The 115,343-nt window shown below is 41.1% G+C and carries 104 protein-coding genes, 1 tRNA gene, 1 other RNA gene, 9 pseudogenes and 1 riboswitch; of the genes and pseudogenes, 75 read left to right on the top strand and 40 right to left on the bottom strand.

Features of this window, described 5'->3' with window-relative positions; translation table 11 throughout:
- The first annotated feature begins 315 nt into the window (after positions 1-315).
- Both LWH95_RS09290 and LWH95_RS09285 read left to right on the top strand, forming a co-directional pair.
- Complete coding sequence (locus tag LWH95_RS09290; protein WP_133487226.1) at positions 316-1,650, top strand: gluconate:H+ symporter; 1,335 nt, start codon at positions 316-318, stop codon at positions 1,648-1,650.
- Between the two features lie 86 nt (positions 1,651-1,736).
- A complete protein-coding gene (locus LWH95_RS09285) occupies positions 1,737-1,973 on the top strand; it encodes a hypothetical protein (RefSeq protein ID WP_232919401.1) in 237 nt (78 codons plus the stop codon).
- 32 nt (positions 1,974-2,005) lie between these two features.
- On the opposite strand, the gene LWH95_RS09280 is transcribed toward LWH95_RS09285, so the two are convergent.
- Positions 2,006-2,464, bottom strand: coding sequence for an Hsp20/alpha crystallin family protein (locus tag LWH95_RS09280; RefSeq protein WP_003241616.1), 459 nt, complete (start codon positions 2,462-2,464; stop codon positions 2,006-2,008).
- A gap of 98 nt (positions 2,465-2,562) precedes the next feature.
- Between LWH95_RS09280 and rarD the strand changes: the two genes are divergently transcribed.
- The 4 genes from rarD (at position 2,563) to bshB2 (ending at position 4,844) form a co-directional block, all read left to right on the top strand.
- Positions 2,563-3,459 carry an EamA family transporter RarD gene (rarD, locus tag LWH95_RS09275; RefSeq protein WP_232919400.1) on the top strand — a complete coding sequence of 299 codons (897 nt, stop codon included), beginning with the start codon at positions 2,563-2,565 and terminating at the stop codon, positions 3,457-3,459.
- A 75-nt stretch (positions 3,460-3,534) separates the two neighbouring features.
- Positions 3,535-3,813 carry a hypothetical protein gene (locus tag LWH95_RS09270; RefSeq protein ID WP_060398833.1) on the top strand — a complete coding sequence of 93 codons (279 nt, stop codon included), beginning with the start codon at positions 3,535-3,537 and terminating at the stop codon, positions 3,811-3,813.
- Positions 3,810-4,160 carry a YojF family protein gene (locus LWH95_RS09265; protein ID WP_019258663.1) on the top strand — a complete coding sequence of 117 codons (351 nt, stop codon included), beginning with the start codon at positions 3,810-3,812 and terminating at the stop codon, positions 4,158-4,160. The genes LWH95_RS09270 and LWH95_RS09265 overlap by 4 nt, the downstream gene beginning before the upstream one ends.
- An 18-nt stretch (positions 4,161-4,178) precedes the next feature.
- Positions 4,179-4,844 (top strand): bacillithiol biosynthesis deacetylase BshB2, encoded by a 666-nt coding sequence (bshB2, locus tag LWH95_RS09260; protein WP_003220099.1) that lies wholly within the window; start codon positions 4,179-4,181, stop codon positions 4,842-4,844.
- Positions 4,845-4,869: 25 nt separating this feature from the next.
- On the opposite strand, the gene rsbRC is transcribed toward bshB2, so the two are convergent.
- Together rsbRC and LWH95_RS09250 are read right to left on the bottom strand one after the other, a co-directional pair.
- Entirely contained in the window at positions 4,870-5,718 is an 849-nt protein-coding gene (gene rsbRC / locus LWH95_RS09255; protein ID WP_003241625.1) for an RsbT co-antagonist RsbRC, read from the bottom strand.
- Between the two features lie 15 nt (positions 5,719-5,733).
- Positions 5,734-7,092, bottom strand: a complete 1,359-nt coding sequence (locus LWH95_RS09250; protein WP_003241628.1) for an MATE family efflux transporter — start codon at positions 7,090-7,092, stop codon at positions 5,734-5,736.
- A 275-nt stretch (positions 7,093-7,367) separates the two neighbouring features.
- On the opposite strand from LWH95_RS09250, the gene cdaS reads away from it, so the two are divergent.
- The 8 genes from cdaS to odhB all read left to right on the top strand — a co-directional run bounded on the left by cdaS (position 7,368) and on the right by odhB (position 18,974).
- On the top strand, positions 7,368-7,982 hold the full coding sequence (gene cdaS, locus LWH95_RS09245) for a cyclic di-AMP synthase CdaS (protein WP_133487234.1): 615 nt from the start codon (positions 7,368-7,370) through the stop codon (positions 7,980-7,982).
- Between the two features lie 235 nt (positions 7,983-8,217).
- On the top strand, positions 8,218-9,435 hold the full coding sequence (locus tag LWH95_RS09240) for a macrolide family glycosyltransferase (RefSeq protein WP_232919399.1): 1,218 nt from the start codon (positions 8,218-8,220) through the stop codon (positions 9,433-9,435).
- Positions 9,436-9,817: 382 nt separating this feature from the next.
- The gene (cwlS, locus tag LWH95_RS09235) at positions 9,818-11,053 is read left to right on the top strand and encodes a D-gamma-glutamyl-meso-diaminopimelic acid endopeptidase CwlS (protein ID WP_133487236.1); all 1,236 of its coding nucleotides are present in this window, start codon (positions 9,818-9,820) and stop codon (positions 11,051-11,053) included.
- A 93-nt stretch (positions 11,054-11,146) separates the two neighbouring features.
- Positions 11,147-11,734: a superoxide dismutase family protein gene (locus LWH95_RS09230; RefSeq protein WP_019258658.1), complete on the top strand. Its 588-nt coding sequence runs from the start codon at positions 11,147-11,149 to the stop codon at positions 11,732-11,734.
- An 87-nt stretch (positions 11,735-11,821) separates the two neighbouring features.
- Positions 11,822-12,712, top strand: a complete 891-nt coding sequence (locus tag LWH95_RS09225) for an AAA family ATPase (protein WP_003241639.1) — start codon at positions 11,822-11,824, stop codon at positions 12,710-12,712.
- Between the two features lie 10 nt (positions 12,713-12,722).
- On the top strand, positions 12,723-14,639 hold the full coding sequence (locus tag LWH95_RS09220) for a vWA domain-containing protein (RefSeq protein ID WP_148983124.1): 1,917 nt from the start codon (positions 12,723-12,725) through the stop codon (positions 14,637-14,639).
- 228 nt (positions 14,640-14,867) lie between these two features.
- Complete coding sequence (sucA, locus tag LWH95_RS09215) at positions 14,868-17,702, top strand: 2-oxoglutarate dehydrogenase E1 component (protein WP_225516869.1); 2,835 nt, start codon at positions 14,868-14,870, stop codon at positions 17,700-17,702.
- A 15-nt stretch (positions 17,703-17,717) separates the two neighbouring features.
- A complete protein-coding gene (gene odhB, locus LWH95_RS09210) occupies positions 17,718-18,974 on the top strand; it encodes a 2-oxoglutarate dehydrogenase complex dihydrolipoyllysine-residue succinyltransferase (RefSeq protein WP_019258654.1) in 1,257 nt (418 codons plus the stop codon).
- Between the two features lie 50 nt (positions 18,975-19,024).
- On the opposite strand, the gene LWH95_RS09205 is transcribed toward odhB, so the two are convergent.
- On the bottom strand, positions 19,025-19,990 hold the full coding sequence (locus LWH95_RS09205; RefSeq protein ID WP_232919398.1) for a bile acid:sodium symporter family transporter: 966 nt from the start codon (positions 19,988-19,990) through the stop codon (positions 19,025-19,027).
- Positions 19,991-20,220: 230 nt separating this feature from the next.
- Here LWH95_RS09205 and LWH95_RS09200 point away from each other — a divergent pair, with 230 nt between their 5' ends.
- Positions 20,221-21,558: a sodium-dependent transporter gene (locus LWH95_RS09200; protein WP_088110760.1), complete on the top strand. Its 1,338-nt coding sequence runs from the start codon at positions 20,221-20,223 to the stop codon at positions 21,556-21,558.
- 32 nt (positions 21,559-21,590) lie between these two features.
- Here the strand turns inward: LWH95_RS09200 and LWH95_RS09195 are convergent, their stop codons facing one another.
- The 3 genes from LWH95_RS09195 to dhaS all read right to left on the bottom strand — a co-directional run bounded on the left by LWH95_RS09195 (position 21,591) and on the right by dhaS (position 25,912).
- Positions 21,591-22,436, bottom strand: coding sequence for a superoxide dismutase (locus tag LWH95_RS09195; RefSeq protein WP_232919397.1), 846 nt, complete (start codon positions 22,434-22,436; stop codon positions 21,591-21,593).
- On the bottom strand, positions 22,426-24,324 hold the full coding sequence (locus LWH95_RS09190; RefSeq protein ID WP_232919396.1) for a terpene cyclase/mutase family protein: 1,899 nt from the start codon (positions 24,322-24,324) through the stop codon (positions 22,426-22,428). The genes LWH95_RS09195 and LWH95_RS09190 overlap by 11 nt, the downstream gene beginning before the upstream one ends.
- 100 nt (positions 24,325-24,424) lie before the next feature.
- Positions 24,425-25,912 (bottom strand): aldehyde dehydrogenase DhaS, encoded by a 1,488-nt coding sequence (gene dhaS / locus LWH95_RS09185; RefSeq protein ID WP_003241654.1) that lies wholly within the window; start codon positions 25,910-25,912, stop codon positions 24,425-24,427.
- Between the two features lie 229 nt (positions 25,913-26,141).
- On the opposite strand from dhaS, the gene LWH95_RS09180 reads away from it, so the two are divergent.
- From LWH95_RS09180 to LWH95_RS09150, 8 genes and pseudogenes are all read left to right on the top strand, one after another.
- On the top strand, positions 26,142-26,345 hold the full coding sequence (locus LWH95_RS09180; RefSeq protein WP_003241656.1) for a DUF6501 family protein: 204 nt from the start codon (positions 26,142-26,144) through the stop codon (positions 26,343-26,345).
- A 327-nt stretch (positions 26,346-26,672) separates the two neighbouring features.
- Positions 26,673-27,017: a PH domain-containing protein gene (locus LWH95_RS09175; protein ID WP_003220141.1), complete on the top strand. Its 345-nt coding sequence runs from the start codon at positions 26,673-26,675 to the stop codon at positions 27,015-27,017.
- Positions 27,018-27,110: 93 nt separating this feature from the next.
- A pseudogene (locus tag LWH95_RS21800) lies at positions 27,111-27,182 on the top strand (hypothetical protein); the annotation flags it as partial.
- Positions 27,183-27,259: 77 nt separating this feature from the next.
- Positions 27,260-27,751, top strand: coding sequence for a TraR/DksA family transcriptional regulator (locus LWH95_RS09170; protein WP_232919395.1), 492 nt, complete (start codon positions 27,260-27,262; stop codon positions 27,749-27,751).
- A gap of 150 nt (positions 27,752-27,901) precedes the next feature.
- A complete protein-coding gene (gene azoJ, locus LWH95_RS09165) occupies positions 27,902-28,528 on the top strand; it encodes an FMN-dependent NADH-azoreductase AzoJ (protein WP_060398821.1) in 627 nt (208 codons plus the stop codon).
- 231 nt (positions 28,529-28,759) lie between these two features.
- Positions 28,760-28,946: non-coding RNA, 6S RNA (gene ssrS, locus LWH95_RS09160), on the top strand.
- Between the two features lie 141 nt (positions 28,947-29,087).
- A complete protein-coding gene (gene recQ / locus LWH95_RS09155) occupies positions 29,088-30,863 on the top strand; it encodes a DNA helicase RecQ (RefSeq protein WP_133487252.1) in 1,776 nt (591 codons plus the stop codon).
- A 247-nt stretch (positions 30,864-31,110) separates the two neighbouring features.
- On the top strand, positions 31,111-31,974 hold the full coding sequence (locus tag LWH95_RS09150) for a LysM peptidoglycan-binding and 3D domain-containing protein (protein WP_003241667.1): 864 nt from the start codon (positions 31,111-31,113) through the stop codon (positions 31,972-31,974).
- 972 nt (positions 31,975-32,946) lie between these two features.
- Here LWH95_RS09150 and desR read toward each other — a convergent pair.
- From desR to LWH95_RS09125, 5 genes are all read right to left on the bottom strand, one after another.
- On the bottom strand, positions 32,947-33,546 hold the full coding sequence (gene desR, locus LWH95_RS09145; protein WP_232919394.1) for a two-component system response regulator DesR: 600 nt from the start codon (positions 33,544-33,546) through the stop codon (positions 32,947-32,949).
- Between the two features lie 18 nt (positions 33,547-33,564).
- Complete coding sequence (desK, locus tag LWH95_RS09140) at positions 33,565-34,677, bottom strand: two-component sensor histidine kinase DesK (RefSeq protein ID WP_119913921.1); 1,113 nt, start codon at positions 34,675-34,677, stop codon at positions 33,565-33,567.
- Between the two features lie 119 nt (positions 34,678-34,796).
- A complete protein-coding gene (gene desE, locus LWH95_RS09135; protein WP_232919393.1) occupies positions 34,797-35,855 on the bottom strand; it encodes a fatty acid desaturase DesE in 1,059 nt (352 codons plus the stop codon).
- Positions 35,856-36,019: 164 nt separating this feature from the next.
- Positions 36,020-36,997: a S66 family peptidase gene (locus LWH95_RS09130; protein ID WP_225516875.1), complete on the bottom strand. Its 978-nt coding sequence runs from the start codon at positions 36,995-36,997 to the stop codon at positions 36,020-36,022.
- Positions 36,998-37,061: 64 nt separating this feature from the next.
- On the bottom strand, positions 37,062-37,559 hold the full coding sequence (locus tag LWH95_RS09125; protein ID WP_232919392.1) for a hypothetical protein: 498 nt from the start codon (positions 37,557-37,559) through the stop codon (positions 37,062-37,064).
- Between the two features lie 169 nt (positions 37,560-37,728).
- Between LWH95_RS09125 and LWH95_RS09120 the strand changes: the two genes are divergently transcribed.
- The gene (locus LWH95_RS09120) at positions 37,729-38,511 is read left to right on the top strand and encodes a VLRF1 family aeRF1-type release factor (protein WP_232919391.1); all 783 of its coding nucleotides are present in this window, start codon (positions 37,729-37,731) and stop codon (positions 38,509-38,511) included.
- Between the two features lie 137 nt (positions 38,512-38,648).
- Positions 38,649-39,185: a DUF420 domain-containing protein gene (locus LWH95_RS09115; RefSeq protein WP_003231280.1), complete on the top strand. Its 537-nt coding sequence runs from the start codon at positions 38,649-38,651 to the stop codon at positions 39,183-39,185.
- A 91-nt stretch (positions 39,186-39,276) separates the two neighbouring features.
- On the opposite strand, the gene LWH95_RS09110 is transcribed toward LWH95_RS09115, so the two are convergent.
- Positions 39,277-39,954: a lysozyme family protein gene (locus LWH95_RS09110; RefSeq protein WP_060398814.1), complete on the bottom strand. Its 678-nt coding sequence runs from the start codon at positions 39,952-39,954 to the stop codon at positions 39,277-39,279.
- Between the two features lie 192 nt (positions 39,955-40,146).
- Here LWH95_RS09110 and czrA point away from each other — a divergent pair, with 192 nt between their 5' ends.
- On the top strand, positions 40,147-40,470 hold the full coding sequence (czrA, locus tag LWH95_RS09105; RefSeq protein ID WP_019258638.1) for a Zn(II)-responsive metalloregulatory transcriptional repressor CzrA: 324 nt from the start codon (positions 40,147-40,149) through the stop codon (positions 40,468-40,470).
- A gap of 25 nt (positions 40,471-40,495) precedes the next feature.
- On the opposite strand, the gene csk22 is transcribed toward czrA, so the two are convergent.
- Entirely contained in the window at positions 40,496-41,041 is a 546-nt protein-coding gene (csk22, locus tag LWH95_RS09100; RefSeq protein WP_133487262.1) for a mother cell-specific sporulation protein Csk22, read from the bottom strand.
- A gap of 208 nt (positions 41,042-41,249) precedes the next feature.
- Between csk22 and LWH95_RS09095 the strand changes: the two genes are divergently transcribed.
- The 8 genes and pseudogenes from LWH95_RS09095 to LWH95_RS09060 all read left to right on the top strand — a co-directional run bounded on the left by LWH95_RS09095 (position 41,250) and on the right by LWH95_RS09060 (position 46,660).
- Positions 41,250-42,188 carry a helix-turn-helix transcriptional regulator gene (locus LWH95_RS09095; protein WP_232919390.1) on the top strand — a complete coding sequence of 313 codons (939 nt, stop codon included), beginning with the start codon at positions 41,250-41,252 and terminating at the stop codon, positions 42,186-42,188.
- A 53-nt stretch (positions 42,189-42,241) separates the two neighbouring features.
- On the top strand, positions 42,242-42,724 hold the full coding sequence (locus LWH95_RS09090) for a GyrI-like domain-containing protein (RefSeq protein ID WP_060398811.1): 483 nt from the start codon (positions 42,242-42,244) through the stop codon (positions 42,722-42,724).
- 76 nt (positions 42,725-42,800) lie between these two features.
- A complete protein-coding gene (locus tag LWH95_RS09085; RefSeq protein ID WP_232919389.1) occupies positions 42,801-43,502 on the top strand; it encodes an MBL fold metallo-hydrolase in 702 nt (233 codons plus the stop codon).
- A gap of 4 nt (positions 43,503-43,506) precedes the next feature.
- On the top strand, positions 43,507-44,082 hold the full coding sequence (locus tag LWH95_RS09080) for a TetR/AcrR family transcriptional regulator (RefSeq protein WP_232919388.1): 576 nt from the start codon (positions 43,507-43,509) through the stop codon (positions 44,080-44,082).
- Between the two features lie 77 nt (positions 44,083-44,159).
- On the top strand, positions 44,160-44,903 hold the full coding sequence (locus LWH95_RS09075) for a GNAT family N-acetyltransferase (protein WP_232919387.1): 744 nt from the start codon (positions 44,160-44,162) through the stop codon (positions 44,901-44,903).
- Between the two features lie 14 nt (positions 44,904-44,917).
- Positions 44,918-45,643: an AraC family transcriptional regulator gene (locus LWH95_RS09070; protein WP_232919477.1), complete on the top strand. Its 726-nt coding sequence runs from the start codon at positions 44,918-44,920 to the stop codon at positions 45,641-45,643.
- A gap of 64 nt (positions 45,644-45,707) precedes the next feature.
- Entirely contained in the window at positions 45,708-46,040 is a 333-nt protein-coding gene (csaA, locus tag LWH95_RS09065) for a chaperone CsaA (RefSeq protein WP_232919386.1), read from the top strand.
- A 224-nt stretch (positions 46,041-46,264) separates the two neighbouring features.
- Positions 46,265-46,660: pseudogene (locus LWH95_RS09060) on the top strand (hypothetical protein).
- A gap of 53 nt (positions 46,661-46,713) precedes the next feature.
- Here the strand turns inward: LWH95_RS09060 and LWH95_RS09055 are convergent.
- Positions 46,714-47,303, bottom strand: a pseudogene (locus LWH95_RS09055) (ATP-dependent DNA ligase); the annotation flags it as partial.
- A 330-nt stretch (positions 47,304-47,633) separates the two neighbouring features.
- Between LWH95_RS09055 and xynA the strand changes: the two are divergent.
- Positions 47,634-48,275: an endo-1,4-beta-xylanase XynA gene (gene xynA, locus LWH95_RS09050; RefSeq protein WP_003241809.1), complete on the top strand. Its 642-nt coding sequence runs from the start codon at positions 47,634-47,636 to the stop codon at positions 48,273-48,275.
- 360 nt (positions 48,276-48,635) lie between these two features.
- A pseudogene (gene adhP, locus LWH95_RS09045) lies at positions 48,636-48,809 on the top strand (alcohol dehydrogenase AdhP); the annotation flags it as partial.
- Between the two features lie 173 nt (positions 48,810-48,982).
- Here the strand turns inward: adhP and LWH95_RS09040 are convergent.
- Complete coding sequence (locus tag LWH95_RS09040) at positions 48,983-50,419, bottom strand: flavin monoamine oxidase family protein (protein ID WP_232919385.1); 1,437 nt, start codon at positions 50,417-50,419, stop codon at positions 48,983-48,985.
- A 140-nt stretch (positions 50,420-50,559) separates the two neighbouring features.
- On the opposite strand from LWH95_RS09040, the gene LWH95_RS09035 reads away from it, so the two are divergent.
- Positions 50,560-51,114 (top strand): SMI1/KNR4 family protein, encoded by a 555-nt coding sequence (locus LWH95_RS09035; RefSeq protein ID WP_232919475.1) that lies wholly within the window; start codon positions 50,560-50,562, stop codon positions 51,112-51,114.
- 97 nt (positions 51,115-51,211) lie between these two features.
- Positions 51,212-51,494 (top strand): annotated as a pseudogene (locus LWH95_RS09030) (T7SS effector LXG polymorphic toxin); the annotation flags it as partial.
- Between the two features lie 279 nt (positions 51,495-51,773).
- Here LWH95_RS09030 and LWH95_RS09025 read toward each other — a convergent pair.
- Positions 51,774-52,124, bottom strand: coding sequence for a DUF2200 domain-containing protein (locus LWH95_RS09025; protein ID WP_084995836.1), 351 nt, complete (start codon positions 52,122-52,124; stop codon positions 51,774-51,776).
- 814 nt (positions 52,125-52,938) lie between these two features.
- Here LWH95_RS09025 and ppsA point away from each other — a divergent pair.
- The 5 genes and pseudogenes from ppsA (at position 52,939) to LWH95_RS08995 (ending at position 59,727) form a co-directional block, all read left to right on the top strand.
- Positions 52,939-55,551: a phosphoenolpyruvate synthase gene (gene ppsA / locus LWH95_RS09015; RefSeq protein WP_232919384.1), complete on the top strand. Its 2,613-nt coding sequence runs from the start codon at positions 52,939-52,941 to the stop codon at positions 55,549-55,551.
- A gap of 307 nt (positions 55,552-55,858) precedes the next feature.
- On the top strand, positions 55,859-56,371 hold the full coding sequence (locus LWH95_RS09010) for a GNAT family N-acetyltransferase (RefSeq protein WP_003241824.1): 513 nt from the start codon (positions 55,859-55,861) through the stop codon (positions 56,369-56,371).
- Between the two features lie 524 nt (positions 56,372-56,895).
- A pseudogene (locus LWH95_RS21795) lies at positions 56,896-56,980 on the top strand (PEP-utilizing enzyme); the annotation flags it as partial.
- A 1,244-nt stretch (positions 56,981-58,224) separates the two neighbouring features.
- Positions 58,225-58,845 carry a lytic polysaccharide monooxygenase auxiliary activity family 9 protein gene (locus tag LWH95_RS09000; RefSeq protein WP_232919382.1) on the top strand — a complete coding sequence of 207 codons (621 nt, stop codon included), beginning with the start codon at positions 58,225-58,227 and terminating at the stop codon, positions 58,843-58,845.
- A gap of 474 nt (positions 58,846-59,319) precedes the next feature.
- Positions 59,320-59,727, top strand: a complete 408-nt coding sequence (locus LWH95_RS08995) for an SMI1/KNR4 family protein (RefSeq protein ID WP_232919473.1) — start codon at positions 59,320-59,322, stop codon at positions 59,725-59,727.
- A gap of 52 nt (positions 59,728-59,779) precedes the next feature.
- Here LWH95_RS08995 and bla read toward each other — a convergent pair whose 3' ends face one another.
- Positions 59,780-60,703, bottom strand: coding sequence for a class A beta-lactamase (gene bla, locus LWH95_RS08990; RefSeq protein ID WP_232919472.1), 924 nt, complete (start codon positions 60,701-60,703; stop codon positions 59,780-59,782).
- A 372-nt stretch (positions 60,704-61,075) separates the two neighbouring features.
- Between bla and LWH95_RS08985 the strand changes: the two genes are divergently transcribed.
- From LWH95_RS08985 to LWH95_RS08975, 3 genes are all read left to right on the top strand, one after another.
- Complete coding sequence (locus tag LWH95_RS08985; protein ID WP_232919381.1) at positions 61,076-61,708, top strand: type 1 glutamine amidotransferase family protein; 633 nt, start codon at positions 61,076-61,078, stop codon at positions 61,706-61,708.
- A 271-nt stretch (positions 61,709-61,979) separates the two neighbouring features.
- Complete coding sequence (locus tag LWH95_RS08980; protein ID WP_232919380.1) at positions 61,980-62,882, top strand: CPBP family intramembrane glutamic endopeptidase; 903 nt, start codon at positions 61,980-61,982, stop codon at positions 62,880-62,882.
- A gap of 330 nt (positions 62,883-63,212) precedes the next feature.
- Positions 63,213-63,665 (top strand): hypothetical protein, encoded by a 453-nt coding sequence (locus tag LWH95_RS08975; protein WP_019258613.1) that lies wholly within the window; start codon positions 63,213-63,215, stop codon positions 63,663-63,665.
- Positions 63,666-63,847: 182 nt separating this feature from the next.
- On the opposite strand, the gene LWH95_RS08970 is transcribed toward LWH95_RS08975, so the two are convergent.
- Complete coding sequence (locus LWH95_RS08970) at positions 63,848-64,078, bottom strand: hypothetical protein (protein WP_148981872.1); 231 nt, start codon at positions 64,076-64,078, stop codon at positions 63,848-63,850.
- 344 nt (positions 64,079-64,422) lie between these two features.
- Positions 64,423-65,301 carry a DMT family transporter gene (locus tag LWH95_RS08965; RefSeq protein WP_003241842.1) on the bottom strand — a complete coding sequence of 293 codons (879 nt, stop codon included), beginning with the start codon at positions 65,299-65,301 and terminating at the stop codon, positions 64,423-64,425.
- A 101-nt stretch (positions 65,302-65,402) separates the two neighbouring features.
- Between LWH95_RS08965 and LWH95_RS08960 the strand changes: the two genes are divergently transcribed.
- Positions 65,403-66,275 (top strand): LysR family transcriptional regulator, encoded by an 873-nt coding sequence (locus LWH95_RS08960; protein ID WP_003241844.1) that lies wholly within the window; start codon positions 65,403-65,405, stop codon positions 66,273-66,275.
- Positions 66,276-66,441: 166 nt separating this feature from the next.
- Here LWH95_RS08960 and LWH95_RS08955 read toward each other — a convergent pair whose 3' ends face one another.
- From LWH95_RS08955 to LWH95_RS08945, 3 genes and pseudogenes are all read right to left on the bottom strand, one after another.
- Positions 66,442-67,239: a DUF817 domain-containing protein gene (locus LWH95_RS08955; protein ID WP_232919379.1), complete on the bottom strand. Its 798-nt coding sequence runs from the start codon at positions 67,237-67,239 to the stop codon at positions 66,442-66,444.
- Positions 67,240-67,330: 91 nt separating this feature from the next.
- Positions 67,331-67,587 (bottom strand): annotated as a pseudogene (locus LWH95_RS08950) (helix-turn-helix domain-containing protein).
- Positions 67,588-67,597: 10 nt separating this feature from the next.
- Entirely contained in the window at positions 67,598-68,080 is a 483-nt protein-coding gene (locus LWH95_RS08945; protein WP_225516891.1) for a DUF2975 domain-containing protein, read from the bottom strand.
- 357 nt (positions 68,081-68,437) lie between these two features.
- Between LWH95_RS08945 and LWH95_RS08940 the strand changes: the two genes are divergently transcribed.
- The 3 genes from LWH95_RS08940 to LWH95_RS08930 all read left to right on the top strand — a co-directional run bounded on the left by LWH95_RS08940 (position 68,438) and on the right by LWH95_RS08930 (position 70,209).
- The gene (locus tag LWH95_RS08940) at positions 68,438-69,349 is read left to right on the top strand and encodes a VanW family protein (RefSeq protein WP_232919378.1); all 912 of its coding nucleotides are present in this window, start codon (positions 68,438-68,440) and stop codon (positions 69,347-69,349) included.
- Positions 69,350-69,453: 104 nt separating this feature from the next.
- Entirely contained in the window at positions 69,454-69,948 is a 495-nt protein-coding gene (locus LWH95_RS08935) for a hypothetical protein (protein WP_232919470.1), read from the top strand.
- Positions 69,949-70,014: 66 nt separating this feature from the next.
- Complete coding sequence (locus LWH95_RS08930; protein ID WP_003241855.1) at positions 70,015-70,209, top strand: hypothetical protein; 195 nt, start codon at positions 70,015-70,017, stop codon at positions 70,207-70,209.
- A gap of 97 nt (positions 70,210-70,306) precedes the next feature.
- On the opposite strand, the pseudogene LWH95_RS08925 reads toward LWH95_RS08930, so the two are convergent.
- The 3 genes and pseudogenes from LWH95_RS08925 to LWH95_RS08915 all read right to left on the bottom strand — a co-directional run.
- A pseudogene (locus LWH95_RS08925) lies at positions 70,307-70,522 on the bottom strand (hypothetical protein); the annotation flags it as partial.
- Between the two features lie 216 nt (positions 70,523-70,738).
- On the bottom strand, positions 70,739-70,861 hold the full coding sequence (locus tag LWH95_RS08920; protein ID WP_232919376.1) for a PhrK family phosphatase-inhibitory pheromone: 123 nt from the start codon (positions 70,859-70,861) through the stop codon (positions 70,739-70,741).
- Positions 70,858-71,973, bottom strand: a complete 1,116-nt coding sequence (locus LWH95_RS08915; protein WP_232919375.1) for a Rap family tetratricopeptide repeat protein — start codon at positions 71,971-71,973, stop codon at positions 70,858-70,860. The genes LWH95_RS08920 and LWH95_RS08915 overlap by 4 nt, the downstream gene beginning before the upstream one ends.
- A gap of 235 nt (positions 71,974-72,208) precedes the next feature.
- Here LWH95_RS08915 and LWH95_RS08910 point away from each other — a divergent pair, with 235 nt between their 5' ends.
- Positions 72,209-72,691, top strand: a complete 483-nt coding sequence (locus tag LWH95_RS08910; protein WP_232919374.1) for a DUF4944 domain-containing protein — start codon at positions 72,209-72,211, stop codon at positions 72,689-72,691.
- Positions 72,692-73,112: 421 nt separating this feature from the next.
- Here LWH95_RS08910 and LWH95_RS08905 read toward each other — a convergent pair whose 3' ends face one another.
- A complete protein-coding gene (locus LWH95_RS08905) occupies positions 73,113-73,796 on the bottom strand; it encodes an SOS response-associated peptidase (RefSeq protein ID WP_232919373.1) in 684 nt (227 codons plus the stop codon).
- 264 nt (positions 73,797-74,060) lie between these two features.
- On the opposite strand from LWH95_RS08905, the gene LWH95_RS08900 reads away from it, so the two are divergent.
- From LWH95_RS08900 to LWH95_RS08890, 3 genes are all read left to right on the top strand, one after another.
- Entirely contained in the window at positions 74,061-74,780 is a 720-nt protein-coding gene (locus LWH95_RS08900; protein WP_232919372.1) for an NPP1 family protein, read from the top strand.
- Between the two features lie 194 nt (positions 74,781-74,974).
- Positions 74,975-75,367 carry a hypothetical protein gene (locus LWH95_RS08895; RefSeq protein ID WP_232919469.1) on the top strand — a complete coding sequence of 131 codons (393 nt, stop codon included), beginning with the start codon at positions 74,975-74,977 and terminating at the stop codon, positions 75,365-75,367.
- A 258-nt stretch (positions 75,368-75,625) separates the two neighbouring features.
- The gene (locus LWH95_RS08890) at positions 75,626-76,399 is read left to right on the top strand and encodes an acetoin reductase (RefSeq protein ID WP_232919371.1); all 774 of its coding nucleotides are present in this window, start codon (positions 75,626-75,628) and stop codon (positions 76,397-76,399) included.
- Positions 76,400-76,636: 237 nt separating this feature from the next.
- Here the strand turns inward: LWH95_RS08890 and LWH95_RS08885 are convergent, their stop codons facing one another.
- Complete coding sequence (locus LWH95_RS08885) at positions 76,637-77,674, bottom strand: polysaccharide lyase family 1 protein (protein WP_088112476.1); 1,038 nt, start codon at positions 77,672-77,674, stop codon at positions 76,637-76,639.
- Positions 77,675-77,845: 171 nt separating this feature from the next.
- On the opposite strand from LWH95_RS08885, the gene LWH95_RS08880 reads away from it, so the two are divergent.
- Together LWH95_RS08880 and LWH95_RS08875 are read left to right on the top strand one after the other, a co-directional pair.
- Positions 77,846-78,523, top strand: coding sequence for a YoaK family protein (locus LWH95_RS08880; protein WP_232919370.1), 678 nt, complete (start codon positions 77,846-77,848; stop codon positions 78,521-78,523).
- A gap of 268 nt (positions 78,524-78,791) precedes the next feature.
- Entirely contained in the window at positions 78,792-79,490 is a 699-nt protein-coding gene (locus LWH95_RS08875) for an expansin EXLX1 family cellulose-binding protein (protein WP_232919369.1), read from the top strand.
- Positions 79,491-79,542: 52 nt separating this feature from the next.
- Here LWH95_RS08875 and hpaB read toward each other — a convergent pair whose 3' ends face one another.
- On the bottom strand, positions 79,543-80,994 hold the full coding sequence (gene hpaB / locus LWH95_RS08870) for a 4-hydroxyphenylacetate 3-monooxygenase, oxygenase component (protein ID WP_232919368.1): 1,452 nt from the start codon (positions 80,992-80,994) through the stop codon (positions 79,543-79,545).
- 310 nt (positions 80,995-81,304) lie between these two features.
- On the opposite strand from hpaB, the gene LWH95_RS08865 reads away from it, so the two are divergent.
- On the top strand, positions 81,305-82,990 hold the full coding sequence (locus tag LWH95_RS08865) for a methyl-accepting chemotaxis protein (protein WP_232919367.1): 1,686 nt from the start codon (positions 81,305-81,307) through the stop codon (positions 82,988-82,990).
- Between the two features lie 110 nt (positions 82,991-83,100).
- Here LWH95_RS08865 and LWH95_RS08860 read toward each other — a convergent pair whose 3' ends face one another.
- Together LWH95_RS08860 and LWH95_RS08855 are read right to left on the bottom strand one after the other, a co-directional pair.
- Complete coding sequence (locus LWH95_RS08860) at positions 83,101-83,394, bottom strand: YozQ family protein (protein ID WP_232919366.1); 294 nt, start codon at positions 83,392-83,394, stop codon at positions 83,101-83,103.
- 55 nt (positions 83,395-83,449) lie between these two features.
- Positions 83,450-83,572, bottom strand: a complete 123-nt coding sequence (locus tag LWH95_RS08855) for a hypothetical protein (RefSeq protein WP_003241887.1) — start codon at positions 83,570-83,572, stop codon at positions 83,450-83,452.
- A gap of 327 nt (positions 83,573-83,899) precedes the next feature.
- On the opposite strand from LWH95_RS08855, the gene LWH95_RS08850 reads away from it, so the two are divergent.
- Together LWH95_RS08850 and LWH95_RS08845 are read left to right on the top strand one after the other, a co-directional pair.
- Positions 83,900-84,826 carry a sugar phosphate isomerase/epimerase family protein gene (locus LWH95_RS08850; RefSeq protein WP_060398754.1) on the top strand — a complete coding sequence of 309 codons (927 nt, stop codon included), beginning with the start codon at positions 83,900-83,902 and terminating at the stop codon, positions 84,824-84,826.
- Between the two features lie 20 nt (positions 84,827-84,846).
- Complete coding sequence (locus LWH95_RS08845; protein ID WP_232919365.1) at positions 84,847-85,086, top strand: hypothetical protein; 240 nt, start codon at positions 84,847-84,849, stop codon at positions 85,084-85,086.
- Positions 85,087-85,289: 203 nt separating this feature from the next.
- Here the strand turns inward: LWH95_RS08845 and LWH95_RS08840 are convergent, their stop codons facing one another.
- On the bottom strand, positions 85,290-85,583 hold the full coding sequence (locus LWH95_RS08840) for a hypothetical protein (protein ID WP_019258587.1): 294 nt from the start codon (positions 85,581-85,583) through the stop codon (positions 85,290-85,292).
- 108 nt (positions 85,584-85,691) lie between these two features.
- Positions 85,692-87,734: a molybdopterin oxidoreductase family protein gene (locus LWH95_RS08835; RefSeq protein ID WP_232919364.1), complete on the bottom strand. Its 2,043-nt coding sequence runs from the start codon at positions 87,732-87,734 to the stop codon at positions 85,692-85,694.
- Positions 87,735-87,882: 148 nt separating this feature from the next.
- Positions 87,883-87,974, top strand: a riboswitch (SAM riboswitch).
- 93 nt (positions 87,975-88,067) lie between these two features.
- On the opposite strand from LWH95_RS08835, the gene LWH95_RS08830 reads away from it, so the two are divergent.
- The 3 genes from LWH95_RS08830 to LWH95_RS08820 all read left to right on the top strand — a co-directional run bounded on the left by LWH95_RS08830 (position 88,068) and on the right by LWH95_RS08820 (position 91,913).
- Positions 88,068-89,093, top strand: coding sequence for a 2-hydroxyacid dehydrogenase (locus LWH95_RS08830; protein WP_232919363.1), 1,026 nt, complete (start codon positions 88,068-88,070; stop codon positions 89,091-89,093).
- 17 nt (positions 89,094-89,110) lie between these two features.
- A complete protein-coding gene (locus LWH95_RS08825) occupies positions 89,111-90,574 on the top strand; it encodes an FGGY-family carbohydrate kinase (protein ID WP_232919362.1) in 1,464 nt (487 codons plus the stop codon).
- A 94-nt stretch (positions 90,575-90,668) separates the two neighbouring features.
- Positions 90,669-91,913 carry an MFS transporter gene (locus LWH95_RS08820; RefSeq protein ID WP_029316838.1) on the top strand — a complete coding sequence of 415 codons (1,245 nt, stop codon included), beginning with the start codon at positions 90,669-90,671 and terminating at the stop codon, positions 91,911-91,913.
- Between the two features lie 259 nt (positions 91,914-92,172).
- Here the strand turns inward: LWH95_RS08820 and LWH95_RS08815 are convergent, their stop codons facing one another.
- From LWH95_RS08815 to LWH95_RS08805, 3 genes and pseudogenes are all read right to left on the bottom strand, one after another.
- On the bottom strand, positions 92,173-92,706 hold the full coding sequence (locus LWH95_RS08815) for a GNAT family N-acetyltransferase (RefSeq protein WP_232919361.1): 534 nt from the start codon (positions 92,704-92,706) through the stop codon (positions 92,173-92,175).
- A 43-nt stretch (positions 92,707-92,749) separates the two neighbouring features.
- Positions 92,750-93,520, bottom strand: a pseudogene (locus LWH95_RS08810) (hypothetical protein).
- Positions 93,521-93,588: 68 nt separating this feature from the next.
- Positions 93,589-93,894, bottom strand: coding sequence for a DUF948 domain-containing protein (locus tag LWH95_RS08805; RefSeq protein WP_060398746.1), 306 nt, complete (start codon positions 93,892-93,894; stop codon positions 93,589-93,591).
- A gap of 150 nt (positions 93,895-94,044) precedes the next feature.
- Between LWH95_RS08805 and LWH95_RS08800 the strand changes: the two genes are divergently transcribed.
- The 4 genes from LWH95_RS08800 to proB all read left to right on the top strand — a co-directional run bounded on the left by LWH95_RS08800 (position 94,045) and on the right by proB (position 97,581).
- Positions 94,045-94,761: a 3-ketoacyl-ACP reductase gene (locus LWH95_RS08800; protein WP_232919360.1), complete on the top strand. Its 717-nt coding sequence runs from the start codon at positions 94,045-94,047 to the stop codon at positions 94,759-94,761.
- A 297-nt stretch (positions 94,762-95,058) separates the two neighbouring features.
- Positions 95,059-95,427, top strand: a complete 369-nt coding sequence (gene rtp / locus LWH95_RS08795; RefSeq protein WP_003220337.1) for a replication termination protein — start codon at positions 95,059-95,061, stop codon at positions 95,425-95,427.
- A gap of 148 nt (positions 95,428-95,575) precedes the next feature.
- Positions 95,576-96,469, top strand: a complete 894-nt coding sequence (proC, locus tag LWH95_RS08790) for a pyrroline-5-carboxylate reductase (RefSeq protein WP_148981850.1) — start codon at positions 95,576-95,578, stop codon at positions 96,467-96,469.
- A complete protein-coding gene (gene proB / locus LWH95_RS08785) occupies positions 96,466-97,581 on the top strand; it encodes a glutamate 5-kinase (RefSeq protein ID WP_084994465.1) in 1,116 nt (371 codons plus the stop codon). Before proC ends, proB begins: the two co-directional genes overlap by 4 nt.
- 53 nt (positions 97,582-97,634) lie before the next feature.
- On the opposite strand, the gene gltC is transcribed toward proB, so the two are convergent.
- On the bottom strand, positions 97,635-98,537 hold the full coding sequence (gene gltC, locus LWH95_RS08780; protein ID WP_019258572.1) for a glutamate biosynthesis transcriptional regulator GltC: 903 nt from the start codon (positions 98,535-98,537) through the stop codon (positions 97,635-97,637).
- Positions 98,538-98,683: 146 nt separating this feature from the next.
- Here gltC and gltB point away from each other — a divergent pair, with 146 nt between their 5' ends.
- Positions 98,684-103,246, top strand: coding sequence for a glutamate synthase large subunit (gene gltB, locus LWH95_RS08775; protein ID WP_232919359.1), 4,563 nt, complete (start codon positions 98,684-98,686; stop codon positions 103,244-103,246).
- A 16-nt stretch (positions 103,247-103,262) separates the two neighbouring features.
- Positions 103,263-104,744, top strand: coding sequence for a glutamate synthase small subunit (gltD, locus tag LWH95_RS08770; protein ID WP_133489195.1), 1,482 nt, complete (start codon positions 103,263-103,265; stop codon positions 104,742-104,744).
- 57 nt (positions 104,745-104,801) lie between these two features.
- On the opposite strand, the gene LWH95_RS08765 is transcribed toward gltD, so the two are convergent.
- Complete coding sequence (locus LWH95_RS08765; protein ID WP_133489197.1) at positions 104,802-105,791, bottom strand: zinc-binding dehydrogenase; 990 nt, start codon at positions 105,789-105,791, stop codon at positions 104,802-104,804.
- A 128-nt stretch (positions 105,792-105,919) separates the two neighbouring features.
- On the opposite strand from LWH95_RS08765, the gene LWH95_RS08760 reads away from it, so the two are divergent.
- Positions 105,920-106,777, top strand: coding sequence for a LysR family transcriptional regulator (locus LWH95_RS08760; protein WP_232919358.1), 858 nt, complete (start codon positions 105,920-105,922; stop codon positions 106,775-106,777).
- 190 nt (positions 106,778-106,967) lie between these two features.
- On the opposite strand, the gene ggt is transcribed toward LWH95_RS08760, so the two are convergent.
- A complete protein-coding gene (ggt, locus tag LWH95_RS08755) occupies positions 106,968-108,731 on the bottom strand; it encodes a gamma-glutamyltransferase (RefSeq protein ID WP_100274597.1) in 1,764 nt (587 codons plus the stop codon).
- A 184-nt stretch (positions 108,732-108,915) separates the two neighbouring features.
- Between ggt and LWH95_RS08750 the strand changes: the two genes are divergently transcribed.
- From LWH95_RS08750 to LWH95_RS08740, 3 genes are all read left to right on the top strand, one after another.
- Positions 108,916-109,146: an excisionase family DNA-binding protein gene (locus LWH95_RS08750; protein ID WP_232919357.1), complete on the top strand. Its 231-nt coding sequence runs from the start codon at positions 108,916-108,918 to the stop codon at positions 109,144-109,146.
- A 315-nt stretch (positions 109,147-109,461) separates the two neighbouring features.
- Entirely contained in the window at positions 109,462-110,007 is a 546-nt protein-coding gene (locus LWH95_RS08745; RefSeq protein WP_060398741.1) for a site-specific integrase, read from the top strand.
- A gap of 52 nt (positions 110,008-110,059) precedes the next feature.
- Positions 110,060-110,132 (top strand) — tRNA-Arg (locus tag LWH95_RS08740).
- Between the two features lie 89 nt (positions 110,133-110,221).
- Here the strand turns inward: LWH95_RS08740 and iseA are convergent.
- A complete protein-coding gene (iseA, locus tag LWH95_RS08735; RefSeq protein ID WP_003241937.1) occupies positions 110,222-110,767 on the bottom strand; it encodes a DL-endopeptidase inhibitor IseA in 546 nt (181 codons plus the stop codon).
- 286 nt (positions 110,768-111,053) lie between these two features.
- Here iseA and LWH95_RS08730 point away from each other — a divergent pair, with 286 nt between their 5' ends.
- The 3 genes from LWH95_RS08730 to dacB all read left to right on the top strand — a co-directional run bounded on the left by LWH95_RS08730 (position 111,054) and on the right by dacB (position 115,068).
- Entirely contained in the window at positions 111,054-112,445 is a 1,392-nt protein-coding gene (locus LWH95_RS08730) for an MATE family efflux transporter (protein WP_003241939.1), read from the top strand.
- Between the two features lie 132 nt (positions 112,446-112,577).
- Complete coding sequence (galM, locus tag LWH95_RS08725; RefSeq protein ID WP_100274599.1) at positions 112,578-113,555, top strand: aldose 1-epimerase; 978 nt, start codon at positions 112,578-112,580, stop codon at positions 113,553-113,555.
- Positions 113,556-113,589: 34 nt separating this feature from the next.
- On the top strand, positions 113,590-115,068 hold the full coding sequence (gene dacB / locus LWH95_RS08720) for a D-alanyl-D-alanine carboxypeptidase/D-alanyl-D-alanine endopeptidase (protein WP_232919356.1): 1,479 nt from the start codon (positions 113,590-113,592) through the stop codon (positions 115,066-115,068).
- Positions 115,069-115,343 lie beyond the last annotated feature (275 nt).

Here is a 115,343-nt window from a genome sequence, read left to right as displayed (position 1 = left end):
TTTCATATTGTTCGATTTGCTTCCAGACAATGGATAGATATGAAAACTGGCTGCTAGCTTGATAAAAAACATAACATACAACCAAAAGTTAATCAACATGTAACTAACAAATCGATAGGATAGGCGTTAGATAATTGAGAAAAACTCATAAAAACAATTGACAGTCATTGATTAGGAGATTAGTATGAATACACTAGTTGATCAAAAGATAACAATCATATAACCAAAATTTTTTGGTTATTAGTGAAAGCGTTTTCTGTTTGCTGGGCTTAAATAGTGCCGAATTCATTTTTAAAACACATTTGGAGGGGTACCATGCCGATTTTAATCGTTGCTGTCGGAGTGCTGATTCTGTTATTTCTCATTATTAAAGTAAAATTAAATACCTTTGTCTCACTTATTGTCGTTTCATTTTTAGTAGCCATCGGACTTGGGATGGATATCAATAAAATCGTTCTTTCAATTGAAGCGGGTATAGGCGGGCAGCTCGGGCATTTAGCTTTAGTGTTTGGGCTTGGTGCGATGCTCGGAAGGCTCGTCTCAGATGCTGGGGGCGGCTATCGCATTGCCATTACGCTGATTGACAAATTTGGGAGGAAACGAATACAGGCGGCGGTGGTCATTGCCTCGTTTATCATCGGCATAGCCCTGTTTTTTGAAGTGGGTCTTGTTCTGTTGATTCCGATTGTTTATGCGATTGCCAAAGAATTAAAAATGCCTTTTCTCTATCTGGGAATCCCGATGGCAGCCGCCTTAAATGTCACTCACGGATTTTTGCCCCCGCATCCTGCGCCAACTGCCATCTCAGTTGCATACGGCGCCCATATTGGTCAGGTGCTGCTTTTTGGAATCATCATCGCTGTTCCGACGACTGTGATTGCCGGGCCCTTATTTAATAAATTTGCGATGAAGCGGTTTCCCGGTGCGTATCAAAAGCGCGGAAATTTATCGGCGTTAGGGCCGCGGAAAGAATTTCATCTGGATGAAACACCAGGCTTTGGGATCAGTGTTGTCACATCTTTATTTCCAGTTATCTTTATGGCCATTGCGACTGTTTTTTCTTTATTACTCAAAGAACATTCAAGAGGAAAAGACATCATAGAATTTATCGGCACTCCGGGGACGGCAATGCTCATTTCACTTTTGCTTGCGCTCTATACGATGGGATATGCGCGTAAAATACCTATGAAGGAGATTAGCAAATCGTTATCCGAATCGATTTCACAAATCGCGATGATGCTGCTTATCATAGGAGGGGGAGGGGCGCTTAAACAGGTTCTGATTGACGGCGGGGTCGGTGATTATGTTGCTGATCTTTTCAGTCAAACAAACATGTCGCCGCTGCTCGTTGCATGGATTATCGCTGCGGTTCTGCGCCTGTGTTTGGGCTCTGCTACTGTGGCTGCGCTTACCACTGCGGGAATGGCAGCTCCGCTTATGGAGGCAGGCAGTGTAAACCCGGCATTGATGGTACTGGCAACCGGAGCGGGAAGTGTCATCGCATGTCATGTAAATGATGCAGGATTTTGGATGGTAAAGGAATTTTTCGGTTTGAGCATGAAAGAAACCTTTCAAACCTGGACGCTGCTTACAACAGTTCTCTCAGTAACAGGGCTCGGTTGTGTGTTATTGGCAGGGCTTGTGATGTAACAATACCCAGATTCAGTCCATAGCCCAATCGTTTTTCTTCCTTGTTGAATACTTTACGTATAGGCAGATATAAAGGAGGAAAAATCATGTACCCTCATCATTCATATTATCGCGGGAACCCAGATCCAGCCGGATATCCGGCGCGCAATCCTTTCTTGTTTGGCGCTCCTTTAGTCGGTGGTTTATTAGGCGGTTTTCTCGGGAGTGCTCTGTTTAACGCACCTCGTCCCTATGCTTATCCGCCTGTCCCGTATGGTTACGGAGGCGTACCGTACGGTTTTGGTGCCGGCGTGCCATACGGCGGATATCCCGGTTTCTATTAACAAAAACGGCCTGCATCGGTGCAGGCCGTTTTTTATCGGATGATTTCTACCTCGGACATATTGTAGTCTTGCTGCTTTTGAAACATGACTTCCAGAAGGCCATCCTTATAGACGGCTTTTGTTCCTTTGCGTTTGACTAAACAAGGCAGGCTTATTTTTTTCGGATGATCCAAATTCGGAAAATTTTCTATCATTAATGCGTGAGAAGTGTGTTTGATTTTCAACTGTTCCAGCTGGCTTTCGCTGATTGGCACCTTTACAAACACATGGTCTGTTGTTTCAAATATATCTATATCAGGTTTAGCAGATTTGGCGGGCTGTTCTTTTTGGGGGAGAGGATCGCGGAAAGGAAATTGAGCCGCATAATCACTGCCAAACACACTTTCCATTACGCGATTTACATACGTTTCAACTTCTTTTGGATCTGCTTTTTTTAATGCTTCCTTGGAAAATTGATTGTGGAAAGGAAAGTACTTGTTCCACTCAAACATCGTCGTCACACCCTTTCTTCACGGACAAAATAGTATATGCCCGCCCGATCTTTCACGTGATATAATATAAGATGCTCTAAAGAAAGGCGGGGATATAAATGCAATACTCAGAAACAAAAAAAGGCGTTCTTTACACAGCCGTTTCCTTTCTCATGTGGGGGCTGTTTCCGCTCTATTGGAAGCTTCTCGAACAGCTGCCGGCCCTTGATATTTTGGCTCACCGTATTATATGGTCTTTTGTTTTTATGTGTATCGTGCTTTTTTTCTTGCGGCAATGGAAAACAGGGTGGCAGGAGCTGCGCTCTTTGAAAAAGAAAGGCGGCAACCTTTCTTTATTTCTCGCTTCTATCCTGATTTCGATTAACTGGTTTGTATACATATGGGCTGTCAACCATGGCTTTTTGCTTGAGGCTAGTCTTGGCTATTACATTAATCCGCTTGTATCAGTGCTCCTTGGAATTTTATTTTTAAAGGAAAAACTGAATCGCCTGCAATTGGTGGCAGTTTCGATTGCGGCGGCCGGTGTCATTATCTCGGCGTTCCAATACGGCTCCATTCCTTATGTAGCGCTTCTGCTTGCATTCAGCTTCGGGCTGTACGGGTTAAGCAAAAAAAGAACAAGCCTGTCAAGCGCCATTGGTTTAACGCTGGAAACATTTATGATTATGCCGATTGCTTTGGGATATTTGCTGCTGAGCGGCCATATCCAGCCCGCGGGTGCAGAAAGCGGGGGGACGTGGATGCTTCTCTTTTTTGCCGGTGTATTTACGGCGCTGCCGCTATTATTGTTTGCGGAAGGAGCGAAACGGCTGCCGCTGTACCAAGTCGGTATCTTACAATATATTGCACCGACCATTACTTTGCTGATCGGGCTGTTTGTTTATCATGAGCCATTTTCAAGCTCGAAGGCTTTTACATTCAGCTGTATATGGGCTGCGCTGCTCTTGTTTACGTTTTCACAAATAAAGTGGAAACGGGCGTCAAAAAGCCACTGAGGCCTTTGGCTTTTCAGCTGAACCATATATTATGTATAATCATTTCATGTATGTAAGACATAAAGGAGCAAGACGATGGACAATGATAAAGAGATAGTGAAAGCCTACGCTTCACTTTGGAACAACCGATCTTTCGCTAGTGATGACGCAGAAGCGGTAGCAGAGGCGATTGATCTAGAGCTCTTGGATAAACGTACACATCCGAGACTCCGGAAACCGATGCTGGAAAAATATTTTGCTGCGATCCAGCGCATTGTGAATTCACAGCTCGAACCGGCTGTGAAATATCAGCTGGTCAAATTACATACAGAACGCGCAGAGCATTTAAAAGAAGAAAGAGGGGAGCAATCATGAAAGCAATCATAAAAGAAGATGTGCAAGCATCTTTAGAACGATATGCGGACCGCCCTGTATATATTCATTTAGAAACCACAACCGGTTCTTATTCAGCGCACTTAAATGAAAAAAACATGACGGTTGTTGCATACATCCGCAATGCAAAAGTTACCTATCATCAGGCGAAAATTAAAGGCAACGGCCCTTTTCGGGTTGGTTTAAAAACAGAAGACGGCTGGATTTATGCTGAAGGCTTGACTGAATACACGGTAGATGAAGACAACCGTTTATTAATGGCAGGACACCTGCCGGGCGGTAAACTGGCTATTTCTCTGCAAATCAGTGAAAAACCGTTCACAGTTTAAAGAAAAGGGTGAAAAATAATGAAAGAACATGTACTTGTAATCCTGCCTCACCCTGATGACGAATCATACGGAGTGGCAGGCCTGATTGCCTTAAACAGAAAGAAAGACATTCCGGTTACGTACGCCTGCGCCACTTTAGGTGAAATGGGCAGAAATATGGGCGATCCATTTTTTGCGAATCGGGAAACGTTGCCGCTATTAAGAAAACAAGAGCTTATTAACGCATGCAAAGAAATGGATATCAATGACCTTCGGATGCTTGGGCTCCGTGACAAAACGCTCGAATTTGAAGACGATGAGTATTTAGCTGATATCATGGAAGAGATCATAGATGATGTAAAACCAAGTTTAATTGTCACATTTTATCCTGGACACGGCGTGCACCCTGACCATGATGCATGCGGGGAAGCGGTTATCCGTGCATTGTACCGTAAAAAGAAAGAAGACCGTCCGCGTACGCTCTGCATGGCCATTACACGCAACAGGGAAGAAGTTCTCGGCGAAGCAGATGTCGTACTTGATATCAAAGAAGTAGCTGATATTAAAATGAATGCGTTAAGAGCTCACCGCACTCAAACAGAAGGCATGCTCAGAGAGCTTGAAGAAAAATTGAAAAACAATGAACCTGTTATGGCAACATGGTTTGAAGAAGAAGTATATTGGACGTATCAATGGAATGATTAATCAAAAAGGTATAAGGCCTTTAGCCTTATACCTTTTTTAATTTCAAGTCAGATGCAATCGCTGAAGCGAGGGTGGATCTCAGGGAAATATCTTCGAAAGACAAACCAAGCTGAACCGCTGTTTGTGCTATTTCAGGGCGGATTCCCGACAAAGTTGATGAAACGCCGATTAAACGAAGCGCCTCAATCAGACTGAACAGCTGGTGGGCAACCATCGTATCAATAACAGCTACTCCTGACAAATCAATATACAGCTGTGTCACCTTTTTCTCCGCACATTGATGCAGTGTGTTTTCCATAATCAGTTTGGCGCGAACTGTATCAATATCTCCGATTAAAGGCAGCAGCCCGACGCTGTGAAACAGCACGATGACCGGCGCGCTTAATTCAGTAATCATATCTTTTTGGGCTTGAAGCTGAAGACTTGTGTTTTTGTACATTTCTTCTATAAAAATATGAATCACAAGATCAAACGCTTTTATAAGGGCGTGATAAAGGTCTTCGGCTTCTTCGCCTTTCACAGTGTCCTGATTGATATGGACAAATTCTTTCACATAGGAAACATATAAATCTCTCACTCTGACAAACTCCCGGATAATATAGTGGATGGGAGTCTTTAAATGCTCTTGATCCTGTGTGACTTCAAAGGCCCATTCTTTCAGTATAGGCAGGTACACATCTTCATCATCTATAAAAATACGGTTTATTTTATAGTTGAAGGCAAGATTCTGGCTCTTTAAATTGTGAATGACAGCAGGGTCTGTTGATGCATATATGGAATTCGGATCAGTCTCCTCAATTGTTTCATACCATGTTGAACTGATGGTCTCCGCATGCTGAGAAAGATATTCGTATAATTTTTTATTTTTTGCCATGTATGATCACCTCTTTTAACTGTATTGTTTTTGCGAATAACGTTTTTGCAGTTTAGCCAGCCTGAAAAACAGCCCAACTGCCCCGGCGGCGAGTCCTGCAATTAACCCGATCCAATAACCGAACGCGCCGAGGCTTGTAAACGTACCGACCGCATAACCGACAGGAAGGCCAATGACCCAGTAAGAGACAAATGCGGCCGCAAGCGTATAGTTTACATCTTTGTATCCTCTGAGCGCTCCCTGGATAGGTGCAGCCACAGCATCGGAAAGCTGAAAAAACAGCGCATAAATTAAAAAGTGCTGTGTCAGCAGGAGCACATCGGGGTCAGAAGTGTACATGCCGGCAATTTGCGCTCTAAATGACAGGATACAGGCTGCAGTTAACAAAGAAAAGCCAATCGCCATCATGATGCCGATCAAGCTATATGAGCGTGCATCTTTAAATCGGGCTGCACCGGCTTCAAAACCGACAACAATTGTTAAAGCCATGGACACACTAAGCGGCAGCATATATAAAAGCGAAGCAAAGTTCATGGCCGCCTGGTGGGACGCGATGGTCACTGTATCAAAATGGCTCATCAGAAGCGTGACAGCTGCGAAAATGCTCGTTTCAAAAAACACGGCGAACCCAATAGGCAGCCCGATTTTGAGCATATTTTTACACGCTTTCCAAGAGAACTTATACATTGTAAGGAAAATCCCGTATTCGGAAAATGGCGCGGCTTTATGAATAATGAAAAAACTGATGATGCAGATACACCAATATGTAAGCGCGGACGCTAGCCCGGCACCGACGCCGCCAAGGGCAGGCATTCCGAATTTTCCAAAGATGAATACGTAATTCAATACAAAATTGATCGGAAGAGAACTGAGTGTAATCATCATTGTGACTCTCGTTTTCCCTAATGAGTCAATGAATGATCTCAAAACAGTGTAAACAAATAAAGGGAAAATTCCCAGCGATAAAAACCCTAAAAAGTGTTTGGCAATCTGATGCACGTGAGCCTCAAGGTCTAATCGGCCAAGAATAAGGTCAACTGCAGCATATCCAATCGCTAAAACGGCGATGCTAAGAAGCGCGGCCACGTATACAGCCTGTAAAACAGTAAAGGGAATCTTCTGTTTTTTTTCAGCGCCTAAAAGCTGAGCGACAATCGGGGTGACCGCCATTAATATGCCTGCAAGTCCTGTATAAACAGGGGTCCAAAGACTTGAGCCAATGGCGACACCGGCTAAATCAGCGGGGCTGACTTTCCCTGACATTACAGTATCTAAAAAAGTCATAAGAGATAGCCCCGCCTGGGTAATTAATATCGGAATTAAAATGTGCAAAAGCTGTTTGATCTTCTGCCGGGCGTTTCGAGTTTCTTTCATACATTGATCTCCGTTTCTTTTTCATAACGAGAGAAATTATAACATTTTATGTATAAAAAGCAATGAACGCCAGGCCTATTCTTTTTTTGTCGGTTTCGTTTTTCTAAACATTTGGGCATAAATAAAAGAAAGCGAAATCACGCCTAAAAAGGTGCAAATATACTGAATGATTCTTTCGATTTCCATTCTTTACATCCCTCCTTTACCAATAGAATGTGCATCAATAAGATAAGCATGCGTGAAAGGTTGGAAATTTGAAAAGGAGATGAAGGTCTATGCGTTATGAGCAGATGTCAGAAAATGCATTCAAGGGGAAAATACAAGTGTACTTAGAGCAAATATTAGGTGATGCATCGCTAATTTTGAAGGCGATTCACGAAAAAGACCAGTGCCTCCTTTGTGAATTAGATGAATTGGGGCATATTTTTCAGGACATGCAGGGGATCGCATCATCCTTTTATTTGCAATCATACATTGAGGAATTTACGCCGGCATTTATTGAGCTGGCCAAGGCGATTAAAGCCTTATCGGAACATAAGCATGGTGCTTTAATTGTGATTGAAAGAGCGGACCCTGTTGAACATTTTATTCAAAAAGGAACATCCCTTCATGCGGAGATCAGCGCTTCATTAATTGAGAGCATCTTTTTCCCCGGAAATCCTCTTCATGACGGCGCTTTATTAGTAAGGGAAAATAAACTCGTATCAGCAGCTAATGTACTCCCGCTGACAACAAAGGATGTGGATATCCATCTGGGAACCCGGCACCGCGCGGCTCTTGGAATGTCGGGGTATACGGACGCGCTTGTGCTCGTTGTTTCAGAGGAGACAGGGAAGATGTCGTTTGCAAAAGACGGTGTATTATATCCGTTAATTTCGCCAAGAACGTAAAAATAAATATAAGGGCCTGATAATGAATCCTATCATGAGACAAAATGACTGAATTCGGATCTTTTTTAAAGCATTCACTTCAAGCTGAATGCTTTTTGTCTTGAAGGCAGGAAATATAAACTGGTAGAAAAGTTATATCTAATGAATATTAATTAAGTTAAACACTTTACCTAATTATGTATTTATAGTACCGTATAAAATATTATATAAATTTTTAAAGGAAGGATGCTGCCGCATGGCTAATGTATTAATGATCGGTTTTCCCGGTGAAGGGCATATTAATCCGTCTATCGGTGTAATGAAGGAGTTGAAATCACGGGGAGAACATATTACCTACTACGCAGTGAAGGAATACAAAGAAAAAATTGCAGCTCTTGATATTGAGTTTCGTGAGTATCATGATTTCCGGGAAGATTACTTCGGAAAGAATGCAACCGGAGATGAAGAAAGAGATTTCACAGAAATGATCTGCGCTTTTTTGAAAGGCTGTAAGGATATCGCGACTCATATTTATGATGAAGTCAAACATGAGTCGTATGATTATGTCATATATGATCACCACCTACTGGCCGGTAAAATCATTGCCAACCTATTGAAGCTGCCGAGATTTTCACTGTGTACAACCTTTGCGATGAATGAGGAATTTCTAAAGGAAATGATGGGTGGATACATGAGAGGATCATTTGAAGATTCGCCTCATTATGAATCTTACAAGCAGCTTGCAGAAACATTAAATACTGATTTTCAGGCAGGGATCAAGAAGCCATTTGACGTTTTTTCTTCAGAGGGGGACTTGACGATTGTCTTTACATCAAGGGAATTTCAGCCAATGGCTGAGCAATTCGGCGATCAGTATGTATTTGTTGGTCCTTCAATTACGGAAAGAGCCGGAAACAATGATTTCCCATTTGAGCAGATTGACAATGAAAACGTGCTGTTTATTTCGATGGGAACCATTTTTAACAATCAAAAGCAGTTTTTTAATCAATGTCTTGAGGTTTGTAAAGACTTTGACGGTAAGGTTGTGCTTTCCATCGGCAAGCATATCAAAGCAAATGAGTTAAACGACATTCCGGAGAATTTCATTGTACGCCCGTATGTCCCTCAGCTTGAGATCCTGAAAAGGGCCAGTTTATTTGTGACCCACGGCGGAATGAACAGCACAAGTGAAGGTTTGTATTTTGAAACTCCGCTTGTTGTTATTCCCATGGGAGCTGACCAATTTGCCGTCGGAAATCAAGTAGAAAAAATCGGCGCAGGGAAAGTTCTGAAAAAAGAACAACTATCTGAAAGCCTTCTGAAAGAAACGATTCAAGAAGTGATGAACAATCCTGTGTATGCTGAAAAGGCGAAAGAAATTGGACAATCACTGAAAGCGGCAGGCGGTTCTAAAAAAGCGGCCGACAGCATTCTTGAAGTTGTGAAACACAAAACTCAATCAGCCAACGCATAATATAAATGCCTGTTCTTATCAAAAGAACAGGCAATTTGGAATTTTCGTAAGAAAGCAGAGGAAGGGATTTGACACGCCAATAGAGAATTGATAAGAAAAACAGACAAGAAAGGAGGAAAATCTGCTTCGTTCATCAATAGAAAACCATCATTTTTGCCCCCGCTTAAATAGTTCTTTAGACTTTCGAAAAATAGATGCAGGTTATGTAAAATGTTAGGTGTTTATTTGAAGATTTAAAGGTCGAACGATGCTGAAATTGATGCCGAATGTTTGAAAAGGATTTAACTTTTTGAAGAAGTGACGATAAAACTGATGTGCGCCATTTTTGGAAATAAAATACTAGCTGTTTTTTGAGCAATAAACAGTTTAGGAGGTTGAACGAATGAAAAAGAAGTTTGTAGCCGGCTTGGCTGTTTCCGCAGTTGTTGGGTCATCGATGGCAGCAGCGCCCGCGGAAGCAAAAACGATAAAAGTAAAAAGCGGTGATTCTCTTTGGAAACTTTCCCGCCAATATGATACGACAATATCCAAACTGAAATCCGAAAACAAATTGAAATCGTCGGTGCTTTATGTCGGACAAAGTCTTAAGATTCCTGAAAACAGCAAAAAAAGCACGACATCTTCATCAAACTCAAGCAAAACGTCAACGTACACTGTTGCATATGGTGATTCGCTATGGATGATTGCTAAAAATCATAAAATGAGTGTTTCTGAGCTTAAAAACTTAAACAGCCTGAGCAGTGACCTGATTCGTCCAGGGCAAAAGCTTAAGATCAAAGGGACAAGCAGTTCAAGCGGCTCAAATGGATCAAAGAAAAACAGCGGTTCCAATTCTTCAGGCTCTTCAAAAAGTACATATACAGTTAAGCTTGGTGACTCACTGTGGAAAATCGCAAACAGCTTAAATATGACAGTAGCTGAATTGAAAACATTAAATGGCTTAACATCAGATACCCTTTATCCTAAACAGGTACTCAAAATAAAAGGAAGCAGCTCACCCAAGAGCGGAAACAGCGGTTCCAAGAAGCCGTCAAACTCCAATTCCTCCAAAACAACTACATACAAGGTGAAAGCAGGCGATTCGCTGTGGAAAATCGCGAATCAGCTCGGAGTCACTGTGCAAAGCATCCGTGATAAAAACAATTTATCATCTGATGTGCTGCAAATCGGACAGGTTCTGACTATCTCGGGAACAACAAAGTCTAACAATTCAAATCAGACAAAGCCAAAAGATAACTCAGGGTCAAACATTCAAATAGGCTCGAAGATTGACAGAATGATAACAGAAGCGAAAAAATATGTCGGAGTGCCGTACCGCTGGGGAGGAAACACGCCTGCCGGTTTTGATTGCAGCGGCTTCATTTATTACCTCATTAATAATGTATCATCGATATCAAGATTGAGTACGGCAGGGTATTGGAATGTCATGCAAAAAGTCAGCCAGCCGTCAGTCGGGGATTTTGTTTTCTTTACCACATATAAATCCGGCCCGTCTCACATGGGGATTTATCTAGGCGGCGGAGATTTTATTCATGCAAGCTCATCGGGCGTAGACATTTCCAATCTCAGCAATTCGTATTGGAAACAGCGCTACTTGGGCGCAAGAAGCTATTTTTAAAAATGAGCATGACAAAAAGCCTTTTTATAGGCTTTTTTGTTTATATCAGACAATGATTGACCACACTGTTAGAAAAAACAAGGGGGAGACAGTATGTACCGTCTCTTGCTGTTGATGATGGTGACGGCACTGGGAGCTGCGGGATGCGGACAAAACCCTCCTGACCCTCCTAAGCGGATACCGGAAAAAGAAGCGGTTGAAACGTCAGCGTTTGGTCATCATGTCCAGCTGGTTAATCGTGAAGGCAAAGCAGTCGGTTTTATAGAACTCAAAGAATCAGAAGACGAAGGACTCGACATTCATATTTCCGCAAACAGCCTGCGCCCCGGCGCTTCACTCGGTTTTCATATTCATGAGAAAGGTTCATGTGTCAGGCCGGATTTTGAATCAGCAGGAGGTCACTTTAATCCGCTGAACAAAGAACACGGCTTCAACAATCCGATGGGGCATCATGCCGGAGATCTGCCGAACCTTGAAGTCGGTGCTGATGGAAAAGTAGATGTCATTATGAATGCGCCGGACACCTCACTGAAAAAAGGAAGTAAACTAAATATTCTCGACCAGGACGGGAGTGCGTTTATTATTCATGAACATGCCGACGATTATTTGACGAATCCAAGCGGGAATTCAGGTGCGCGTATCGTCTGCGGAGCCCTTTCAGGCAATAACGAGAAGCAGTAATATCATCCAAGCCCTTTTGTATTGAGCATACAGGGGCTTTTTTAGTATACTCGTTAATGGAATACGAATAGGAAAGGGAACCTGTCTATGACAACTCAATTACAACACTTAACATTGCCGGAAGATATACAAAAAAAGCTTTTATCATATAAAGATCAGCCAATTTCCCCAGAGTTTCAGTCACTCATCGGGACATCAGGCTATGAGGCGGAGGATGAAGCCATTTTATTCGACGCCATTATCGCATTAGCCATGGGAAAAAATGTCCTGCTGAAAGGGCCTACAGGCTCAGGAAAAACAAAGCTGGCAGAAACATTGTCCAGCTATTTTCATAAACCGATGCACAGTGTCAACTGTTCAGTTGACTTGGATGCAGAAGCCTTGGTCGGCTATAAAACAATTGAAAATCAATCTGGCCAGGCGACGATCGAGTTTGTTTCAGGGCCTGTCACAAAAGCCATGAAGGAAGGCCATTTTCTTTATATAGATGAAATCAATATGGCAAAGCCGGAAACACTGCCCATTTTAAACGGTGTATTAGATTACAGAAAAATGATGACAAATCCGTTTACAGGTGAGGTCATTCGGGCTAAAGGCGGATTCGGAGTCATTGCAGCCATCAATGAAGGCTATGTTGGAACTGTTCCGCTGAATGAAGCATTGAAAAACCGTTTTGTCATCATCGATGTGCCTTATATTAAAGGCGAGCTGCTGAAACAAGTGCTTATGTCTCAGTCAGCTCTGCAAGATGAGAAATTGATTGATCGGTTTATCACGCTTTCCTCTGACTTGATTGTTCAGGCTAATAACGGACAGGTGTCTGAAGAAGCGGCATCCATCAGAGCTTTAATCGATACATGTGATTTAGCCGCTTATATTCCGCCGCGTCGTGCCATCGAACGGGGAATTGTAGAGAAGCTTGATGATGACCGGGAAAAGGCGGCCGTTCGAAATATTGCAGAAACTCTGTTTGAATGAGGGAGCTGCGATGAAATTTATCAAATTTAACGACAGCACAATTGATTCGTTTTTATTTATGATGCTGACTGATTTGGCCAAAACACTTACCAAGAGTGAAGCGGTAGAAGTGGAGTATGGCGTTCAGTCCTATTACAATCCATTTGAAAAGAAAATCTATATGAGCCACTTTTGGAAAGACAGAGCAGCCGAGGACATGGAGGCGGGTCTGAAAAGCGACGTCTACCTGCGTTCGGTCGGAACGAGATATAGCTCGCTGCAAGAGTTTGCGAACTTTTTGGATGATATCCATCGGCATCTTACGTTCAAAAGCTTTGCCAAGCAGCTGTTTATGCTGCTTGAGGACATCAGAATTGAAGAATGCATCAAACACGAGCGTCCGGGTACGAAACATGTATTTGCGAAGCGAAAAGACATGTACAGAAAACACTTCTCTACCCAGCTGACCTTAAATTTAGAACGAAGCATTTTTACGGATGCCCTCTTTTGTGCGATCTATGTCAAGCTAACAACGGAATCGCCGCTCGTGACCCTTCCGTCTATGCGTGAAGATATTGATCTGATGCGCCCGTTTATTGAGCAGCAGCTCCTTCGCGTGTATGAAGCAGATTCGACACGGCAGATTCTGAAAATTGTTGAAGACCTCATGGACGGGCTTGAAGAGGTGCTCGATAAGGATATGCTGAACACCTACTTCTTTTTACCTGAGCTTGATTACGCAAAAGCTGCGGAACAGCCGTTATTTGAAGAAGAGAAAAAAGCGCCTAAGCTGAGTGATGACATCACGCTTCCGAAAAAATCAGACGGTGATGAGGATATTCATGAAGAAGAAATGCCGACGTGGCACCGGGAAACAGAAGCACCGGCTAAAAGCTTCCTTCAATTCGATATTGAACACGGCGCAAAATCAGATTTAGGAAAAGACGCTTCAAGGGAAGGCGACGATGGAGATCAAGCCCTCGGTTCTGTCCAAGGATCAGCCAGACAAACAAAACGGAAAGACTATTCCAAGCTGGAAGCGCTGGAGTCCCAAAAAGACCAGCCGAACGGAGCGGGTATGGCTGACGGCAAAGAAAATAAATACGCATTTCCGATTTACAAAGAACCTCAGCCGGCAACCAGTGAAGAGGAGCTTTCCTATAAACAGCAGGCAAAAACGATTGAGTCGTATCAAAAGCGTTTAAAACAAATGATTCAAAAAACGCTGGAGCATAAAAAAACATTGCCGAGAACAGATCTTCATGCCGGACGGCTGAACAATAAGCTTCTGCGCTACTTCACTGAGCGAAATCCGCGTCTATTCTACAAAAAGCAAGAACCGTCTTCAGAAATTGACGCAGTTTTTACATTGCTGGTCGACTGTTCAGCCAGCATGTTCGACAAAATGGACGAAACAAAACGGGGAATCGTGTTGTTTCACGAAGCGTTGAAATCGGTAGCGGTTCCGCATCAGATTGTCGGCTTCTGGGAGGACACAAACGATGCAACCGAAACAAGCCAGCCAAACTATTTCAATACGGTTATTCCTTTCCAATCGTCATTAAGACAAGATGCTGGGCCTGCCATTATGCAGCTCGAGCCTGAGGAAGATAACCGTGACGGCTATGCGATCCGGCAGATGACGAAAAAAATGCTGCTGCGCAGCGAGGCGCAAAAGTTCTTAATTGTATTCTCAGATGGAGAGCCGGCTGCATTTGGCTATGAACAAAACGGGATTGTCGATACAAGTGAAGCGGTTATTGAAGCCCGAAAAAGAGGAATAGAAGTGATAAATGTTTTTCTCTCCAACTCAGAAATAGAAGAATCGCAAATGAAGACCATTCAGGATATGTACGGAAAATTCAGTATATTTGTCCCGGATGTCGATCAGCTCCCGGATGTTCTGTATCCGCTGCTGAAAAAACTGCTTCATAAAAGCATAGGATAGCCCTTTATCCTATGCTTTTTGGCGTTTCTTTTTTCAAATGATTAAATTTTTTGTTTTTTATAAAGGTTTTTTACTATTTTGTGAACAATCAAGGTAGAATCAAATTGCAAACAGTGGTAAAATATCGTTGGAAGCGTTTTTATTACATAATTTTGGACACAGCGTTCGAAAGTTATTTTAAGATAGTGAATCATTCACTTGATTATCTAAGTTGGGGGTAATATTCAAATGTTTCAAAATAGTATGAAACAACGAATGAATTGGGAAGATTTTTACGGTCCGAACCTCGGCTATGCGCTGGAGCTTTACGATCAGTATACCCAGGATCCGAACAGCATTGATCCGGATCTAAAGGACATGTTCGACGAGCTCGGTGCTCCGCCAAGCGATATAAAAGAGGCCTCGGGAACAAAAGAAAAGGGACGTGTTACAGCCGATCTGATTCAAAAGATCGCATCCGCAGTCAGACTTGCAGAAGATATCCGAACCTATGGCCATTTAAACGCTTCCGTCAATCCGCTCAGAAAGGATGGGAAAAAGAGCGAACTCTTTCCATTATCCGATTACGGGCTAACAGAAGAGGAAATAAAAGCAATACCTGCGTCAGTGATTTGTAAAGACGCTCCTAAAAACATTACGAACGGTTTAGAAGCCATTCAGTATTTACGAAATACCTATAAAAGAACGATCTCATTTGAATTTGACCATGTGCATGACTTCAAAGAGCGTGAGTGGCTGACGAGAAAGATTGAATCTGGCGAGCTGTTCCAGAAGAACTCAGCTGAAAAACTGTCGGCTGTGCTGGAGAGACTGACAGAAGTAGAGGGCTTCGAGCAGTTTTTGCACCGCACATTCGTCGGACAGAAGCGCTTTTCCATTGAGGGATTGGACGCGCTTGTACCAGTGCTGGATGACATTATTGCACAATCTGTCAAATCAGGTACGACCAGTGTCAACATCGGAATGGCGCACAGGGGGCGCCTGAATGTATTGGCACACGTGCTCGGCAAACCGTATGAAATTATTTTCTCTGAATTTCAGCATGCGCCGAACAAAGACCTTGTCCCGTCTGAGGGATCAATCGGAATCAGCTACGGATGGACAGGGGATGTGAAATACCATCTGGGGGCAAATCGGGAGCTTCAAGACGCTGAAACAAAATCAGCACGCATTACGTTAGCAAACAACCCGAGCCACTTGGAATTTATCAATCCAATTGTTGAAGGCAGTACAAGAGCGGCACAAGAAACAAGAACACAAAGCGGATACCCGGTGCAGGATGAAACAAAATCGCTTGCCATTTTAATTCATGGAGACGCTGCATTCCCTGGGGAAGGAATTGTTGCTGAAACATTGAATTTAAGCTCTTTAAAAGGGTATCAAGTAGGCGGTGCGATTCATATTATTGCCAATAACATGATCGGATTCACAACAGAAAGCGCTGAATCAAGATCGACAAACTATGCCAGTGACCTGGCGAAGGGCTATGAAATTCCGATTGTTCACGTAAATGCAGACGATCCTGAAGCCTGTCTTTCAGCTGTTAAGTTTGCGGTCGAATACCGAAAAACATTCAACAAGGACTTTCTAATTGACTTGATCGGGTACAGACGCTACGGGCACAACGAAATGGATGAGCCGTCAACCACTCAGCCGATGCTGTATGATGCTGTCAGAAAGCATCCGACCGTCAAACAAATTTTCGCCGAAAAGCTCGTAAATGAAGGCGTTCTTACCGAGGAAGTTGTTCAAAACATCGAAAAATCGGTAACGAAGCGCATTGAGGATGCTTATCAGAAAGTGCCTGCTAAAAAGGAACATACTGCCTGTGAAATTGAACTTCCAGAGCCTGTTTCAAACGGTTTCCCTGATGTGGACACATCCATTGATTTTGATGTGCTCCGCAAGCTGAATGGCGAATTGGTCAACTGGCCGGAGTCATTTAACGTTTTCGGCAAGCTAAAGCGCATTTTAGAAAGACGCGCAAAGGCGTTCGATGATGACAGAAAAGTGGAATGGTCTTTGGCTGAATCACTTGCGTTTGCTTCTATTTTGAAAGACGGAACACCGATTCGTTTAACAGGACAGGATTCCGAGCGCGGAACGTTCGCCCAAAGAAACCTTGTGCTTCATGACAGTGAGACGGGTGAAGAATTTGTGCCGCTTCATCACTTATCTGACTGTGGCACATCGTTTGCTGTTCATAACAGCCCGCTGTCTGAAGGATCGGTTCTCGGCTTTGAATACGGCTATAACGTGCATTCACCGGAAACGCTTGTCATGTGGGAAGCGCAGTACGGAGATTTTGCCAACGCTGCTCAAGTGTATTTTGACCAATTCATTTCTGCCGGACGTGCGAAATGGGGCCAAAAATCTGGATTAGTTATGCTGCTTCCGCACGGTTACGAGGGACAGGGGCCTGAGCACTCAAGCGGAAGAATCGAGCGGTTCCTGCAGCTTGCCGCGGAGAACAACTGGACGGTTGCCAACCTGACAAGCGCTGCACAGTATTTCCATATTTTAAGAAGACAGGCGAAAATGCTGCTTCGTGAAGAGATCAGACCGCTCGTCATTATGACGCCGAAGAGCCTTCTTCGTAATCCGAATACGGTTTCGGAAGTGCAGGAGCTCAGCGAAAGCCGCTTCCAGCCTGTTTACGAACAGTCCGGACTTTCTCATGACTATGAAAAAGTAACCAGACTTGTATTATCCAGCGGTAAAGTGTCCATAGACATCAGTGATCATTTCAATAAATTAGAAGACGGTAAAGAGTGGCTTCACATTGCGAGAATTGAACAGCTGTATCCATTCCCGGCAAAAGGAGTCAAAGAATTATTTGCAAAACTTCCGAACCTGCAAGAAATCGTTTGGGTGCAGGAAGAGCCGCAGAACATGGGGGCTTGGAGCTATATCAGCCCGTATTTGACAGAAATTGCACCACAGGGAGTAAGTGTTCAATATATTGGACGAAGAAGACGATCCAGCCCTGCAGAGGGAGATCCGACAGTTCATAAAAAAGAACAGGAACGTATTGTATCTGATAGCTTGACTCGCAAAAACTAAGGGGGAAATGAAAAAATGGCGGAAATTAAGGTACCTGAATTAGCAGAATCAATCTCAGAAGGAACAATAGCCCAATGGTTAAAGCAGCCTGGTGATTATGTAGAACAGGGTGAATATCTGCTTGAACTAGAAACGGACAAAGTAAATGTTGAATTGACAGCAGAAGAATCGGGTGTACTTCAAGAGGTATTGAAAGATTCGGGTGATACCGTCCAAGTCGGAGAAATTATCGGTACTATTTCAGAAGGCGCGGGTGAAAGTTCTGCCCCTGCACCTTCAGAGAAAGCTGAAAGCAAAGATAGCGAGAAAGAAGAGAAGCAAGCTGAACCAGCGGGACAAGAGGTGAGCGAGGAAACGCAAGCCGAAGCAAAATCAAGAACGATCGCTTCTCCTTCAGCCCGTAAGCTGGCAAGAGAGAAAGGAATTGACTTGTCTCAGGTTCCAACGGGAGATCCGTTAGGAAGAGTGCGCAAGCATGATGTCGAAGCGTACGAAAAACCAGCGTCAAAACCGGCTCCTCAGCAAAAACAGCAGCAGCCTCAGGCTCAAAAAGCACAGCAAAGCTTTGAGAAACCTGTTGAAGTGCAAAAAATGTCACGCCGCAGACAAACGATTGCAAAACGCCTTGTAGAGGTACAGCAAACATCGGCGATGCTGACTACATTTAATGAAGTAGACATGACGGCTGTCATGAATCTCAGAAAACGCCGCAAAGATCAATTCTTTGAGCAAAACGAAGTGAAGCTCGGCTTCATGTCTTTCTTTACGAAAGCGGTCGTAGCTGCGTTGAAAAAATATCCGCTGCTGAATGCGGAAATTCAAGGCGATGAGCTGATCGTTAAGAAATTCTACGATATTGGGATCGCTGTTGCGGCTGATGAAGGCCTTGTCGTTCCGGTTGTACGGGATGCGGATCGCCTGACATTTGCAGGAATCGAAAAAGAAATTGGCGAGCTTGCGAAAAAAGCAAGAAACAATAAATTAACCCTTAGTGAGCTACAGGGGGGCTCCTTCACCATTACAAACGGAGGGACTTTCGGTTCACTGATGTCGACTCCGATTTTAAACAGCCCTCAAGTCGGTATACTGGGCATGCATAAGATTCAGCTGCGCCCTGTGGCAATTGATGAAGAGCGCTTCGAAAACCGTCCGATGATGTATATCGCTTTATCTTATGATCACCGGATTGTAGACGGTAAAGAAGCGGTTGGTTTCCTAGTGACAATCAAAAATTTACTGGAAGATCCTGAACAGCTTTTATTAGAGGGCTAATAAAAAAAGGTACATCACGATAAAGTGATGTACCTTTTTTGTATGCCGATTTAAAGAGATAGATTATTGCTGGTTGATGCTGTTTGTTTCTTTTTCGCTTTTTTTGACCAATATGTTGCAAGCATGGAACCTGAAAGGTTATGCCACACACTGAATATCGCGCTTGGTACGGCAGATAGCGGTGAGAAATGAGCTGTGGCTAGTGCCGCCCCAAGTCCTGAATTTTGCATACCGACTTCGATTGCAATCGCTTTTTGAGACGGATAATCCATTTTTAAAAGCTTTGCGCAAAGAAATCCAAGCAAATAACCGATACCGTTATGCAGGATGACAACAGAAAAAATGAGCAACCCTGATTGAAGCAGATTTTCCCGGTTGCCGCTGACGACAGCTGAGACAATTGCAACAATGCCAATGACAGAAACAAGCGGAAGAGCATGTACGGCTTTTGCGACTTGTTTTCTGAAAAACATTTTGACGATCAGGCCTGCAATGATCGGAAATAAAACAGCCTGTAAGATTGAAATAAACAAAGACCCCGGCGAGACTGGAAGCCATTCCTTTGCAAACAGCATAATCAAAACCGGGGTTACAACAGGTGCCAACAAGGTAGATATTGTTGTAACAGCAACAGAAAGGGCCGTATTTCCTTTTGCTAAAAATGTCATGACATTAGATGCAGTTCCCCCAGGACAGCAACCCACAAGGATAACACCCACTGCAATTTCAGCTGGCAGATGCAGTCCAAATGCCAATCCAAAAGCAACGAGCGGCATGATGGTATACTGTGCAATCACTCCAATAATGACGTGCCAAGGCTTTCTGAGCAGCTCTTTGAAATCATCGGCTTGCAGTGTAAGTCCCATCCCAAACATGATAATGCCAAGAAAAACCGTAATATAAGAACTGATCCACGTAAATAAAGACGGGAAAGAAAATCCCAGCACGGCAAAAACAATGACCCATATGCCGAAGGTTTGTCCCGCGAAATGACTTATTTTTCTAATGATGTCCATAAAAACACTCCTTACACATTTATCAAGAACTTCAGCAGAAATTCTCACAAAATTTTAAACATTCTCTTATTATAATTAATTTTCTGAATAATTCAATATCAATAGACGGATTGGCTTTAAATAGATGACAGTAGATATATTATGTAAACTAATCAAAATGTTCTTGACTATATAGGAAGATATTCTTACAATGAATCTTTATAATGGTTAGATAAAATAGGAGTGATAGGGTGAAGGAAGCGAATCAATGGTCTTCGAAGCTCGGCTTTATTTTAGCCGCGGCAGGATCAGCTATCGGGCTTGGCGCGATATGGAAATTTCCATATGTAGCAGGCACCAGCGGAGGAGGCGCATTTTTACTTATTTTTATTTTATTTACGGTTTTAATCGGACTGCCTTTATTGTTAGGTGAATTTATCATAGGCAGAAAAACACAGAAAGATGCCGTTCAGTCCTATAAAACACTTGCTCCAGGAACGAAGTGGCATTGGATCGGTTATTTAGGCATGGCGACGTGCTTTATTCTCTTATCTTTCTACAGTGTCGTTGGCGGGTGGATTTTAGTTTATATTATCAAAGGCTTCACTGGCGGTTTATCGCAAACATCTGGTTTTGATACGATATTTGCAAGTACGATTTCAAATCCTTATTTGGCTGTAGGAGGCCAGCTGCTCTTTATGGTGGTGACAATTTTAGTTGTTGCAAAAGGGGTAAGCAGTGGAATTGAAAAAGCAAGCCAAGTATTAATGCCGGCGCTTTTTATATTATTTGTCATATTAATGGTGCGTTCCATTACACTTGATGGCGCAATGGAAGGTCTTAAGTTTTTCCTGATGCCTGATTTAACCGCAATTGATGCCAATACGATTTTATATGCGATGGGACAATCCTTTTTCTTACTAAGTGTTGGTGTATCTGTCATGGTAACGTATAGCTCTTATTTAGAGAAACAGGAAAATCTGGTGCAATCCGCTGTATCTGTAACTGTATTGAACGTGCTTGTTGCTGTAATGGCCGGAATTGCGATTTTTCCAGCTGTCTTTTCATTCGGCCTCAAACCAGACCAAGGGCCGGTCCTGTTATTTAACGTGCTGCCGACTGTATTTAATCAAATGCCGTTCGGAATTATCTTTTTATTAGCATTTTTACTTCTATTTTTATTTGCGGCACTAACATCCGCTTTTTCAATGCTGGAAATTTTGGTCGCGGTGCTTTCAAAAGGCGATGTCAATAAAAGAAAACGATTCGCTTGGTTAGGCGGAATTGCTATTTTTATTGTCGGAGTGCCATCTGCATTATCATACGGTGTCTTAAGTGACGTCTCTATATTTCACTTGTCCATTTTTGATGCGGCAGACTATCTTGTAAGCAATATTTTAATGCCGTTAGGCGCGTTATTGATTTCTATTTTTGTTCCGTTAAAAATACCGAAACAGGATTTGTTCGACGAGCTGAAAAGCGGTTCCAGCCTCAAACGAAAGTGGTTTGCGGTTTGGCTCCTGCTCATTCGTTATCTTTCACCTGTTGCCATCATCATCGTATTTTTACATGTGTTAGGCATTTTTTAAAACAAGAAGCCCCCGGGATAAGGGGGCTTTTTTTAATAGAGTTTCCAAACAATTTCTTTTGCTTGCTCAAAACGTTTTTCTGCCTCGCGCCAATCCACGACATTCCACCAATGATCAACGTAGCTCGCCCGGTCATTTTTATATTGCAAATAGTAGGCATGTTCCCATACGTCAAGCGGTAAAAGAGGGATCACATCCCATTGGCTGAAATGCTGGTGCTTTTCTGCCGTTAAGATCTCCAACCGTCCCGATCGAGGTGCCCAGACCAAAATGGCCCAGCCGACACCTTCTACTTTTTTAGCGGCTTGCGTGAAATGTTCTTTAAAAGCGGAATAGCTTCCAAATGAAAGATCAATCATTTGGAACAATGTGCCCGTAGGACGCCTTTTTCCGTTTGGATGCATTGAAAACCAGAAAATACTGTGCAAATAATGGCCTGCTCCATGGAATGCAAGCTCTCTTTCCCAATGAATGACCAAATCAAAATTCTTTGATGCTCTCGCTTTCTTAAGCTCTAATTCTGCTTTGTTCAGACCGTCAACATAGCTTTGATGATGCTTCGTATGATGAAGGACCATAATCTCGCGTGAAATATAAGGCTCTAAGGCGGAATATTTGTACGGAAGCTTTGGCAGCACATGTTTCCCTATAGGGACATAAGCGCGTCTTTCACTTGTATCCTCTGATTCTGTAATATCCCGATAAAGGGCAGCAGCCTGATTATACCAATCTTCTTCTGTTGTTTGATCATCTTCTAGTGCTTCAATCATCTTGTCGATTTGATCTTCAAACTGATCAAGCTGTCCTCGTTTTTGAATCTGATCCTTCAGGGTTTCACACCAATTGAACATCTCCGTTTGATAAGATTCACGTTTCATTTGCTGTCTCCTTTTCAATAGCATTCAAATACTTCCCGACAGCCAGCAAAGAGAATACATATGGATAGCTGTGATAGCGGATATAAAATTGCTTTGGCAATCCGATTCCTGCTGGATAGGCCAGACTATCGGCGCCATGAGAACTGCTGTCAGTAAGGTATTGCATACCTTTCACAATAGATGGGTGTTCGGGATTTTCGTAAGTGAGCAAAGCGTCTAAAGCCCAGGACGTTTGTACAATGGTTCCTCTATGCAGCGATACGTACGTTTTGATTTCGGCGCTTTTGCAGGATTCTCCCCAGCTGCCGTCATCAAGCTGTATGGACTTGAGCCAGCACAGGGCTTTTTGTATAGCAGGGTGCTTTCGGTTAACCCCGCAGGCATGCAAACCTGTTAGAGCAGCCCATGTGCCGTAAATGTAGCAAACCCCCCATCTCCCGTACCAAGACCCATTTTGTTCTTGATGTTCGAAAAGCCAGTTCACAGCGCGCTGAATATGTTGATGTTTCTCTGTAAAACCGGCTTTCTCGCCTAAAAAGTGCAACACACGTCCGGTGAGGTCGGCGGTTGAAGGGTCAACTGCCGCGTCCTCGGCGGATTCAAGCGGGAGAAGGCGGATCAGAGGATGGTTCACATTTTTTTCAAAAGCAGAAAATCCGCCGTCATTGTTTTGCATTGATAAAAGCCAAGACAATCCTCGCTCCCAAGCTGAAGGAGAATAACTGCGGGGTATCGCTTTTAATACGGCTGCAGTGTCGTCACAGTCAGGGTTATTTGTATTGATGTTTGAAAATCCCCAGCCGCCGGGAGGTACGTCCGGGTTTTTGACAGACCAATCTGCTATTTTGGTATGCTGTCGTTCTAGCAAAAAGGCGGATGCTTTTGTAATAGAGCTGTCTGTTTCAGTCACGCCGTTTTTTTGAAGGGCATAGCTGATCAAAGCAGTATCCCAAACAGTTGAAGTAGAGTTTTCAAGATAAGGAATCCGGCTGCACTCTGTCACTAGCGATTTGATGCCTTTAATTGCCCTCCTAATGATAGAAGAGTGGCGCGACACGCCAAGTGATAGAAGGCTGTAAACCATAAATATGGTTGCGCTCGCATAGCTGTATAATGTTCCGTCTTTTTCAATCCGGTCCAGCATATACGTTTTAGCTGTCTGTAAGCCCAGCTGCTGAAAAGCAAACGGTGCATGAAAAATGCGTTTCCAATGTGACAATATAGACGTGAGATCTCTTTCTTCAAAAGCATCGGATCGAAGCCAAGTGAAAGGGTTTTTTGTCATGTGCGGATCGAGATGATGAAGAGATGGAATATTGCGGTTTTTAAGAACAAATCGCTGATTGAGTGTTACTGCCATAGGAGCAAAATGAATTCGGGCATATGCGCTGAACTGATAGAAATGAACCGGTAATGTTGGGGGGAGCGCCATGAGTGATAATGGTAAATACAAAACAGGCCAAGGGTACAGCCCGTTCGCGGCAAGCATCCATTTTGTCATGAAATGAACATGTTTCAGGCCGCCATGTGAAATGATAAATTGTTCAGCCTTTCTCATGTGCGGGTCAGATCTGTGAAAACATCCTGAAGCCAGCATCCCGACATATCCTTGGACGGTAGCCGTTATATTTCCACTCGTTTCATCGGGATAATTGATAAATGTGCCGTCGGACTGCTGTTTTTCGCGAATGCCCGCTGTCAGCGCTGATATCAGTTTTTTTTCATTCTCCCCATCATCAAGTGAGGTGAGGAGCAAAATAAAAAAGGAATTTGTCATGATTGGTCCTTCAAAGCAAAATGTCCACGAACCGTCAGCGTTTTGCCTGTCTCTTAACTCTGCAATGGTTTTCTTTTGATAACGCCTCACTTTCTCCTGAAGTGTGCCCATCACGCTCAACTCCTTCAGAAGCATATATATTCAGCGTCATTTACCGCCATTACAGAAAGAAAAAAACTGCTGGCAGGCAGCAGTTTTTTTGACATGCATGTTAGTCTTCGAGATTAATCCATACACTTTTGACTTCTGTGTAGTTATCTAAGGCATAGGATCCCATTTCTCTTCCGAGTCCCGACTGTTTATAACCGCCGAACGGAGACGCCGCGTCAAACACATTATAGCAGTTCACCCAGATGGTTCCCGCTTGAAGACGGTCCGCGATATAGTGGGCCTGCTTGACGTTCTCTGTCCATAGACCGGCCGCGAGTCCATATTCTGAATGATTTGCTCGTTCAATGACTTCATCGACTGTTTCGTACGGAATGGCAGTCAGCACCGGTCCGAAAATTTCTTCTTTTGCGATGGTCATCTCGTCTTCAACATTCGCAAACACAGTCGGTGCGACAAAATACCCTTCTTCAAAAGGACAGCTTCCGCCAGTCACTGCTTTTGCTCCTTCATCTTTTCCTTTTTGAATATAGGAAAGAACGCGTTCGTGCTGTTCCTTGCTCACGAGAGGCCCGATTTGTGTATCTTTATGAAGGCCCGCTCCTTGGCGAAGTGATTCAGCATAGGATACCATCTCATTAACAACTTCATCGTATTGGTCTTTATGAATGAAAACGCGCGAGCCCGCACAGCAGACTTGGCCTTGGTTAAACATCACACCGTTTAAAGCGCCTGGGATCGCTTTTTTCAAATTCGCATCCGGCAGAAGAATATTAGGTGATTTTCCGCCCAGCTCCAGTGTAACACGCTTAATGCTTTTCGCAGCGGTGGACATGATTTTCTTTCCGATTTCAGTGGAACCGGTAAAGGCAATTTTATCAACCGCTTCGTGGTTTGTCAGCGCTTCTCCCGCATCTTCACCGAATCCCGGAATGATATTGATTACACCGTCAGGGAAACCGGCTTGGTCAATTAATTCAGCTAAATAAAGAGCTGAAAGCGGCGTTTGTTCAGCGGGTTTGAGCACGATTGTACAGCCTGTTGCAAGAGCCGCACCCATTTTCCACATCGCCATCAGGAGCGGGAAATTCCATGGAATGATCTGGCCGACGACGCCGACAGGCTCATGGCGCGTATAATTAAAATAGGCGCCGGAAACTGGGATCGTCTGTCCTGTTATTTTTGTGCACCAGCCGGCGTAATAGCGCATATGCTCAATAGCCAGCGGAATATCTCCATTAGTCGTTTCATTTATCGGTTTACCGTTATCGAGCGTTTCAAGCTGAGCGAGCTCAGTTTTATGCTCTTCCATTAAGTCTGCCAGCTTATACATCAGTCTGCTTCTCGAAGCTGGAGACATTGTTCTCCATTCGCCTTGGTCAAAGGCTTTCCGGGCAGCTTTAACCGCTTTGTCCACATCCGCAGCCTGGGCTTCATACAGCGTCATCAAGGTTTCGCCGGTTGCCGGGTTGGGAGTATCAAAGGTTGCCCCTGAGGCACTCGGAACAAACTTTCCATCAATATAAAGCTTCTTTGTTCCCTGTAAAAATGTCTCCAGCCTTTTCGTCACTTGCATCGTTAAAGAACTCATCCGTAACAAACCTCCAGTCAATTTTTATGGTCTGTTTTGAGATTCTTGGTGATAGCACATTAATTCCTTGATTGAATAGCAGAAATAAGCTGTGTTATTTACAGTAAGAGTAAGCGTATACAAACATTCTATAATAGAAAACAAGGCAAAATCAATGAATAACCGATATTGCAATTTACAAAAGAAAAAAGCTACAATAAGCTTATAGATAAGTAAAGGAGATTTCATCATGATTCATAACAATTGGCTTGAAAAAGAAACAATCAAAAAGGTAAAATGTGTGCAGACAAACGCAAAAAAATATATCGTGAACCGCGTTTTAACTCCGGGAAAAGAATATGAAGTGAAAAATGAAACAGAGGAGTTTCTATTTGTGATCGACAATACGAATAAAGTCGGCGGCTATTATAAAGAATACTTCGAAGAGGTTTAATGCCTGAATAAAGCCGAGGATATAAAAAACCGCAGCTCAGCTGCGGTTTTTTATGGTTAAAACAGGAAAAATAAAACAAAATCAATGAAAACTTTAAAACCTTTTTAAAAAATATTGCTGAATATTGAAACTTTTTTCTCTATACGTGCGTATTACTTGATGACAACAGCTTAAAAGACGAAAAACAAATCAAAAATTTGAAAAATGTAATCTGTTCGTAATGGTTTAAATGTCTTCTATGTCGTATTCTTATATAGGGATAAAGGACTTATTTTTATGTAATGAATGATAAAACAAATAGATAAACGCAGAAAGAGGGGTTCTTCATTGGGTATTTTTTCTGTTAGCAGATCAACGGACGCAAAGAAGCTTGAAGCTTTGCTCGTTGAAGGGGAAAGAATAGAATCGATTTATAAGCTCCGGGTTGACCAAATTTGCTTTACAAATAAACGGATCATTTTCTTTGACAATAAAATGTTTTCTAAAAAGAAGGTTCGTGTATTTCTTCCATATAAAACAATTGAAAGCTTTGCGATCCAAGAAGCGGGCATGTTTGATCCAGACACTGGGCTTTTACTGATGACAAGAAGTAAAACCTTTGAATTAGAATTTGCAAAAGACACCGATTTAAGCGAAGTTCAAGCGGTGCTGACAAAGCATTTGTGCAGCTGAATATTTGACGAGCCAGCCGTTCAAAAATGGTTAGGCTTTTTTTATATAAATCCAGAGTAATGCGTACTTGTTCTGTCCTGTTTACTCGACACTAAGAAGGACAAAAAGTGCCAAAGAAATCCCACACCATCATCGCCGGCGGTTACAATCCGTTCAAAAAGACAGTATCTCAACTTTCCATCAAAGTTCCCATGTTTGACAGAGGGCGAAATGGGAAACAGGATAGAAAGGAGAGGATACACATGTCACTGACAGAAGAACAAACACAGCATCTCTACCATAAATTGCTCGATATGCAAAAAGAATTGTCTGGCGAGAAAAAGGAAACAGAATCAATGACGGAAGAAGTGGGGGAGCTTTCAAATGGGGTTGACAACCACATGGCAGATCACGGAACGCTCGTCACAGACCGGATGACAGACCAAACGGTGAAAGAAATAGACCGGGAGCTGTTAGAGGAGGTCAACCATGCATTACAAAAGATGAAAGACGGAACTTACGGAGTGTGTGAAAAAACTGGCCAAGACATTCCCTACGAAAGGCTCGAAGCTGTTCCTTATGCAAGAATGACAGTTGAAGCTCAAGCTGATATGGAGGATGAATTAGAGACAGATGCTCCGTCATTTGAAAGAGAGTTTCATGAACAGGTAAAGGATTTATCCAATAAAGAAACAGTTGATCAAAAAAGCTCACAGACGTATGAGATTTTGGATCGTGAACAAGATTCAAAGTAAAAATGATAAGCAAGTACACCGATATTAGGTGTACTTGCTTTTTTTTGAAAAAAAATCTCATATTCAAAATAAAGTGATTGACTTCGAGTAAAAAAGAAAGTAACATACTATTTGTAAGTAAATATAAAAAGTTTACCGGGAGGAATACAAATGTCTACAGTATTATTTGTAAAATCAAGCGACCGTACAGCTGAAGAAGGCGTTTCAACTAAACTTTACGAAGCTTTCTTAGCTGCTTATAAAGAAAACAACCCTAATGATGAAGTGATTGAATTAGATCTTCATAAAGAAAACCTTCCTTACCTTGGAAGAGATATGATTAACGGAACATTTAAAGCTGGCCAAGGAATGGAAATGACAGAAGAAGAGAAAAAACAAGCTGCAATTGCTGACAAATATCTGAATCAGTTTGTAAAAGCTGACAAAGTTGTTTTCGCATTCCCGCTTTGGAACTTCACAGTGCCAGCAGTGCTTCATACTTATGTTGATTACCTGTCTCGCGCAGGCGTTACTTTCAAATACACACAAGAAGGACCGGTTGGTTTAATGGGCGGCAAAAAAGTTGCGCTTCTTAACGCGCGCGGCGGCATCTACTCTGAAGGACCAATGGCTTCACTTGAAATGTCATTAAACTTCATGAAAACTGTTCTTGGTTTCTGGGGTGTTCAAGACTTGCACACAGTTGTCATCGAAGGACATAACGCAGCACCTGATCAAGCGCAAGAAATCGTTGAAAAAGGTTTACAAGAAGCAAAAGATCTTGCTGCAAAATTCTAATCAAGTCAAAACTCCTATCCATGCGATAGGAGTTTTTTGTATACATATTATATAGAAGAAAGTGATAAATTCTTTTCGCTATAATGGCTGTTTTTTTCTATTGTGATATATTTTTGATTGTCGAATGATCGAATATAATGGCGAAATAACAGTTTTAATGGCTGAGAAAAAGTTTTTCTAAACAATTGTTTTGGCCCCTTGATAAAAAACGTCTGATGGTGTACTATATAAAAGAAGCTACTTTGTGCGTATTGTTAATTAAGTTTTAACCTTTAAGCTGTAATAGGGAGTTTTATATCGAAGCCGGAATGTCATGCCTCCATTGCAGAGGACGACAGGAACGTTTCTGCAAACACCCACTTTGAGGAGTGGTGGTTTAAAACTTTCTTACTTGCATACGGCAAGACGTAGCGAAAGCCATTTCCTTTTTGGAAATGGCTTTTTATTTTATCTAAAAAAGGTAGGTATAGTGAAAATTCAATTTCTGTGTGAAAGAAATGAAGGCCGCTTTTTTATGATATGATGGGAGAAATTCAAGGAAAAGCGAGGTTTACACGTTATGTTACATAGAGCCCAATCCCTTCTGGCCCATTATTTCGGTTATGAAAAGCTCCGCATCGGCCAGGAGGAAGCGATCCGCTCGGTGACGGAAGAAAGGCAAAACACGGTCTGCATTATGCCGACGGGAGGAGGCAAATCGATTTGCTATCAAATCCCGGCACTGATGTTTGAAGGGACAACGATCGTCATTTCGCCTTTGATTTCCTTGATGAAGGATCAGGTAGATGCGTTGGAAGAAGCGGGGATTAACGCCGCCTACATTAACAGCACACAATCCAATCAGGAAATATATGAGAGGCTGAACGGGCTCAAAGAAGGGGCTTATAAGCTTTTTTACATTACACCGGAGCGATTAACGTCTACGGAGTTTATTCGGATTTTGCAGGGCATTGATGTTCCTTTGGTCGCAATAGACGAGGCGCACTGTATTTCTCAATGGGGCCACGATTTTAGGCCCAGCTACAGAAATATTGAAATTTTGTTCCGAGAATTACATGACAAACCTGTCATCATGGCATTAACAGCAACAGCAACACCCGAGGTTCATGAGGATATTTGCAAACAACTGCATATTCAAACAGAAAACACGGTATATACCGGATTTTCCCGTGATAATTTAACCTTTAAAGTAGCAAAAGGAGAAAATAAGGATCGTTTTATTGATGAATATGTGCAAAAGAACAAACATGAAGCTGGCATTGTCTATACAGCGACCAGAAAAGAAGCTGATCGGATTTATGAGAGATTGAAACGAAATCAGATCAGTGCAGGCCGGTATCACGGAGGCTTGGCTGATGATGTCAGAAAAGAGCAGCAGGAAAGGTTTCTTAATGACGAGCTGCAAGTGATGGTGGCAACGTCTGCTTTTGGAATGGGCATTGATAAATCAAATATCAGATTTGTTCTGCATGCACAAATTCCGAAAGATATGGAAAGCTACTATCAAGAGGCTGGACGAGCTGGGCGGGACGGTCTTGACAGCGAATGTGTTCTCCTGTTTTCACCGCAGGATATTATGGTGCAGCGTTTTTTAATTGAACAATCAGAACATGAAGAGAAACAAAAGCAGGATTTAAAAAAGCTGAGACAAATGGTCGACTATTGTCACACGGAAGATTGTCTGCAGCGTTTTATCCTTATGTATTTCGGAGAAAAGGAGCCTGATACGTGCGGACAGTGCGGAAACTGCACTGATACAAGGGCGGCCCATGATGTCACACGGGAGGCGCAAATGGTCTTATCTTGTATCATTCGCATGAAAGAACGGTTTGGCAAGACGATGGTTGCCCAGGTGCTCGCCGGCTCTAAAAATAAAAAAGTTCTTGAAAACGGCTTTTCCGGCCTCTCAACATACGGGATATTAAAACACCAATCAGTAGGGGAAATCAGTGATTTTATTGAATTTCTTATTTCTGACGATTTCATCAGGATGTCAGACGGAACATTTCCGACTCTTTTTGTCAGCAGTAAAGGAAGGAATGTGCTGAAAGGAGAATTATCAGTAACGAGAAAAGAAGCATTAAAAGCGGTTGCGATTACTGAAAATGACGAGCTGTTTGAACGATTGCGCATGGTTCGCAAAGAAATTGCGGCAGAGCAGGGGGTTCCGCCTTTTGTCGTTTTTTCTGACCAAACGTTAAAAGAAATGTCAGGCAAACAGCCAGTAAATGATGAGGAACTTTTGTCTATAAAAGGCGTCGGAGAACAAAAAAGAGCAAAATACGGCCGGCTTTTTTTACAAGAAATACAAGCTTATGCAGGGATGACAGACTAAAAAAACAGAAAATCAACCTTTTTTTCTATAAAAAACACATTTTATTTTCTCTTTTTTGGTTCAAATCAAAAAGACTTGCGAAGCCTATTATATCAAGGGTTCAGCAAGTCTTTCCAACACAGAGAAATCCTTCATGTAAAGGAACTGTAATCTAAATCATATCTTTTTGTTATTGATTTGACATTTACGTGTGTTACGATATCACCTGTTAGCCGCCAATAAAAAGCTAACAAGGGAGGATTTACTTATGAAGAAGACGATTATGTCCTTTGTAGCAGTTGCTGCACTTTCAACAACTGCATTCGGAGCTCACGCTTCTGCAAAAGAAATCACGGTGCAAAAGGGTGATACGCTCTGGGGAATCTCTCAGAAAAACGGAGTGAACCTAAAGGACCTAAAAGAATGGAACAAGTTAACTTCTGATAAAATCTTTGCAGGAGAAAAACTGACCATTTCTTCAGAAGAAACAACCACTTCTGGGCAATATACAATTAAAGCGGGAGATACGCTTTCTAAGATTGCTCAAAAATTCGGTACGACAGTCAACAACCTGAAAGTTTGGAATAACCTAAGCTCTGATATGATCTATGCTGGATCTACACTTTCAGTAAAAGGTCAGGCAACAGCAGCAAACACAGTTACTGAGAATGCGCAAACAAGCGCACCTCAAACTGCACCAAAACAAGAGGCTGTGCAAAAAGAGCAACCTAAACAAGAAGCTGTACAACAGCAACCTAAACAAGAAACAAAGGCTGAGGCAGAAACTTCTGTTAACACAGAAGAGAAGGCTGTTCAATCAAATACAAATAATCAAGAAGCTTCAAAAGAACTAACAGTTACTGCTACTGCTTACACTGCTAACGACGGCGGCATTTCCGGCGTTACGGCAACAGGCATCGACTTAAATAAGAACCCGAACGCGAAAGTCATCGCGGTTGATCCTAATGTGATTCCACTAGGTTCTAAAGTCTATGTTGAAGGCTATGGTGAAGCAACAGCAGCAGACACTGGCGGCGCTATTAAAGGAAATAAAATCGACGTATTTGTACCAAATAAAAGTGATGCATCTAATTGGGGCGTCAAAACTGTAAATGTAAAAATCTTAAACTAATCATATAGATTGTGAGAAAAGACGCGAGCTTTTGGCTTGTGTCTTTTTTCGTTCTGTTTAGAGATGTTTATATCATATGCTGATAAAAGAAAAGTGGTCCCGATGTTTTCACGTGTAATAAATAGGTTTTATTGGAGGAAGGACTTATATCGGAAGCTCGCCGCTTTGGGAGCGGAGTTGCTCAACGGACGGCTTTCTATACTGAAAAACTCAATTCAATTGATATCAGCAATTCGGAAGGTGTGCAGTGGGGCTATTAATCAATTTATAGGGCTGTTAACCAAGCGGTCGTTCAGCAGGCATTAGGAGCGAAAAAATTTAGCTGAAGGACAAAAGGGTGCTCTTTTATAGGGTTTCTTTAAACTCATCGGCGCTTTTAGTTACTCGTCCCCGAAGTGCTTGCCTATCAATTTATGGGGCTGAATTGAGAACGCTGACAGTGTATAGCCTCCGCCGATTGCCGATTTATTGCCATAATGTATTCGCCGCGATATTAAGCTATTACCATTAGCATGTTTACTCTGGACACATACAACTCGGTATATGTAACATGCAGATGGACTTGTCTCGTCAAAACAGGGCGGCTTTTCGTTGCAGTTCTTGGGATTGTATCGATAGTCGTCATCGCACCATTTTTTTATACGCCACAGGGGCTATACAGCTATGTTCAAGAGATATACGGTTTTTATAAGTGCCGATATTAGCAGCAGTTGTCATCGGTTTCTTACAAAAAAGTGCGGCTTTAGCTGCGAAAATAGCGATATCAGACCAAATTATTTTATACGGCTTATCAAAAATCTATTTAGAACACATTTATTTTCTGTACATCCTTGCCGTACTTTTTCCATTTCCAGTGGTTGTTATACTTCTGACAGAATATAAACTCGATCACAATCCGCAAGAGAATCTAACACCTTGAAACACGTAAAGCTGGGGTTACAAAAAGGATCTTGGCATCTGCCAAGATCCTTTTTATTTAAACCAGCCTTTTTCCTTTGACCGAGTAATGGCTTCAATTCGGTTTTTCACTTCAAGCTTTTCCAGAATCATTGAGATATAATTTCGCACCGTCCCGCTTTTGATGCTGAGTTCCTGAGCGATTTCTTTTGTGTTTTTACCGTCAGCCACAAGTTCAAGCACTTCTTTTTCTCTATCTGTAAGAGGGTTAGCTTCGCTGTACATGTCCTCCATCAGTTCAGGTGCATAGATGCGTTTTCCCTTCATGACGCTTCGGATGGCGCTTGCGAGCTCTTCGCTCGGACTGTCTTTTAACAAATAGCCTTTAACGCCTGCTTTAATGGCTCTCTGAAAGTAGCCGGGTCTGGCAAAGGTGGTTAAGATAATAATTTTGCAGCCTGTATCCTTTAACTCCTCAGCAGCTTCAAGCCCCGTTTTTCCAGGCATTTCAATGTCCATAATGCATACATCAGGCTGATGTTTGTTGACAAAATCAACAGCATCTTGACCGGTTGTACCTTTGCCTACGACTTCCATATCGTCTTCTAAGTTTAGAAGTGATCCTAAAGCGCCCAGCAGCATTTGCTGATCTTCAGCAATAAATATACTAATCATGTAAGCCATCCTTTTTGTTTATTTTGAGTTATTAGGGATTGCCATGGTAAGCTTGGTGCCGTTTTTAGTATCGATGTGAAGGCTCCCGTTTGCAAATTCAAGCCGTTCTCTCATACCGAGTAAGCCATGACCTTTTGAATAGAATTTTTCTTCTCCTTGGAATGTTCCATCGTCAGACACTGTAATGACAACTTCCTTCCATAGCTGCTGAATGTCAACTCGGCAGGTTTTAGCCTGACTATGTTTGACGACATTTGTGACAGCTTCCTTTAAGCACATGCTCAAAATATTTTCATTAAGCAATGAGATATTTTCGGGCCATTTCTCTTCTTCATAGATAAACGTAATGTCAGCTGCTTCGAGAATTTGTTTGATGTTGATCAGTTCATCCTTAAGCCGGATGCCTTTCATAGAGGATACGATCTTTCTTACTTCATTTAAAGAAGTTCTCGCTGTTTGCTGTACACTTTTCAGTTCACGTGCTGCTTGTTCGGGATCTTTGTATATCAATTTTCTTGCCAAGTCGCTTTTTAAACCAATAAGAGAAAGCTTTTGCCCAAGTGTATCGTGGAGGTCGCGGGCAATTCGCTGCCGCTCTTCTAATTTCACCAACTCGGCAATCCGTTCATTTGCATCCTCGAGTTTTTCTTCCAGTCGTTCGCGCTCCTTGCGGATTCTTATACTAAAGGGCAATAAAATCGCGCTGATGAGAGTAATAACGACGAAAGGAATTTGAGTCAGAAAGAATTCCTTTTTTAATACGAGGCTGAAATTAGCTGCGACGGCTGCGCTTATTAAATGGACGTAATATAAAATATGAAAGGGAACGCGGTCCTTTATGTTTCCAATAAAATACGCGATAAAAAAAGCAAAATAAATATAACTGAACAGCGTAATAGAGGCAGTTGAAATGCCAATTAACAAAAACGCCCACAAATAAATGGCCCAGCCTTTAGAGACAAAAGCAAACCGATATACCGAAAAAAATAAAAGCGTCAAAATGATGCCGACGATAATAACAAACATAGAAGATGATTTAAATATAAAGTAGAAGGGCAGGATGAAAAATATCGTCCATATATAAGGCGTGATCCCGCTTAGTTTTTGAAATGTAAAATGCTTTTTGATCATGGTATAACCTCTTTTTCAACTTTTCATCTTACATGTAACTTTACCATTGTGAAAGCCAGATTGCACCACCGAACAATAAAAAGGAAGCCTTCTTGTAGTATAAGAAGACCTCCTAATTGTCAGGCGTTCTTCCGCAGCTTCTGTTTTTCTGTTGAATCAGGCGGAAGGCTGAAAGGTATATGTTTGATATCCCGAAATGACACAAATTGTTTTTTATCTTCATCCCAAAGGCGGAATGCAAGTGATTGCAGGCTTGTTTTTAAGGTAATTGTCGGTACGTTTTTTAATGGTTCGTGATGTTCATGAGCAACTTCAAGCTTATAATTAGGCACTTTTGGACTTAAATGGTGAACGTGGTGGTAACCGATATTGCCTGTCAGCCATTGAAGGAGTTTAGGGAGTTTATAAAATGAACTGCCTTCCACAGCGGCCTGAACGTAGCTCCAGTTTTCATCTGCTTCAAAATAAGAATCTTCAAATGTATGCTGTACATAAAACAGCCACACGCCGATTGAACCTGAGATCAGAAAGATAGGGCCTTGCACCAGCAAAAACGATTGCCAGCCAAAGATCTGGCAGCAAACTGCAGCCAATGACACAATTGCCAGGTTTGTAAGGTGCGTGTTCACGCGCTCCTTACGTCTTGCGCCTTTTTTGTTAAAACGGTTGGTGATCAGAAAAACATAAATTGGTCCGAGAATAAACATGATAAACGGATTTCTATAAAGTCTGTATGCAAGTTTTGTGCGTCTAGGTGCGGCTTTATATTCGTTTACCGTTAACAGCCAGATGTCACCTGTTCCGCGTTTATCCAGATTGCTGCTGGTCGCGTGATGAATCGAATGGCTGTGCTGCCATTGAAGATACGGGAATAAAGTCAGAACACCTGTCAGAAAACCGAGAATATGGTTATAGCGCTTTTGTTTGAAAAATGATTGATGGCAGCAGTCATGGAAGATGATAAAAATTCTTGTCAAAAATCCTGCGGCAATTACTGTTAATGCTAACGTAAGGAGATAGGAGACGTTGAGGCTAAAATAAGCCAGAAACCACAATCCGAAGAAAGGAATAAACGTGTTCAAAAGCTGAATCAGGCTGTTTTTTGTTTCGGGCTTAGCAAAAGCGGCGACTTGCTTTGTAAGCTGTTTTTGTTTATGTGCAATGGTTTGTTCAGTCATAGTAAGTATCCTCTCATTGTGTGTCTCAGTTCAGTATACGCGAATGAGAGAAGTCCTTTGTAGTAGCACACATCATGCATCATATATGACATTTGTCATGTCCTCGTGCGTCTGCATAAATGTTTACGCTGAAAAAGCTTGTAAAAAAGAAATTTACAAGCTGATTAATGTTTATCGATCCATATTCGTGATGTACCAGAAACAGCTTCAATCCTGCATGTTCCCCCTATAGGAAACGTGGCAATTGGTGAGGTGTGTCCGGCATTTATATTTGCGATGATTGGGAGGCCGGATAATTCTTTTTTTGTTCCAATCATGGCTTTCACAAGATCTATTGATACGTTTGATGCTTTCTGAAATCTGCCGATCATAATTGCCTTAACATTTGAGAAGGAGGGAAGATGGATGAGTGATTGCAGATCGCGGTCAAACATGTGGATGTCTGACATATAATCATCTTCAATCAATAAAATGGTATGTTCTGTTTCAGGAAAATACTCCGTTCCCTGCAGCAAATTAAGTGTGCAAAGGTTTCCGCCAATCAAAGTGCCTTCCGCATAACCCTCTTGGATCACAACAGGGCCGTTATTAGGATAAAATCGCCTGTTTTCTTGATCCAAAAACCAGCGGTCATCGCTCCACTCGCTTGAAGGGTGAATCTCAAACGGATCGTCCGAAGCGCAGCAAGAAAGAAAATACTCTTTTGTATAATCGAGCCCTTTTTTCATTGCGAATGTTGAAAAGTGGGGACCTGAATAAGTAACAAGGCCCGTTTTTTGATAAATGGCGTTGCAAAGAGCCGTTATATCGGAATAGCCGCACAGAATTTTTGGATGCTGTTTGATTTTCTCGTAATCAAGATAACGAAGCAGCTGATTTGAATTGAAGCCGCCGAGTGTCGTTAAAATCGCTTTGACGTTTGGATCAAAAAAGGCTTCATGCAGATCATGAACTCTTGATTCGATAGAAGAGGAATCAAATTCGTTACATTCATTTGCATGTTCGGCGATAGTCACCCGATAACCTAAGCGTTCTAACGCCGTTTTTGCTTGAATTTTTGCTTCATTTGATAATATAGACATGCTGGTCGCGGGAGACACGATCCGGATTTCGTCTCCCTTTTTCAGTTTTGAGGCGTACATAGAATCCTCCATCAATGGTTTTACACCATTACAGCACAACTTGGCTTATTCTTCCAGACTTTTTTTACAAATCAACCCACTTAATGCTGCCTGATTGTGTATCATGATCAACGCATACTTTGAATTGATGTTTTTCATAAAAATGAATCAGCCGGTCTACATGATTCCAGTCCCGCTTGGCAATGTCGCCGGTGACTTTCGGAATATTGTGGTCTCTGGCGATATCTTTTAAATATTTCATGCAAATGGAACCAAACCCGTGATTCGGAGGGCCTTTTATGTCGCCGATATGAATGACATCGTCCTTGTAAGACGCTATAAGTGAAAAGCAGCCTTTTCCTCTATAAGCCGTTTTACAATCGGTAAGCATAATTTTGCATGTTTGGCCATCATCAATCGAGGAAACAATCATCCACTCATCATGTTTCGATTGATCAATACCAAGCACTTTGGCATCTTTAGATAGATCCTTCATATTCTCCTGCATGCGGTAAATTTGAAATTCTAAATCATTTAGTTCTTCTTCAAGTTCTTGACGATTTTTTTCTTCAGCAGTAAACAAGATCAAACTCCTTTCAAAATCAGCTTAGAAACACAGTTATCAATTGTATTAGATGAGAAGGGCATTGTAAACAACAAATCCATTATTACTAGAATTTAGCGCAAAGTAAGGTTTGACCGTTTTTAAGAGAGGAAAAAGAAAACTAACCTGTGAAAAAGGAGGAATCGGAATGGCAATTGATTCATTGATTAAGAAATTACAGTATGTCCGATTGGAACCGCCGGATAAAATTCTCTCCCTATATCTCAATACAGACATGAGGGATCCAGATCAGCAGGGGGGAGAATGGAAAATTGCCTTAAAGTCGGGATTCGGCAGATTGAAAGAGTATTTGGCAGCAAGTGATCCAGAGGAAGAGAAGTGTCTGGATGGAATCAGAACGAAAATTGACCAATACCTCAATGAAATGGGAAAAGACATGCCCCGCAGTCTCGTATTTTTTGTTTCTGACAGCGGCATATGGGAACCAATTAAACTTCAAATCCCTGTAGAAACAAGATTTTACTGGGAAGAAACAGCTGTTCTGGATCAGCTGAAGGATCTGCGCCAAACGTACCCAAGTACGGCGTTTATTTTAACTCAGCAGCATGAAGTGAAAATTATTGAAACCGTTTTAGGTAAAATTGAGGCGGTGGAGCATTATGAGTATGATATCATCAATGAGTCTTGGGAGAATTGCCATTCCTCTGTAAACAAAGCGGCACCATTTGAAGAGAACCAAATGAGGGAACATGTAACGGAGAATCAAACGAGACTGTATAAGCGTCTGGCTGCCAATCTTGATCAAAAAGCTGCCACAAAAAGATGGGAACGAATGGTCATCGCCGGTGATAAAGAAACGGCCGATATCTTGGATCAGCATATGAATAAACCGATTCATTCAAAAATCCAAAAGAACCTGCTGAATGAAAATGAACATAAGGTCGTTGAGCATTTGATCAAGGAGGCGTAAATCTAACAGGGCCGGGGCTGAAAGCCGCCGGCCTTTGAAGTGTGTCTAATTTCTGACGAAGCAATCGAAAACGTTGACATCTTCTTTGAATTTGCATACGATTTGGATAGCCAGTACAAATTAGGAGAGGTCATCAAATGAATCAAACAGAAAATAAACCGAAAAATTATACGGGGATTGTCCTTACGCTGACAGTTCTGATTAACGGTTTAATCGCAGTGCTGTTTTTTATGCCTAAATTAGATCAGTTCAGCCATGCGAATATTCACATTTTGCCAATGCTGAATGCGATATTCAACAGCTTTACGTTTATCTTCTTATTGGCCGCGCTGATTATGATTAAACAGAAAAATATCAAAGCTCATAAACGCTTTATTTTAGCCGCTTTCACAACAACATTACTATTTTTGATTTGCTATGTTACTTATCATTCGATTGCGGAGAATACGCTTTATGGCGGAGAAGGTATTATGCGCCCGATTTACTTCTTTATTTTAATTACGCATATCTGCCTTTCTGCAATCATTGTGCCGCTTGCGCTGTTTACGCTGATCAGAGGCTTCAGCATGCAGGTGGAGCGCCATAAAAAAATTGCCAGATGGACAATGCCTCTATGGCTGTATGTAAGTCTTACAGGCGTTATTGTATATCTGATGATATCACCGTATTATTAAAAGCCATACTGAGTATGGCTTTTTTTGAGCTTGTAAACATGACAAAAGCCCAAATCAGTTTTTGGGCTTCTGTCAGTAAATTGATAGACTCCTATTCATGAGCCTTTGATTCCATGGTTTCAAGTGTTGCAACCTGCAAAGATTCTTCAACAGTTTTTGTTTTTTCTTTTACTTTTTCTGCATACGTGTAATCACCGTAGCAATACGGATAGCGGAAATTATTTGCATTTCCCCCGCAAGTATACAGCTCGGGATTTTTTTTGACTTGCTGCTCGGAGTATTGTTTTGCCAATTCCTCAGTATGCGTTCCTCCATGTTCAGCTACAAAATCAATATAACCTGCCCCCATGTTGTAGCTTTGAATTATTGTATCCAAATCTACACCTTTTTCCTTACCGGACTTGTACATGAGGGTAAATTGCTTGATGCCTTGTTTAACACTGAGTTGAGGGTCTGTTATCTCATTGCGTTTTAACCCCAGAGATTCAGAGGACTGCATGGGATCATTGCCTTTTCCTTTTGACTCCTGATACATCATGCCAAGTATGAGTGATGTATAATTAGAGAGTCCTTGGTTTTCAAGCTCGTCTTCCACCAGCGGTTTATAATCGGTTAAACGTTCCAAAACAATCGTTTTTGTATCGATCGGAAGTTTTTTGATTAAATCCCGGTTGAAAAAAAGCAAGACCAATAAAAAAGAGGCGATGACAAAGACAAAAATCATCATAAAACCCGCAGCAGCGAAACAGCCTTTTCTCTTTTTCTTCACTGTGTTTCACCCTCAATGTTTGGAGCAGTATGACCTTTTTATTATGACACAGAACGGTATATCAGACCAAGTAAAAACCTGATTTGAAACATAAATTTAAACTATGAGATTAAATTGGAACACGAGCAGGCTGGTTTGCACTCAAGGACATTTGTTATAAGATAAAACTATGAATAAAGAAAGGTGATACATATGACTGAATTTAGAGAAACGGAACGGACGGCTGCTGATCTGGACGAGGAGACGCTGTTTCTCGTCGCGCAAACATTCAAAGCGCTTTCTGATCCTACCAGAATCAGAATTCTCCATTTATTATCCCAGGGTGAACATGCTGTAAACGGAATTGCAGAAAAGCTGAATTTACTGCAATCCACAGTTTCCCACCAGCTTAGATTCTTAAAAAATCTCCGGCTTGTAAAATCGCGCAGAGAAGGAACATCTATTTATTACTCTCCGGAGGATGAACACGTTTTAGATGTTCTTCAGCAAATGATCCATCATACACAACACGATTAAAAAAGACACCCTTGCTTAATCGCTGCTAGCGGGCAAGGATGTCTTTTTCTTTATCGTGTCCGTTCTGATCGAGTTCGTTTCTGCTGAGTTTGATGACAAAAGAAGAAAACCCGATATAATAAACGGCTATCAGAAAAAAGACGCCAATTGTCAGAGGATCAGTTCCGATTGACTGACTGTAAGATCCAAGGCTGTTGAGATCAGGCGAGGTAAGATAAAGCTCTGTCACTCGATACAGAAATCTTGATAAAAATAAAGTTAAGAGAATCATTTCTACCCAAATATGAGTCCGAAAATAGATTTTTCCTCTGCGTTTTTCAAAGGAGATGTTTTTCTTAGCGAAAAAGACAAGGAGCCATCCGCCAAGAATGCCCAAAATGAGAGATCCATATAAAAAAGGGTGAGTGATGCTGAAGACCGAAAGACCAAAAGCAAACAGCGAGAAAAGAATCATACGGGTGAACAGCCAGTGAGGTTTCAGCGGCTGATATCCGATGGACCTTTTAATTTTTTTATACAGAAAAAAGATAATAATCATGGCAGGATAAACGCTCTGAAGTGTAAGATGCATGATGTGAAATCCCCTCCGTTGAGAAGTGTATGCTTATCCGGTTCGAAATAGTAGTTGAAATCAAATACTGAACATAAAAAAGAAGGGGAAACCCCTGTTTTCATAACATATGCGAGGTGTCTTTGGGCCGCATAATAGATATGCCCAAGCTTTATAAAAATGTTATGATTGAATTTGTTGGAAATGAAAAGAAGAAAAGGTGCACAGAATGAAACTGGAACGTTTGTTAGCGATTGTTGTGTTATTAATCAGCAAAAAACAAGTGCAGGCTGCTGAACTTGCTGAGCTGTTTGAAGTATCCGTCAGAACAATTTACCGTGATATTGATACGATCAATAGAGCTGGTATTCCGATTGTGACCTCACAGGGCGCCGGGGGTGGAATTGGCATTATGGAAACGTATCGGCTTGAGAGAGAGTGGCTGAAAGAGGAGGAGCTGTTTGCGATTGCGTCCGCTTTGCAGAGTGTCTCTTCCATGTGTGAACCTGCTTCTCACAGCACAGCTTATCAAAAAATTAAGCACCTCATACCGGAGCAATCTGCTGAAGCATTTAAGCATCAAACAGAAAAATGGTTTATTGACATGACGGCTTGGGGCCATACTGAGGATCAAAAGGCACTTCGTGAGAAAATCAGTGCCGCCATCGATCAATTGTCAACGATATCATTTACATATACGAACGCAAGCGGGGAAACACTTCTTCGTGAAACAGAACCCTACACATTGGTTTGCAAGGCGGGACACTGGTATTTATACGCCTATTGTCTGGTTAGAAACGATTTTCGCTTTTTTAAACTTAACCGGATAAAAGATATGACCATTTTACAAAATTCCTTTATCAGAAAAGACATTCAGCTGGATACCTTGCCGTGGGATAGGAATTGGTACGAAAAGGACCGTTTAACTGAACTGGTTATTCTTGTTCAGCCGCCAGCACGTCAGCGCATACGTGAATGGTTCGGATCTGAGGTTCTTCATTGTGATGAAGATGAGAACTGCCGGGCAGTGATTTCTTTGCCAGAAGATCAATGGCTGATCGGTTTTTTGCTGCAGTTCGGGAAGGATATTGAGGTTTTGGAACCCCTTCATATACGGGATAAAGTAAAAGATACCATTCATCAGATGCAAAAAGTATATGAAACCTGACACACTGCTGTCAGGTTTCTTTTTTTATAATCTAGGTAAAAAGGAGGGAACATATGAGTTTTTCACATATAACACACTTAAAACAGAAACGGTTTGCCGGACTGTCACAGCGGACAAGCAACGCATTGGAAATGACAGAAGAAAGGCGGATCCCGGCCCTATGGGATCAATTCTGGCAGCAGGATATGAGCATTCTTTTCTCACAGGCTGAAAAAGATCAAAGCATTATCGCCTTATATTCCAATTACGAACAGGAGACGAATGGGTTTTACACATTTTCAGTCGGAGCGTTTCAGGAGGACAGCGGGACTCTTCCGGAACCGTATGAAAACATTGATTTGCCGGCTTCCGCTTATGCCGTTTTCACTTCCAGAATCGGCCCTATTGAAGAGATTGTGTATGAAACGTGGAAGGAAATTTGGACTTGGGATAAGCGTCATCTGCGCACATTTACAGGCGACTTTGAGATGTATGATCAAAGTGCAGCAGTACCTCAACGGGCGCAAGTTAATATATATGTCGCCATAAAAAATTGATAAACTCTTGAAAAACTAATGGTGTTAGTTATAATGAAACTAATACCATTAGTTTTTTGTTAGGGGGAATAAAAAGATGAGAGTTACCCAGAATCAAACGGTTTGGCAGCTGACTTTTTTTCCAGTTTTGTTTCCGGTCAATTGCTATTTAGTAGAGGAAGAAAACGAAGTCACCCTTGTTGATGCTGCAATTCCAAGCAGCTATAAAGGAATTATGCAAGCTGTAAATCAGCTGGGAAAACCGCTTCAGCATATTTTATTGACCCATGCACATGGGGATCATGTCGGATCACTGGATATATTGACACAAGCGTTTCCTCATGCAAAGGTGATGATCTCAGAACGGGATTCTTTTCTGCTGCAAGGTGATACATCCTTGCGTCATGATGAGCCGCAGACACCTATAAAAGGGGGTATTCCGAAACACGTGCAAACAAAGCCTCACCAGCTGCTGACGGGCGGTGAAACAATTGGTTCTCTGCTTGCAATTCCAACACCGGGTCATACACCGGGCAGCATGTCATTTCTTGATACAAGAAACGGCATTATAATAGCAGGAGATGCATTTCAATTACGCGGAGGAATCGCTGTATCAGGCCAGGTAAAATGGACGTTTCCTTTTCCTGCCTTCGCCACATGGAATAAGGAGGAGGCCATCAAAAGCGCACAATTGCTCGCCGACAAGGCGCCTTCCTGTCTCGCTGTCGGACATGGGAATTTTCTGAGATCACCCTCAGAGCGGATGCGACAGGCGATACAAAAAGCAAAGAAAGGATGATAGCATGTCACCCAGAATAGGATTGAACCAAAAAATGATTGTAGACGCGGCAGCGGAGATTGCCGATCAGGAAGGCTTGAATAGTGTCACGCTTGCCGCACTGTCTAAAAAAATGAATGTTCGCCCTCCATCGCTGTATAATCATGTCAACGGGCTGCAAGCAATCAGAACAGAGCTTGCTGTCACCGGGCTGACAAAGCTTTTTGATCAAATGGCAGCCTCTGTAACCGAACAAAAGGGAGATGCCGCTCTGCTTTCTTTAGCTCATGCATATGTTGATTTTGCAGTTGGAAATCCCGGATATTATGAGGCGGCTTTGCTTAAGGTTCAGGACAAAAGGGCGGAAATCGTGTCAGACCAAATTGTCCAGCTTGTGACGAATCTGCTCATTGAAAATAGATATGCATGCGAAATGACTGCCATTCATGCGACAAGGGGGCTCAGAAGTTTGCTTCATGGCTTTACTGCTTTAATCGCAAAAGAAGCATTTGAACGTGAAGAGGATATTTCAGAAAGTCTGTCATTTTCAATTCGGACGTTTTTGTCAGGATTATCCATTAACAATAAAAATATTATGTAAACTAATAAATGGATGTCTTATATTTCTGAATATTGTATAATGTCATGGTAGTATACATAGGGGAGAGACATTATGCTATGGATGATATTCATAAAATTGAGCAGTTAGCGGCAGCTTCATGGCCGTCTTATATTCAGAAAAGCATGGGACAGTGGCTTCTCAGAGCCAACTTTGGTGTAACCAAAAGGGCGAACAGCGTATGGACTTCTGCGGATATGCCTGAAGGAGAATTCCAGCAAGAGGCCGAGCATTTTTATAAAAGCTTAGGCTTGCCTGTTTGTTTTCATATCAGTAATGCATCTCCGAAAGGGCTTGATGACGTATTGGCAGACAGGGGCTATGAAAAGGCAGACGAGTGTTTTCAAATGACTGCATTGTGCCGGGACATTATGAACCGTACAGAAGACAATCGCCGATTTACATACAAGTGGGAACAGGTACCGTCTTCTGTTTGGATTGATAACTTTATTCAATTGGAAGAATTTTCACCTGAGCGGCATCGAGGTTATGCATACATTTTCGAACGAATGCCGCCGTGTGAAACCGTTTTCACGATGTATGACCAAGGGAGCCTGACAGCGGTGGGAACGGCTTCTGTCATTGATGGCTATGGCGGACTCAGTAACATCGTTGTAGCCAAGGAGCATAGAGGAAAAGGGGCGGGAACTCAAGTAATCAGGGTGTTGACTGAATGGGCAATCAGCAACGGAGCGAAGCACATCTATCTGCAAGTGCTGAAAGAAAACCTTGCGGCAGTTTCTTTATATGAAAAAATCGGATTTTCACCTATATCGGAACACCATTACCGGATCAAAAAATGACCAAAGGAAGGGGCTTGCTGATGGACTCGCTTCAAGAGATTATTTGCGAAAAACGGACATATACACGCCTTTATCATTCACATAAGCACGCGTACAGCCAATTTCTTTTTCCGCTTGAAGGGAGTATTGATCTTGAGACAGAGGGACACCAGGTGAAATTAAAGCCGGATCATTTTTTATATATTCCGCCGGAGTGCGAGCATCGTTTCCGTTCAATCGGCAGAAATGAATGTCTTGTACTGGATGTTCCGCTTCATGCAATGAAAATAGATGAGTATCATGCAAGATCGGGCCTTGAAGCTGCGCTCGATCCTTTCTGGTCTTCGATCAGGTACTTGCTGACGGAGGAAGCAAAGGCCGGCACAGCGAGCTCGCTGCATATGCTCGTTCAATACATAAAAGAAAAGCTGCAATCCCATACCTACGACTCAATTGCCTACATTCACAGCCATTTATCTGAGCGGCTGACGATTAAAAAGCTGGCTGAAATCGAGCATTACCATCCAGCTTACTATTCAATCTGGTTCAAGAAGCAGACCGGGAAGTCTCCGCAGAGCTATATTGCCAATCTTCGTCTCGAGGAAGCGAAACGAATGCTGATAGAGAAAAAGGAAACCCTTACTAACGTGAGCGAGGCGCTGGGCTTTCAAAATCTATCTTCATTTACAAGATGGTTCACGAAAAGTACAGGCATGCCGCCCCGGCTATATCGAAATACCTTATATTCGGATAAAAAATGATGGTCCTTTGGTTAAACAAACCTCATACACCTTTTTTATAATAGGAGAAAAAGGAGTTATTGATATGGCAGTCATTGAAGACTTTGAGAAATTGGATATCAGGACAGGCACTATTGTAAAAGCGAAGGAATTTCCTGAAGCAAGAGTCCCGGCCATTAAGCTTTTGATTGATTTTGGAGCAGAAATCGGCATGAAACAATCGAGCGCGCAAATCACGAAGCGTTATCAGCCGGAAGATCTCATCAACAAGCAAATCATAGCAGTCGTCAACTTTCCGCCGCGCCGGATCGCCGGATTTAAATCGGAAGTTTTGGTCCTCGGGGGCATTCCCGGCCAGGGCGATGTCGTCCTGCTGCAGCCGGGACAATCCGTCCCAAACGGCACAAAAATCGGATAACATAAAAAAGACGTTTGCCAAAGGCAAACGTCTTTGCGTATTGAGGCGATGCACCACACGCCACATTCGTGTGTGCCGCAAAGGGCATGTACATCGGCTTACACAATTCAGCTCATCGCTATATGAATATAGCATGGCGGCTGAAGGAATGCAAGGGTAACTTTTTAATTGTGAGTGAAATAGTTATAAAAACTATATTACCAAATCAAGAGCAAATAAAACGCATGAATGATATTAACAACCTGATAAAGCTTATCGGAAGCATTGATAGACGTATTTTCTTTTGTAAGTCAAAGGATCGTGTAGCTTATTTCAGATTTAAAACAAAGCTGTTCTTCGTTGATGATTACACAGGGGAAGACGTTTAGCCATACCAATTAGGCTATAGAGCAAATGGGTTTTCACATGGCGGTAATATGTGGGAGCTAATCAATAGCTTTAGACATTTCATCATCACAGGGAAATCCGGTGAATTAAGTGATTATAAAGAAATTTGGGCTTACAGCTATGAAGGATGTATGAAAACCCGTCAGAAGGCAACAGAAATAGGGTTTATAAAGACTGTCGATTATCCCTATAGCTTCGATGAATGGATGAAAACTAATCGATCCATGTACTAGATATTCATTCAACTTTTAAGGGTTTTGCACTAAGGAGTTATGTAACGGAGAGATTATACTCTCCAGGATTCGAAGGAAGGGATGCGGAGTTTACCGCGCTTAGTCTTAAATCTGTGCTTAACCTTACATAAGATAGGTTCAATAAATACATATTCATCAGATTCAGACTTTACTTGTTTCATAGAATAAAACTTGCCTCGTTCTGCTTGTGGCATAAATTCCATAAACCCAGTTGCAGTTCCATCAGGGGAAGACAGAAGGAATTTTATATCCTTTTTGGTATAGCCGGTTATGAGAACTTCAGTGTAATCATAATTGATCACTTTCAGCCAATTATTTGAACGTTTATTAATTTCATAAGGGGATTCAGCTTTCTTGATTACGATCCTCTCTAAATTCTTTTCTTTGGCCAGATTGAAGTAAGCGAGTCCGTTTCCTTGAATTCCTTCAATAACAAAGACTTTAGGATGATTCAGTTCAAGTCAGTTGGAATTGTCTTACGTTCAGTGAGCGGCTTAGCTGCAATTGACTGACCGTCTTTGTAGATAACATCAAATACACAGTAAACAACTTTATGGGCTGATCTTTTGGACATAAAACGTTCCATAACAGCTTCAAAATCAGGAAGACCACCTGAGCAGCTACAACGACTTCACAATCTCTAATGTATATCTCCTTTATACGAAATGGTTCGAATGCGGATTAATTACAGATATTACTCCATCAGATTTAGAAACAAGAATTGTGATTCTATGAAAAAAAGGATAAGGCTATGGTGGAGCAAGACCATTTATAATGAAATTTTTAGGCATTTGTAATTAAATTACAAATATTATTAATATTCACTTATGAATTCGTGGTATTATTTTGAAGGGGACGATCAAAAGCTTTGGCGTTAGAATTAAGAATGTTTTAAATATATACGAGTGCTACCTCATGTCAAAGTCAGAAAAAATATTATGGGAGGTAACATATGTTTAAGTTTAAAAAGAAATTCTTAGTTGGATTAACGGCAGCTTTAATGAGTATTAGCTTGTTTTCGGCAACCGCCTCTGCAGCTAGCACAGACTACTGGCAAAATTGGACCGATGGGGGCGGAATAGTAAACGCTGTCAATGGGTCTGGCGGGAATTACAGTGTTAATTGGTCTAATACCGGAAATTTCGTTGTTGGTAAAGGTTGGACTACAGGTTCTCCATTTAGGACAATAAACTATAATGCCGGAGTTTGGGCGCCGAACGGCAATGGATATTTGACTTTATATGGTTGGACGAGATCTCCTCTCATAGAATATTATGTAGTGGATTCATGGGGTACTTATAGACCTACTGGAACGTATAAAGGTACTGTAAACAGTGATGGGGGTACATATGACATATATACAACTACACGTTATAACGCACCTTCCATTGATGGCCCAAGCACTACTTTTACGCAGTACTGGAGTGTTCGCCAGTCAAAGAGACCAACTGGAAGCAACGCTACAATCACTTTCAGCAATCATGTTAACGCATGGAAGAGTCATGGAATGAACCTGGGTAGTAATTGGTCTTACCAAGTCTTAGCGACAGAGGGATATCAAAGTAGTGGAAGTTCTAACGTAACAGTGTGGTAACAGATCATCTTTAATCAGGGGTAGCTAACGGGCTGCTGATCGTTCCATGAGAAATTTTATAATCATTGTTATTGTGAGTTACTAAGAGGCGACGGTCTTTTAGTTGGAATCCCAATATATGCCTCGGGTAAAGTAAATGATTAGTAATGGTTAAAGGTCGTTTTCTACTAGGCGAACGGCCTTGGCATTGCTGGAGGTAGGGCATTCTCCATCAGGTTTTAAAACTTACCCTATAAAATGAGAATGCTATCAATTTTTTGTAGTCAGCGCTTGCTCTCAACAGACACCTTCACATAATCCTTCTTCATCTAACAATTTAATGCACCTCTTAGCCTCAATACTCTAGCTGCAGATTCAAGTGTAGGTTCTTTAGTAGGTACTAGAGAAGACCTGAAGGAAGCTTTCCAATTTGCTACAGACGGTAAGGTTGTACCTAAAGTGACAAAGCGTCCAATCCAAGATGTTAATGATATATTTGATGAAATGGAACAAGGCAAAGTTACCGGCCGTATGGTTATAGATTTTACTGAGTAATAGATAAAAAAATAAGAGAGTCCTAGATTATTAAGGCTGTCGATTCATTATCGGCAGCCTTTGGTCTTCATTCTTTTTAAAATGAAGAGCTCTTTGAAGGCCTCCTCGTTATTTTATTTTTTGCCTTCAAGATTCTTGATTCAATCAGCTTTATCACAAGACGCCAGCCTGATTTAAGATAAACGATTGACTTCATAAGCGGCACGGATTGCTGATTCGATCGCGCCTTGCATCCACGCGTGAGTGAGTGAGACATGTTCTCCAGCGAAATGAATTCTTCCCTCAGGGACAGAGATATAAGGATAAAGCTCTAATTCTTGTCCTGGTTCGAAAGCTGTAAAGGCCCCCGCAGAATAAGGATTCTGACTCCAGCTAAAAGAGGCGCCTGACACAAATTCAGACCATACAATATCGCCATATATTTCAGATAAATTGAGTAAAGTATACTGAATACGCTCATCTTCTGAAAGACTGTCCCACATCAGTGCCTCATCTGCCCATGTATAACTCGCCAGAACAACAGCATGTCCATTTGCTCCAATACCAGTGCTTGGATAATACGAAAATCGAATCGGAAGATCAGTAATTGATTTGCCGCCGCGTTGCCCGGCTTTTTCCCAAAATCGGCTTTTAAACTCTATGCCGATTTTTGTTGCGCTTATATAGTTTAGTTCGCGGATTGCCCTCCGTTTATAGTAAGAAAAAGAATGGTATGGTTCGACTTTTACAAATCGCAATGTTGAAAAAGGGATAGTTATAATAGCAAGATCAGCTGTGAACGCTACATGTTCTGCTGTTTGTTGATTCTGACAATGGATCGTAACGCTGTTCTCATTTTGAGAAATTTTCATCATTTTTTGATGGTATAGAATATTTGTTTTTAATTGAGGAAGAAACGCATGAGGAAGTCGATCCATGCCGCCTGTTATCTCATAGAAGTGGGATGGCGATGTAAAAAAGATTGATTCCCGTAACGCTTCAACAAGGGACATACCCATATACGCTTCCATATCCAAAAGTACACCAATCATATCGATTGCTCCATATGAAAAGAAAGTGTTTAAGAATGAGCTTAACGATTCATTCTTGTATTGTTTTTCAACAATCTGCCAATTTCTTGCAGGATCTTGATTAATAAAATTTAATATTGGCTGCAATACAGAAAGCATTAGCTCTTCAGCCGATTTCCCTTGTTCGTTCGGTGCAACAGGGTATCTTAATATTTGAGGATTTCGTTCAAAAATATGGAGACGTGTTAGGATTCCATTCGTATAAATGATGTCCATTGGGGTTCTGTTGATAAATACATTTGTTGGTAGACTGAATTTTTTTATATATTCTAAGGTTAGCAAATGGTTATTCGGTATGCGCATCGGACCAACGTTCAAGTACAAACCATCACTAAAGGGAGATCTCAAAGTGCAGACACGGCCGCCAGCTCTGCCGCTCGCTTCAAGAATCGTCACTCTGTGACCGGCATTTTTTAGCAAAGATGCTGATACAAGCCCGGCCAATCCAGCTCCCACAACAATAATATGCTTTGGATGATGCGATGCGCTAAGGCCATTTCTAATAATCTTCATCATGTCTTCATTCATTAGAGAATTCACTTTTGGGAGGCACCTCTTTTTTGAATTTATTGCATTATATTCAATGGAAAGGGCGTCTATCACGATCTGTTCATATCTTTTGGAATTTGTATGCCAAAAGGGACATTTATTCTCGTTACAAGAATAATGGGGTGATGTATTTGACTAACTTTGTTCATAAGACAGTAAACGGTTTGAAAAGTCTCTTAGATGAAAAAGGAGCCATTAAATTGTTTTGTTCTGAAGGATATATCATGGAGTTCCTTGTTACATTTTCACAGGACAAAGCAACCCTGAATGACATTCAAAGCTTTGAGGCTAAACACCAGCTTACCCTTTCAGATGATTATCAGAAGTTTATTACACTACATAATGGTGCGAAAATTTTTCAGATACTCGCTGATGGGGAGAATATAGGTGGAGGACTTTATTTATTTAGCCTTGAAGAGATTGAAGAAGAATTAAAATATGAGGATTTGTTTGAAGGCATCAATGGTATCCCAATTGGTCACTTATTAGAAGGTTGTCATTTGATGATCGACAAAGATAAATTGGATAAAGGGGATCCCAACTATCTTTTTATATTAGAAATAGGGGAGTATACACCATTAAATTTAAATTTTGAGCTATTTCTAGATCGGTATATACAATCCAATGGTGCAACTTTTTGGGAATGGCGCTATTATACCGCAGAAAATTATTATAGAACAAGATAATGCGATGTATAAGACAGTCAGATTTGGCTGTCTTTTCTGTTATTGAAATAGTTGATTGTGGTAAAATTTACATAGAATAGGCTGGAAGGAGAATGATATGAAGGTATTTGAAGCTGAATCTTTACTCTCTGAAGCGGATAAAAGAACCAAAGAGTATAAGGAACTAAGGTCACAAATGGTTACGCTCAGAAAAGCATTTAAAGCTGTAGCTGACCTGGATGACAGTGAGTTCTCAGGCAAGGGTGCTGACAACATCAATGCATCTTATCATGATCATATCGGTGTTACAGACAATGGATTGACTATATCGATATGAAAATTGCTTTCTTGACAGCGTTTCTGCAAAACTTGAAGACGCCAAGATGTCTGATGCTTACATATCTTTGGCCGAGTATGGCGATTATAAACAAGCATTAGCATCAATACTGGAAATAAGCTCACCCCTTTCATTAGGGGATGAGCAAGACTCCCTTGGGTGAGCAAACCTAATATACAGGGGATATTATACTATACACAAATGCCCTAGTCGTTATAATTTCAAAATAATGTTGGTTTGGAATAAAGTTTGATCATTTTCTGCTTCTTGCCTGAAATTTCAAGATTATTGCCAATATAAAACACCTTCATTTATATTTTATATACGGAATTCGTTTTAATTATTATTTCCGCAAAATCTTCTCCATCGCTTTTCCCTTTGCTAACTCATCGATCAGTTTATCCAAATAACGAATTTCCTGCATAGTTGGTTCTTCGATGTCTTCCACTCGGACACCGCAGACCACACCTTTGATCAAAGCTCGTGAAGGATTCAGTTGGGGGGCTTCCGCAAAGAAGGTCTCAAAGTCTGCCTGTTTTTCCAGTTGCGCTTCTAACTCTTCCTGGCTATATCCTGTCAACCAACGGATGATTTCATCGACTTCTGTTTTCGTACGTCCTTTTTTCTCCACCTTCGTAACATATAGGGGATAGACCCTTGCGACACTCATTGTATAGATCTGATGTTTTGTCATGATACATCCTCACTTGTATGGTTTTCTTTAATATATCACGAAACATATAAAGTACAAACAAAGTAGCCGTTTGTAGACGTCAAGATTCCCTCGGCAATCATGTCCAAAAGGGGGGAGGAGTGCAACTTTTTTATATACGGTATAACGGTGTGGGGGAAATAACACAGCTCTAGTAGATCTATTGGTAATTCTGTGAAAAACTTGAGAAAAATGAGGTAGTTGAACCCGAGAATAAAAAAAGCTCACAACTTAAGCATGGTTAACAAAGATAATAGGTTGTTGTGAAACGAAGCGAAACAATACCTAGTATAAAAATTGGATGTTGTTTTGATTATTGATCATCTTTTTCTTGTAAATACTTTTATTGCTCTTTCTCTAGAATAAAGTTCCTATAAGGGATCGGAACTTATTACTCGTAATAAGTATATCCAGGCTATGTATTTTAACCATTATGAGTCTCAAATAACTCGAAGTTCCGTATACAAAAACTAAGTCGGAATATTAATTTATAAATAAGGACTCAACTAACAAAGCAAGTTAGTTCAAAAGAACCCAACTTCAGGATTTCCTTAGGGGATTATGCAGCAACGGAGTCGGCGCGAACCAAGTGTTTTAATGTGATTAATGGTAGCAGGAAATTAAGAAAGAACCTGGTAAAATTACTCAGGTTCTTTTTATATTGCACAAAACCAGACACGCTGATATAATCAGACTACGTCTGTTTCCTTATAAAAGTACATAGATATCCACTATATATTTTAATTATATCATACTGGGAAGCTCTTGTCAATTTTTTTCGAAGGGGAGATGTAGAATGAGTTCATTGGTTCTCGGTTTTCAGGAAATGGAAAAAACACAGCTTATGGTTGTTGGCGGAAAAGGGTTAAATTTAGGAGAATTATCAAAAATTGAAGGGATCCAAGTACCCGAAGGATTTTGTGTTACAACCGTGGGGTTTCAAAAAGCCATCGAACAAAACGAAACGTATCATGCTTTGTTGGATCAGCTAACCATGTTAAAAGTAGAAGATCGAGATCAAATCGCTGAAATCAGCGGGAAGATTCGGGAAATCCTTATAAAAGCGGAAATTCCTTCCGATGTTGTGAAAGCAGTTGCTTACAATATCTCCCGGTTTGGGGAAGAACATGCTTATGCAGTGCGTTCTAGTGCGACTGCTGAAGATTTACCACATGCCTCTTTTGCCGGTCAACAAGATACCTATTTAAATATCATCGGCGTTGATGCCATCTTGCAGCATATCAGCAAATGCTGGGCTTCCCTATTTACGGATCGCGCGGTGATCTACCGTATGCAAAATGGATTTGACCACAGCCAGGTTTATTTATCCGTTATCGTTCAAAGGATGGTTTTCCCACAGACTTCGGGGATTTTATTTACCGCTGATCCAATTACTTACAACCGAAAGGTGTTATCCATCGATGCCAGTTTTGGACTTGGTGAAGCACTGGTCTCTGGCTTGGTATCTGCCGATTGTTATAAAGTAAAGAATGGGCAAATCGTCGATAAGAGGATAGCAGCCAAAAAATTGGCTATCTATGGACGAAAAGAAGGCGGAACAAAAACACAGCAGATCGATCCTGATCAGCAAAAGACCCAAACACTGACTGATGAACAAATTTTACAACTGGCATGCATCGGAAGACAGATCGAAGCTCATTTCGGCCAGCCGCAAGATATCGAATGGTGTTTGGTTGACGATACTTTTTATATTGTCCAGAGTCGGCCAATCACGACTTTATATCCGATCCCTGAAGCGGATCATCAGGAAAATCACGTCTATATCTCTGTCGGTCATCAACAAATGATGACGGATCCCATAAAACCACTGGGATTGTCTTTTTTTCTGTTGACGACTTCTGCACCTATGCGTAAAGCTGGTGGAAGGTTATTTGTTGATGTCACACATAATCTGGCATCACCTGAGAGCAGAGAATTTTTATTAAATGGCATGGGACAACACGATCCGCTCTTAAAAGACGCACTTATGACCATCGTAGAGCGAGACTTTATAAAATCATTACCAAATGATCAAAAAGAACAGAGTCCCGGTAAAAGTAATAAAAGTATGTCGTCTGCGGGATCTCAAGTACTAATCGAAAACGACCCCACCATCGTTTCTGATCTGATTAAGCGCAGTCAAATATCGATAGAAGAGTTAAAACAAGACATCCAAATTAAATCAGGATCCGATTTATTTGATTTTATCTTGGAAGATATTCAGCAATTAAAGAAGATTTTGTTTGACCCGCAAAGTTCGGCTGTGATTATGGCTGCTATGAATGCTTCATCATGGATCAATGAAAAAATGAACGAATGGTTGGGTGAAAAAAACGCAGCAGATACGCTTTCTCAATCTGTCCCCAACAATATTACTTCGGAAATGGGTCTGGCGCTATTAGATGTCGCAGATGTGATTCGTCCTTATCCGGAAGTCATTGATTATTTACAACATGTAAAAGATGATCACTTTTTAGATGAACTGCTTAAGTTGGATGGTGGACAGGAAACCCGAGACGCTATCTATGATTATCTCAGCAAATACGGAATGCGATGTGTCGGGGAAATCGATATTTCTAGAACTCGTTGGAGCGAGAAACCTATTACACTTGTCCCGTTGATTCTGGGTAACATCAAAAACTTTAAGCCTAATGCCAGCCATCGGAAATTTGAGCAAGGGCGACAGGAAGCTTTACAAAAAGAGCTAGAGTTATTAGATCGATTGAAGCAATTACCGGATGGTGATCAAAAAGCCAAAGAAACAAAACGGATGATCGACCTGATCCGAAATTTCAGCGGTTACCGGGAATATCCAAAATACGGCATGGTTCATCGCTACTTCGTTTATAAGCAGGCTTTACTAAAAGAAGCCGAACGACTCGTACTAGCGGGCGTTATTCATGAAAAAGAAGATATATTCGATCTTACGTTTGAAGAACTTCACGAAGCCGTACGCACAAATCAACTGGATTACCAGATCATCAGCAAACGAAAAGACGAGTACAAGTTATACGAAAAACTAACTCCACCACGTGTTATCACGTCTGAAGGTGAAATCATTGTAGGTCAGTACAAACGAGAAAATCTCCCACCCGAAGCCATTGTAGGTCTACCCGTTTCGTCCGGAGTTATAGAGGGACGAGCACGTGTCATCTTAAACATGGAAGATGCTGTTCTAGAAGAGGGAGATATATTAGTGACCTCCTTTACTGATCCTAGCTGGACACCATTGTTTGTATCCATAAAAGGCCTAGTCACCGAAGTTGGTGGATTGATGACTCATGGAGCAGTTATAGCGCGTGAATATGGCTTACCAGCAGTTGTTGGAGTTGAAAATGCGACCCGACTGATAAAAGATGGGCAACGAATTCGTGTTCATGGAACAGAAGGCTACATTGAAATATTATAATGGCTGATGTGTGTAGCGAGCCATCAGATATCCCCCCCATATGCCCTAACTAGGAGTTGCAGGCTGATGGAATTAGCAAAGGAAGATTAATATTATCTTAGAACGAAAAAACCCCACCCCAATAAAGAAAAGGGCGGGGGTTTTATTATGGTGAATCATATTCCATTGCCTGTTCACTGTCAAAATTTCTTGAGTTGTTCAAGTAAGGAGCCATATTGTTGAATAAGGATAGTATTTAAAGAGGTTATTGTTGTCTTAATATCGAAATAAAGATTGGGTTTAAGTATTTTTGATGGGAGTTACTTTAATGCATATAACAACAAAAAGGTTACTGATACGTGAATTTGAATTCAAAGATTGGCAAGCTGTATATGAGTATACATCAGATATTAATGTGATGAAGTATATACCAGAAGGGGTTTTTACTGAAGAAGATGCAAAAGAATTTGTAATTGAAAACAAAGGTGATAACGCTGAGAAATTTCCAGTAGTACTAATAGATGAAGGTTGTCTTATAGGGCATATTGTTTTTTTAAAGTATTTTGGTGAACATACATATGAGATTGGATGGGTGTTTAATCCTAATTATCAAAATAGAGGGTATGCTTCTGAAGCAGCACAAGCTATCTTGGAATATGGATTTAAAGAAATGAACTTACATAGGATTATAGCTACGTGTCAACCTGAGAATATTCCATCATACCGAGTTATGGAGAAAATTGGAATGAGAAGAGAAGGCTTTTTTAAAAAATGTATTCCCAAAGGCAATGAATGGTGGGATGAATATTATTACGCTATTTTAAAAGAAGAGTGGAAATGATCTATTAAAAATTTTTAAGTCTTACTTCTTCAACAAAAGGTTCTTTTATTGAATACAGCAACATTGGCGATACAAACAAAATATCACCATAATAAAGCAATATGGTAGTGGTACTTAATCGGATTCAATGAGCTCTGGCGAATTGTTTTTAGGTGAGTTCACTAATCAAGGTATATGGATGTTCCAGAGGGCATGGAGATTTTCGAGGTAATTAATACTTTAAAGCCATGACCTCTTTTTTAAAAATAATGAAGCATTCGCAGCATTAAAAAACACATCAAAGAAGAGGGTGGAAAATAATCTAATGAAACTGCTCATCAGAGACTTACTTAATTGATATTAAAAATAAGCCAAGGGTGAACTAATCAGGGGTTCACAGCTTGTGCTGGGACAATGCAAAGTATTTTGGAGGCAACTGTGAAAGAGCCAGATGAATTACATCAGAAATTAAATACATATAATTTTTTAATCACGAAGGGTACATATAAAATCTCCGGTCTAGCGCCATGGCTGAGGATTTTTAATACGATCTCCCAGCCGTCGTCGGGAGTAGAGAACGCATCGGAAGAAATCAAAGATGGCCAGCGGATCAGGGTGAATGGTGCGTAAGATTATGTGAAATTCTAGATCTTGATGAATGGATTTTAAGTTCAGCTGCAATGTCAAATAGAACATGCACCCATGACTTTGCAGAATAAAAATCCACTAGGCAACCACCCAATTATACAGAGACAATCACCTAAAAAGGGTATAGATAAGTATAATATTGGAAACTGAAAAAGGAGTTGAACATGTTGTATTATTACCCGTCTTTCCATTTGTATCAGCGACAAGAATATAATCCTTATCCATGGACTTATCCAGGAAGCTCCTCCTATGTATATGAACGACCTTCCTTTTTTAATTCTCCATGTTACAGAGAGTGTATAAGAAGCGGAGCGGATAGTTATTTCTGCTGTTATATCTGCGGTTTCTGTTAAAAAGAAAGAGACTTATAGAAGTATCAAAGTATCTTGTTTTTTGCTTCAGCGGGAATTGATAGTAAAAGAGCGTAATGATAAACGGTTGCATTTTTCTTATGATTGGTTTTATCAATGTCCCGGATGATAGCCATTTAAATTTTGGGAATGTCGGGATATTTGCTGAGTATTTCTTTCATTTCTTCTATAAATAATGCTAATCTTTCACCAAAAATTTCTCGCATAAAATAATATAAAACTATCATTTTATTTCGAATTCGAAAAGAATTGTTAAGTTTTCCTATCCATTGCAAACCCGAAAAACAATGTTATAGGATTTTCTTAGTTTATGTTGTAATTATATTGGAGGTATACCGTCTTAGTTTTTAAAAGTTTGAGCAGTTAGAAGCTTTTAAGAAAGATTCAGTAACTAGAAGATAGAGTTATTAAGTACGAATAATCTGGAATGATGGTATATGTCCATATATTGAGAGATGAAGCGCATCTGCAGCAGAAAGCAGAGCGCTTTTTTTAATGAGGAATCTCAATAAAAACAACAATTTTAATCAGAAAATAAGGTGAGGTCAAATAAAGTGTAAACAATGTGAAAAGCCGATCTCAACGAAAATGGGGTTAAATGATATTAGAGATGATAAGTGTTTTATAGAGTTGCCAAAAGATCAAAAAGAGATTGATAAAGTGTTCGGTATCTGTGACTGAAATGGAAAGCTGTATGCAAAGAGGGTTTGTCAATAAGCTGAAGAACAAAGAAGCCGGGGAACATGAAGTTCTTTAAACGTTATCAAAAATAAAGAAGGAGATTACCTTACATGTAATGAATTATTATAGTAGGAAAGAGAAAAATTTTACAACAAAGGGAGGAATGAGGTAGTAATGAAGGGTTTTATCAAAGGTGCTGTTCTAACTGCTGTTCTAGGTGTTGGTGCTACTTTATTTGCAGGTGATGTATCTGCACACGGGTATATAAAAGAACCTGCTAGTCGCGCGTATATGGGATCATTAGAAAAACAAATAATTGGTTGGACGGCAGCTACTCAAAAATATGGTTCCGTAGTTGATAATCCTCAATCGGTAGAAGGACCAAAAGGGTTTCCGTCCGCGGGTCCACCAGATGGGAAAATTGCATCAGCAAATGGAGGCTCGGGTCAAATTGATTTTGGGTTAGACAGGCAGACTGCAGATCATTGGGTTAAACAAAACATACGTGGGGGTCTAAACACCTTTACTTGGCACTATACTGCTCCTCACGCAACATCAAAGTGGCACTATTATATAACCAAGAAAGATTGGAATCCAAACAAACCTTTAACAAGGGATGAGTTTGAGTTAATTGGAACTGTAGATCACGATGGTTCAAAGGCTGATACTAATCTATCTCATAAGATTTATGTACCAACTGATCGCAGTGGTTATCATGTTATTCTAGGGGTGTGGGATGTTGCGGATACCTCTAATGCCTTTTATAACGTAATTGATGTAAACATAAAACGATGATATTGAACCCTCTACAGTTTTAATAGCTAACAACAGTTATGACTATATGGAAAAAGCGATAAGTGTATCAGATAAGCCATCACCAGCTAGTAAAGTGTTGACTGTAGCAATGAAGGGAAATGTAACGGAACCGGGAGAACACAGAGTGTTTGAGTATGGAAGTTACAGAATCAAATGGGGTCCCTGTGAAGCTTATAAGAGGAGCTATTCTTGCAGATCGGTTAGATGTTGGTGCATCTGCCGATCTTTTTTTAACCTTAATAGAAGTGTACTCCAAAAGTCTATTGGTAAATGCTTCATTAAATATCTCAATCACCTCTTAGAATCTTTTGTATGGTGAAATTTAGTAGGGTAATTTGCGAAGGAGGAGCTTTTATGGAAGAAGGAAAGTTAGTTCACATGACTCTCGATGGTATTAAGAAAGCAGGTTCTAATTATGGTACATTCCCTATGTTCCATCATGGTGGGTATGTCATGGAAGATGCTACTTTTCGTTTCAGAGATCCATCAAGTCCTCAAGAAATTAGCAATTTAGAAAAGAAGTTAGGTGTTACATTCCCTAATGATTATAAAGAGTTTTTGTTACAACATAATGGGATGGAAATGTTTGACGGTATTGAATTACTTAGCACAGAAGGAATTATTGATTATAATGGAGTTCAAGATTTCCCCGAGGGATACGTCCTAATTGGATATCATTATGATGGAAGATATGTCATTGACACAAACAAATCAAGAAACGGATTAGGTTATATGTTATATCTAGATTCAATTGATGATATTGAAGACTCGGTTAACTTAGATTCCAATTTTGAGATATGGTTTGACACGTTAGTGTCTTTTAACGGGACGAAATATTGGGAAGTGGGTCCGAATAACTAAGAGTATTATAAACTGGTTTCAGAATAAGAAGACTCCAAAAAGGAGTCTTCATCTACGATTTGAGATCGTTAAGGACGACTTTTGCAGCCTCAGCAATAAGAGCATTATCATAATGAGCATCTTTCGTAAACCGGTTTGATAGGATTGCCAAAATAATAGGAGCTCTATTAGGCGGCCAAACGATAGCAATGTCGTTTCGTGTTCCGTAACTTCCGGCTCCAGATTTATCGCCGACTTCCCACCCTATAGGAGCGCCTGCCCGAATCAGTTCGTCACCAGTAGCGTTCCCACGCATCCAATCAGTTAAGATCGTGCGCTTATCAGTCGTGAGAGTGTTATCCACTGTGAAAGCTTTAAGGTCGGTTGCTAGTGCTTTTGCGGTGCTTGTGTCACGAATATCCCCAGGAACTGCAGAGTTTAGATCCGTCTCGAATCGATTAGCCTTGGTTACATGATCCCCAATCTGTTTCAGTGACTTTTCGAAACCTTTAGGGCCGCCAAGTTGTTGCAACAATATGTTCCCGGCAGTATTATCGCTGTAACGGATAGCAGCTTCTGAGATTTCCTTCAGGCTCATGCCTGTATCTACGTGTTTTTCTGTGATTGGAGAATATGTAACAAGATCGTCTTTGCTGTAGTGGATGACTTCATTAAGTTTTTCAATTGAGTTTTTCTTCAGGACAGCAGCTGCGGCTAGTACTTTATAGGTTGATGCGTAAGCAAACCGTTCATTCGGCCGATAGGCGATAGTCTTGTTTGTACCTGTGTCAATTGCATAAACGCCAAGCCTGGCATCAAATTTTTTCTCAAGTTGAACAAATTTTTTAATAGTTATACGGCTTGTCATTTTTGTGTCTTCTATGGCTTTTGCTTCAGCATGCGTTGATCCGTCAAAGGGTTTGAAACCAGTAAGGCTTAAACATAAAAGTCCAATACATATTCCAAGTTTTAATGTCGCTTTATTTTTCAAATTAATCAAGGCCTCCTAATTCAATTGATTTTGTATTCACCTTCTATTAATACCATAAAAATAGGAGTAAAATCGATATATTTCCATGAAATGTTCCTCATGACAGTTAGTTTAACAAAACTCTTTTCATTCATTTCGTTTTCTTATTTTTAATATGTTAAGAGAACTAGGGTCACGAGGGAAAAGAGAGGAATAAGAAAATAGAAAAACACAAATTTTAAAGGTAAACATTATGTGAAATGTTATATCATTGATAATAGGTTAGGTGTAGCATGAGATTTTATAATTGTTTCTATTTGCCACCCGTATGGCATTATTTAAAAGGGTGGGCACGAAGTCATTCAATGGGCTTTATCAATTGGGATTGGAGTGTTATGAGTGAAAACAAAAAAAGTTTATCTTTATGTATTTGATACAATGTCAGACTGGGAATATGGATATTTGATTGCTGAACTAAACTCAGGGAGATATTTCAAAAAAGATGTAGCCCCTTTAAAAGTAGTTACAGTAGGAGTTAATAAAGAAATGATTACGACGATGGGAGGGCTCAGCATAAAACCAGATATGTCCCTTGATGAGTGTACGCTTGAGAGTGAAGATCTCTTATTTTTACCCGGAGGGAATACTTGGGGAGAAGATACTCATCAACCGATCTTGAAAAAAGTTGGCGAAGCTTTAGAGCTTGGCACGATTGTTGCTGCCATTTGTGGTGCAACCCAAGGCCTCGCGAATTATGGATACTTAGATTCTAGAAAGCATACAAGCAATGACTTAGAGTATATGAAAATGGTTTGTCCTACTTATAAAGGAGAAAAATTATATGAGAAGGGACCTGCAGTATCTGATGAAAATTTGGTTACTGCATCAGGAATAGCTCCCCTGGAATTTGCGATGGAAGTATTGAAAAAATTAGATGTATTTGCACCGGATACATTGCATTCATGGTATAAGCTAAATAAGACCCATAAACCTGAATATTTCTTCGAGTTAATGAATACAATAAATGAATAGAATCATTGCCAAATGCCCCTGAACTTATGGGGCATTTTTTTATTATAGTTTTTAAATAACCTGGAATGTTGTTATATGTCCTTTTATTAGGAAAACATATAATAGCAGATCGCTTTTTTATGCTGAATTTAATCAGAAGGAAGTAGGGGGATGCAGAAATTTGAAACAATAACTGCATCTGGAACGTATCGAGATAATAAAGTTTAAATATAAGTTGCACAATTTGCTTTTTTGTTTAGTGCTTATATAAAGATGTGAAAGGGGTATCCAAATGCACCTTCATACCCAAAGCGGAAAACAAAACAATCATCCAAAATGGTTGGTAACTATTTTGCTCAGCTGGGGAACGTTCGTTTTTGCTTTGTTTTTTGCTACTTTAATCGGTTCAATGGCCCGCCAAGCAGGAGCTTCCAAGCTTTTGCAGCAAGGTATCCAAGCAGGTTTAGTGACATTAATTACTGTCCCGTTGCTCTACATTCTTCTTAAGCGGTTTTCTAGTAGACCATTCTACTCTATCGGACTGTCTGGGTGGCGGCAAGCCATTCCGAAAGCCATTATGGGAGCAATGTATGTGATTATTCTATCCGGATCCGGATTCACTATTGCCCATTTATTGGGCTGGATCAAAGTTGCACAATTTCACTTCTCTGCCCATTTGGTTACAGTATTGCTCTTAAACATGATTATCGCTTTCTTTTATGAAGCTTTTCCAGAGGAATTAACTTTTCGTGGGACAGTGTACAATGCTCTAAACAGGCGGTTTAACTGTTTCATATCTTTACTCCTTCAGCCGATCCTGTTTGTGCTTGCACCATTAACTGTAAGTGGTTTGCAATATATAGCAGGAATTGAATCACCTGCTATCACATTAGATTACATTGTTTTATTGTTGTCTTTTGGATTCATCCTTCAACTTCTGCGCATTGTAACAGGAAGCTTATGGACGTCTATAGCCTTTCATCTAGCCTTTCTCGAAAATTCTAGGTTCTTCGTCCTGCAGGGGGATGAACGCTTTATTACCTATGAAGAAATTGTGCCGGGTACAGGAGCGTTGTTTGTAATCTTTTTTATGTTGCTTATTGTTGGTACTCTGCTATTAATACCTGCAGTAATAGCTCGCCGAAATACTATTCAAAGGCACAACAAGAATAAGAGAGATGACCAAGATGTTTAATTATTTGAGATTGAATCAGTTCTAATCCTTCCGAATTTAATCAACTAGACTATGATTTATAAAATGATAATGAAGTATGGTGTGTAAAAGATGAAAATTCGTAATGCATGATGCAGGTGAGTTATGAACCGGAATCGATATATTAACAGAATGAAATGTGCCAGACAGTTTTGAGCTTATTGAAGGTGATGAAGTCGAAATAATTGTTAAAAGAAAATAAATGGGATTTCTACAAAAACAAAATAATGGATAAAGTCTGTGAACATCGAGCACTGAATAATCAATCCAGAAATAAGGGAAATTAACTAAAAAAATTGTGAGGGATATCCAGTGAAACGATTTATTTTAGTTATATCCTTATTGTCTGCTGTTGTTGCTTATCCAACTCAAGTAAATGCTAATTCAATGCCTTGTAGTGTAATACTGGAACCGGTGGATCAAAACCTTAAAAATGCAAAAGGTGTGGCATTAATCTATAAGGTGCAATTAAATCCACCGAGTGCTGCCAGAACGAATATAAGCATTCTTGCTGTCCACCTTCCCGAACCATCTTCTTATGGAAATTACGACAGTTATGAAGGATTTGCTTCTAAACCCGGTGAAATTAGTTGGCGGTTTAAACTTTATCCTACTCCTGAGGAAGAGAGCCCTAGTTGGGCGGGAAGATTTGACTTAATTACAGCCGAAATGAAGAATGTTAAAGTTCAAGTACGTCTTTCTCATTCTAGAACTCAAAAGTTGGGGCCAAGTGTACTAACGAGTAATATTGAATCTTGTAATTAGAAGTTACTTGAGGACGCAACCGTGTAAAACAAACTTGGAATGAAGTGAATGATTAAATCGATTATTTTGCCTGAAGAGAATGCAAAAATAACTTTCGAAAAACCGATAAGCGAAGAATCGATAATGAGCATTGTCGCTGCGGTGATGTATTGGTTCTGGGACTCCACATTCCTTTGTTTAACTTAAATCACGTATTTTACAACGTTCACAACAAGTATAAAGGCCGCTGATCCGAACAACAAATACCCTGACCTTGTTTGTTTTTTTGAAAGTGATTCCACTCCCACTAAAACAAAGAGAAGTGCAACTAATACTTGGAGAGAAACCAAGAGGAATTCACTTTGACTATATAGAGAATACACACATAGTATCAAAGCTGCACATGAAATAAAAATTTTTGAAGCTTTAAGCAAAGAACCACTCCTAATGAAGTTTTTATTAAACCTTAACACGTTACATTCTTTTATTGGAGAGGCAAAGGGATCAAGATAAAGAAGTATTTTAAATAAATTTAAAACAAAAAGAGCATTAATTTACATGCTCTTTTTCATTTTCCCTGCATCAGATCCGACCGTCTTATTTGCTCAAGCCGGGTTCCTGATTGAAGCTGTATGAAATAGTTTCAAATTATTTTTTGGATTGATGTATTTGTCGTTTTCGGTTTTATGAAAAACGTTGTATAAAAATCTTTCATTTTCTCTAAAGGCTTTGGCAAATTGTTATTACTAAATATCACTCCCGAGAAATGTATATGCATTCACACTTTCTGACGTGAAAATTTAAATGTATTCATAAAGATGCCGCAGCATATCAGCATTGCGCCGATGATGATGTTTATGGTGATCTGTTCGTGCAATTGCAGCCATCCAAAGAATAGAGCCAATACGGGAACGAACATTAGTGCCATGGATGCTTTTGACGCTTCGATTTGATTGAGCACCCAAAACCATACGACAAATGTAAAGCCGGTAGAAAGCAAACCATTAAACACCAATGACCATACCGCCTGATATGTCCACTTGGCTGAATGGACCGGTTCCAATATAAAGGAGAAAACCAATAACATGACGGCTCCCATCAGAAGATGCCAGGCATTCATATGAATGATATCGATATGCTTGAATTGAAGTTTGCTAAACACATTTGCGATTCCCCAGCTAAGCGCTGCCGCAAGGACGCATAGTTCTCCAAATAAAGCGCTTTGATCGACATGCAACATTTCTTTTCCAAATATAAATAAAAGTCCAAAGAAGCCGCTTATCAGCCCGATCGTTTTATACACATTCATTTTTTCGTTTAATGTAAAATGGCTGATCACCGTAACAAATATAGGCATCGTATACACCAAAACAGAGGTTTTTCCTGAATCAACAAATTGCATTCCATACGTTAAGATCCCCATATAGCCCAGACCCATCAGCAGGCTCATGATAATATAGCTTTTGACATGTGCTTTTCCTATTGAAAGTTTCTTTCTTTGAATGAAGAGAATGAGAAATAAAGGAACCGCCCCGATAAACAGGCGCAAAGCCGAAAACAAAAGCGGAGGGATGTCATGTATTCCTACTTTCATCGCTACCCAAGTATAGCCCCAAATAAGTGTGACAGATATGATTCCCAGCATGACTTTTACCATTATAAAGCCGCCTTTCTTGTTTAAATATTCGTGCTGGTTTCTATCATATGTTACATTTATATATAACTGAAATACATTTTTATTATCGGGGGTATAACCAAATGGTTATGAACATGAACCATCTTCACATATTTGTAAAAGTCGGGGAGAAATTGAATATTACAGAAGCGGCAAAAGAATTGTTCATCTCTCAGCCAGCGGTTAGCAAAGCGATTAAAAATCTGGAAAGCTCGCTGCAGCTGAAATTATTGATCAGAGATAAACATCATGGTTTAATGCTGACTGATGTCGGAAAGGAAATTTTACTGCTGGCGAGGCAAATGAAGGGGATTGAAAGCAAAATATATCAAGTAGCCAACCGGGAAAACAAGCTGCTAAGCGGGAAGGTGAAAATCGGTTCATTTCCTGCTGTTTCAACAATTATCATGCCGCAGGCGATTGCGGCATTCAGATCAAACTACCCGCTGATCCGCATAGAATTGGTCGAAGGGACCTCTGATCAAATCAAAGGATGGGTCGAGGATCGGACGGTTGATATTGGGGTCGCAGCATCTCCATTTGAACCGTTTGACCATCAACTATTGTGCAAAGACTATATGGTGGCTGTCATCCCGCCGCAATATGACGAATTAAAACAGGAAAAGCATGTCGACCTCAAAACATATCAAGATGACCTTATTTTTTGCAAAGGCGGTCATGAAATTGCGATGTCAAACACGTTTCAGCAGCACCGCATTGAATTAAAGGAAAACTTAACTGTGCAAAATGCCGAAACCTTGATCAATATGGTTAAAAACAACTTGGGCATAGGCATTATTTCAAACTTTACACTGTCATCTGTCCCGCATCAATTGATCAAAAAAGACATCTTTCCGCGGATCACCCGCGATATTGGCGTTATCGCGCATTCATTTGATGAAATAACGCCGGCGGCGCAAGAGTTTATCAAGGTCTTGAAAGCAGACGTGATTTAAATCCGTACACAAAAAAACATAAGGCGATCAATCATAAGAAAAAAGCAACAATTCGAACGTTGCTTTTTCCCAGTATCTTATTGAAACTTTGTGCGCTAGGAGAGCTTCAACCTGAAAAAGTCTTGACCCTGCCATTCGCAGGACCAAGACTTTTTTAAAAAGGGTTTTAACAGTTATAAAAATTGGCAGTTTCTGCCTTTGTGGAATTCTGTTCCTTTACTTGTTTTAACGTTGCAACTATAAGAAAGCTAACAATCACTAATAAAAGCCATGAACTCACCTTTCCTAGATGAACGAGACTCCATGCATCAGTTTGGTTTGGATATGTCCAAGCCCCGAAAAAGGTTGCGATATTTTCGGCTATCCATATAAAAAATCCGATGAGCACAAAAGAAAGTGCAAGCGGCATACGGTAGCGAGTTCCATTCACCTCGTATATGACCCATGATTGCCAAAAGACAAAGATGACAAGTCCAGATAACCACCAGCGAATGTCAATCGAATAATGGTGGGTGAAAAAATTCAAATAAATCGCAGCCGCAAGCGGTACAACTACAAAAAACGGCGGCCACTTGACCAGTTCAACATTAAGCCTTCTCCACGCCTGGCATAGATAACTGGCTACACTTGCGTACATGAAGCCGCTATATAAAGGCACCCCAAACATTTTGGAATATCCTTCTTCTGGATAAGACCAGGAGCCCATATGCACTTTGAAAAGTTCAAGAGCAAGTCCAATTAGGTGGAACAAGGTGATCACTTTTAATTCATCCCGTGTTTCAAGCCCGGAACGCACCATCCACCACTGCATGAGAACGCAGATGATGAGCAGCCAGTCATACCGCGGCAAGAAGGGAAGAGGGATGATTTGTGTAATAGCCAAAGAGGCAAAAATAACGACAGGAAACAAACATGAAAGGGCCTGTTCCCAACCAAAACGAACGAGTTGTTTTAGAGCTCTCATGATGTGTGCCCCCCAAGTTTTTTTCTGGATATATGTAAGGCACGCTTAGATGGACATAGAGTTACGTCCATAGGATCACCGCCAAATCACTTTATTTTTCTTTTGATGATAAATATTTCTTCTTTATGAATCCTGTGTGTCTTCTTCATTTCGGTATTCCAGAATATCTCCGGGCTGACATTCTAAAGCCTTACAAATCGCTTCTAAGGTTGATAATCGAATGGCCTTTGCTTTTCCGTTTTTCAATATAGAAAGATTAGCCATCGTTATGCCAACCCTCTCCGAAAGCTCTGTTACGCTCATTTTCCTTTTAGCAAGCATCACATCAATATTGATAATAATTGCCATGTTCATCACCTCAGACCGTTAAGTCATTTTCTGATTTTATATCAATCGCTTCTTTTAACAGTTTTTGAAGAACAGCAGCAAAGACTGCTATCACCATTGAAGCAAAAATAATGACCAATCCGATGACAATGATACCCGGGGCGTCGTCTACCTCGGCCATGAGATAAAAGAATGGCATGCCTGCCGCAAACAAGATACTGATAGTGACCGCACAGTATTTAATATTCTTTAAAGCTCTTACAGAAATTTTAGAGAAAGCTTTGTTCTTGTCGATATAGCTTAAAAGCTTAAACGCTTGATAAAGAGCAAAGTAAAAAGGTATCGCCGCTCCATACAAAAAGATGAAAACGAGATATTGTATATAAGCCATATTTGGAAATAATTCTGCTGTATAATTGGCTATCTTAGGCACCACAAAAATGCACAAAGCAAGAATCGGAATTCCAATTAGAATAACAGCAATCTTTAAAAAGAGTGTTGACACTCGATTCATAAAAAGCACCTCACTAATTTATTGTCAAATTGAATTTAACACACAATTTATCGTTTTACAATAAAAAAATATTGAAAAGGATTATTTTATTGTTGTTATAAAATGATCTTTTTATTTAGACAGGAACAAAAAGGCATCCTCATGCGAGGGAGATGCTCTATCATTTTAAACTTGTTCAACGATTTAAACCGTGTGTTTCAGTGAGCTCGGGTTGATGTGAACAATTAAAGATATAGCTCTCTATGAGGGCTTTTTTATTGCTTAAATCAACATCTAAATATTCAAACAAACGATGGGAAGAAATACATCAAAGGATATGCTGCTGTTCATACTAATGGTCGGGAGGTAAACCGACTTATGATACAAATTTGGATCACTGGTCTATTATTATTGGCTCAGCCGAGCGAACAGCCTGACAGCTTAACGGTCACACAAGAGGGACGGACGATTGCCACTGTTAACCGTGAAAACTTTACGATGCCTCTTCCCGGTACGCCGCTGATTGACCATGAAAAGTACCGTAAGTTCATCTTGCAGCTCGATCAGCAAATTTACCGTGAGCCGATAAATGCTGCAGTTAACGATCAGGGGAACATCATCCCGGGCAGGGTTGGTTACAAACTGTATCAACAGCCATTTATGGAAAAGTTTTATGCTTATTTCTACGGCCAAGGCCCCTCCAAGGTAGAAGTGCCTGAATTGAATATTTATCCGAAAGTTGACAGCGAATTGCTTGCTCACATCAGTACGCAGAAGCTCGGTCAGTACGTAACTTATTTTAATTCGAGCAATGAAAGCCGTTCCCACAATATTTCACTTTCTGCTAAAGCAATTGACAACCATGTTGTTTTCCCTAATGAGACGTTTTCATTTAATCAAGTTGTTGGAATGAGAACGCGGGACAAAGGCTATAAGAGTGCGCCCATTATCGTTAAAGGTGAGTTATCTGAAGGCGTGGGCGGAGGAATTTGTCAGGTATCATCAACACTATTTAATGCTGTTGATCGTGCGGGGCTGCGAATTGTTCAGCGCTATTCTCATACAAGAAGCGTGCCATATGTTCCTCCCGGACGTGATGCTACAGTAAGCTGGGGAGGTCCAGACTTTCTCTTTCAAAACCAATATAATCAACCAATACTCATTCGGGCAAAACGGCGTGGGGGGAGTATGGTTGTTACGCTCTACTCTTCTGATGTGATCAATAACAAACTGCGAAAAGTTCCTAAAGCACCATCTCAGATACCGAAAGAAATAAATGACGAGCGGTAAGGCACATACCCTTAGATGGTTAAGAGCTTGTAAACTGCTCAACATCATGTCTAAGACACACTTTTATTGAAAAGCGAATGAAAAAGAAAGAAGGGATAAAAAAAGTGAAAAGGGTATTATTTTCCTTATGTGTTTTAATATTTGGATTTACCTTTGTTCAATCAAAAGCGCAAGCCCTGACTTTTACGGTGTTGCCCATTACACAAAAAACAGACCAGTGGTTAGTAAAAGTAAGTGAAGCAAAGAATGTAAAGGAATTTGCGAGCCCTCAAAACGGGGAATATAAAGTATATTCCTTGGAAGTCAAAAACATAGGGGAAAAAGCAGCTACAGTGGATGTGCAACTGTATAGAAATGACCCTGATTCAATCACAAGGTTTTCACTTTTTGGTTGTCCTGATGAAAATTGTATAAAACAAAAAGAAGATTCTAAAACGTTAGCTGACAGTTTAAACGATGGTTCGCCGTTGAGGTTCAAGCATTTTATGCTGGCAGATAAGGCTTCTGAATTAGAAGTTGATATTATTTGGACACAAAAGGGGAAAGAAGGACGCCACTTAAAACAAACCTTTAAATTTACTGAAGATGGCGTTAATTAGGCTTTAAAGCGGCATATTTCCAGAAAGGAAAGGGGAGAGTAAAACAAAAATGATGGGAGGGCTTTGATGATTAGATCCATTACTTTGCCAGAGGAAAAAACGAAAATAACAGTTGGAAAACCAATCAAAGACGAGTCAAACGTCAAAGTTACTGCGATTTATGACTATAGAGAAGAACCAGAGGAAGCTTTTTGGATACACTTATCCGATGGAAGTGAAATGTTTGTCGATGATCACAAAGTCTTTATTGAATACGAATAAAGAAAGGTATCGAAATGACCAAGCCGATGGATCATTTCCTGCAGCTTAAAATTACAAAGAAAAAGACAGTTACACCTTTGAAAAACATGCAACGCAGTTAAACATGAAAGCCGTCAATTTCAAAATTTTCTAAGTCAAGATTTAGGTTTTTCAATTGTTTCAACAGAACTTGAAATTTTAAGCAATCACCGTTTTTATATTCTTCAGGAATATCTTCAGGATGAGCAATTTTCATACCAGACTCAATCCATTGTTTACGATACAATTGAAATGCAGCCTCGATTAAATGATCCGGAGTTACAATAAAGCCTAAAATTAAACATGAATATAATTTTTCTTTCAAATTAATCCCTCTTTTAACTGTTAATAAGTCGTGATAACATTTTATCATTTTGTAGTTCTCTGATAAGAATTAAAGGGTCTAATTATATAATAGGTACTTATTCGCCTTAAGATATAGCGAGTTTGGAGTAATGAAAAAACAAAAAGCCCACTCTCATGAGGTGGGCTATATTCATTGATCTTATCCTTAACCTCCGACTGGCCTTTCAGCAACTTGGATGCTAGATGGTGAATCTGTACTCAATTGCGTTAAAGCTACTGCACTTAATATCACAGTTAAAATAGACACGCAAAGCACTAGTTTTTTCATAAGATTCCCTCCACCTGATTCATTTTCTGTTCAGCCCAAATCTTTTCATTGAAAAAGCTTGCAGCCTCTTCAAAAGCACCTATTGTTTCAAATCTTTTTGCGGCTAAGTAAGCTAATTCATCAACACTTTCAAGGTCATTTTGTTGTTTCAAAAATTCAATATGATCTATGCAATTTTTAAAGTTGTTTTTTAATTCACCGCAATAAAGGTTGTATAAGATGCTGATTTTGGCTTCGTATATGTTATTCTCCATTGATATGAGTCTTTCCTGTGCTTTATTGTAAAAATGAATGGCTTTCGCTTTTTCGTCAATTTTAAATTGTTCTTTAATCATCATGAATATTGAATGGGTATAATAAATTGAATCTGCCCAAGATTCCTCTGCTAAAGCCTTTTCAAGAGACTCAATACACTCATTGGATTTGTTCCAGTCAGAATAAACGATACTGAGATTGTGATATAACTGTGCTTCCAAAAATTCATCTTTTACTTCCTTAGCAATGTTTATTGCCTCCAGATAATATTCTTCTGACTCTTCAAATCGTCTAATATCAGCATAGTTTGCTGCTGCAATCATTAATGATACAGCCAGTTTGCACTTGTAATCAGGGTATCGCTTATATATAGCGATGGCATTTTTTATGTAGTGTTGCGATACAACACTTTGTTTAACGAGAGTGTAAAGGTAGGAGACTTTGGAGTAAAATTCAGCTGCTTCGATCTCATCTGGAATTTCTGCAAGTTTTTTCTCTGCTAATCCGTATAAATTAATAGCTCGATCGTAATTTTTGTTATACGCTTCGTACATGGCTTCAAATAAATAAAAATTGTATTCCAATTTGTCGTTGGTTTTCTTAATAAAGGCTTGATTGTCTTCAGTAAAGTAAGTGTGCTTTTGTAATGGTTCTCCTCGTGATGAGTGTAACAACATCTTATGTCTTTCTTCTAATAAACTGTAATATGCAAGAACCTCCTGATCTTCTTCCATATCATCAAATTGTTTTTTTATTTCTGAGTAATACTTGATTGATTCATTAACCTTCTGTTTCTTTATAGCAATGTACCAATCATTAAGCGCAGTAGCAACAACTTCTGAAGCAATCTTGCTCATCTAAACCCCTCTTTCTCAAAATTCGAAAATATCTCATCAAGATATTACCACAATCATAGGGAATTTTGTTAAAGAATGTAATTGTTTTGAAGGTAATTGACTCTATGAAACAAAAAATGCATGTAAGAGCATGTCATAAGTTTTAATCTTGCCCCTGTAACGCTTTAATTTAAGTTCTTATCAGTAACATTTTGACCCCATTTTCCTACTAAGTATGAGGGAAGTGAGGAAAATCATGAGAAAAAAGAACAACATTAAAAAATGGCTATTGATGATTGCTGCATTCTTAATAATCTGCATCGTAGCAATCATTGTAATGATCTCAGGAAACAAAGTGAAATATGAGGGCAGCGGAAGAAGCGGACTGTGGGTTTCTAACCTTGAAAAATCAGACAAGACGTCAATTGGACCTAATTACTTTCTAAATTTGTATTGGCAGGGGAGTAAGAAAGACGAAAAGAGGACTGTTGTTGAAAAAATCACCTTGTTCATAGATGGGAAAAAGTATGATGACAGAGAAGATTTTGCTTTATCAGAGTATACAGGCGAAGAAATGCCAGGTGGAGGACACATGGAAGACCATATCGCTACCTTTGATTTTATGCCTGAAGATGAAGTGATAGGACATGATGTATTAGTTAAAGTGGAGTGGAAGACAGACGAGAAAAAACAAACAGAAGAAATCAAATTACATAAGAAGCTATGGTATAAAAGATAACGGTGATGATGGCCACTTTTTTATTTGCGGATCTCTAGGCACAGCAATATGATTCCCCTGCATAGGCTGAAATAAAAAACTTGTTGAGGTGTTTACTGTTTTGGAAAAGCAACCAATTTACAATCATAGGTGCTGCAGGCTTCATAAGTTTAATGTGGTTCAGTTATTTTTCTGACAAAGTTGATCAATAAAGCGATTTTCTGCAAGGATTAAGTTTAAATAAGCAATGTAAACTCCTTACGGGGTTTACATTGCTTATTTATTTACGGTTTACATAATAATATTATTTTTTAGTAATGAAATTATCAATCGTATTAAAAAACTAATTGATCTGTGTACTAAATATTCATTAAAACCAGAATAGATCGGCACTAAGGACTAAAGCTTATTTACAAAATCTTATGATATAGAAATTCAATCATTACATACGATTCTGTGCAACAAGAAGCTCAGATGAATTATTTTTAGGTGAGTTCACTAATGATGAAACCTGATATGCTTCCATGTCATCAGCATCATAAGGCACAAGTAAGCTTTGCAGATAATCAGGATTTGTATGTTGAGGATTCAGCCACTCTTTTTCATGATTATGAGTCAATATAACCGGCATTCGGTCGTGTATATCTTTCATGAGTTCATTAGGCTTAGTTGTTATGATTGTGCAGGTGTAAAGAGGGGTCCCTTGGTTTGTTTTCCACTTTTCATATAAGCCGGCAAACGAAAAAAGAGCAGATGATTTCAGCTTGATCCGCATCGGAATTTTGGTTTTGGGATCAAGCCGTTTCCATTCATAAAAACTGTCGGCTGGAATGATGCAGCGTTTGCTGACAAGCGGTTTTCGAAAGGCCGGTTTCTCGGGTAATGTTTCAGCTCGTGCGTTGATCATTTTATAGCCGATCTTTTCATCTTTTGCCCAGGGAGGAATAAGACCCCATCTAATCATGCCTAGGCGATTATTTGATCCATCATTGATGATTGCCAGGATGCTTTGTGATGGAGCGACATTATAGCTTGGATGGTATTCGTCTTTAGGTAAAAATTGATTGATGTCAAAGTGGTCAATAATATCTTCAAATGCAGAGAATAAAGTAAACCTGCCGCACATGTCCATCATCCTTTTTGGGGTTTTTGAATATTGTACAGGCTGGATAGATGAAAATCAAAAAGGCGAAATGCACTGCAAGCTAACGGTTGAAGGTAGAAGCAATAAGGGCGGAAAAAATGTTCAATGAAAAAAGGACAGGCCAGTACCGATTTTGTTTATTGATTTTAAGATTCTGTAAACTTGATTGAATAGAGGTTCCACTATTTGTATAATGACTTTGCAGCTTAGACTTTACATAACGAATGCGATAAGGAGGAAAGTGAAATGAAGAACATTGTGTGTGCTGTGTTGATGTCATTTTTCGCTTTTATCAGCTTAGTTCCAACAGTCGATGCTGCTGTCATTGATCATGACAAAGTAGTAGGGTTCAATGAAGTTGCCCCAACTACTATTTCTCAAAAAGCCGCAAAACGGTTCCAGCCGTATTTGAAGGTTTATAGCGGCTGTGTGCCCTTTCCGGCAGTAGACGCACAAGGCAATACGAGTGGCGGGTTACAGCCGACTGGAGCGCCTGAAGGGGGTTGCAGCAAACATACCGGACAAGTTTATTCACGTTCAACTTGGTATAATGGCGTGTGGGCCATCATGTATTCTTGGTATTTTCCGAAGGATGAGGCTTCTCCAAGTTTGGGTCATAGACATGACTGGGAAGGCATCGTAGTTTGGGTCGACAATCCTGCTAATCAAAATCCACAAGTTTTATCAATTGCATACTCTGGACACGGAAAATTTACAAATGTTCAACCGAATGAAAGCAATATGAAGGATACACATCCATTAATTGCTTACGACAGCACATGGCCCTTAAACCATGAATTACATATTAGTGATCATGCAGCAGGGGGCACTCAACCATTAATCGGGTGGGAAGACTTAACTCCGGCAGCGAGAAATGCTTTAAATATAACAGATTTCGGTAAAGCAAATGTTCCTTTTAATGATCCCAATTTCACGAATCATGTAGTGAAGGCATGGTTTAGATAATTAATGAAGTATGATGCTGGATTAATCATTAGATTAGTTCAGCATTTTCATTACAGGATGTGTGAATTGACCCTAAAGACTTATTTATCAAAGTTTATATTGATCAAAGATTCATATTCCAATATATTGAAATAAAAAGGCTTGGGGGAATCTAAGTGAAAAAGTTCTTCACGTTAATCTTAGCTTTGTTTTTTATGACAATCAGTGCAGGGAATGCTTCAGCAGCTATTGTAAAAAATGAGGAAAAAGTAAGCTTTACGATGACAGAAAATCAAAAAGAGTTCATGATGTCCGATGATTCAAATCCAAATAGGTTTCCGTCTCAGTTCGGCTACAGATTCACAATTTTTGATGCGGAAGGATGCACAATTCATGCTAGACTGTTTCGCCTTTCTTTATCAGGAAATGAAATCACGCTAAGTCAGAAAGATTTCACAGGCAACCATTTCGATTTCAGCGCAACTGATCAAGCAGAAGCGATGCCGTACAAGAATCATTATTTAGAGTTAACGAAAGATCAGGACTGTGGAGAAGTGAAAGTTAAAGGTTTATATGGTTATCAGTTTGATGAGTTGTACGAATATTAATAAAAGATTGAACGTTAAGGCCGGTCTAATACTTGGCCTTTTTTTACGTGTCTAAAGATAAGATGAAAAGGACATTGATTGAAATGTTTTTTACGCGTAGAAAAGCATGCCGGGCATAATCATCCCGCTGATATGGCAATTGGGGTGGGAGCAAGTTCGGACGAATGATTTTAAATTAGAGCAAACCTTAGCAGAGAAAAATTGATTTGTTAAAATAAATATATAGTTACGTTAACTCATTGCGAAAGGGGAATATTTATGTCCAAGACGGCGATAGTTACAGGTTCTGCAAGCGGATTAGGGAGAGGCATCGCAGAGAGACTATGTAAAGATGGTTTTCGTGTAGTGCTGCATGATATCAATGAAGCATTGCTAAATGAAACGGTTTCGGATTTTAAAGAGAAACATTTTCATGTGATTGGTGTGAAAGGTGATGTATCGAAACGTGATGACCAATTCAATTTGGTTAAAGAGACAGTAGATCAGTTTGGCCGTTTAGATGTTTTTGTAAACAATGCGGGGATTGAAGCTGTTTCTCCATTTTTGGAAATCACAGAAGAACAACTGAATAGATTATTTCAGGTTAATGTGAATGGGGTTGTCTTTGGCACTCAAGCAGCCGCTTACCAGTTAATCAAACAAGAAACAAAGGGCAAAATCATTAACGCATGCAGTATAGCGGGTCACGAGTCATTTGAAATGCTGGGCACATATTCAGCGACGAAGCATGCGGTGAAGTCTTTTACACATTCAGCTGCTAAAGAGTTGGCGAAGTATAACATAACAGTGAATGCATATTGTCCCGGAGTCGCAAAAACAAAAATGTGGGACAGAATTGATGAAGAAATGGTAAAACATAGTGATGATTTGCAGCAAGGAGAAGCTTTTGAAAAATTTTCTTCGGAAATAGCCCTTAAAAGATATCAAACACCAGAGGACGCTGCTAATTTGGTATCATTCTTAGCTTCAGATGCTTCAGATTACATTACAGGTCAAGCCATATTAACTGATGGCGGTCTCGTTTATAGATGATAGAAATCATTCAATTTTAAAAAATCCATATTGAAACTCTATAATATGAATTCTTTTTGCTTGTATCAAACTGGTATAATAAAAACCGTTGAGAAGTTATCGTGAAAAAGTCATAAAGAGGAGCAAAAGGAATTGTTTCAGTACCTTCATCCAATCTGATGGAGGGAACAAGACCGCTTAAAAATAGCCTATAAGTAAAAAAGAGGCTCGGCGTTTTTTACGCAGGCCTCTTTTGTGTCAGTAGCCAAATACCAGTGTTGTACTTTGTGATCCGGCGTATTTCGTGACAAATTCTTTTGTATACTGCGGCGTTTGGACACGGTAGCTGTAATTAGATCCGGGATTCCAGGAAGTCAGCGGAGAGGTTTGCTTGTTGAGAGACGGATAGCTGCCTGTATCCTTGAAATAACCAGTGCCCTTGTCATCAAGGATCCCGCCTTTTTCACTGCCTTTTCCAAAGTAATTATATTCGGAATATATTTTTGCTTTTGTGGCAATCGTAATCGCCTGGTTAAAGTTGTTGCTGTAATTGTTTTTAACATGAAAGTATCCGTATCTCATAAGACCCGGGCCTCTTACATACAGGTTCTCAAAATAATTGTTGGCGATTGTCATGTGGGGATAGCCGTCATATTGATGCTGCGAATCATCTGGGTATCCTAAAATCAAACCGTATTTATGATTCGCGAATTTTGAGTTGCTGATCGTGATATAATCTGCTGATTTTCCGATATACAGGAGCTTGTCCAAATCACTTCCGCTTGCACTATAGCTGTGGCCTGAGAATGTGACGTGGTCAATCCAATAGTTGATGCCGGAATCTAAATAAAGCTGGATATCATTATTTCCATTAATCTGCGGACTGTGTTCAAAAGTCAGATTTTGAAAAATGACGTTTCCAGAGGCAGATGACGTTGTTAAATAAATATTTTTTAGCGTTTTTTTCGCGTATGAGCCTACGAGTGTTTTATTTGAACCAATGGTGACTGTTGTTTTCGAAGATGCGGAAAGATCATTTTGAAGCACTAAAATTTTCGGAGTAGATCCTCCTAGATGGGTTTTTAAATCATTTACGCTTTGAATGTAAACAATCTGACCGTTTTTTCCGCCCGTTGTGCTCGCTTTAGAAATGCCTTTTTCATTTTTAGCATTTCCCGCAAATCCTAAAAGGCCATTCGTTGAGGTATTTGGAAAATCGACGGCGCCTAACGCTTTTCCAGGCAAAAGAACCAATAACAAACTGAACATGGCCAACCATAAACAAAATCGTTTCATCATAATATGCTCCCTTTCAATTTTAATAAATTTCCTCGTGGGGATTATTATTACAGTTAATGGAAAGGAATAATAGGTTCTATCTTCCTAATTAAAGCCGGGTTTTTTAAAATATACGATCGCGTTTTAAAGACACACTTTCAATTGAAATAGGAAAGGATTGATACACCGTTGACTGCAGCAGCTTATCGAAACACCTTGCTTTCGCTTTTATGTTTAACAGCTGGAATCGTGGATGTAATCGGGTATTTAAGCTTGGGACATGTGTTCACAGCTAATATGACGGGAAACATTGTATTATTGGGGTTGGCTATCGGCAAATCCCTTCAGGTCACTGTTTTTAATTCTTTGACTGCGCTAATCGGATTTATATGCGGCGTGATTATTTCAACACTGATGGTCGGAAAGGCAGAAAATACCCTTTGGCCTGCTGCTGTGACAAAAGCGCTTGCACTTGAAGCATTCATTTTATTTGTTTTTGCTTGTCTTTCTTTTTATTCGTCTTTTGTTCCTGTATACATCCTTATTATTCTCTTGAGCATTTCCATGGGGATTCAAACAATAGCTGCAAAAAAGCTGGGGATCGCAGGTATTTCTTCAACTGTGTTGACCGGAACATTGGCTTCTCTGTTAGAGGATTTGTCCGGCCGTTTGTTTTTTAAAAAGCAGAAAAAGACATTTTTAAGAGATGCTGTGTTAAGAGCGCTGGCCATTATCTTATATTGTGTAGGGGCTATTATTGTGGCTTTAGCTGAGCCTGATTTTTATTACATCATCATTTGGGTTCCGATCGTGCTGATATTTGGCATCATGATGATAGCTAAGTTAAAACTGAGCGGGGAAAAATAATTTTTCCTGCTTGGCTGTTGTCAGGCCAAAAACTCGTTTTATTTGGGTTATTGTTATAAGAATATAGCTCAATAAAAACAAGTCATTCGGCTGATGAGCATACTCGTTCATTCGTATTGATTTTTTCATCAAACACTTCCTTGGATATATGTATGATAGTGAATCTGTCATAAAATATCTATGAATCTATTTCCTCTTTCAAACCAGATGGATTGAGTCTTACAATGATAATGATTCTCATTTGAAGTCTGGATTGAGGAGGACAGGTATGAAAATGAAAATAAGTGCAGTTGTTGGCATGGTTTTGTTGATGATCATTTGTTTTTCACCGCAAGCTTCGGCAGCATTTGATGACCTGCATGAAGGCTATGCAACGTATACAGGGTCAGGTTATTCAGGAGGAGCTTTCCTGCTGGATCCCATTCCTTCTGATATGGAGATTACTGCAATAAATCCGGCAGATCTCAATTACGGAGGAGTAAAAGCGGCACTAGCAGGTTCTTATTTGGAAGTCCAAGGGCCAAAAGGAAAAACAATTGTCTACGTTACCGATCTATACCCTGAAGGCGCTCGGGGAGCGCTCGATCTGTCACCTAATGCCTTCCGTAAAATTGGCAATATCAAAGACGGAAAAATCAATATTAAATGGCGTGTTGTCAAAGCCCCAATCACGGGCAATTTCACGTACCGGATCAAAGAAGGCAGCAGCAGGTGGTGGGCTGCAATCCAAGTCAGAAATCACAAGTATCCTGTTATGAAAATGGAATATAATAAAGACGGAAAGTGGATCAACATGGAGAAAATGGACTATAACCATTTTGTCAGCACTAATTTAGGGACAGGCTCTCTCACAGTCAGAATCACTGACATCCGCGGAAAAGTTGTGAAAGACACGATTCCGAAGCTGCCTGAAAGCGGAACGTCCAATGCATATACAGTGCCGGGACATGTACAGTTTCCTGAATAAAAAATACGAAACAGCGGACCTTTTCCCGCTGTTTTTTTAGTATGAATAGATATCAATCATCAACATCCGCATGTAAAAACGCTTTAATCATGTTCACTTGCTGCTGCTTTGGATAACTTGTATACAGTCTGCTTGAAATCCGAATAGGATCTCCGAAAAAGTATTTTTCATAGTGAGTTTCCCTTGTTCCGAATGAACTCATTGTTAAATCCCAAGCTAAGCGGAAAATTTTCACACGTTCTTCAGCGTTTGTATTGGTTGCTTGGAGGTATTGATCAAGATCTTCCCGTATCTCTGAGTCAAACGCATTTTCTGTCGGCAGCGTCACCATTCCGCTAGCGCCAATTAACTGAATGATTTCAGTGAATCGAGGATATAGAGTAGGAATAATCGTACTGATGACTTGAAGAGGAATCAAACTGGGACGCATATAGCCGAATTCATCTAACTGAGCGTCATTTTCTGATTTCTCAATGAGTGCTTTGATGGTTTCCAACCCCACAATGATTTCAGAGAGTTTTTCTTGTATGTGCTGATATTCAGAAACATTAATAGTGTCGACAAGAAGCTGTGCAACTCCTAATAGAAATTCAACCTTTATCATTTGCCTAATGACGACCTGATGAAAGGTAAAGGCATGAAAGGAGCTTTTTGTCATAAAATCTTTAGCTACTTCAACATTATCATAAAAAAACACACGATTCCATGGCACTAGTACCTGATCAAAAACAACGATTGAATCCATTTCTTCATACCTTGAGCTTAAGGGATGATTAAAGGCTGATTCGCTTAATACAAATGATTCTCTTGTGATGAATTTAACGCCTTTTGTATTAGATGGAATTGAAAAAGCAAAGGCTTCATCTGTTTCAAAGAAAAATTTTGGTGCCGAAAAAACCAGGATTTCATCCGTTAACCCGCCTTGGGTTGCAAGCAGACGCGCGCCTTGTATAATTAATCCTTTTTCGGTCCTATCCATGACTTTAGCAGATATTGGTTTTTCACTGGAGCCGAAATAGGACTGTGACCGGTTCACTTGGGGAGTAATGAATGTATGGGTAAAGGAAAGATCGTGTTTAGCAGCTTGTTTATACATGTCTAGTATATGTTCTGGAAAGCAATTTTCTTTATCTCTTAAAAGCTCTGCTGAAGATGCAAAGCTCATCATGACCGTATTCATATAATCCGGACTTCTCCCCATCATTCCGTGAGTATGTCTAGCCCAATGTTCAATCATGTTCCTTCTTTTTCTCAAATCACTCTTGGTTTTAGGCTGAAGATATGAGAGACCGATTGGGTCATGTTCTCCAGGAAGGCAATAAGTCATTTCATTCATTAACTCATCCTTCGTTTGCAAATCATAAAGCGAGCTTTTGGTTTTGATTATTCCTTTAAATGCAGGATGATCAGAAATGTTACCCTCAATTTTTTTGCCATCATACCATATTTCGTTTTGTAGTTTATTTAATCGGTCAATGAATTCTTTTCCATTGATGATCCCCATTTGACGTTTCGCTCCTTCACATCATGTTGCGTATTGTCATTATATTTTCGAAAGAACAGCCTGTTCAGCCAATTTGAGATAGGAAAAGCCTTTTTTAGTATGCCTTAATAGAAAAAGCGAAAAAGAGAAATTCAAATACTACGCAGACAAATCAGCAAATTAAAGAATTGGCTTATTGACCGAGTAAGACATCACTATAAAATTTTATAAATCATGTCGATATTATTGTCATGGGCATAAGCAAATTGCATGCCAACGCTTGAACATTATTATGTCAATCATTACATCGTGCAGAAAGGGAAAACGACACATGAAAGTGAAAACAAAATTGCTGGGGATTATATCAATATTAGTTGTTTCAATGATTGGAATTGGAGGCTCCTCTGTTTTTATGATTTCTTCTACTGTAAAAAAGAATGAAGAACTTAAAGACAAAATGGAATTCCAAAAAGAGATGAAGCAGATCCAATATCGATTGACCGGGTTATCAAATGATGAAAGAGGCTTCCTGATCACCGGAGACAAAGAATATGACGAGGGAATGAAGGAAAAAGCAGAAGATGTCTTAAAGAGCCTTGATCGGATCAATGGCTTGATTGATGAAGAGAAATATCAATCAAATATTGAAGACATTAAAACAAGTTTCACTCAGTATAGAGCTTTAAATCAGCAAGTATTAACAGCCTACTCTTCAGATCCTAAAAAAGCAGAAACCATCCATTTTGGAGAAGAAAGAACGTTAAGAAAAGACGTTGTAGATCCGGCTGTCGATAAACTGACAGATCGCCTGGATCAAGAGGTGGAGGATCTAAAAGGCGAAATACGCGGCAATGGGAAAATGAGTCAATGGTTCATCATCATTGTCACAGGGATATCAGCAATGGTAGGCATTGTTTTAAGCTTATTGCTATTAAAGTCCATTATGGTTCCATTGAAAAGTATGAATAAGCAGCTGGAGGAAATTGCTCACGGAGAGGCTGATTTAACGAAAAAAGTCATTGTTAAAAATAAAGACGAATTTGGTCAGCTTGCTCAATCTTTCAATTCTTTTACCCAATCATTAATTCAAATTGTAAAGCAGATCAGCAGCTCATCTGAACAAGTCGCCGCATCTTCCGAAGAATTATCAGCAAGCGCGGAAGAATCCAAATCAACTTCTGAACAAATTTCCGGGGCAATGCAGATGGCTGCCGACAGCAATGTGAAGCAAAGCTCAATGACTGAAAAGAGTGCGGAATCCATTACTGAATTATTAGACAGTATATCATCTGTTGCTTCAAATACAGGTAACATAGCGGATCTTTCTTCTTCGATGAGAGACAAGGCTGAAATAGGGTCTAAATCCGTCAACAAAATGTTAGATCAGATGAAATTCATTGATACATCTGTAGATTCAGCCGGCAATGGATTGCAGGCATTGGTAGAGAGCACAGCTGAGATTAGCGATATTTCTTCACTGATCACAAATATTTCCGAGCAGACAAATTTATTAGCTCTGAATGCAGCGATCGAGGCGGCCAGAGCCGGAGAGCAAGGAAAAGGATTTGCTGTGGTGGCAGAAGAAGTTCGGAAATTAGCTGATGAAACGAATAAATCTGCAAACCACATCCAATCGGTGGTAACAACTATCCAAAATGAATCCATTGAAACGGTGAATAACATCAAGATTGTTCAAGAAAATGTGAGCTCAGGTATTGTTCTTTCTCAAGAGACAACAGGAAATTTCAATGAAATACTGAACCTGGTGGAACAGGTCACTTCTCAAATACAAGAAGTGGCAGCGGCAACACAGCAGCTTACATCAGGCGTTGAAGTCATTCAGCATACAGTTCATACATTGGCCGCTGGTACAAAAGAAACATCAGCAAATACAGAAGCGGTTGCAAAATCTTCACAGGAGCAGCTTAATTCGATGGAGGAAATCTCCTATGCTGCAGAATCTCTATCCCAATTGGCGGAAGAACTTCAAACCGTTATTAATCGTTTTAAATTTTAATGTGGTTACATGACGTAAAAACCCCAACTTATTCGGTGGGGTTTTTACTAACCTTCCTGTGGTTGTTTCTAAAAACGGAGCTAACATGCTTTTAGCTCGTTTTATAAAAACTAGTCCAAATTTTGATCGATTGTCCCTTCAAAATAGTCATCGCTGACTTGCTCATGAGTTTCAGCCAATCCTTTTTCCAATTGCGTGCTTCCTTTATAATCTGAGGGATTAAAATATCTTCCAGCCACATCCGTAGTGTCATTGATGTTTTCTTTATTATGAGCTTGGGTTTCAGCTTTTACATTCTCTGTATCATCACTTACATTTAAAGATTGCTGAAAATCATATTCCTTGTCTATTGAAGAAAATCTTTTGTAGTCATCCGGTCTGTCTGCTCCATTTTTTTGAGTCACTTTTCTCACTCCAGATTATTGAATTTAACAGTGTCATATGGGATTAAGCAAAAACTTATTTCGTTCTTTTAGGATCGGAACCATGTTTTTTAGGATCATCTGCTTTAAAAGCTGTTTCAGTCTCATGGTCATTTCTTATTTGTTCAATACTTGAATTTTGAATGCCTTTCTTACTCATTGGTTTCACCCCTTTACGAAAAGTATTGAAATATCAACTCTTCTTATTCTGTCTGTTAGGCAGGTATTCATTCGCTTTTTTTCGTTCTCTTCCCATTTAGGCAAGAGAGTAAGTTTCATGTCAGTCATATTATTTAATATGGGTAAAGGTATTTTTGAAACCTATTGTTAGCACACTGCGTATATCAGGATGCATTATAAAGCTGGAAAAACACTGTACAAAACATTTGAAAAAGAGGAAAATCAAATAAATGTGCTTTTCAACCAATATGTTATCCCATTAAAAGAAAGCGCTTTATTCAATAATTTAAAAATAGAGGTGTTGGGGATGAGTATTCACATTGCTGGCGCGCCGTGCTGCTGGGGCGTTGACGATCCGAAAAATCCGTTTCTTCCCCCATGGGAGAGAGTGCTGCAGGAAGCATCACAAGCTGGTTATAAAGGGATCGAGCTGGGTCCATACGGTTATATTCCGATGGATATCGAGCGGGTTCAAGCTGAGCTTTCTAAAAACAATTTGTCCATTATTGCCGGTACCATTTTCGATGATTTAGTAACAGCGTCTCATTTAGAAAACTTGCTGCAGCAAGCAGACGATATATGTTCTCTTATGACAAAACTCCCTTTCTCTTTTCAGGAAAAGGACGGCCACTTTACACCGCCTTATTTGGTCCTGATTGACTGGGGGCATGACGAAAGAGATTACAAGGCGGGGCACCCTGATCAAGCGAAACGGTTATCTAAAAAGGATTGGAACCGTATGATGTCTCATATTCGGACAATTGCGGAACGGGCTTGGAAGCGATATGGCGTGCGGGCCGTCATCCATCCTCATGCAGGGGGATATATTGAGTTTGAGGATGAAATTCAGCAATTATTAAAGGATATCCCATACGACATTGCGGGTCTTTGTCTTGATACAGGGCATTTGTATTATTCAAAGATGGATCCGGAACAGTGGCTCAGAGAATGTGCGGACCGTATCGACTATATCCATTTTAAAGACATTGATGAAAGTGTATATCAGCAGGTGATGGGGGAGCATATCCGCTTTTTTGATGCTTGCGCAAAAGGAGTCATGTGTCCGATCGGCCAAGGAATCATTAACTATGATTCCATTCATAAATTGCTGAAAGACATTCATTATCACGGCTACATTACCATCGAACAGGAACGTGATCCGAGAAACTCTGATACTAGTTTAAGAGATGTCAGTCAAAGCATTGCTTATTTAAAAAGTGTTGGTTACGAGTGATAGGGGGAACCAAATGGTTAATGGTGAAAATAGGTGGAAAGACCGATACGCTGGGCAATGGTAGGCGGCCGGGGAAGTCAAATTGGATACATTCATCTTTGGCTGCAGGCGCATTTGATATCATTCCGAAACGTGGAAAAGAGTTCGGTATAAATTTGCATGTTTCTCCGGAACGCTTCTATTCAGATTTTCGGAACATAATTGTGGAAAACTGTGTTCGATCCGCAGATAAAGGCGCAGTTTGGTTGGATTATCAATAACATGTTGAAAGTGCTTCGAAAGCATGCGTTATCAATCAGCAGGTACTGATGTGGAGAGGGCATATTGAGCCGTTTAAGGAAAGAACATTGATTGTGGCTTGAGCGGTTTATCACCGGTTATGGGCAAAGTTTTGGTGGTGGCCAATCTATACGGCTGAACTGAGAAGAGCGTGACAATGATTCTCGCTCTTCTCAGATTTGCTTTATTCACCCTGATGTTTCTCAACTAATGTGAATGTCCATTCTTTTAACATATGTTTCTGTACATACTTTTTTCCGTTTATTTCAATGTAAGGAATGTCTGTCATGTCTCCGGCTAACTGTTTTGCCTCTGCTGTCGTAATTCCTAAAAAATGTGCGATGTAAAAGTGAATATCTCGTTCTTTTATAAGCAAGATATCACTCTGTTCATTACCTTTTGGGTGGTTCATTTGCTTTAAGCCTTCACCGATAAAATATCCAGCCAAAGCAATACCAATTGCTAAAAAAACGTCCATGTGCATGCCTCCAATATATCGATGTAATGTTATACGAGCTTGGCATACTCCGGGTTTCATTATCTTGAAACAAAAATACAGCCAGAACGTGCTCTGGCTGTTATCTTTTCAAGCCTTTTCAATCTGCACACGGCCTGAAAAAAAGGTGGCGCCACCGCCCATATCGGACAAGCGGTCCGGGGTAAGCGCGTTTACAAGCTGTTTTTTTTCCGGTTCATCCGCCCATAATCCTTGGCTGACTACGACACCTGGCAGCACTTGTTCTCCGACTGCAGCGGTCAGCTCGCATTCTCCCCGGCTGTTCCAAATTCGTACAGGATCCCCATCAATGATTCCATGTTCTTCAGCATCTTTTGTATTGATAAAGAGTTTTGGCGTCTTTTCAAGCTTGATGTGTTTTGCATTGTTCGAAAACGTTGAGTTTAAGAAATTATGGTTTGGCGCCGGAACATACATAAACGGATGTTCATTATCGGATACAAGAGGCGTATATGTCGGTAAAGCTGGGAAACCGTCTTGTTTCATTTTTTTCGAATATAATTCTATTTTTCCGCTTGGAGTCGGAAGTTTGCCCGGAAACAGCGGTTTTTCGCGTTTTGCTTTCATAAATGAATGTTTAGTAAGTGAATCGTAATCAATCTCCGCCAAATATGGATTATCTGGATGGTCAAGTGCCTGGCGGATTAATTCTTCATCTGAATCTTTGAGCTCCTGGTCTGTGAATCCCATTGCTTCAGCCAGTAATCGGAACACTTCAGTGTTAGACTTGCTTTCACCATATCTCTCAATCACCGGTTGCTGAAGCTGAATGTAATGGTGCCAGTAGGAGGTATAAAAATCAGTATTTTCAAAAGCGGATGTTGCAGGCAGGACAATGTCTGCGTATGCAGCCGTTTCCGTCAAAAACAAATCATGAACTACAGTAAATAGGTCTTCCCGCAGCAAGCCCTGTCTGACTTTGTTCGCTTCCGGCGCGACAACGGCCGGGTTCGTCCCGTAAATAAAAAGAGAGCGAATAGGCGGATCTGTTTCCAAAAGCACTTTGCCAAGCTGATTCATATTAAACGATCTCGGTGTGCGCCCTTTCAGTAAGTCAGGCCGCTGCAAGGCATTCGTGTTATATTCTAAAATTCCGCTGTTATGCTTAATTGCGCCGCCCCCTTTGTGCAGCCATTGGCCAGTGATCGCCGGAAGACAGGCAATTGTCCTTACAATCATCCCGCCGTTATCGTGATGCTGGATTCCGTTTCCTATTCTAATAAAAGAAGGGGAGGATTCGCCGTACATTCTTGCCAGCTGATAAATATCTTCAGTGCTGACACCGGTGATCAGTGACACCTTTTCCGGATCATATTGTTTCACGTGTTCACGGAGATCTTCATAGCCGACCGTGTAATCGGACAGAAATGCTTCATCATGAAGGTTTTCTTTAAATAAAATGTGCATGATGCCAAGGGCAAGTGCGCTGTCAGTTCCCGGTTTTATGGGAATAAACCAATCGGCGAGACGCCCTGTCTGATTTTTATGCACATCAATCACGACAATTTTGGCACCCTGTTTTCGTGCTTTTTGGGCGATTGTAATTTGGTGCATGTTTGTGCTGACCGCGTTGATTCCCCAAAAAATAAATAGTTTCGTATGAATGGTTTCCTCAGGATCAATTCCCGCACTTATACCCATTGTATATTTATAGCCCTCAGATCCCGCTTTGCTGCAAATCGTCCGTTCGAGCTGGCTTGAACCCATGCGGTAAAAGAAGCGGCGGTCCATTCCTTCAGCTGTTAATTTTCCCATATTTCCGTAAAAGCTATATGGAAGTATGCTTTCAGCTCCCTCTTCATTAATCAGCTGTTTCCAGCGGGAGGTAATGGTATCGATCGCCTCTTCCCAAGAAATCGGTTCAAATATTGCTTGGCCTTTCGCACCAGTCCGTTTGAGCGGTGCAGTCAGCCGCTTTTCATCATAGATGCGCTCCGTCATGTTTCGGACTTTGTTGCATATGTTTCCGGCCGTAACAGGATGGTCGGGATCACCTTGCACTTTCACAATTTTTCCGTCTTTTTTATGTATTAATAATCCGCACTGATCCGGGCAGTCCAGCGAGCAAACGGATTTGAGAATGCCGTTTTGTTGTGTTGCAAAAGATTTCATGGCCCAGTTCCTCTCTCTAGTTAGATATTTTGTAAGAATTATAACATTTCGGATGATAACGTCAATTCTGAAAAAAAGAGATTGACATCAATCTGAGACTTCTTTATGATAAACGTATTCTTTATTCAGAAAATTACATACTCAACATTTTCTATCCAGAGAGGTGGAGGGACTGGCCCTATGAAACCTCGGCAACATTATTGTGCCAATTCCAGCAAGCGTCAGCTTGAAAGATAGGAAAGCAAGGTTTATACCGGCGTCTGTCTGTAACAGGGCACGCCTATATATGAATCTCTTTCCATCTTCGGAAAGAGATTTTTTTTATGAAAAAATATGATGAAAAGGATGTTTTGCACCATGACGGTTTTGGTTACAGCGCCGTACAACGAAGAAGGACGCAAAGAGCTTGAAAAATTGTTCGGCTCGGTTGATTATCAATCTTGGAAGGAGCAAGGCCGGGCATACCGGGAAGATGAAATCATTCAGCTATTAAAAGCAACAAATGCGACAGGCTTGATTACTGAGCTTGATCAAGTAACAGACAGCGTATTTGCTTCTGTTCCCGAACTTTCATTTGTCGGTGTGTGCAGGGGAATGCCCTCCAATGTGGATGTGGCCGCAGCATCAAAAAGAGGCATTCCCGTTTTTTATACACCCGGGCGGAATGCGCAAGCCGTTGCTGAAATGTTTATCGGTAATGTGATTTCCTTTCTCCGCCATACCAGCACCTCGAATCAATGGCTGAAGGATGGAAAGTGGGACAGTGATTACCTGCAGGCTTATGTCAAATTTAAAGGAAATGAATTAACGGGAAAAACGGTCGGCATGGTTGGGTTTGGCGCGGTTGGTCAAAGGATTGCAAAACTGCTGACTGCGTTCGACTGTAAAATAAAGTATTACGATCCATACGTACAAGACGATCATCCTCAATATGAAAAAGTATCTCTTAAAACGGTTTTTTCAGTCAGTGATATCGTTTCTGTCCATCTGCCTCGTACCGAGGAAACACTTGGACTGATTGATCGGGCATATTTAGATCTGATGAAAGAGAGTGCGATTTTCGTCAATACTTCAAGAGCGGTTGTGGTAAACCGTGACGATCTTTTATCTGTATTAAAAGAACATAAAATCAGAGGAGCCATTTTAGACGTTTTTTATCATGAACCTCCAGAGGAATCGGATTACAAATTGATTTCATTGCCTAATGTTCTGGCAACACCGCATCTCGCTGGAGCAACCTTTGAAGTGGAGGATCATCACGTGACGATCCTGAATGAAGCCCTCAAAAAATGGAAGGTTGAAAAAACTCTTAATATTCCGACATTGCATAACAAAGATAAGCTAAAAACAGAGGCATAAGAAAGGAGGCTAACGGAATGAAAAAACAAAAAGGCTATCTCGTTTTTGATATCGGTACAGGCAATGCGAGAGTAGCGATCGTGAGTGTATCAGGCAGTGTTCAAACGGTTGAACGGGAGGACATCGTGTATGCCACCGAGACGCTTTACCCGGACAGCCGTTATTTTTCTCCTCAGGTGCTGTGGAAGCAAGTCATGAGATTGGCAAAACGTGCGCTTTCCCGTTCGCATGATATTGACATAATAGGTTTGACATCGACGAGTCAAAGACAGGGGATTGTTCTGATTGATCAAAACGGCGACTCTTTTCTAGGGCTGCCGAACATTGATAACCGCGGCCGTGAGTGGGAGGAGAGCATACCCAATCAGGAAGAGATATACAGCTGGACAGGCCGCCTGCCGACCGCACTTTTTTCTGCGCTCAAGCTTTATGGTTTAAAAGAACGCCAGCCCTCTTTATGGGGAAAAACGGCAAGCTTTACAAGCATCAGTGATTGGGTGACATACCAGCTGAGCGGAATATTGACATATGAACCCTCACAGGCAACCGAAACCCTGCTGTTTGATGTGAAGCAAAACACTTGGTCAGAAGAGATGTGCGGCATATTCGGCTTCTCCCCATCAATCCTTCCGCCTCTTGTAAGAGCGGGAACAGCGATTGGAACGATAACAAATGAGTATGCGTCCGAATTAGGCCTTTCTATACATGCAAAGGTTATAGCAGGGGGTGGAGATACACAGCTGGCTGTGAAAAGCACCGGCGCTGCTCTTAAGGACATCGTCATCGTATCTGGGACAACAACGCCAATAACCAAAATTACTGCTGATCATGACGACACAAAACATAAAGCCTGGCTGAACTGCCATACAGAACATGGCCAATGGCTTGTGGAAACAAATCCGGGAATTACCGGCCTGAATTATCAAAAATTAAAACAGATTTTTTATCCGAATGAATCGTACGAAGTGATGGAGGAAGAGATTTCTGCACTTGCTAAAGAAGACAATGCATGTGTGGCGGCTCTCGGTTCTTATTTATCGGCAGAAAAGAATGCGTTAACGAGAGGCGGTTTTCTTTTTGATGCCCCACTTTCAGCGCATTTAAAAAGAGCACATTTTGTACGTGCGGCGCTGCAAGAGATCGCATTTTCGATCAAATGGAACTTTGATATATTAACAGAGATTACTCCGTTTGAACGTGACTATGTTTGGGTGTGCGGAGGAGGATTCCAAAGCAAAGCGCTCACTCAATATATCGCGGACCTTCTTCAGAAAAAAATCTATATCCAAGAGGGATATCATCAGGCATCTGTCGTTGGGGCTGCAGTCATTTGCAATGAAACCTTTCAATTGACGGAAGAGATGTCAGCAAATGTCCGGGTAATAGAACCGCAGGATAGTCAGGCCGAACTGGCTTTATATGAGGAATGGAAGCAAACACAGCGCTTTTTTTCAGGTTCAGAAAGCAAAGTGTTGTTATAAGGCGGCATTTGCTGCTGTTTTGAGGAATTATCTAATTTTCAGCTTTAATAAGGTAATACGGTAATTGATATTAACATCTGAGGAGGAGACAGATATGTTTGATAAAATCGGAATACCAAAGCGGCTTGCCTGGGGGTTTTTAGGGGTTGTTTTGTTTATGATGGGAGACGGGCTTGAACAAGGCTGGCTCAGCCCTTTTCTGATCGAAAACGGGCTTACCGTTCAGCAATCCGCTTCAATTTTTAGCATTTACGGAATTGCGCTTGCCATAGCTTCTTGGTTTTCGGGTGTATGTCTTGAAGCATTTGGCGCAAAACGGACGATGTTTATGGGGCTGTTGTTTTATGTGATCGGTACAGCTGCATTTATCGTGTTTGGATTTGAACAGCTGAACCTCCCTGTAATGTATGTGACTTACTTTGTAAAAGGGTTAGGCTACCCGCTTTTTGCTTATTCTTTCTTGACATGGGTCATCTACAGAACACCGCAAAACAAACTGAGCACTGCTGTCGGCTGGTTTTGGATTGCGTATTGCCTGGGCATGTTTGTGTTCGGTGCTTGGTACTCAAGCTACGCGATCAAAGCGTTCGGTTATTTGAATACGCTTTGGAGCTCTATTTTCTGGGTATGTCTTGGTGCATTCTTCGCATTGTTTATCAATAAAGACCGTTTTGAAAAGAAGAAAAGAAAAAGATCAGAAACAGCTGAGGAGCTTTTAAAAGGAGTTACCATTCTTTTTACGAATCCGCGGGTGCTTACAGGCGGAATCATCAGAATTATCAACAGCATTGGTACATATGGTTTCCCAGTCTTTTTGCCGATGCACATGGCTCAGCATGGAATTTCAACCAATGTGTGGCTGCAGATTTGGGGAACGATTTTTCTGGGGAATATTGTGTTCAACCTTATCTTTGGAATTGTCGGCGATAAGTTCGGCTGGAAAAATACCGTTATTTGGTTCGGCGGAGTCGGCTGCGGCATTTTCACCGTCCTATTATATTATGCACCTGTTTTCTCCGGTGGAAGTTTAGCGGTTGTCAGCGTGATCGGTTTTATTTGGGGAGGTTTGCTGGCAGGCTATGTGCCGATTGGTGCAATTGTGCCGACGGTGGCCGGAAAAGACAAAGGAGCGGCCATGTCTGTATTGAATTTGGCTGCAGGTTTATCAGCGTTTGTCGGCCCTGCGCTCGCTTGGCTGTTCATCGGTCTCATCGGGGCGCAAGGTGTTGTCTGGATCTTTGCGATCCTTTATCTTGCGAGTGCGGTCATGACGAAATGCATTCATATACCTGAGGAAAAAGCAGTACAGGAGGAAACGTCTCCTCAATATGCATCTTAATCAGAAAGCGCCCTGTTTCAGGGGCGCTTTTTATCATGTATTCAGTAATGTAAGGCTTTCCATGCTTACAACAGCATTTACCACTATGCATCTTTTTTACTTGTTTCAAAGTTTATTTACTTTGTAAGTTATATAAGTATAAGAGGTGAAAATCTTGAAGGAAGTGATCAAGAATCAAGATGTCATAGCTGGTGCAGGTCCTGAATCGGACATTTAAAGGGAAGGGGATGTACATGCAGATCGAAAGAATGCCGTCCGTTCATTCTCTTGATTCTAATATAGAATACACATTTGTATCATAAGGGACTCCATTTTGATACATGTACTGTCTTAAGACCCCTTCTTTTTGGAATCCCATTTTTACGAGCAGGCGATTTGATGCTTCATTTTCGGTAAATACAACTGCGCCAATACGCGTCAGTCCAAGGGAAGAGAATCCGTAGGATACAACCTTTGAAATGGCTTCTAATGCAAATCCGTTTCGCCAATGCGCCGGGACGATTTCATAACCGATCTCTGCACGCCTATGCTTTTGGGCCAAAGCATGAAAGCCAATTGTTCCGCTCAATTCTTTAGTGTCTCTTCTTTCAATTCCCCACCGTATACCGCGCTTTTCTTGATAAAGGCCGGCAAACGTTTGAACCATTGAGGTTGCCTGTTCTATAGATTCCATGTTTTCAACTCCGTAATAGCGTGTCACCTTATCGTTTGAAAAACAAGCAAAAATGGCTTCTGCATCTTGATCTGTGATTTGCCTAAGTGTAAGCCGATCCGTTTCTAATACAGGAAACATTCAACCACTCCCCAAGTTTGTGTTTTCGTTTATGATATCCCTTTTATTTCCTCTTTTCTATAGTGAAATCAAACCTGAGGCAGCAAAGGAACGAATTTGTTTTTCTAGTTGCTCTTTGTTTTTGTTGAATTGTTTCAAACGATGGCCATTTGCGCCTGATGGGTGGGGTAAGCCGCGAAGGCAAAACAAATTCCGGATGCAGTGCTGGCTGATCAGTGTATCACATACTGTTTCGGCTGCTTTTCCCAGCGGTATGAGAAGAGCCGGTCCTGTCAATTTATTGAGCTCCGCAGGGAAGTGCTCAAAAGCATAGGTGCTTAGGATAGGAGAGCGAGAAATAGCCGGCCTGTAGCCGGTATAGTTTTTTAGCTGAATGAAGACAGGATATTTGATAACAGAAGTGGTATGAAGCATATGCCGCAAGTCTCCAAAAAGCTGTGAGGCGCTTTGAATGCCTAAAGCCTGCGGCAGTCCGCATAAATCCAGCATATTGATCAGGTTATGCCTCATCGAACCGGAGAGACCTGCTGCTTTTTTCGTGTCTACCGCCATTTGCTCAAGAGACCGGCCGCGCCGCAGACTTTCTGCGGCTGTTTCGTATGCTGTTTTCATCTGAAAAAACCCCGGCGTGTCCCGCAATCACAATTGTGGCAGCACGATTGATATATTCATTATGAGGTGAATAATAGATGCCAAGTTCGTTTTCTTGATGGAGACGAAATGGAGAAATGAGTAAATCGGACTTTGTAGGAGATGAAGGAAGAGAATGTAGCTTCTCTGCGAACTCCTTTAAGCAGCGGCGGTTTACAATCATGCATAGTCCTCCTTAAAAATGATACCCCATTGTCCATTCTGATCGTAACAACGGGATATCATTCATCTTTATCTGCTATTTAAATGTCCTGCCTTCCACACCTCTTTGACTGCTTGAGGAACTTCTTTCACTTCAGCTGTTGTTTGTTGAAATACGTTTTTTTTCATTTGGACATCCTGCTGAATCTTCTTTTGTTTTTGCGTCAGCAGCTCCGCCTCCGTCTTTAATCCTTCGACTTGTTTTTGCATTGCCTGCGTAACAGAGGTGAGCTCTTTTAGTGCGGGATCTATTTTTTTCTTGTTTTGAATCACATTAACCCCTAAGAAAATGGTAGAAATAGCCAATACGGCGATGCTGATATAAACAATAACCATATGTTCACTCCTTTTCTTATGTCATTACCCTGTTTCCGCTTTTTTAATCAAAAGAAATGATATTTGCACAGGTCGTTTGATTTGCGTATTGGATTTGTTGTACTTATAATGTGATATCGTACATATGTAAACAAAGAAAGGGTGCTTCAATTGCAAAGTTTACAAAATAAAACTGCTCTTATCACAGGCGGAGGCAGAGGGATAGGCCGCGCAACAGCTCTTGCGCTTGCGAAAGAAGGCGTGAATATCGGGTTAGTCGGCCGGACTGCCGCAAATGTTGAAAAAGTGGCTGAAGAAGTTAAAGCACTTGGTGTAAAAGCTGCATTTGCTGCTGCAGATGTAAAAGATGCCGACCAGGTTAATCAAGCTGTAGCTCAAGTGAAAGAACAGCTCGGTGATATCGATATCCTCATTAATAACGCTGGAATCAGCAAATTTGGCGGTTTCTTAGATCTGTCAGCTGATGAGTGGGAAGATATTATTCAAGTCAACCTAATGGGTGTGTATCATGTCACTCGCGCGTTGCTTCCGGAAATGATCGAACGCAAAGCCGGAGACATCATTAATATTTCTTCTACAGCGGGCCAAAGAGGAGCAGCTGTGACAAGTGCTTACAGCGCTTCTAAATTTGCGGTTCTCGGGTTAACTGAGTCTCTTATGCAAGAAGTGAGAAAGCATAATATTAGAGTCAGTGCGTTAACGCCAAGCACTGTCGCTAGTGATATGTCTATCGAATTGAACTTAACAGACGGTAATCCTGAAAAGGTTATGCAGCCAGAAGATCTTGCTGAATACATGGTGGCACAATTGAAATTAGATTCGCGAATTTTCATCAAAACAGCGGGATTATGGTCAACAAATCCCTAAAAAAGAGAAGCCTGTCTTGCGACAGGCTTTTTTATTTGAATGTAATCCGCACTGGTAAGAAGACGTGAAAACCAGCAATCGTTTTTAATTGAAGATAACAGTGAAAATCAGCTATAACAGAACTAAATAAACTATGTACTAAATATTCATTTATTATTTTATATTCCGCGCCACATATAAACAGCTAACATTAGATTTTTGGATTAACAGTCTTTAATATAAAGAAGGAAACCAATAGATTAAAATTGAATATTTAGTACATAGTGTTCTCAGTTGACAGAAGAAGGAGTGCATATGATGAAAGAAGAAAAAAGAAGTTCAACTGGTTTTTTAGTTAAACAGCGTGCATTTTTGAAACTTTATATGATAACGATGACAGAGCAAGAGAGACTCTACGGATTGAAGCTGCTTGAAGTGCTTAGGTCTGAATTTAAAGAGATTGGTTTTAAACCAAATCATACAGAAGTATACCGATCTTTACATGAGCTCCTTGATGACGGGATATTAAAGCAAATCAAAGTAAAAAAAGAAGGGGCTAAGCTCCAGGAAGTCGTCCTCTATCAATTTAAAGATTACGAGGCTGCCAAACTATATAAAAAACAGCTGAAAGTTGAGCTGGACCGCTGTAAAAAACTGATTGAAAAAGCGCTCTCAGATAACTTTTAAATATAAACAAACACCCGGCACAGCAGTATGCATCGGGTGTTTTCTGCTTTTCATTATACATATTTGTCGAAAAGAAACAATACAAATCAATGATGACCTTCAAACTTGACATCATTTCCTCACGTGGTAACATTTTAAACGTGTGAAAATGCGAACAAAAAAGCGAACAAAGGAGATGTTACCGATCTTTGATCAAAAGAAAGTAGCCTTTATAGGAGCAGGATCTATGGCGGAAGGAATGATATCAGGTATCGTTCGTGCCAACAAAATCCCGAAACAAAACATCTGCGTTACAAACCGCAGCAATACAGAGCGATTAGCTGAACTTGAACTTCAATATGGAATTACTGGCGCTACGCCCAATGAACTATGTATTGAAGACATGGATGTACTCATTTTGGCAATGAAGCCAAAAGACGCTGAAAGCGCTCTGTCATCACTAAAATCACGTATTCAACCCCATCAATTAATATTGTCGGTCCTTGCCGGCATAACCACCTCTTATATTGAACAATCATTGCTTAATGAACAGCCGGTTGTCAGAGTGATGCCCAACACATCCAGTATGATTGGCGCTTCTGCAACGGCCATTGCGCTTGGCAAGTATGTGTCAGAAGACCTGAAAAAGCTGGCCGAAGCATTGCTCGGATGCATGGGTGAAGTCTATACAATTCAAGAAAATCAAATGGACATTTTCACCGGAATTGCCGGCAGCGGTCCCGCGTATTTTTACTATTTAATGGAATTCATTGAGAAGACAGGCGAGGAAGCAGGACTCGATAAACAGTTATCTCGAAGCATCGGAGCACAGACGCTTTTGGGTGCCGCAAAAATGCTCATGGAAACAGGCGAACAGCCTGAGGTCTTAAGGGACAATATCACGTCACCGAACGGAACGACAGCTGCCGGGCTGCAAGCCTTGAAAAAGAGCGGCGGCGGAGAAGCCATTTCTCAAGCGATCAAGCATGCGGCTATGCGTTCAAAGGAAATCAGCGACGATATCGAAAAAACAGCTGCCCCGCTATCAGGAGTGATAAAGTGACGTCCGATACTAACATGAAAAGAGTCGTTGTGAAAATTGGGAGCAGTTCATTAACAAGCCTTCATGGAGAAATCAGCATTCGAAAATTAGAAGCGTTGGTCGACCAGATCGCCAAACTTAAAGACGCCGGCTATGAAGTGATTTTGGTCTCTTCAGGCGCAGTGGCGGCGGGATATCGGAAGCTCGGATTTATCCAAAGACCCGAGAAGCTTCCAGAAAAACAGGCATCAGCTTCAATCGGCCAGGGCCTGCTGATGGAGGCTTATTCAAAGCTGTTCTTGGCGCATGGCTATGTTGCGTCCCAAATTTTAATTACGAGAAGCGATTTTTCTGATGAATATCGATATAACAATGTCCGGAATACAATGAATGTACTGCTCGAACGCGGCATCATCCCAATTATAAACGAAAACGACACAGTTACCGTCAATCGGCTCAAGTTTGGCGACAATGATACACTAGCGGCAAAAGTCGCCGGATTAATTGATGCGGATATGCTTGTGATTTTATCAGATATTGATGGCTTATATGACGGCAATCCGCGCACAAATCCAGAAGCAAAAAGGATGCAGCGGGTGAGTGAGATAACGCCTGACATCGAAGCGTGCGCAGGTGATACTGGCAGCGGCGTCGGTACCGGCGGCATGCGCTCTAAGCTTGATGCGTTTAAAATCGTAATGGCCTCTGGCATTAAAGGATTTCTTGGTCAGGCAGATGTAAAAGATATTTTATATCAAGCTGTTCATCAAGAGGCAGAAGGCACCTATTTTGAAGCAGAGGGAACGCTTCCGTTAAACCATAAAGAGCAGTGGATCGCTTTTAATTCCGGCCCAGAAGGTGAAATGATTTTATCAGATGATTATTCACGAAAAATAACAAACGGGCAATCGAGTTTATATCTGGACGGTGTACAGGAGATTAAAGGGAAATTCAAAAGCGGATCAGTTGTTCGGCTGATGGATTCTCAAGGGGCAGAAATCGGGCTCGGAATCGTCAATTATTCTTCTGTACAGCTTCAAGAACTCGATAAGAAAAAAGAGCTGATGAACAAAGCAGTAATTGATCAGGAAGCATTTGTGTGCCATGTGGATTTATCTTTGCCTGTATATTAATCTGACAAGAGCAAAAAACCCGAACTTCTTTATAGAAGCTCGGGTTCGTTTTTTTATTGATACTGCTCCAGCTTGGAGAAGAATTGAATGACAAACTCATAAAAGTCATTCGCAGACGGCGCAAGCTCTCTGTTTTTCGGTTTAATAATTCCGACTGTCCGTTTCACTTGAGGGAACTCAATTGGAATTTTCACAGTAAAACGAGGTGTTGTTTCAGCAAACGTGCTTTCAGGCAGAAGGGTAACGCCCATTCCCGCGGACACCAAGCCCTTAATGGCATCCAAATCCTCACCCTCTGTAGAAACGAGAGGGGCAAAGCCGGCTTGTTTGCAAGCATCAATTGCCATTTTTCTAAGCACAAATCCTTCCGGAAACAAAACAAATTGGTCATTGCGTAAATCGATTAAATGAACCGTTTTTTGTTTGGCCAGCGGATGATTTAATGGAACAAGCGCGTAAATTTTCTCTGTGAATAAAATTTTTCCTGTTATGTCAGGAAAGTTCGTCGGCACCGGCCCTAATAAGGCCAAATCAATATCGCGGGTTCTGACAGCTTCAATCAGAAACTTATAGGAGCCTTGTCGCAGCAAAAATTCTACGTGCGGATATTCTTCTTTAAATGCTGAAATCACAGTCGGCAAAAGCTGGCTGGCGAGGCTTGTAGGAAAGCCAATCTTTACCGTCCCGCGATGCGGGTCGAGATACTCATCAATTTGTTCTTTCGCATAATCGATGGCTTTCATTGCCGTTTTCACATGAATCAAAAATTCTTTTCCGATCGGCGTGAGTTTGATATTTCTCCCTTCACGCTCAAATAAAGTCACATTTAATTCTTCTTCAAGATTTGCAATTTGTCTGCTGATTGCTGATTGGGCCACATGCAAATGATCAGCAGCTTCTGAAACGTGTTCACGTTCAGCCACCTCCATAAAATAGCGCAGTTGGCGCAGCTCCATGTTTGTCTCACATCCATCTATCTCATTTTGAGATTCTTTTGATCTAAATTATATATTGTTTATATCGTTTTGAAAACCTACAATGATTATAGAGTTGTAAGATTTTATGACCGGTATTATCGGAAATTGATCGGGGGAGAGGAATTATGACGTACAATCAAATGCCAAAAGCTCAAGGTCTCTACCGTCCTGAATTTGAACATGATGCATGCGGAATCGGCCTATATGCGCACTTAAAGGGCAAGCAGACTCATGACATCGTCAAACAGGGGCTTAAGATGCTTTGCCAGCTAGACCACAGAGGAGGTCAAGGCAGTGACCCGGATACAGGAGACGGAGCCGGCTTACTGGTTCAAATCCCTGATGCTTTCTTTAGGAAAGAGTGCAAAGACATCAATCTGCCGGAAAAAGGGCGTTACGGGGTAGGAATGGTCTTTTTCTCACAGAAGGAAGATGAAAGAAAAAAAATCGAAAAGCAAATCAATGCACTGATTGAACAAGAAGGCCAAGCCGTTCTTGGATGGAGAACTGCACCTGTAAATGTCGGAAAAATCGGAACAGTGGCACAGAAAAGCTGTCCGTTTGTCCGTCAAGTATTTATCGGCGCAAGTTCTGATCTGAAGGACAATTTGTCTTTTGAACGAAAATTGTATGTCATTCGTAAACAGGCTGAAAACTGGGGAGTTACGGAAGGTCTTGATTTTTATTTTGCCAGTCTTTCAAGCCAGACTATTGTTTACAAAGGCCTTTTAACACCTGAACAAGTTGATGCGTTTTATTCTGATCTGCAAGATGAAGCATTCGTTTCTGCTTTTGCGCTAGTCCATTCGCGCTTCAGCACCAACACATTCCCTACATGGGAAAGAGCGCATCCAAACCGTTATTTGGTTCACAACGGTGAAATTAATACCCTTCGCGGAAACATGAACTGGATGAGAGCGCGTGAGCAGCAATTTGTTTCTGAAAGCTTCGGTGAGGACTTGAACAAGATTCTTCCAATTCTGAATGCTGACGGCAGTGACTCTTCCATTTTAGATAACGCATTTGAGTTTTTTGTAATGGCTGGACGCAAACCGGCACATACAGCGATGATGCTCATTCCTGAGCCATGGACGGAAAATACGCATATGTCTAAGGAAAAGAGAGCGTTCTACGAGTACCATAGTTCCCTAATGGAGCCTTGGGACGGACCGACAGCCATTTCATTTACTGACGGAAAACAAATCGGTGCGATCCTTGACCGGAATGGTCTCCGTCCGGCCCGTTATTATGTAACAAAAGATGATTATATTATTTTCTCATCTGAAGTAGGCGTTATTAAAGTTGAACAGGAGAACGTTTTATATAAGAACCGTCTAGAACCTGGAAAAATGCTGTTAATCGACCTGGAAGAAGGCCGGATTATCTCAGATGAAGAAGTCAAAACACAAATTGCAACTGAGTTCCCGTACCAAAAGTGGCTTGAGGAAGAGCTTGTCCAAGTGAATCCTGATCCGGAATCAAGAGAGGAAGAACAATTTACAGATCTTCTTACTCGTCAGAAGGCATTCGGATACACATATGAAGATATCCAAAAATATTTAATTCCTGTCATTAAAGAAGGCAAAGATCCTCTCGGTTCAATGGGGAATGACGCGCCGCTTGCAGTTCTGTCAGACCGCGCGCAATCACTGTTTAACTACTTTAAGCAGCTGTTTGCACAAGTGACGAACCCGCCAATCGACGCGATTCGTGAGCAGCTTGTGACATCTACGATGACTTGGCTAGGTGCAGAAGGTGATCTTCTTCACCCAAGTGAGCGAAACGTTCGCCGGATTAAACTATATACACCTGTTTTATCCAATGAACAGTTTTACGCATTAAAAACGATTGTTCATCCTGATTTAAAAAGCCAAAAAATCGATGTGCTGTTTTCAGAGGATCTTGAACGCGGATTAAAGGACATGTTCACACAGGCAGAAAAAGCCATCAGCCAAGGTGTAAGTCTGTTAATTTTATCAGACAAAAAGATGAACGGACGCCTGACACCAATTCCGCCGCTTCTGGCAGTCAGCGCGCTGCATCAGCATTTAATCCGCAAGGGGCTGCGTACGAAAGTCAGCATTATTGTGGAATCAGGAGAAGCGCGTGAAGTACATCACTTTGCAGCTTTAATCGGTTATGGTGCGGATGCGATTAATCCTTATCTCGCTTATGCGACCTACAAGCAGGAAATTGATGAAGGCCGTTTAGATATTAGCTATGAAGAAGCGGTCAGCAAATATGGAAAAAGCATTACTGAAGGTGTCGTAAAAGTCATGTCCAAGATGGGGATTTCAACTGTACAAAGCTACAGAGGCGCCCAAATCTTTGAGGCAGTAGGAATCAGCGGCGATGTGATTGACCGCTATTTCACAGGAACTGCATCACAGCTCGGCGGCATCGACTTGAACACAATTGCAGAAGAGGCGCAGCGCCGCCACCGGGAAGCGTATCAAGATGATTACAGCAAAACGCTTGAACCGGGAAGTGACTTCCAATGGAGAAACGGCGGAGAGCATCACGCGTTTAACCCAAAAACGATTCATACCTTGCAATGGGCGTGCCGAAGAAATGATTACAATCTGTTTAAACAATATACAAAAGCGGCAGATGAAGAGCGCATTGGATTTTTACGGAACTTGTTCGCGTTTGACGGAGACCGCAAGCCTCTGAAATTGGAGGAAGTTGAATCCGCTGAATCGATTGTCAAACGCTTTAAAACGGGTGCGATGTCATTTGGATCCTTAAGTAAGGAAGCGCATGAAGCTTTAGCAATCGCAATGAACCGTCTTGGCGGGAAAAGCAACAGCGGTGAGGGCGGAGAAGATCCGAAACGCTTTGTTCCAGATAAAAACGGCGATGACAGAAGAAGCGCGATCAAACAAATTGCATCCGGACGTTTCGGTGTCAAAAGCCATTACCTCGTTAATGCAGATGAGCTGCAGATTAAAATGGCGCAAGGCGCTAAGCCGGGTGAAGGCGGACAGCTGCCTGGCAACAAGGTATATCCTTGGGTTGCCGATGTCCGCGGATCAACGCCTGGTGTCGGATTAATCTCACCGCCGCCGCACCACGACATTTATTCGATTGAGGATTTAGCCCAGCTGATCCACGATTTGAAAAATGCCAACCGTGACGCAAGAATCAGCGTAAAGCTGGTGTCAAAAGCAGGCGTAGGCACAATCGCTGCAGGTGTTGCCAAAGCGACCGCAGATGTCATTGTGATCAGCGGTTACGACGGAGGTACAGGTGCCTCTCCGAAAACCAGTATTAAACATACGGGGCTTCCGTGGGAGCTTGGCCTTGCCGAAGCACATCAAACGTTAATGCTAAACGGACTCCGTGACCGTGTTGTATTAGAAACAGACGGAAAGCTTATGACAGGCCGAGACGTTGTGATGGCTGCCTTGCTCGGCGCCGAAGAATTCGGTTTCGCAACGGCTCCGTTAGTTGTACTCGGTTGTGTCATGATGCGTGCCTGCCATTTGGATACATGTCCTGTCGGTGTAGCGACACAAAATCCAGAGCTTCGCAAAAAGTTCATGGGCGATCCTGATCATATTGTGAACTATATGCTGTTCATTGCTGAAGAAGTTCGTGAGTACATGGCTGCGTTAGGCTTCAAGACATTTGATGAAATGATCGGACGCACTGACGTACTTCATGTGAGTGAACGGGCGAAGGCGCATTGGAAAGCAAGCCAGCTTGATTTGTCTACACTTCTTTATCAGCCTGAAGGCGTACGGACGTTCCAATCGCCGCAAAATCATAAGATTGATCAATCACTTGATATTACAGCGATTCTCCCGGCCGTACAAGAAGCCATCGAGTCTGGAAAAGAAGCGGATGTTTCTATTCAAATCAACAATACAAACCGTGTAGCCGGAACGATAACAGGCAGTGAAATTTCGAAACGCTACGGAGAAGAAGGGCTTCCTGAAGATACGATCAAGCTGCAGTTTACCGGATCAGCCGGACAAAGCTTTGGAGCCTTCGTTCCTAAAGGGATGACGCTTTATTTGGACGGAGACTCAAATGATTATGTCGGAAAAGGGCTTTCTGGCGGAAAAATCATCGTCAAGTCACCGGAAGGATTCAATTCCGCTTCAGATGACAACGTCATTATCGGCAACGTAGCTTTCTACGGCGCGACAAGCGGAGAAGCATATATTAACGGACGTGCGGGTGAACGCTTTGCCGTTCGGAACAGCGGTGTGAACGTGGTTGTAGAAGGTATTGGCGACCACGGCTGTGAATACATGACTGGCGGAAGTGTTGTCGTACTCGGAGATGTAGGCAAAAACTTCGCGGCAGGTATGTCCGGCGGAATCGCTTATGTACTGGCCGAAGATGTAAAAGCGTTTAAACGCAAATGCAACCTTGAGATGATTTTATTTGAATCATTAGAGGATGAAAAAGAAACCCAGAAAATCAAAGCAATGCTTGAAAAACATGCTGCGTATACAAACAGCCAAAAAGCTACAGACCTGCTTGATCAGTGGGAAGACAGCGTGAAAAAATTCATCAAAGTCATTCCGAAAAACTATAAACAAATGCTCGCAAGCATCGAAGAGCAAAAAGCTGCAGGCTTATCAGATGAAGAAGCTGTTATGTACGCATTTGAAGCCAACACGAAGCAAAAGCAGAGTACAGCGTCATCGGGACAAAAACAAGCGGTAGTACAGTAAGGAAGGGGAGAGGAACATGGGGAAACCAACTGGATTTATGGAGATCAAACGAGAAAAACCTGCTGAGCGGGACCCTCTCACTCGCTTAAAGGATTGGAAAGAATATTCTGCTCCTTTTTCAGAAGAAGCATCGAAACGGCAGGGGGCGCGGTGTATGGATTGCGGTACACCGTTTTGCCAGATCGGTGCAGACATTAACGGATTTACATCCGGCTGTCCGATTTACAACTTAATTCCTGAATGGAATGATCTTGTCTACCGGGGCAGATGGAAAGAAGCATTGGAACGCCTTTTGAAAACAAACAACTTTCCTGAATTCACAGGGCGGGTATGTCCCGCTCCTTGTGAAGGATCATGTACATTAGCGATTTCAGACCCGGCCGTATCCATTAAAAATATCGAACGGACCATTATCGACAAAGGATTTGAGAATGGCTGGATTCAGCCTAGGATTCCTAAAAAACGAACAGGCAAAAAAGTGGCCATCGTTGGATCAGGCCCGGCCGGACTGGCGAGTGCTGACCAGCTGAATCAAGCGGGGCATTCCGTCACTGTGTTTGAACGCTCAGACAGAGCGGGCGGCCTTTTAACATACGGCATTCCGAACATGAAGCTTGAGAAAGGCATTGTAGAACGCCGGGTTAAATTGCTGACGCAAGAAGGAATTGATTTTGTCACGAACACAGAAATTGGCGTTGACATTACAGCTGATGAGCTGAAAGAGCAATTTGATGCTGTGATTCTGTGCACAGGCGCACAAAAACAACGGGATCTATTAATTGAAGGACGCAATTCAAAAGGAGTCCATTACGCGATGGACTACCTGACACTCGCAACAAAAAGCTATTTAGATTCTAACTTTAAAGACAAGAAGTTTATTGATGCAAAAGGAAAAGATGTCATCGTAATCGGGGGCGGAGACACAGGAGCTGACTGCGTGGCTACTGCTCTGCGACAAAAAGCTAAAAGTGTGCACCAATTCGGCAAACACCCGAAACTTCCACCGGCCCGCACGAATGACAATCAGTGGCCTGAACAGCCGCACGTCTTTACGCTTGAATATGCGTATGAAGAAGCGGAAGCAAAATTCGGAAGAGATCCGCGAGAATACTCCATTCAAACAAAAAAAATGGTTGCGGATAAAAATGGAAAGCTGAAAGAGCTTCATACCATCCAAATGGAAAAAGTGAAAAATGAGCACGGAAAGTACGAGTTCCGCGAGCTGCCCGGGACGGAAAAAGTATGGCCTGCTCAGCTTGTCTTTATTGCTATCGGCTTTGAAGGCACAGAACAGCCGCTGTTGAAACAGTTCGGTGTCAATTCTGTAAATAACAAAATCAGCGCAGCATATGGGGATTATCAAACAAATATCGATGGCGTATTTGCCGCAGGGGATGCAAGAAGAGGCCAAAGCTTAATTGTATGGGCGATTAATGAAGGCCGTGAAGTAGCGCGCGAAGTGGATCGATATTTGATGGGGAGTTCAGTTCTTCCGTAAATAAAGGGGATTATTATATAAAAGAAACCGGTCTGATTGCCAGCCGGTTTCTTTTTTTTATTCCATTACGATTCCGATGTTGCCAAACTGTCTGCCTTCCTGCATTCTGGTATATGCCTCACACGCTTTTTCTAAAGGATAAGTGTGGTCAAGTACAGGGCGCAGTCGATGTTTTTCAATGAAAGCGAGCATATCATGAAATTCTTCACAGCTCCCCATCGAGGTTCCCAATACATTGATCTGAGGAAAGAATAAAGAGCGCACCGGAAAACTGAGGTCGTCACCTGAGCTTGCCCCAAAGCTGACAATACGGCCGTTCGGTTTAACATGGCGGAAGTATTCCGAAAAGAGGGCGGGGCCTATGCTGTCAAGAACAACATCAGCCTTTTCTCCCTGCAGCTGTTCATCCCAATTGCTGTAGCTGTCAAATGCGTAATCAGCACCTAATTGCAGCGCTTTTTTTCTTTTCTCCTCACTGCGAGAGGTCACACTTACTTTCGCCCCGATCGCTTTAGCCATGAATAAAGCGTAGGTTGCAACACCGCTGCCGATGCCGGGTATCAATAGATGCTCGTCTTTTTTCAATTGGGCTTTTGTAAACAGGGCCCGATATGCGGTTAAAGCGGATAAAGGCAAAACGCCTGCTTCTTCCCAGGATAAATAAGAAGGTTTTTTGATTGCGTTTTGTGAAGGGATGATCACGTATTCAGCAAGCGTTCCGTCAGAAGGGCCGCCCAAAATCTCCGGAACAGGCGGCACATTCTCTGTCAAATCCCAGTTCAACGTCGGGAAAATGATTACTTCTGTTTGAACAGCAACGTTTTTCACGCCTTCACCGACCTCTTCAATGATACCGGCGCCGTCAGAGCCCAGTATCACATGAGGATCTCGTTCAGATTTGTTATTCATAAGAAACAGGTCGCGATGGTTTAGACCTGCAGATTTTAATTTGACTTTTACCTCTCCGTATCCGGGCTTTTTTGATGGAACGTCTTGAAAGGATAAACCCTGAAGTCCGGTTTTTCCGTTGTGAATTACAGCTTTCATGCTGTCTGCCTCCTCATTGAATTGTATTTTCATATCTTTACATATTTTACTTAGCGCTTTTCATCAAGTAAAATGAACAAATATGATAGCCGATATCACTTTTAATCATAGCAAGAAGGTGAGTGCCTGTGGAAAGCGGAGATTTGAAGATTTTTCGGGCTGTTGCCCGTGAAGGAAGTATAACGAAAGCAGCGCAAATGCTGAATTATGTTCAATCGAATGTGACAGCCAGAATACATAACCTAGAGGAAGATTTGAAGATCAAACTTTTTCATCGAACGAATCGCGGGATGAAGCTGACAGCTGCTGGAGAAAACCTATTGCAATACGCAGAGCAAGTATTATCACTGCTGGACAAAGCTGAAAAATCGGCACAGATGGGCCAGCATCCGAAAGGGCCTTTGCGGATCGGATCGTTGGAAACAACAGCGGTAACGCATCTGCCCGAGCATGCGGCCTCCTTCCTCAGGCGTTTTCCTGAAGTTGATTTATCAGTGAAAACAGCTGATACACACAATTTGATTCAACAGGTTCTTGATTATAAGGTTGATGGCGCTTTTGTATACGGACCGGTTGAGCAAATGGATATCAGACAAATCACTGTTTCCCGTGATGAATTGGTTTTGATTTCATCACTGGAGGGGACGGCAGAAGACATGCTTCGGCAGCCGATGCTCTTTTTTGGAGCTGGCTGTTCTCATCGTGCCAGGGTCAAGAGATTGCTGAAGGAAGCAGGTATTCAAAATCAAAAAATCATAGAGTTTGGCACATTGGAAGCTATTTTAAGAGGAGTATCCGCCGGTTTGGGTACGGCGCTGCTTCCGAAGTCCGCTGTTGACTGCTCTACCCATGGTGCAAATGTGTATATTCATCAGCTGCCAGCAGCGTATCAAGACTTAGAGATCGTATTTATATACAGAAAAGACTTTTTTATGACGAGTGCGTTTCAGACATTTATTGATGAGGTAAACGAAATGAAAAGATGAAGACTGTTACGCTGCATAAGCTGAACTAAGAACGTAGCCGATTGTCAAGAAAGCCGGCATATGGAGTATCACCAAACCGTATTAAAGGCATTCGGATTGTTATCAGGCAGGAGGAGGTTATTTCCGTTCTTATATAAAGGTCGCATACAAAAAAACTGTACTCAATTGAAGCGAGTACAGTTTTTTCCTTTTATTTCCGTTTTAAATTAATGCCGATCGCCGCGCCGTTTCTACTTGAATCAGCTACGCCTTTAAAAGTGCCGTTTTCATGGTCGATAGAAATGCTTTGTACGTTTCCGATATCCACCGGGCTTTTGCCGAATTTGTGGCCCATGCCGTTTAGTTTACTGAGAACATCTTCAGGAACTCCGTCTTCATAGCGGTAAGAGCTCATGCTGTTTGTGTAAATTCTCGGCTCTTCAACAGCTGCTTTTAATTCCATGCCATATTCGATGTGATAGAGAATGGTTTGCAAAACGGACGAAATAATGGTGGCCCCGCCAGGAGATCCGACGGTGAGGACAGGCTTGTCATCCTTAAATAAAATGGTCGGGGTCATGCTGCTTAAAGGCCGTTTGTTTGGCTGTACTTCGTTGGCTCCGCCTGGAACCGCATCAAAATCTGTTAGTTCATTGTTTAAAATGACGCCGTAATCAGGGACCATAATACCCGTTCCGAATAGCTGTTCAATTGTCGTCGTATAGGAAACAACATTTCCCCAGCGGTCGGCAACTGTAAAGTGGGTTGTTTGGCCTTCTACTTTGTCTTTCGGCTGTTCGACTTGCTTATAGTTTGCCGATCCTTCTTGGTATTTCCAAGGATCACCGGCTTTCGGTTTTTTATTGACTTGATCTAAGTTAATTAATTGCTGGCGTTCTTTAATATAATCGGGGTGAAGCAGGCCTTTGAGAGGAACGTTTACAAATTCGGGATCACCTGCATAAGACGCACGGTCGGCATAAGACAAATGCATCGTTTCAGCAAGCAGTTGATATTTTTCCCATGAGCGGACATCGTATTGTGAAAGGTTAAAATCATCAAGTATTTCCAGCATTTGCAATAAGAAAATACCGCCAGAGCTTGGAGGAGGAGTAGTGGCGATTTGATAGCCTTGATAGTCTCCCCAAATCGGTTCATCGATTGTGATGTCATAATTTTCTAAATCCTTTTTCGTCATTGATCCGCCGAAATCCTGTACAGTGTCAGAAAGCGCTTTGGCGAATTTTCCTTCATAAAAAGCGTCAGTGCCTTTTGAGCGAATGAGCTTAAACGTTTTTGCCAAATCCTTTTGAACCAGTGTATCGCCTTCTTTAAGCGGCTCGCCATTTGGCAAAAATACATCTTTTGCAGCAGTCCGTGACAGCTTTTCCTGATAATCAGAAATCGCATCCGCCAACACCGAATCAATCGGAAAGCCTTTTTCAGCGAGTTTAATAGAAGGGGTGATTAATTGCTTCATTGAACGGGTTCCCCATTTATCCAGAGCTTCTTCCAGCCCTTTCAGCGTACCTGGAACACCGACGGCAGTACCTTTTGTCACACGTTCAGAGAAAGGAATCGCTTTGCCGTCTTCATCGAGAAACATATCAGGAGTTGCACCTGCTGGAGCGCGTTCACGGCTGTCAATGATCGTTGTATCCTTTGTTTTTCCGTCATACACCATCATAAAGCCGCCGCCGCCAATGCCTGACATCATCGGCTCTGTTACATTGAGCGCAAATTGAATGGCAACTGCCGCGTCAATGGCATTTCCTCCTTTTTTCAGTACATCAGCACCGATTTCCGAAGCGAGAGGATGTGCGCTAGCAACCATGCCGTCTTTCCCAACATCTACTTGTTTGTACTCGTCATAGCTTTTGGGCGGCTTTTTCGCTTCCGCGTGAAAAGGAACACTTCCAGCGACTAACAGAACACTAAGCAGAGCTGTTAAACAGACGTTCCACGTTCTTTTCATGTTCTCCCTCCTATATGAAGCTGTTATGTTACAATCTTAGCGTAAAAAAATTACAGCGTTTTCACAAGTGACAAATGGTATATTATATAGAACATTCACCCGCTTTTCTGTGTGAAATTGATTATATTGTTATGAGCCATGTGCTATATTAGAATCAGCATACGGATTAAGAAAGGACTGCTATATGTATTTAACGATTAAAGAAACAGCAGAATATACAAATCTTTCAGAGGATTATATTAAAAGTTTGGTGCAGGGAGGAAAAATCAGAGCCGTTCATGACGGTGAGCAATTTTTAATTTTTAAGGGGCAGTTCAAAACGCATCTCGAACAGCTGGAGAATTACAGAACACTCGTGCAGGAAATCTTAAATGAACCAATCCCGGAAGATATCGATGTAAAGGATGAGGACTAGGACACAATTTCAAATTGTGTCTTTTTTTGTATATCTTTTTAAAAACAGCGAAAAAACCGAAGCGTCAGATTTTGTTCTAAGAGGCTTTTTGATGGTAGATAGGGGAATATGTATCAAATAGGTTAAAAGCTTTATAAGAGTCTTTAAAACTCATTTAAGAGGGAGGAGGTTCTGAAAAGCTTTTTCACCAGCCTATGTAACACTATGTATATTATGTTACATAAACGCCGCCGCACTTTGACTTTCAACGTTTTTTAGCTATAATAGTAACATAGACCTCAAAACGTTACATAACGGTTTTTAAGGAGTTTTTGGATGCATATTGTACAGCCGATTCGCAGTTTAGAAAAAATTCAAGATGTAAAACAGTATTTGCTAAACAAAAACAAGCGGGATTATTTTCTGTTTATTTTCGGCATCAACAGCGCGCTTCGTATTTCTGATATTCTGCCGCTGCAAGTGAAGGACGTTAAAAATAAAGATCATTTATGGGCAACTGAAAGCAAAACGAAAAAGAAAAGGAAGATTCTGATTTTAGAATCGCTGAAACACGAAATATACGAGTATACGAAAGACATGAAAGAAAACGAATATCTTTTTAAATCTGTACGGACCAGGAAACCCATTTCCCGCATTCAGGCCTACAGAATTTTAAGAGAGGCCGCCGCGGCGTGCGGACTTGAGGAGATAGGGACGCATACGCTGCGGAAAACGTTCGGCTATCATTTTTATCAGCGGACAAAAGACATTGCCGAGCTGCAGAGAATACTGAATCATTCATCACCCTCGATTACAATGCGGTATATCGGTATTGATGAAGATACGACAAGGGCCGCGTATAAGGTTTTTGGAGGACTTTAATACAAACCGCTTGAAAATATTCATCATCAGAGCTACTATATAAATACCAAAAGCTCTAGTAGCACAGCGGATAGTGCAGCAGTTTCCTAAACTGCAGGTCGGGAGTTCGAATCTCTCCTAGAGCGTTATATGACAAAATGACAATGGGCTTTTGGCCTGTTGTCTTTCTTTATGCCAAATAAAAAAAACGCCCGCTTATGCAGGGCGTTTTTTCTTATATAACTGCGTCAAATTGATTGACTTTCCATTTTTTATTTTCTTTTACAAATGTCACTTTCCGTTTCGCTGCAGGTGATCCGTCTAAAGTAGGAACGGTAAATTCGTATGTGACTGTGCCGCCTTTTTTAGAGATCAGTTTAGCAGTTGATTTTTTCCAATTTAAAAGGTTGTCACCGTCGCCGATTGGCACGGCTAGTTTTCCTTTTGAAACAGTGAAGTGATAGTCTTTAAAGCCTTTTTCGATTGCTGTTTTTGTGAAAATAGGAGTTAAGTAATTCACTGCTTTTGCTTTAGTGCCTAGGTCACTGCACATGTACACGTATTGAAGATTTTGATACTCAAATGTGCCTGATGGGCAAACTGCTTTTTTCGCTTTTGGATTGTGGCCGCTCATTGTGTTCCAAAAGTGCTCTCTTGCTGATAACGCCAGCTGCAGTGCTTGTTTTTGTGATAAATCACCTGAAGTATTTTTCGCAAATGCATTTGTGCTTAATGACAGAATAAGTGCAATAGTTGTTAGAAATAGAAAACATTTTTTCATTGTAGTTCACTCCTTCAAAATCTCTTTCTCTTATGTTACAAATGTTACAATAATTACGGATAGATTACAATACTTTTGCATAAATTATTTTTTATTCTTTTACTCACAAGAAAATAGGCTGTTACTTGCTAGTTTATTCTTCATAAGCTAAAAAGATGTGTAAAATTAGAAGAATCGGGAAGGGTTTCATATGTACAGTGATGAATAATAACATGTTACATATCCTGTTTTTGTCAAAAGAATAGGGTCATGTTTACAAACGAATTCAAATAAAGGAGCTTTCAATATGGAAACATCACAAGAACAACTTGTAACTCAGAAGAAAAGCAATCCATCTGTCTGGCGGTCTATGTCACTCTTTTTAGTTCCGCTTCTGCTAAGCAATGTGCTGCAATCAGTCGGCCAGCTAGTCGGGATGATGGCTGTAGGCAGATGGCTTGGTGTTGATGCGGTTGCAGCTGTATCATCCTTTTTCCCGTTATTTTTTCTTTTAATCTCATTTACAATTGGGATCGGTTCAGGAAGCTCGATCCTGATCGGACAAGCCTACGGGGCGAAAAATGAGGAACGGTTAAAGGCTGTTGTCGGGACGACGCTCACGTTTACGTTTTTATTAGGAGTTGTGTTAGCCGTCATCGGCAGTATTTTCACCTTGGATATTCTTCGTTTAATGGGCACGCCTGAAAATGTAATTCATGTCAGCGCCAGCTATGCACGTATTTTATTTTACGCGATGCCGTTTATGTTTTTATATTTCGCTTATACAACATTTTTGCGCGGAACAGGGGATTCTAAGACACCTTTTTATACGCTGATTGTGAGCACGGTCATTAACATAGCGCTTTTGCCTGTCTTGATCCTTGGCATGTTCGGTTTTCCGAAACTGGGCATATACGGCTCCGCATATGCAACCGTTATTTCCACGATTGCGACTTTTATTGTGTTAATGGTGTATTTGCGAAAACGGAACCATCCGCTGCAATTTGATAAAACAGTGCGCCGTTATTTGAAAATGGATAAAGAACTTCTGGCTCTCCTGCTGCGCCTCGGGATTCCATCAAGCATCAATATGATTCTCGTCTCATTATCAGAGATAGCGGTTATTTCATTCGTCAACCATTATGGCTCTAATGCGACAGCTGCATACGGCGTGGTCAACCAGGTAGCCAGCTATGTGCAGATGCCGGCCGTCAGCCTTGGTATTGCGGTGTCTATATTCGCCGCGCAATCGATCGGAGCGAACGAGTTTGGCCGCCTAAAACAGGTAATTCGTGTCGGGATTTGGCTGAATTATATCATTGGCGGTGTGCTGATCATTCTGATCTATGTTTTTTCACATCAGATTTTAGGATTATTTTTAACCGAACAAGAGACGCTTTACATTGCGCACCGTCTCTTGATGATTACATTGTGGAGTTACTTACTCTTTGGAAATGCCCAAATTATTTCTGCGACGATGCGGGCAAGCGGAACGGTTTTATGGCCGACCGTTATCAGTATTTTTGCCATCTGGGGAGTAGAGGTGCCTGTCGCGTTCGTACTTTCCCACTACACAAATCTTGAAATACTCGGCGTCTGGGTTGGCTATCCGGCTGCGTTTGCCGTCAGCTTGCTGTTGATTTATGGGTATTATCAATTCGTTTGGAAAAAGAAACAGATTACACGTCTCATCCAATAGCATCCCGAATCACACCGTTCAACATTTGAACGGTGTTTTTTGTTTGATAAAGAGAAAACATAAATGGAGGAAATATGGCACATTACATTGAATTCTTATACAAGCAATGAATCAAGGAGAGGTTGAGTACACATGGCAAACGATATTGAGAAGATTACGTATTTAGGAACACCTGCCATCAAAGCAGGCAACGAACATATAGAAATGATTGTCGTTCCCGAGTGGGGGAGCAACGTCATTTCTCTTGTGGACAAAACGACACAGCTTCAGCTTTTGCGTGAACCGGAAACAGCAGAAAGCTTTCATGATACACCAACATTGTATGGCATTCCGATCCTGTTTCCGCCTAACCGGATAAGTGACGGTACATTCAGTTTCCGGGGCAGAACATATCATTTTGATATCAATGAAAAGGATAAACACAACCATCTTCATGGGTTTCTTTATCAGGAAAAATGGAACGTAGTGACCATGAAGCAAACTGATGAAGAAGTGATCGTTGAAACTGAAATTGACCTTTCAGAGCTTCCCCATGTGTATAAGCAATTTCCGCATCATGCCGTCGTTCGGATGACATACACGCTAAAGGGGAATACTCTATTTAAACATGCGACGGTCATGAACAAAGGAAAGGAAGCGTTTCCTTGGGGAATCGGCTATCATACTACATTTGTATTTCCAGAAGAAAGCTCGTTATTCTCCCTGACAGCAGATCAGCAATGGGAGTTGGATGAGCGCCTGCTGCCGACCGGGAAACTGATGGATGTACCGAATAAAGAAGCCTTGCATGAAGGGATGGATTTACGCAGCCAGCAGCTGGATGATGTCTTTTTATCTTCTTATCAGAAAAGGGGCGGAGAAAATCAGGCAGTCATTTATCATCAGCATGCACATATAAGCATTATTTATAAGGCAGATGAACAATTTAAACATTGGGTTGTATACAACGCGGACGGAAAGCAGGGATATTTATGCCCTGAACCTTACACATGGGTGACAAACGCTGTGAATCTTGATGTGTCTCCATCACTCACTGGTGTAAAAGTGCTGGAGCCGGGAGAAGAAACGACAGCCAAAAGCAGTATCACCATTGAACTGAATCATCAATAGTTAATGATGGAGCGCAGAGAGGCGGGGTAAAAAAATGAAAAAAAGCATAAAGCTTTATGTTGCTGTTTTGCTGCTTTTCGTCGTTGCTTCGGTACCTTATATGCATCAGGCTGCGCAAGCGGCTGAAAAACAAGGTGCACTTGCCGGGCAGATCGATAAGATTTTAGCTGATCATCCTGCACTCGAAGGCGCAATGGCCGGCATCACCGTTCGTTCTGCGGAAACAGGCGCTGTTCTATATGAGCATTCAGGAGAGATCCGAATGAGGCCCGCCTCTTCATTAAAACTTTTGACAGCGGCCTCATCACTTTCTGTTCTTGGCGAGGACTATTCCTTTACAACCGAGGTCCGGACGGACGGCAAATTTAAAGGGAAAAAGCTGAATGGAAACCTTTATTTGATAGGGAAAGGAGATCCGACACTTTTACCATCTGATTTTGAAGAAATGGCTGAGAAATTGAAACAATCCGGCGTGAAAGAGATCAAAGGCAATCTGATCGGTGATGATACGTGGTATGATGACATCCGATTATCGCCTGATATGCCGTGGAGTGATGAATACACATATTACGGCGCGCAAATCTCCGCTTTAACAGCGTCTCCGAATGAAGATTATGATGCAGGCACTGTGATTGTAGAGGTCACCCCGGGTAAAAAAGAGGGGGAAAAGCCTGCCGTTTCTGTATCTCCGAAGACGGATTATGTAACGGTTAAGAACGATGCCAAAACGACTGCGGCTGGCCAAAAGAAAGACCTCACGATCGAAAGAGAGCATGGAACAAACACGATCACAATTGAAGGGAGCGTACCGGTTGACGCAAGCAAGACAAAGGAATGGATTGCTGTCTGGGAGCCTGCTGGATACGCTTTGGATTTATTTAAGCAGGCACTAAAAAAACAAGGAATTACTGTAAAAGGGCACGTCAAGACAGGCGCTGCGCCCGATTCTTCAGACGTGTTAATCTCTCATCGCTCAATGCCTCTGTCAAAACTATTTGTGCCGTTTATGAAATTAAGCAATAACGGACATGCCGAAGTGCTCGTAAAAGAGATGGGGAAAGTGAAAAAAGAAGAAGGAAGCTGGGAAAAGGGACTTGAAGTATTAAACAATGCGCTTCCGGAATTTGGTGTTGATCCCAAATCACTTGTCTTAAGAGACGGATCAGGTGTCTCCCATATTAATGCTGTATCCTCAGATCAAATCTCACAGCTGTTATATGACATTCAAGATGAGAAATGGTTCTCAGCTTATCTAAATTCTCTGCCGGTTGCGGGCAATAGTGACAGGATGATAGGCGGAACACTGAGGAACCGGATGAAAGACACTCCTGCACAAGGAAAGGTAAGGGCAAAAACCGGATCGTTAAGCACAGTCAGCTCTTTATCCGGGTACGCAGAAACCAAGAGCGGAAAAACCCTTGTTTTTTCTATTCTTTTGAACGGATTGATTGATGACGAGGATGGAAAAGATATCGAGGATCAAATCGCTGTCATCTTGGCAAATCAATCATAGCGTCAGACCTGTTTTCCAAGGAAAACAGGTTTTTTTATGTCTTCAATAATATTCTGGTCGCATCTTCCAACAAATAGAAAGATTACGCGCAACAGCAAATTAGCACAATTGAAAAATTAGTGTGTAAGACCCGAATCGAAATGATACTTTTATCACTTTATGTTCAAAAATTTGATGAAGAAAGAAACCAAAACTAAAGAAATAATACTGTATTCAAAAAAATGTTATAAAAATTTAATATTTTTTATTGTACTTTAAAAAATATCCGTTAATAT

Source organism: Bacillus sp. G16 (assembly GCF_021282335.1).
Classification (GTDB): Bacteria; Bacillota; Bacilli; order Bacillales; family Bacillaceae; genus Bacillus; species Bacillus inaquosorum.
Note: the sequence above shows the minus strand (reverse complement) of the source record. Positions and strands in the feature narration are given on the sequence as shown.

Coding starts and splice junctions, on each gene's coding strand:
- LWH95_RS09290 (WP_133487226.1), top strand. CDS start 316: ATGCCGATTTTAATCGTTGCTGTCGGAGTGCTGATTCTGTTATTTCTC.
- LWH95_RS09285 (WP_232919401.1), top strand. CDS start 1,737: ATGTACCCTCATCATTCATATTATCGCGGGAACCCAGATCCAGCCGGA.
- LWH95_RS09280 (WP_003241616.1), bottom strand. CDS start 2,464: ATGTTTGAGTGGAACAAGTACTTTCCTTTCCACAATCAATTTTCCAAG.
- rarD (WP_232919400.1), top strand. CDS start 2,563: ATGCAATACTCAGAAACAAAAAAAGGCGTTCTTTACACAGCCGTTTCC.
- LWH95_RS09270 (WP_060398833.1), top strand. CDS start 3,535: ATGGACAATGATAAAGAGATAGTGAAAGCCTACGCTTCACTTTGGAAC.
- LWH95_RS09265 (WP_019258663.1), top strand. CDS start 3,810: ATGAAAGCAATCATAAAAGAAGATGTGCAAGCATCTTTAGAACGATAT.
- bshB2 (WP_003220099.1), top strand. CDS start 4,179: ATGAAAGAACATGTACTTGTAATCCTGCCTCACCCTGATGACGAATCA.
- rsbRC (WP_003241625.1), bottom strand. CDS start 5,718: ATGGCAAAAAATAAAAAATTATACGAATATCTTTCTCAGCATGCGGAG.
- LWH95_RS09250 (WP_003241628.1), bottom strand. CDS start 7,092: ATGAAAGAAACTCGAAACGCCCGGCAGAAGATCAAACAGCTTTTGCAC.
- cdaS (WP_133487234.1), top strand. CDS start 7,368: ATGCGTTATGAGCAGATGTCAGAAAATGCATTCAAGGGGAAAATACAA.
- LWH95_RS09240 (WP_232919399.1), top strand. CDS start 8,218: ATGGCTAATGTATTAATGATCGGTTTTCCCGGTGAAGGGCATATTAAT.
- cwlS (WP_133487236.1), top strand. CDS start 9,818: ATGAAAAAGAAGTTTGTAGCCGGCTTGGCTGTTTCCGCAGTTGTTGGG.
- LWH95_RS09230 (WP_019258658.1), top strand. CDS start 11,147: ATGTACCGTCTCTTGCTGTTGATGATGGTGACGGCACTGGGAGCTGCG.
- LWH95_RS09225 (WP_003241639.1), top strand. CDS start 11,822: ATGACAACTCAATTACAACACTTAACATTGCCGGAAGATATACAAAAA.
- LWH95_RS09220 (WP_148983124.1), top strand. CDS start 12,723: ATGAAATTTATCAAATTTAACGACAGCACAATTGATTCGTTTTTATTT.
- sucA (WP_225516869.1), top strand. CDS start 14,868: ATGTTTCAAAATAGTATGAAACAACGAATGAATTGGGAAGATTTTTAC.
- odhB (WP_019258654.1), top strand. CDS start 17,718: ATGGCGGAAATTAAGGTACCTGAATTAGCAGAATCAATCTCAGAAGGA.
- LWH95_RS09205 (WP_232919398.1), bottom strand. CDS start 19,990: ATGGACATCATTAGAAAAATAAGTCATTTCGCGGGACAAACCTTCGGC.
- LWH95_RS09195 (WP_232919397.1), bottom strand. CDS start 22,436: ATGAAACGTGAATCTTATCAAACGGAGATGTTCAATTGGTGTGAAACC.
- LWH95_RS09190 (WP_232919396.1), bottom strand. CDS start 24,324: ATGGGCACACTTCAGGAGAAAGTGAGGCGTTATCAAAAGAAAACCATT.
- dhaS (WP_003241654.1), bottom strand. CDS start 25,912: ATGAGTTCTTTAACGATGCAAGTGACGAAAAGGCTGGAGACATTTTTA.
- LWH95_RS09180 (WP_003241656.1), top strand. CDS start 26,142: ATGATTCATAACAATTGGCTTGAAAAAGAAACAATCAAAAAGGTAAAA.
- LWH95_RS09170 (WP_232919395.1), top strand. CDS start 27,260: ATGTCACTGACAGAAGAACAAACACAGCATCTCTACCATAAATTGCTC.
- azoJ (WP_060398821.1), top strand. CDS start 27,902: ATGTCTACAGTATTATTTGTAAAATCAAGCGACCGTACAGCTGAAGAA.
- recQ (WP_133487252.1), top strand. CDS start 29,088: ATGTTACATAGAGCCCAATCCCTTCTGGCCCATTATTTCGGTTATGAA.
- LWH95_RS09150 (WP_003241667.1), top strand. CDS start 31,111: ATGAAGAAGACGATTATGTCCTTTGTAGCAGTTGCTGCACTTTCAACA.
- desR (WP_232919394.1), bottom strand. CDS start 33,546: ATGATTAGTATATTTATTGCTGAAGATCAGCAAATGCTGCTGGGCGCT.
- desK (WP_119913921.1), bottom strand. CDS start 34,677: ATGATCAAAAAGCATTTTACATTTCAAAAACTAAGCGGGATCACGCCT.
- desE (WP_232919393.1), bottom strand. CDS start 35,855: ATGACTGAACAAACCATTGCACATAAACAAAAACAGCTTACAAAGCAA.
- LWH95_RS09130 (WP_225516875.1), bottom strand. CDS start 36,997: ATGTACGCCTCAAAACTGAAAAAGGGAGACGAAATCCGGATCGTGTCT.
- LWH95_RS09120 (WP_232919391.1), top strand. CDS start 37,729: ATGGCAATTGATTCATTGATTAAGAAATTACAGTATGTCCGATTGGAA.
- LWH95_RS09115 (WP_003231280.1), top strand. CDS start 38,649: ATGAATCAAACAGAAAATAAACCGAAAAATTATACGGGGATTGTCCTT.
- czrA (WP_019258638.1), top strand. CDS start 40,147: ATGACTGAATTTAGAGAAACGGAACGGACGGCTGCTGATCTGGACGAG.
- csk22 (WP_133487262.1), bottom strand. CDS start 41,041: ATGCATCTTACACTTCAGAGCGTTTATCCTGCCATGATTATTATCTTT.
- LWH95_RS09095 (WP_232919390.1), top strand. CDS start 41,250: ATGAAACTGGAACGTTTGTTAGCGATTGTTGTGTTATTAATCAGCAAA.
- LWH95_RS09090 (WP_060398811.1), top strand. CDS start 42,242: ATGAGTTTTTCACATATAACACACTTAAAACAGAAACGGTTTGCCGGA.
- LWH95_RS09085 (WP_232919389.1), top strand. CDS start 42,801: ATGAGAGTTACCCAGAATCAAACGGTTTGGCAGCTGACTTTTTTTCCA.
- LWH95_RS09080 (WP_232919388.1), top strand. CDS start 43,507: ATGTCACCCAGAATAGGATTGAACCAAAAAATGATTGTAGACGCGGCA.
- LWH95_RS09075 (WP_232919387.1), top strand. CDS start 44,160: ATGGATGATATTCATAAAATTGAGCAGTTAGCGGCAGCTTCATGGCCG.
- csaA (WP_232919386.1), top strand. CDS start 45,708: ATGGCAGTCATTGAAGACTTTGAGAAATTGGATATCAGGACAGGCACT.
- xynA (WP_003241809.1), top strand. CDS start 47,634: ATGTTTAAGTTTAAAAAGAAATTCTTAGTTGGATTAACGGCAGCTTTA.
- LWH95_RS09025 (WP_084995836.1), bottom strand. CDS start 52,124: ATGACAAAACATCAGATCTATACAATGAGTGTCGCAAGGGTCTATCCC.
- ppsA (WP_232919384.1), top strand. CDS start 52,939: ATGAGTTCATTGGTTCTCGGTTTTCAGGAAATGGAAAAAACACAGCTT.
- LWH95_RS09010 (WP_003241824.1), top strand. CDS start 55,859: ATGCATATAACAACAAAAAGGTTACTGATACGTGAATTTGAATTCAAA.
- LWH95_RS09000 (WP_232919382.1), top strand. CDS start 58,225: ATGAAGGGTTTTATCAAAGGTGCTGTTCTAACTGCTGTTCTAGGTGTT.
- LWH95_RS08995 (WP_232919473.1), top strand. CDS start 59,320: ATGGAAGATGCTACTTTTCGTTTCAGAGATCCATCAAGTCCTCAAGAA.
- LWH95_RS08980 (WP_232919380.1), top strand. CDS start 61,980: ATGCACCTTCATACCCAAAGCGGAAAACAAAACAATCATCCAAAATGG.
- LWH95_RS08965 (WP_003241842.1), bottom strand. CDS start 65,301: ATGGTAAAAGTCATGCTGGGAATCATATCTGTCACACTTATTTGGGGC.
- LWH95_RS08960 (WP_003241844.1), top strand. CDS start 65,403: ATGGTTATGAACATGAACCATCTTCACATATTTGTAAAAGTCGGGGAG.
- LWH95_RS08955 (WP_232919379.1), bottom strand. CDS start 67,239: ATGAGAGCTCTAAAACAACTCGTTCGTTTTGGTTGGGAACAGGCCCTT.
- LWH95_RS08945 (WP_225516891.1), bottom strand. CDS start 68,080: ATGAATCGAGTGTCAACACTCTTTTTAAAGATTGCTGTTATTCTAATT.
- LWH95_RS08940 (WP_232919378.1), top strand. CDS start 68,438: ATGATACAAATTTGGATCACTGGTCTATTATTATTGGCTCAGCCGAGC.
- LWH95_RS08930 (WP_003241855.1), top strand. CDS start 70,015: ATGATTAGATCCATTACTTTGCCAGAGGAAAAAACGAAAATAACAGTT.
- LWH95_RS08920 (WP_232919376.1), bottom strand. CDS start 70,861: ATGAAAAAACTAGTGCTTTGCGTGTCTATTTTAACTGTGATATTAAGT.
- LWH95_RS08915 (WP_232919375.1), bottom strand. CDS start 71,973: ATGAGCAAGATTGCTTCAGAAGTTGTTGCTACTGCGCTTAATGATTGG.
- LWH95_RS08910 (WP_232919374.1), top strand. CDS start 72,209: ATGAGAAAAAAGAACAACATTAAAAAATGGCTATTGATGATTGCTGCA.
- LWH95_RS08905 (WP_232919373.1), bottom strand. CDS start 73,796: ATGTGCGGCAGGTTTACTTTATTCTCTGCATTTGAAGATATTATTGAC.
- LWH95_RS08900 (WP_232919372.1), top strand. CDS start 74,061: ATGAAGAACATTGTGTGTGCTGTGTTGATGTCATTTTTCGCTTTTATC.
- LWH95_RS08895 (WP_232919469.1), top strand. CDS start 74,975: ATGACAATCAGTGCAGGGAATGCTTCAGCAGCTATTGTAAAAAATGAG.
- LWH95_RS08890 (WP_232919371.1), top strand. CDS start 75,626: ATGTCCAAGACGGCGATAGTTACAGGTTCTGCAAGCGGATTAGGGAGA.
- LWH95_RS08885 (WP_088112476.1), bottom strand. CDS start 77,674: ATGAAACGATTTTGTTTATGGTTGGCCATGTTCAGTTTGTTATTGGTT.
- LWH95_RS08875 (WP_232919369.1), top strand. CDS start 78,792: ATGAAAATGAAAATAAGTGCAGTTGTTGGCATGGTTTTGTTGATGATC.
- hpaB (WP_232919368.1), bottom strand. CDS start 80,994: ATGGGGATCATCAATGGAAAAGAATTCATTGACCGATTAAATAAACTA.
- LWH95_RS08865 (WP_232919367.1), top strand. CDS start 81,305: ATGAAAGTGAAAACAAAATTGCTGGGGATTATATCAATATTAGTTGTT.
- LWH95_RS08855 (WP_003241887.1), bottom strand. CDS start 83,572: ATGAGTAAGAAAGGCATTCAAAATTCAAGTATTGAACAAATAAGAAAT.
- LWH95_RS08850 (WP_060398754.1), top strand. CDS start 83,900: ATGAGTATTCACATTGCTGGCGCGCCGTGCTGCTGGGGCGTTGACGAT.
- LWH95_RS08845 (WP_232919365.1), top strand. CDS start 84,847: ATGGTGAAAATAGGTGGAAAGACCGATACGCTGGGCAATGGTAGGCGG.
- LWH95_RS08840 (WP_019258587.1), bottom strand. CDS start 85,583: ATGGACGTTTTTTTAGCAATTGGTATTGCTTTGGCTGGATATTTTATC.
- LWH95_RS08835 (WP_232919364.1), bottom strand. CDS start 87,734: ATGAAATCTTTTGCAACACAACAAAACGGCATTCTCAAATCCGTTTGC.
- LWH95_RS08830 (WP_232919363.1), top strand. CDS start 88,068: ATGATGAAAAGGATGTTTTGCACCATGACGGTTTTGGTTACAGCGCCG.
- LWH95_RS08825 (WP_232919362.1), top strand. CDS start 89,111: ATGAAAAAACAAAAAGGCTATCTCGTTTTTGATATCGGTACAGGCAAT.
- LWH95_RS08820 (WP_029316838.1), top strand. CDS start 90,669: ATGTTTGATAAAATCGGAATACCAAAGCGGCTTGCCTGGGGGTTTTTA.
- LWH95_RS08815 (WP_232919361.1), bottom strand. CDS start 92,706: ATGTTTCCTGTATTAGAAACGGATCGGCTTACACTTAGGCAAATCACA.
- LWH95_RS08805 (WP_060398746.1), bottom strand. CDS start 93,894: ATGGTTATTGTTTATATCAGCATCGCCGTATTGGCTATTTCTACCATT.
- rtp (WP_003220337.1), top strand. CDS start 95,059: ATGAAAGAAGAAAAAAGAAGTTCAACTGGTTTTTTAGTTAAACAGCGT.
- proC (WP_148981850.1), top strand. CDS start 95,576: ATGCGAACAAAAAAGCGAACAAAGGAGATGTTACCGATCTTTGATCAA.
- gltC (WP_019258572.1), bottom strand. CDS start 98,537: ATGGAGCTGCGCCAACTGCGCTATTTTATGGAGGTGGCTGAACGTGAA.
- gltB (WP_232919359.1), top strand. CDS start 98,684: ATGACGTACAATCAAATGCCAAAAGCTCAAGGTCTCTACCGTCCTGAA.
- gltD (WP_133489195.1), top strand. CDS start 103,263: ATGGGGAAACCAACTGGATTTATGGAGATCAAACGAGAAAAACCTGCT.
- LWH95_RS08765 (WP_133489197.1), bottom strand. CDS start 105,791: ATGAAAGCTGTAATTCACAACGGAAAAACCGGACTTCAGGGTTTATCC.
- ggt (WP_100274597.1), bottom strand. CDS start 108,731: ATGAAAAGAACGTGGAACGTCTGTTTAACAGCTCTGCTTAGTGTTCTG.
- LWH95_RS08750 (WP_232919357.1), top strand. CDS start 108,916: ATGTATTTAACGATTAAAGAAACAGCAGAATATACAAATCTTTCAGAG.
- LWH95_RS08745 (WP_060398741.1), top strand. CDS start 109,462: ATGCATATTGTACAGCCGATTCGCAGTTTAGAAAAAATTCAAGATGTA.
- iseA (WP_003241937.1), bottom strand. CDS start 110,767: ATGAAAAAATGTTTTCTATTTCTAACAACTATTGCACTTATTCTGTCA.
- LWH95_RS08730 (WP_003241939.1), top strand. CDS start 111,054: ATGGAAACATCACAAGAACAACTTGTAACTCAGAAGAAAAGCAATCCA.
- galM (WP_100274599.1), top strand. CDS start 112,578: ATGGCAAACGATATTGAGAAGATTACGTATTTAGGAACACCTGCCATC.
- dacB (WP_232919356.1), top strand. CDS start 113,590: ATGAAAAAAAGCATAAAGCTTTATGTTGCTGTTTTGCTGCTTTTCGTC.